This is a genomic window from Thiomonas islandica, assembly GCF_055383445.1.
Genome location: NZ_AP042391.1, coordinates 1,518,856 through 1,630,370 on the forward strand (window position 1 = coordinate 1,518,856; position 111,515 = coordinate 1,630,370).

Annotated in this window: 107 protein-coding genes, 6 tRNA genes and 4 pseudogenes (2 of these 117 only partly in view); 49 read left to right on the forward strand and 68 right to left on the reverse strand. The window is 64.3% G+C overall.

The annotated features are described in order from the left end of the window. From ubiE to icmF, 12 genes are all read right to left on the reverse strand, one after another. Positions 1 to 228 carry the start of a bifunctional demethylmenaquinone methyltransferase/2-methoxy-6-polyprenyl-1,4-benzoquinol methylase UbiE gene (gene ubiE / locus ACZ47F_RS07395; RefSeq protein WP_464924108.1) on the reverse strand. It extends 522 nt beyond the left edge of the window, so 228 of the gene's 750 nt are visible here — the first part of the coding sequence; it begins with the start codon at positions 226 to 228; its stop codon lies beyond the left edge, outside the window. Positions 229 to 236: 8 nt separating this feature from the next. Continuing rightward, positions 237 to 656 (reverse strand): gamma-butyrobetaine hydroxylase family protein, encoded by a 420-nt coding sequence (locus tag ACZ47F_RS07400; RefSeq protein WP_464924109.1) that lies wholly within the window; start codon positions 654 to 656, stop codon positions 237 to 239. 384 nt (positions 657 to 1,040) lie between these two features. Continuing rightward, positions 1,041 to 1,217 carry a hypothetical protein gene (locus ACZ47F_RS07405; protein ID WP_464924110.1) on the reverse strand — a complete coding sequence of 59 codons (177 nt, stop codon included), beginning with the start codon at positions 1,215 to 1,217 and terminating at the stop codon, positions 1,041 to 1,043. Positions 1,218 to 1,663: 446 nt separating this feature from the next. Continuing rightward, positions 1,664 to 1,739 (reverse strand) — tRNA-Thr (locus ACZ47F_RS07410). A gap of 44 nt (positions 1,740 to 1,783) precedes the next feature. Further along, complete coding sequence (locus ACZ47F_RS07415; RefSeq protein WP_464924111.1) at positions 1,784 to 2,314, reverse strand: ClpXP protease specificity-enhancing factor; 531 nt, start codon at positions 2,312 to 2,314, stop codon at positions 1,784 to 1,786. Positions 2,315 to 2,327: 13 nt separating this feature from the next. Then, positions 2,328 to 2,939 carry a glutathione S-transferase N-terminal domain-containing protein gene (locus ACZ47F_RS07420; protein WP_464924112.1) on the reverse strand — a complete coding sequence of 204 codons (612 nt, stop codon included), beginning with the start codon at positions 2,937 to 2,939 and terminating at the stop codon, positions 2,328 to 2,330. Positions 2,940 to 3,111: 172 nt separating this feature from the next. Further along, positions 3,112 to 3,894 (reverse strand): cytochrome c1, encoded by a 783-nt coding sequence (locus ACZ47F_RS07425; protein ID WP_464924113.1) that lies wholly within the window; start codon positions 3,892 to 3,894, stop codon positions 3,112 to 3,114. A gap of 11 nt (positions 3,895 to 3,905) precedes the next feature. Beyond that, positions 3,906 to 5,309 carry a cytochrome b gene (locus ACZ47F_RS07430; RefSeq protein ID WP_464924114.1) on the reverse strand — a complete coding sequence of 468 codons (1,404 nt, stop codon included), beginning with the start codon at positions 5,307 to 5,309 and terminating at the stop codon, positions 3,906 to 3,908. Between the two features lie 49 nt (positions 5,310 to 5,358). Continuing rightward, positions 5,359 to 5,940 carry a ubiquinol-cytochrome c reductase iron-sulfur subunit gene (gene petA, locus ACZ47F_RS07435; RefSeq protein ID WP_464924115.1) on the reverse strand — a complete coding sequence of 194 codons (582 nt, stop codon included), beginning with the start codon at positions 5,938 to 5,940 and terminating at the stop codon, positions 5,359 to 5,361. A gap of 481 nt (positions 5,941 to 6,421) precedes the next feature. Then, positions 6,422 to 7,276 carry a pseudouridine synthase gene (locus ACZ47F_RS07440; protein WP_464924116.1) on the reverse strand — a complete coding sequence of 285 codons (855 nt, stop codon included), beginning with the start codon at positions 7,274 to 7,276 and terminating at the stop codon, positions 6,422 to 6,424. 1 nt (position 7,277) lies between these two features. Further along, positions 7,278 to 8,366, reverse strand: coding sequence for a DMT family transporter (locus ACZ47F_RS07445; RefSeq protein ID WP_464924117.1), 1,089 nt, complete (start codon positions 8,364 to 8,366; stop codon positions 7,278 to 7,280). Between the two features lie 65 nt (positions 8,367 to 8,431). Further along, positions 8,432 to 11,713 carry a fused isobutyryl-CoA mutase/GTPase IcmF gene (gene icmF / locus ACZ47F_RS07450; RefSeq protein WP_464924118.1) on the reverse strand — a complete coding sequence of 1,094 codons (3,282 nt, stop codon included), beginning with the start codon at positions 11,711 to 11,713 and terminating at the stop codon, positions 8,432 to 8,434. Between the two features lie 212 nt (positions 11,714 to 11,925). Between icmF and ACZ47F_RS07455 the strand changes: the two genes are divergently transcribed. Beyond that, positions 11,926 to 12,435: a DUF1269 domain-containing protein gene (locus tag ACZ47F_RS07455; RefSeq protein WP_464924119.1), complete on the forward strand. Its 510-nt coding sequence runs from the start codon at positions 11,926 to 11,928 to the stop codon at positions 12,433 to 12,435. Positions 12,436 to 12,461: 26 nt separating this feature from the next. Here the strand turns inward: ACZ47F_RS07455 and nhaR are convergent, their stop codons facing one another. Beyond that, positions 12,462 to 13,355, reverse strand: coding sequence for a transcriptional activator NhaR (gene nhaR, locus ACZ47F_RS07460; protein ID WP_464924120.1), 894 nt, complete (start codon positions 13,353 to 13,355; stop codon positions 12,462 to 12,464). Positions 13,356 to 13,470: 115 nt separating this feature from the next. Between nhaR and ACZ47F_RS07465 the strand changes: the two genes are divergently transcribed. From ACZ47F_RS07465 to ACZ47F_RS07475, 3 genes are all read left to right on the forward strand, one after another. Next, positions 13,471 to 14,169, forward strand: coding sequence for a Bax inhibitor-1/YccA family protein (locus ACZ47F_RS07465; protein ID WP_464924121.1), 699 nt, complete (start codon positions 13,471 to 13,473; stop codon positions 14,167 to 14,169). A 10-nt stretch (positions 14,170 to 14,179) separates the two neighbouring features. Further along, entirely contained in the window at positions 14,180 to 14,515 is a 336-nt protein-coding gene (locus ACZ47F_RS07470) for a TFIIB-type zinc ribbon-containing protein (protein WP_464924122.1), read from the forward strand. 82 nt (positions 14,516 to 14,597) lie between these two features. After that, complete coding sequence (locus ACZ47F_RS07475) at positions 14,598 to 15,578, forward strand: TerC family protein (protein WP_464924123.1); 981 nt, start codon at positions 14,598 to 14,600, stop codon at positions 15,576 to 15,578. Here ACZ47F_RS07475 and recQ read toward each other — a convergent pair. From recQ to ACZ47F_RS07490, 3 genes are read right to left on the reverse strand one after another with little or no spacing between them, the layout of a single operon-like run. Further along, on the reverse strand, positions 15,559 to 17,391 hold the full coding sequence (gene recQ, locus ACZ47F_RS07480; protein WP_464924124.1) for a DNA helicase RecQ: 1,833 nt from the start codon (positions 17,389 to 17,391) through the stop codon (positions 15,559 to 15,561). The two genes, ACZ47F_RS07475 and recQ, sit on opposite strands and share 20 nt — an antisense overlap. 30 nt (positions 17,392 to 17,421) lie before the next feature. Then, complete coding sequence (rocF, locus tag ACZ47F_RS07485) at positions 17,422 to 18,342, reverse strand: arginase (protein WP_464924125.1); 921 nt, start codon at positions 18,340 to 18,342, stop codon at positions 17,422 to 17,424. After that, positions 18,342 to 19,262 (reverse strand): LOG family protein, encoded by a 921-nt coding sequence (locus tag ACZ47F_RS07490; protein WP_464924126.1) that lies wholly within the window; start codon positions 19,260 to 19,262, stop codon positions 18,342 to 18,344. The genes rocF and ACZ47F_RS07490 overlap by 1 nt, the downstream gene beginning before the upstream one ends. 160 nt (positions 19,263 to 19,422) lie before the next feature. Here ACZ47F_RS07490 and ACZ47F_RS07495 point away from each other — a divergent pair, with 160 nt between their 5' ends. From ACZ47F_RS07495 to ACZ47F_RS07505, 3 genes are all read left to right on the forward strand, one after another. Next, the gene (locus ACZ47F_RS07495) at positions 19,423 to 21,063 is read left to right on the forward strand and encodes an APC family permease (RefSeq protein WP_464924127.1); all 1,641 of its coding nucleotides are present in this window, start codon (positions 19,423 to 19,425) and stop codon (positions 21,061 to 21,063) included. A 158-nt stretch (positions 21,064 to 21,221) separates the two neighbouring features. Further along, a complete protein-coding gene (locus ACZ47F_RS07500; RefSeq protein ID WP_464924128.1) occupies positions 21,222 to 22,208 on the forward strand; it encodes an aldo/keto reductase in 987 nt (328 codons plus the stop codon). 95 nt (positions 22,209 to 22,303) lie between these two features. After that, positions 22,304 to 24,187 carry a sensor domain-containing diguanylate cyclase gene (locus ACZ47F_RS07505; RefSeq protein WP_464924129.1) on the forward strand — a complete coding sequence of 628 codons (1,884 nt, stop codon included), beginning with the start codon at positions 22,304 to 22,306 and terminating at the stop codon, positions 24,185 to 24,187. Positions 24,188 to 24,196: 9 nt separating this feature from the next. Here ACZ47F_RS07505 and ACZ47F_RS07510 read toward each other — a convergent pair whose 3' ends face one another. The 5 genes from ACZ47F_RS07510 to yjgA form a co-directional block, all read right to left on the reverse strand. Then, a complete protein-coding gene (locus ACZ47F_RS07510; RefSeq protein WP_464924130.1) occupies positions 24,197 to 25,354 on the reverse strand; it encodes an ABC transporter ATP-binding protein in 1,158 nt (385 codons plus the stop codon). Further along, positions 25,342 to 26,166: an ABC transporter permease gene (locus tag ACZ47F_RS07515; protein ID WP_464924131.1), complete on the reverse strand. Its 825-nt coding sequence runs from the start codon at positions 26,164 to 26,166 to the stop codon at positions 25,342 to 25,344. Before ACZ47F_RS07515 ends, ACZ47F_RS07510 begins: the two co-directional genes overlap by 13 nt. 36 nt (positions 26,167 to 26,202) lie before the next feature. Continuing rightward, complete coding sequence (locus ACZ47F_RS07520) at positions 26,203 to 27,168, reverse strand: extracellular solute-binding protein (protein WP_464924132.1); 966 nt, start codon at positions 27,166 to 27,168, stop codon at positions 26,203 to 26,205. A gap of 79 nt (positions 27,169 to 27,247) precedes the next feature. Beyond that, entirely contained in the window at positions 27,248 to 27,874 is a 627-nt protein-coding gene (gene mog / locus ACZ47F_RS07525) for a molybdopterin adenylyltransferase (RefSeq protein ID WP_464924133.1), read from the reverse strand. Next, complete coding sequence (gene yjgA, locus ACZ47F_RS07530) at positions 27,852 to 28,424, reverse strand: ribosome biogenesis factor YjgA (RefSeq protein ID WP_464924134.1); 573 nt, start codon at positions 28,422 to 28,424, stop codon at positions 27,852 to 27,854. Before yjgA ends, mog begins: the two co-directional genes overlap by 23 nt. An 89-nt stretch (positions 28,425 to 28,513) precedes the next feature. On the opposite strand from yjgA, the gene pmbA reads away from it, so the two are divergent. Then, on the forward strand, positions 28,514 to 29,869 hold the full coding sequence (gene pmbA / locus ACZ47F_RS07535) for a metalloprotease PmbA (protein WP_464924135.1): 1,356 nt from the start codon (positions 28,514 to 28,516) through the stop codon (positions 29,867 to 29,869). A gap of 144 nt (positions 29,870 to 30,013) precedes the next feature. Beyond that, entirely contained in the window at positions 30,014 to 31,099 is a 1,086-nt protein-coding gene (locus tag ACZ47F_RS07540; protein ID WP_464924136.1) for a TRAP transporter substrate-binding protein, read from the forward strand. A gap of 197 nt (positions 31,100 to 31,296) precedes the next feature. Here ACZ47F_RS07540 and ACZ47F_RS07545 read toward each other — a convergent pair whose 3' ends face one another. The 6 genes from ACZ47F_RS07545 to ACZ47F_RS07570 are packed head-to-tail and all read right to left on the reverse strand — an operon-like array spanning position 31,297 to position 34,676. Further along, positions 31,297 to 31,884, reverse strand: a complete 588-nt coding sequence (locus ACZ47F_RS07545; RefSeq protein ID WP_464924137.1) for a phosphatase PAP2 family protein — start codon at positions 31,882 to 31,884, stop codon at positions 31,297 to 31,299. Then, complete coding sequence (locus ACZ47F_RS07550; protein WP_464924138.1) at positions 31,884 to 32,459, reverse strand: DUF4337 domain-containing protein; 576 nt, start codon at positions 32,457 to 32,459, stop codon at positions 31,884 to 31,886. Before ACZ47F_RS07550 ends, ACZ47F_RS07545 begins: the two co-directional genes overlap by 1 nt. Positions 32,460 to 32,505: 46 nt before the next feature. Beyond that, the gene (locus tag ACZ47F_RS07555) at positions 32,506 to 33,027 is read right to left on the reverse strand and encodes an RDD family protein (RefSeq protein ID WP_464924139.1); all 522 of its coding nucleotides are present in this window, start codon (positions 33,025 to 33,027) and stop codon (positions 32,506 to 32,508) included. Positions 33,028 to 33,082: 55 nt separating this feature from the next. Further along, positions 33,083 to 33,697, reverse strand: coding sequence for a DUF3106 domain-containing protein (locus ACZ47F_RS07560; protein WP_464924140.1), 615 nt, complete (start codon positions 33,695 to 33,697; stop codon positions 33,083 to 33,085). Beyond that, positions 33,697 to 34,116: a DUF3619 family protein gene (locus tag ACZ47F_RS07565; RefSeq protein ID WP_464924141.1), complete on the reverse strand. Its 420-nt coding sequence runs from the start codon at positions 34,114 to 34,116 to the stop codon at positions 33,697 to 33,699. The genes ACZ47F_RS07560 and ACZ47F_RS07565 overlap by 1 nt, the downstream gene beginning before the upstream one ends. After that, positions 34,113 to 34,676, reverse strand: a complete 564-nt coding sequence (locus tag ACZ47F_RS07570; RefSeq protein WP_464924142.1) for an RNA polymerase sigma factor — start codon at positions 34,674 to 34,676, stop codon at positions 34,113 to 34,115. The genes ACZ47F_RS07565 and ACZ47F_RS07570 overlap by 4 nt, the downstream gene beginning before the upstream one ends. Positions 34,677 to 35,045: 369 nt before the next feature. Between ACZ47F_RS07570 and ACZ47F_RS07575 the strand changes: the two genes are divergently transcribed. The 10 genes from ACZ47F_RS07575 to ACZ47F_RS07620 all read left to right on the forward strand — a co-directional run bounded on the left by ACZ47F_RS07575 (position 35,046) and on the right by ACZ47F_RS07620 (position 41,706). Then, a complete protein-coding gene (locus tag ACZ47F_RS07575; protein ID WP_464924143.1) occupies positions 35,046 to 36,836 on the forward strand; it encodes an acetolactate synthase 3 catalytic subunit in 1,791 nt (596 codons plus the stop codon). Between the two features lie 189 nt (positions 36,837 to 37,025). Further along, positions 37,026 to 37,517 (forward strand): acetolactate synthase small subunit, encoded by a 492-nt coding sequence (gene ilvN, locus ACZ47F_RS07580; protein ID WP_464924144.1) that lies wholly within the window; start codon positions 37,026 to 37,028, stop codon positions 37,515 to 37,517. A gap of 84 nt (positions 37,518 to 37,601) precedes the next feature. Continuing rightward, entirely contained in the window at positions 37,602 to 38,618 is a 1,017-nt protein-coding gene (gene ilvC / locus ACZ47F_RS07585; protein WP_464924145.1) for a ketol-acid reductoisomerase, read from the forward strand. A gap of 231 nt (positions 38,619 to 38,849) precedes the next feature. After that, entirely contained in the window at positions 38,850 to 39,491 is a 642-nt protein-coding gene (locus ACZ47F_RS07590; RefSeq protein ID WP_464924146.1) for a phosphatidylserine decarboxylase, read from the forward strand. A 23-nt stretch (positions 39,492 to 39,514) separates the two neighbouring features. Next, positions 39,515 to 40,426, forward strand: a complete 912-nt coding sequence (gene pssA, locus ACZ47F_RS07595; protein ID WP_464924147.1) for a CDP-diacylglycerol--serine O-phosphatidyltransferase — start codon at positions 39,515 to 39,517, stop codon at positions 40,424 to 40,426. 55 nt (positions 40,427 to 40,481) lie between these two features. Next, positions 40,482 to 40,557: transfer RNA gene (locus ACZ47F_RS07600), tRNA-Gly, on the forward strand. 155 nt (positions 40,558 to 40,712) lie between these two features. Beyond that, positions 40,713 to 40,786, forward strand: a tRNA-Cys gene (locus tag ACZ47F_RS07605). Positions 40,787 to 40,803: 17 nt separating this feature from the next. Then, positions 40,804 to 40,893 (forward strand) — tRNA-Leu (locus ACZ47F_RS07610). 104 nt (positions 40,894 to 40,997) lie between these two features. Next, positions 40,998 to 41,222, forward strand: a complete 225-nt coding sequence (locus ACZ47F_RS07615) for a hypothetical protein (protein WP_464924148.1) — start codon at positions 40,998 to 41,000, stop codon at positions 41,220 to 41,222. Between the two features lie 115 nt (positions 41,223 to 41,337). Continuing rightward, a complete protein-coding gene (locus ACZ47F_RS07620; RefSeq protein WP_464924149.1) occupies positions 41,338 to 41,706 on the forward strand; it encodes a hypothetical protein in 369 nt (122 codons plus the stop codon). A gap of 19 nt (positions 41,707 to 41,725) precedes the next feature. Here the strand turns inward: ACZ47F_RS07620 and ACZ47F_RS07625 are convergent. Further along, positions 41,726 to 41,884, reverse strand: a pseudogene (locus tag ACZ47F_RS07625) (transposase); the annotation flags it as partial. Here ACZ47F_RS07625 and ACZ47F_RS07630 point away from each other — a divergent pair. Continuing rightward, a complete protein-coding gene (locus ACZ47F_RS07630) occupies positions 41,874 to 42,173 on the forward strand; it encodes a hypothetical protein (RefSeq protein WP_464924150.1) in 300 nt (99 codons plus the stop codon). The pseudogene ACZ47F_RS07625 and the gene ACZ47F_RS07630 overlap by 11 nt on opposite strands. Before the next feature lie 203 nt (positions 42,174 to 42,376). Here the strand turns inward: ACZ47F_RS07630 and ACZ47F_RS07635 are convergent, their stop codons facing one another. After that, on the reverse strand, positions 42,377 to 43,033 hold the full coding sequence (locus ACZ47F_RS07635; protein ID WP_464924151.1) for a type II toxin-antitoxin system RelE/ParE family toxin: 657 nt from the start codon (positions 43,031 to 43,033) through the stop codon (positions 42,377 to 42,379). 84 nt (positions 43,034 to 43,117) lie between these two features. Between ACZ47F_RS07635 and ACZ47F_RS07640 the strand changes: the two are divergent. The 7 genes and pseudogenes from ACZ47F_RS07640 to rlmD form a co-directional block, all read left to right on the forward strand. Next, a pseudogene (locus tag ACZ47F_RS07640) lies at positions 43,118 to 43,303 on the forward strand (IS5/IS1182 family transposase); the annotation flags it as partial. Positions 43,304 to 43,418: 115 nt separating this feature from the next. Continuing rightward, the gene (gene surE / locus ACZ47F_RS07645; RefSeq protein WP_464924152.1) at positions 43,419 to 44,174 is read left to right on the forward strand and encodes a 5'/3'-nucleotidase SurE; all 756 of its coding nucleotides are present in this window, start codon (positions 43,419 to 43,421) and stop codon (positions 44,172 to 44,174) included. Then, positions 44,171 to 45,025: a protein-L-isoaspartate(D-aspartate) O-methyltransferase gene (locus ACZ47F_RS07650; protein ID WP_464924153.1), complete on the forward strand. Its 855-nt coding sequence runs from the start codon at positions 44,171 to 44,173 to the stop codon at positions 45,023 to 45,025. Before surE ends, ACZ47F_RS07650 begins: the two co-directional genes overlap by 4 nt. 16 nt (positions 45,026 to 45,041) lie before the next feature. Further along, on the forward strand, positions 45,042 to 45,971 hold the full coding sequence (locus tag ACZ47F_RS07655) for a peptidoglycan DD-metalloendopeptidase family protein (RefSeq protein WP_464924154.1): 930 nt from the start codon (positions 45,042 to 45,044) through the stop codon (positions 45,969 to 45,971). Between the two features lie 9 nt (positions 45,972 to 45,980). Beyond that, a complete protein-coding gene (gene rpoS, locus ACZ47F_RS07660) occupies positions 45,981 to 47,039 on the forward strand; it encodes an RNA polymerase sigma factor RpoS (RefSeq protein WP_464924155.1) in 1,059 nt (352 codons plus the stop codon). A gap of 34 nt (positions 47,040 to 47,073) precedes the next feature. Next, complete coding sequence (locus tag ACZ47F_RS07665) at positions 47,074 to 47,880, forward strand: 3'-5' exonuclease (protein ID WP_464924156.1); 807 nt, start codon at positions 47,074 to 47,076, stop codon at positions 47,878 to 47,880. A gap of 63 nt (positions 47,881 to 47,943) precedes the next feature. Further along, on the forward strand, positions 47,944 to 49,344 hold the full coding sequence (gene rlmD / locus ACZ47F_RS07670) for a 23S rRNA (uracil(1939)-C(5))-methyltransferase RlmD (protein WP_464924157.1): 1,401 nt from the start codon (positions 47,944 to 47,946) through the stop codon (positions 49,342 to 49,344). Positions 49,345 to 49,410: 66 nt separating this feature from the next. Here the strand turns inward: rlmD and ACZ47F_RS07675 are convergent, their stop codons facing one another. The 16 genes from ACZ47F_RS07675 to ACZ47F_RS07750 all read right to left on the reverse strand — a co-directional run bounded on the left by ACZ47F_RS07675 (position 49,411) and on the right by ACZ47F_RS07750 (position 66,167). Continuing rightward, a complete protein-coding gene (locus ACZ47F_RS07675) occupies positions 49,411 to 50,112 on the reverse strand; it encodes a Bax inhibitor-1/YccA family protein (protein WP_464924158.1) in 702 nt (233 codons plus the stop codon). A gap of 129 nt (positions 50,113 to 50,241) precedes the next feature. Further along, positions 50,242 to 51,183 carry a carbohydrate kinase family protein gene (locus ACZ47F_RS07680; protein ID WP_464924159.1) on the reverse strand — a complete coding sequence of 314 codons (942 nt, stop codon included), beginning with the start codon at positions 51,181 to 51,183 and terminating at the stop codon, positions 50,242 to 50,244. 5 nt (positions 51,184 to 51,188) lie between these two features. After that, positions 51,189 to 52,709: a lysine--tRNA ligase gene (gene lysS, locus ACZ47F_RS07685; protein WP_464924160.1), complete on the reverse strand. Its 1,521-nt coding sequence runs from the start codon at positions 52,707 to 52,709 to the stop codon at positions 51,189 to 51,191. Between the two features lie 78 nt (positions 52,710 to 52,787). Beyond that, on the reverse strand, positions 52,788 to 54,044 hold the full coding sequence (locus tag ACZ47F_RS07690) for a DUF4010 domain-containing protein (protein ID WP_464924161.1): 1,257 nt from the start codon (positions 54,042 to 54,044) through the stop codon (positions 52,788 to 52,790). An 18-nt stretch (positions 54,045 to 54,062) separates the two neighbouring features. Next, on the reverse strand, positions 54,063 to 54,665 hold the full coding sequence (locus ACZ47F_RS07695) for a GspH/FimT family pseudopilin (protein ID WP_464924162.1): 603 nt from the start codon (positions 54,663 to 54,665) through the stop codon (positions 54,063 to 54,065). Between the two features lie 25 nt (positions 54,666 to 54,690). Then, positions 54,691 to 55,173, reverse strand: coding sequence for a type IV pilin protein (locus tag ACZ47F_RS07700; protein ID WP_464924163.1), 483 nt, complete (start codon positions 55,171 to 55,173; stop codon positions 54,691 to 54,693). A 45-nt stretch (positions 55,174 to 55,218) separates the two neighbouring features. Further along, positions 55,219 to 58,809, reverse strand: a complete 3,591-nt coding sequence (locus ACZ47F_RS07705) for a pilus assembly protein (protein ID WP_464924164.1) — start codon at positions 58,807 to 58,809, stop codon at positions 55,219 to 55,221. A gap of 44 nt (positions 58,810 to 58,853) precedes the next feature. Further along, positions 58,854 to 59,465 carry a pilus assembly PilX family protein gene (locus tag ACZ47F_RS07710; RefSeq protein ID WP_464924165.1) on the reverse strand — a complete coding sequence of 204 codons (612 nt, stop codon included), beginning with the start codon at positions 59,463 to 59,465 and terminating at the stop codon, positions 58,854 to 58,856. A gap of 2 nt (positions 59,466 to 59,467) precedes the next feature. After that, positions 59,468 to 60,433 (reverse strand): prepilin-type N-terminal cleavage/methylation domain-containing protein, encoded by a 966-nt coding sequence (locus ACZ47F_RS07715; protein WP_464924166.1) that lies wholly within the window; start codon positions 60,431 to 60,433, stop codon positions 59,468 to 59,470. Next, positions 60,430 to 60,981 carry a type IV pilus modification protein PilV gene (gene pilV, locus ACZ47F_RS07720; protein ID WP_464924167.1) on the reverse strand — a complete coding sequence of 184 codons (552 nt, stop codon included), beginning with the start codon at positions 60,979 to 60,981 and terminating at the stop codon, positions 60,430 to 60,432. Before pilV ends, ACZ47F_RS07715 begins: the two co-directional genes overlap by 4 nt. Next, on the reverse strand, positions 60,965 to 61,498 hold the full coding sequence (locus tag ACZ47F_RS07725) for a GspH/FimT family pseudopilin (protein ID WP_464924168.1): 534 nt from the start codon (positions 61,496 to 61,498) through the stop codon (positions 60,965 to 60,967). Before ACZ47F_RS07725 ends, pilV begins: the two co-directional genes overlap by 17 nt. Before the next feature lie 225 nt (positions 61,499 to 61,723). Next, positions 61,724 to 62,584 (reverse strand): UDP-2,3-diacylglucosamine diphosphatase, encoded by an 861-nt coding sequence (locus tag ACZ47F_RS07730; protein WP_464924169.1) that lies wholly within the window; start codon positions 62,582 to 62,584, stop codon positions 61,724 to 61,726. Positions 62,585 to 62,607: 23 nt separating this feature from the next. Then, positions 62,608 to 63,099 (reverse strand): peptidylprolyl isomerase, encoded by a 492-nt coding sequence (locus tag ACZ47F_RS07735; RefSeq protein ID WP_464924170.1) that lies wholly within the window; start codon positions 63,097 to 63,099, stop codon positions 62,608 to 62,610. Between the two features lie 18 nt (positions 63,100 to 63,117). Then, entirely contained in the window at positions 63,118 to 63,663 is a 546-nt protein-coding gene (locus ACZ47F_RS07740) for a peptidylprolyl isomerase (RefSeq protein ID WP_464924171.1), read from the reverse strand. Beyond that, positions 63,626 to 64,738, reverse strand: a complete 1,113-nt coding sequence (locus ACZ47F_RS07745; protein WP_464924172.1) for a L,D-transpeptidase family protein — start codon at positions 64,736 to 64,738, stop codon at positions 63,626 to 63,628. Before ACZ47F_RS07745 ends, ACZ47F_RS07740 begins: the two co-directional genes overlap by 38 nt. Positions 64,739 to 65,120: 382 nt before the next feature. Further along, positions 65,121 to 66,167 (reverse strand): YybH family protein, encoded by a 1,047-nt coding sequence (locus ACZ47F_RS07750; protein WP_464924173.1) that lies wholly within the window; start codon positions 66,165 to 66,167, stop codon positions 65,121 to 65,123. Positions 66,168 to 66,337: 170 nt separating this feature from the next. Here ACZ47F_RS07750 and cysS point away from each other — a divergent pair, with 170 nt between their 5' ends. From cysS to ACZ47F_RS07780, 6 genes are all read left to right on the forward strand, one after another. Then, complete coding sequence (gene cysS / locus ACZ47F_RS07755; RefSeq protein ID WP_464924174.1) at positions 66,338 to 67,717, forward strand: cysteine--tRNA ligase; 1,380 nt, start codon at positions 66,338 to 66,340, stop codon at positions 67,715 to 67,717. Then, positions 67,714 to 68,367, forward strand: coding sequence for a DNA-3-methyladenine glycosylase family protein (locus tag ACZ47F_RS07760; RefSeq protein ID WP_464924175.1), 654 nt, complete (start codon positions 67,714 to 67,716; stop codon positions 68,365 to 68,367). Before cysS ends, ACZ47F_RS07760 begins: the two co-directional genes overlap by 4 nt. Positions 68,368 to 68,474: 107 nt before the next feature. Then, complete coding sequence (locus ACZ47F_RS07765) at positions 68,475 to 69,452, forward strand: acetyl-CoA carboxylase carboxyltransferase subunit alpha (protein WP_464924176.1); 978 nt, start codon at positions 68,475 to 68,477, stop codon at positions 69,450 to 69,452. A gap of 51 nt (positions 69,453 to 69,503) precedes the next feature. Then, positions 69,504 to 70,493, forward strand: a complete 990-nt coding sequence (tilS, locus tag ACZ47F_RS07770; protein WP_464924177.1) for a tRNA lysidine(34) synthetase TilS — start codon at positions 69,504 to 69,506, stop codon at positions 70,491 to 70,493. A 79-nt stretch (positions 70,494 to 70,572) separates the two neighbouring features. Further along, a complete protein-coding gene (locus ACZ47F_RS07775) occupies positions 70,573 to 71,826 on the forward strand; it encodes an aspartate kinase (protein ID WP_464924178.1) in 1,254 nt (417 codons plus the stop codon). 87 nt (positions 71,827 to 71,913) lie between these two features. Beyond that, positions 71,914 to 72,006 (forward strand) — tRNA-Ser (locus ACZ47F_RS07780). Positions 72,007 to 72,010: 4 nt separating this feature from the next. On the opposite strand, the gene ACZ47F_RS07785 is transcribed toward ACZ47F_RS07780, so the two are convergent. From ACZ47F_RS07785 to ACZ47F_RS07800, 4 genes and pseudogenes are all read right to left on the reverse strand, one after another. Beyond that, complete coding sequence (locus ACZ47F_RS07785) at positions 72,011 to 72,199, reverse strand: hypothetical protein (protein ID WP_464924179.1); 189 nt, start codon at positions 72,197 to 72,199, stop codon at positions 72,011 to 72,013. After that, on the reverse strand, positions 72,200 to 73,066 hold the full coding sequence (locus ACZ47F_RS07790) for a hypothetical protein (protein WP_464924180.1): 867 nt from the start codon (positions 73,064 to 73,066) through the stop codon (positions 72,200 to 72,202). It abuts the gene before it with no gap. Positions 73,067 to 73,418: 352 nt separating this feature from the next. Further along, a pseudogene (locus ACZ47F_RS07795) lies at positions 73,419 to 73,622 on the reverse strand (transposase); the annotation flags it as partial. A gap of 461 nt (positions 73,623 to 74,083) precedes the next feature. Beyond that, positions 74,084 to 74,159, reverse strand: a tRNA-Arg gene (locus tag ACZ47F_RS07800). A gap of 266 nt (positions 74,160 to 74,425) precedes the next feature. Between ACZ47F_RS07800 and ACZ47F_RS07805 the strand changes: the two genes are divergently transcribed. After that, positions 74,426 to 75,058 carry a c-type cytochrome gene (locus tag ACZ47F_RS07805; RefSeq protein WP_464924181.1) on the forward strand — a complete coding sequence of 211 codons (633 nt, stop codon included), beginning with the start codon at positions 74,426 to 74,428 and terminating at the stop codon, positions 75,056 to 75,058. A gap of 67 nt (positions 75,059 to 75,125) precedes the next feature. Here ACZ47F_RS07805 and ACZ47F_RS07810 read toward each other — a convergent pair whose 3' ends face one another. The 5 genes from ACZ47F_RS07810 to ACZ47F_RS07830 form a co-directional block, all read right to left on the reverse strand. After that, the gene (locus ACZ47F_RS07810) at positions 75,126 to 75,725 is read right to left on the reverse strand and encodes a DUF2946 family protein (RefSeq protein WP_464924182.1); all 600 of its coding nucleotides are present in this window, start codon (positions 75,723 to 75,725) and stop codon (positions 75,126 to 75,128) included. Between the two features lie 20 nt (positions 75,726 to 75,745). Continuing rightward, positions 75,746 to 76,756: a YheT family hydrolase gene (locus tag ACZ47F_RS07815; RefSeq protein WP_464924183.1), complete on the reverse strand. Its 1,011-nt coding sequence runs from the start codon at positions 76,754 to 76,756 to the stop codon at positions 75,746 to 75,748. A gap of 28 nt (positions 76,757 to 76,784) precedes the next feature. Then, positions 76,785 to 77,237 (reverse strand): YybH family protein, encoded by a 453-nt coding sequence (locus ACZ47F_RS07820; RefSeq protein WP_464924184.1) that lies wholly within the window; start codon positions 77,235 to 77,237, stop codon positions 76,785 to 76,787. Positions 77,238 to 77,263: 26 nt separating this feature from the next. Next, entirely contained in the window at positions 77,264 to 78,139 is an 876-nt protein-coding gene (gene purU, locus ACZ47F_RS07825) for a formyltetrahydrofolate deformylase (protein WP_464924185.1), read from the reverse strand. Positions 78,140 to 78,283: 144 nt separating this feature from the next. Further along, positions 78,284 to 79,015, reverse strand: a complete 732-nt coding sequence (locus ACZ47F_RS07830) for an SIMPL domain-containing protein (protein WP_464924186.1) — start codon at positions 79,013 to 79,015, stop codon at positions 78,284 to 78,286. A gap of 83 nt (positions 79,016 to 79,098) precedes the next feature. Between ACZ47F_RS07830 and ACZ47F_RS07835 the strand changes: the two genes are divergently transcribed. Then, on the forward strand, positions 79,099 to 80,574 hold the full coding sequence (locus ACZ47F_RS07835) for a DegQ family serine endoprotease (protein ID WP_464924187.1): 1,476 nt from the start codon (positions 79,099 to 79,101) through the stop codon (positions 80,572 to 80,574). Between the two features lie 264 nt (positions 80,575 to 80,838). Next, positions 80,839 to 81,291, forward strand: coding sequence for a RidA family protein (locus ACZ47F_RS07840; protein WP_464924188.1), 453 nt, complete (start codon positions 80,839 to 80,841; stop codon positions 81,289 to 81,291). Positions 81,292 to 81,398: 107 nt separating this feature from the next. On the opposite strand, the gene parC is transcribed toward ACZ47F_RS07840, so the two are convergent. From parC to ACZ47F_RS07875, 7 genes are all read right to left on the reverse strand, one after another. Next, positions 81,399 to 83,738 (reverse strand): DNA topoisomerase IV subunit A, encoded by a 2,340-nt coding sequence (gene parC / locus ACZ47F_RS07845; RefSeq protein WP_464924189.1) that lies wholly within the window; start codon positions 83,736 to 83,738, stop codon positions 81,399 to 81,401. Positions 83,739 to 83,741: 3 nt separating this feature from the next. Further along, positions 83,742 to 85,700 (reverse strand): DNA topoisomerase IV subunit B, encoded by a 1,959-nt coding sequence (locus tag ACZ47F_RS07850; RefSeq protein WP_464924190.1) that lies wholly within the window; start codon positions 85,698 to 85,700, stop codon positions 83,742 to 83,744. Positions 85,701 to 85,927: 227 nt separating this feature from the next. Continuing rightward, positions 85,928 to 86,428 carry a GlcG/HbpS family heme-binding protein gene (locus tag ACZ47F_RS07855; protein WP_464924191.1) on the reverse strand — a complete coding sequence of 167 codons (501 nt, stop codon included), beginning with the start codon at positions 86,426 to 86,428 and terminating at the stop codon, positions 85,928 to 85,930. A 55-nt stretch (positions 86,429 to 86,483) separates the two neighbouring features. Then, positions 86,484 to 87,242, reverse strand: coding sequence for an RNA-guided endonuclease InsQ/TnpB family protein (locus ACZ47F_RS07860; protein WP_464924192.1), 759 nt, complete (start codon positions 87,240 to 87,242; stop codon positions 86,484 to 86,486). Continuing rightward, positions 87,148 to 87,615: a hypothetical protein gene (locus ACZ47F_RS07865; RefSeq protein ID WP_464924193.1), complete on the reverse strand. Its 468-nt coding sequence runs from the start codon at positions 87,613 to 87,615 to the stop codon at positions 87,148 to 87,150. The genes ACZ47F_RS07860 and ACZ47F_RS07865 overlap by 95 nt, the downstream gene beginning before the upstream one ends. A gap of 188 nt (positions 87,616 to 87,803) precedes the next feature. Next, positions 87,804 to 88,601 (reverse strand): GDSL-type esterase/lipase family protein, encoded by a 798-nt coding sequence (locus tag ACZ47F_RS07870; protein WP_464924194.1) that lies wholly within the window; start codon positions 88,599 to 88,601, stop codon positions 87,804 to 87,806. Next, the gene (locus ACZ47F_RS07875; protein ID WP_464924195.1) at positions 88,598 to 88,972 is read right to left on the reverse strand and encodes a hypothetical protein; all 375 of its coding nucleotides are present in this window, start codon (positions 88,970 to 88,972) and stop codon (positions 88,598 to 88,600) included. Before ACZ47F_RS07875 ends, ACZ47F_RS07870 begins: the two co-directional genes overlap by 4 nt. Positions 88,973 to 89,432: 460 nt before the next feature. Here ACZ47F_RS07875 and ACZ47F_RS07880 point away from each other — a divergent pair, with 460 nt between their 5' ends. Further along, complete coding sequence (locus tag ACZ47F_RS07880; protein WP_464924196.1) at positions 89,433 to 91,700, forward strand: diguanylate cyclase; 2,268 nt, start codon at positions 89,433 to 89,435, stop codon at positions 91,698 to 91,700. A 7-nt stretch (positions 91,701 to 91,707) separates the two neighbouring features. Here the strand turns inward: ACZ47F_RS07880 and rsmI are convergent, their stop codons facing one another. Next, positions 91,708 to 92,595, reverse strand: coding sequence for a 16S rRNA (cytidine(1402)-2'-O)-methyltransferase (rsmI, locus tag ACZ47F_RS07885; RefSeq protein ID WP_464924197.1), 888 nt, complete (start codon positions 92,593 to 92,595; stop codon positions 91,708 to 91,710). Between rsmI and ACZ47F_RS07890 the strand changes: the two genes are divergently transcribed. From ACZ47F_RS07890 to ppa, 4 genes are read left to right on the forward strand one after another with little or no spacing between them, the layout of a single operon-like run. Then, positions 92,594 to 92,962 carry a YraN family protein gene (locus tag ACZ47F_RS07890; RefSeq protein ID WP_464924198.1) on the forward strand — a complete coding sequence of 123 codons (369 nt, stop codon included), beginning with the start codon at positions 92,594 to 92,596 and terminating at the stop codon, positions 92,960 to 92,962. The two genes, rsmI and ACZ47F_RS07890, sit on opposite strands and share 2 nt — an antisense overlap. Before the next feature lie 47 nt (positions 92,963 to 93,009). Beyond that, positions 93,010 to 93,609: a phosphoheptose isomerase gene (locus ACZ47F_RS07895; RefSeq protein WP_464924199.1), complete on the forward strand. Its 600-nt coding sequence runs from the start codon at positions 93,010 to 93,012 to the stop codon at positions 93,607 to 93,609. After that, positions 93,606 to 94,319, forward strand: a complete 714-nt coding sequence (locus tag ACZ47F_RS07900) for a BON domain-containing protein (RefSeq protein ID WP_464924200.1) — start codon at positions 93,606 to 93,608, stop codon at positions 94,317 to 94,319. The genes ACZ47F_RS07895 and ACZ47F_RS07900 overlap by 4 nt, the downstream gene beginning before the upstream one ends. A 39-nt stretch (positions 94,320 to 94,358) precedes the next feature. Beyond that, positions 94,359 to 94,889 carry an inorganic diphosphatase gene (gene ppa, locus ACZ47F_RS07905; protein WP_464924201.1) on the forward strand — a complete coding sequence of 177 codons (531 nt, stop codon included), beginning with the start codon at positions 94,359 to 94,361 and terminating at the stop codon, positions 94,887 to 94,889. 25 nt (positions 94,890 to 94,914) lie between these two features. On the opposite strand, the gene waaC is transcribed toward ppa, so the two are convergent. The 4 genes from waaC to metG are packed head-to-tail and all read right to left on the reverse strand — an operon-like array spanning position 94,915 to position 99,594. Next, positions 94,915 to 95,961, reverse strand: coding sequence for a lipopolysaccharide heptosyltransferase I (waaC, locus tag ACZ47F_RS07910; protein WP_464924202.1), 1,047 nt, complete (start codon positions 95,959 to 95,961; stop codon positions 94,915 to 94,917). Then, positions 95,958 to 96,857, reverse strand: coding sequence for a Kdo hydroxylase family protein (locus ACZ47F_RS07915; protein WP_464924203.1), 900 nt, complete (start codon positions 96,855 to 96,857; stop codon positions 95,958 to 95,960). Before ACZ47F_RS07915 ends, waaC begins: the two co-directional genes overlap by 4 nt. Positions 96,858 to 96,893: 36 nt before the next feature. Continuing rightward, positions 96,894 to 97,406 (reverse strand): TIGR00645 family protein, encoded by a 513-nt coding sequence (locus tag ACZ47F_RS07920; RefSeq protein WP_464924204.1) that lies wholly within the window; start codon positions 97,404 to 97,406, stop codon positions 96,894 to 96,896. Between the two features lie 43 nt (positions 97,407 to 97,449). Then, positions 97,450 to 99,594: a methionine--tRNA ligase gene (metG, locus tag ACZ47F_RS07925; protein WP_464926602.1), complete on the reverse strand. Its 2,145-nt coding sequence runs from the start codon at positions 99,592 to 99,594 to the stop codon at positions 97,450 to 97,452. 376 nt (positions 99,595 to 99,970) lie between these two features. Between metG and ACZ47F_RS07930 the strand changes: the two genes are divergently transcribed. After that, positions 99,971 to 100,975 (forward strand): ketopantoate reductase family protein, encoded by a 1,005-nt coding sequence (locus ACZ47F_RS07930; protein WP_464924205.1) that lies wholly within the window; start codon positions 99,971 to 99,973, stop codon positions 100,973 to 100,975. Between the two features lie 339 nt (positions 100,976 to 101,314). On the opposite strand, the gene phaP is transcribed toward ACZ47F_RS07930, so the two are convergent. Together phaP and ACZ47F_RS07940 are read right to left on the reverse strand one after the other, a co-directional pair. Beyond that, complete coding sequence (gene phaP, locus ACZ47F_RS07935; protein WP_464924206.1) at positions 101,315 to 101,872, reverse strand: TIGR01841 family phasin; 558 nt, start codon at positions 101,870 to 101,872, stop codon at positions 101,315 to 101,317. Between the two features lie 216 nt (positions 101,873 to 102,088). Further along, positions 102,089 to 103,120, reverse strand: coding sequence for an inositol monophosphatase family protein (locus ACZ47F_RS07940; protein WP_464924207.1), 1,032 nt, complete (start codon positions 103,118 to 103,120; stop codon positions 102,089 to 102,091). 60 nt (positions 103,121 to 103,180) lie between these two features. Between ACZ47F_RS07940 and ACZ47F_RS07945 the strand changes: the two genes are divergently transcribed. From ACZ47F_RS07945 to ctaD, 7 genes and pseudogenes are all read left to right on the forward strand, one after another. Then, the gene (locus ACZ47F_RS07945) at positions 103,181 to 103,963 is read left to right on the forward strand and encodes an RNA methyltransferase (RefSeq protein WP_464924208.1); all 783 of its coding nucleotides are present in this window, start codon (positions 103,181 to 103,183) and stop codon (positions 103,961 to 103,963) included. 81 nt (positions 103,964 to 104,044) lie between these two features. Then, positions 104,045 to 104,812, forward strand: coding sequence for a serine O-acetyltransferase (gene cysE / locus ACZ47F_RS07950; RefSeq protein ID WP_464924209.1), 768 nt, complete (start codon positions 104,045 to 104,047; stop codon positions 104,810 to 104,812). A 205-nt stretch (positions 104,813 to 105,017) separates the two neighbouring features. Beyond that, positions 105,018 to 105,863 (forward strand): annotated as a pseudogene (locus ACZ47F_RS07955) (IS630 family transposase); the annotation flags it as partial. A gap of 587 nt (positions 105,864 to 106,450) precedes the next feature. After that, positions 106,451 to 107,020, forward strand: a complete 570-nt coding sequence (locus ACZ47F_RS07960; RefSeq protein ID WP_464924210.1) for a sigma-70 family RNA polymerase sigma factor — start codon at positions 106,451 to 106,453, stop codon at positions 107,018 to 107,020. Between the two features lie 2 nt (positions 107,021 to 107,022). Further along, positions 107,023 to 108,810 (forward strand): N-acetylglutaminylglutamine amidotransferase, encoded by a 1,788-nt coding sequence (locus ACZ47F_RS07965; protein WP_464926603.1) that lies wholly within the window; start codon positions 107,023 to 107,025, stop codon positions 108,808 to 108,810. Further along, positions 108,807 to 110,075 (forward strand): hypothetical protein, encoded by a 1,269-nt coding sequence (locus tag ACZ47F_RS07970; protein ID WP_464924211.1) that lies wholly within the window; start codon positions 108,807 to 108,809, stop codon positions 110,073 to 110,075. Before ACZ47F_RS07965 ends, ACZ47F_RS07970 begins: the two co-directional genes overlap by 4 nt. 250 nt (positions 110,076 to 110,325) lie before the next feature. After that, positions 110,326 to 111,515 carry the 5' portion of a cytochrome c oxidase subunit I gene (ctaD, locus tag ACZ47F_RS07975; protein ID WP_464924212.1) on the forward strand. It continues 448 nt past the right edge of the window, so only the first 1,190 of its 1,638 coding nucleotides appear in the window; it begins with the start codon at positions 110,326 to 110,328; the stop codon falls past the right edge of the window.

The window sequence follows — 111,515 nt, forward strand, 5'->3', positions numbered from 1 at the left end:
GCCGGTGCCAGCCGCGACGTCGAGCACCCGATCCCCGGTGCGAGCTCCCGAGATCGCCACGGTGAAGGCTTTCCAGACGCGGTGTAGTCCGGCGCTCATCAGATCGTTCATCAGGTCGTAGCGCGGGGCGACCGAATCGAACACGGCGCGCACCCGGGCGGCTTTTTCCTCTTCGGCAACCTGCTGGTAGCCGAAATGCGTGCTGGCGCAGGCTTGGGTTTCGGACATGAGGGCTTTTAGTGAGAGGAACAGTGGTGCGTAGAGGAGCCGGCAGCGGGCAACGGCGTGTCGCGATCCACGCCGGCAGCCTCGAGCCGGGCGAGATAGTCCGCCCAAAGCGTGTCCTGGTTCTGCCCGAGATGGTGCAGGTAGCTCCAAGTGTAGATGCCGCTGTCGTGACCGTCGGAAAAAGTGGGCTGGATCGCGTAATGACCGACCTGCGTGACGCCGACGATTTCGACTTCGCGTTTGCCGGTCTGTAGCGTTTCCTGCCCCGGCCCGTGTCCGCGCACCTCGGCAGATGGCGAGTACACCCGCAACAGCTCATAGGGCAGCCGGTACACCGTGCCGTCGGCATAGCGCAATTCGAGCACGCGCGAGCGCTTGTGCAAGACGATGGACTCGGGCCAGTCGGTACGTGGGGCAGGAGAGGTCATGCTGGGAACGATACATGCGGATGGGGCATTGTCTCTCAGTCGCAGCAGGACTGCTTTTCGGGCCTGCTGCGCACTGCCGGGGAGCCCTCACAGCCACACAAAAAAAGCCCAGGTCGGTGTCGACCTGGGCGAATTGCACACTCCCTGAAAGAGCCAGTAAAGGCTCGGACATGATTTGATACAAATCGAGACGATTTGTCCAGAAGCTCTTTTATTCCGACTTGCGCGCGCAGGATTTGCGGTTTTGCGCCCGGGCGCGCGGGACGTTGCTGGACCTGGCCCGGGCGGGTCAGATCTGCACGACGGTTTTGCCCTTTGCCTGGCAGGCGCTGAGACTGTGCAGCGCCTGCGCGGCCTCATCGAGCCCGATCCGATGCAGAAAGGCTAGGCAAACTCATCGGTCAGCACATTGACGCGCGTGAGATCGCCGTACCCACGCCGGAGATCAACACCAACAAGATTGCGCAGGCCATCGCCAAGGCGGCCACACCGGCTTTGGAATCGGCCTTGGCAGACCGGGTGGTCAAGCTGGACGCCGAGGAAGCGCATGAAGCGATCCATGGAACGGTGCCCGACACGCTGTTTTCCTGGCAAACAGGCGCAGCTATAGCCGTCGCCCTATTGACAGATGACGATCGCCGGGCGCTGGTGGGGCGGTCAGGAGGTGGAACAGCGTTATCAGCCGCTCTGCGCGCAAGTGCAGGCGCAGATTCGGCAGATGCCAGCATTGGCGGTGCCGCAGACCCCTACAGCCAACCCGCAGCCTCAACCGCACGAGTGAGCGTCGAGGACAAGCGCACCATCAACTGAAGGGCCGATTTGAATCAACTCGTGCCGTTCAAGCTAATGCGATGAGGGACATGGGGGAGTGTGGTTGCGTGCCTTTGCGTAAGTTTGGGGGAATTCAGGGGGAATCGCGGTTCAGAAAAGCTCACAGCTGGGCCAGATATGAATATAGAGCCGCAACGTGTGTGGCTCTGTAAGTTATTGATTCTTTATGAGTTTTCTGGTGCCGACTATCCGAATCGAACGGATGACCTACCGCTTACAAGGCGGTTGCTCTACCAGCTGAGCTAAGTCGGCAAAAGACGGCGCGTGCGGCGCGGCACGCGACGGCTGCAGCTATTTCACTTCACGCGGGTCAGACGCGCGCCGCCGGGACGCGGTGCGCAGGGCGGTGGTTCGTCGGGTGGGGGGGAGGTCTGATCGGCTACGCCAGATTCTACAGGGCGCAGCCGGGCCGGAGCCGCGGGGGACGCTGCGCCAGGCGTTTCGTCCCGCCGGTCTTCCGCGGCTGAGGCATCAACGAGGTCTGCATATTGCTGTGCGTGGTCCGTTTCCGCGGGGAAGGCCATGCCCTGGCTGGTTTCGCGGGCGTAGATTGCGGTGACTTGGCCGATGGGGATGACGATGTCGCGGGCCACACCGCCGAAGCGGGCCTTGAAGCGGATGTCGTCGTTGCCGATGTGCAAGCCGCTGGTGGCGTCGAAGCTGATGTTGAGCACGATTTCACCGTTTTTTACGAACTCCATCGGCACGCGTGCGCCAGCACCCACCTGTACTGCGATGTAGGGCGTCAGACCGTTGTCCGTGCACCACTCGTAGAGTGCGCGGACGAGGTATGGCTTGGTGGATGTGGTGTTGTGCGCGCTGTCCATCGGATGCCAATCCTCACTTGCGCATGATCTTTTCCGAGGGCGTGAGTGCCTCGATATACGCCGGCCGGGCGAAGATGCGCTCGGCGTATTTCGCGAGCGGCAGGGCCGATTTGGGCAGCTCGATGCCGTAGTGGTCTAGCCGCCACAGCAGCGGGGCGATGGCCACATCGAGCATGGAGAACTCCTCGCCGAGCATGTATTTGTTTTTCAGAAACACGGGGGCGAGCTGAGTGAGGCGATCGCGGATGGCTGCGCGGGCCTTTTCCAGGGCTTTTTCGTTGGACTTGGTCTGGCGCGATTCCAGGGTGCTGACATGGACGAACAGTTCCTTTTCGAAGTTGAACAGGAACAGGCGCACGCGCGCACGCGCGATGGGGTCGCCAGGCATGAGCTGCGGATGCGGAAAGCGCTCGTCGATGTACTCATTGATGATGTTCGATTCGTAAAGAATCAGATCGCGCTCGACCAGGATGGGCACCTGGCCGTAGGGATTCATGACACTGACGTCTTCGGGTTTGTTGAATAGGTCGACGTCGCGGATTTCGAAATCCATGCCTTTTTCGAACAGCACGAAACGGCAACGCTGCGAGAATGGGCAGGTCGTGCCGGAATAAAGCACCATCATGAATACAGACTCCTGTCAAAAATCGATCAGTGACCCAGGATGCTCCGCGCCCTTTTCACGAGGAGCGCGGGGCGAGCCGACCAGAATCTCGCAAAAACACAACGGGGTGGCGTAGCCACCCCGAAGCGGTGTGGGCCCGGTGCCGGGCCCGGGATACGGGTGGATTTGCGGGCTACTTCACATCCTTCCAGTATTCCGATTTCAGCTTCCATGTGAGGAAAGTGAACAGTCCTAGGAAGATGAGCACGATGACGCCAAGGCGCTTGCGAAACAGTTGATCGGGCTCGGCCATCCACTGCATGTAGGCAACCAAGTCGGCAATCGATGAATCATACTCGTTTGGCGACTCCGTACCCTGGGTCAGCTGGGTAAAGCCGACGAAGGTCTTGAGCTTGACCTTCGGGTCGGTCGGGTCGGGACCGACCTGGAAGTTGGCTGCACGCTCGCCCTGCAGCATCCACAGCGGGTTAGGCATGCCCACGCCGGGAAACACCAGATTGTTCCAGCCGGTGGGGCGGCTGTCGTCGCGGTAGAAGGTGCGCAGGTAGGTGTAGAGGTAATCGGCGCCGCTACCGCGGTGAGAGGCCAGCGCCTTGGTGATGATGGTCAGGTCGGGCGGTTCGATGCCAAACCATTTTTCGGCCTGTTCCGGCGTCATCGCCACGCGCATGGTGTCGCCGATCTTGGCGTTGCCGAACATCAGGTTGTGCTGGATCTGATCGTCGGTCAGGCCGATGCGGCGCAGGCTTTCGTAGCGCATGTACTTGGCCGAGTGACAACCCAGACAGTAATTGACGAACAGCCGCGCGCCGTTTTGCAGCGCCAGGATGTTGTTGACCCGGTAGGGTGCATGGTCGAGCGGGATCTCTTGCTGTTCGGCCGCGGCGCTGGCCACGCCGTGCAGCATCAGGCCGAGCAGCAGTCCCAGGCCGAGGCGGTGCAGGAGGGATTTCATGGGCGCGCGTATCAGTGGGCTTTGTAGGTCAGGCGTTGCGGCACGGGCTTGAAGGTGCCCATCCGGCTCCACCACGGCATCAGGAAAAAGAAGCTGAAGTACAGCAGGGTGCAGGTCAGCGCCACGGCGTAGGCTAGCGGCGACGGCGGCTGGATGCCGAAATAGCCCAACACGATGAAATTGAGTGCGAACAGGATATAGATCGCGCGGTGCCAGCTCGGCCGGTAGCGGATGGACTTGACCGGCGAATGATCCAGCCAAGGTAGGAAGAAAAAGATGAGCACTGCCCCTCCCATGCTGACCACGCCCCAGAACTTGGCGTCGATCGAGGCCAGAGCCCACAACAAAAGCCCCCCGCCCACGGCAAACAGCGCAGCGCGTGTGGGCCTGCTGCGGTTACGCCATAGCGCATACAGCGTGGCGATGACGAGCACGACCATCCAGATGTGCACCGTGGTGCTGGTGGTGGCCCGCAGGATGGAATAGAAGGGCGTGAAATACCACACTGGCGCGATGTGCGGCGGGGTCTTGAGCGGGTTGGCCGGGATGAAATTGTTGTGCTCGAGGAAATAGCCGCCGAACTGCGGTGCGAAGAACACGACCGCACAGAAGATCATTAGGAATACCGACAGCCCGAACAGGTCGTGCACGGTGTAGTAGGGATGGAAGGCCACACCGTCACGCGGGATCCCGCGGCCGTCCTTGTTGTCCTTGATTTCGATGCCGTCTGGGTTGTTCGATCCCACCTGATGCAGGGCGATGATGTGCGAGCCGACGAGACCGATGAGCAGCAGCGGAATCGCAATCACGTGGAAGGCGAAAAAGCGGTTGAGCGTGACATCGCTGACCACATAATCACCGCGGATCCACACCGCCAGGTCGGGGCCGATCACCGGAATGGCGGAAAACAGGTTGACGATGACCTGAGCGCCCCAGAACGACATCTGTCCCCAGGGCAGCAGATAGCCGAAGAAGGCCTCGGCCATCAGGCTGAGAAAAATCAGGCAGCCGAAAATCCAGATCAGCTCGCGCGGTGTCCGGTACGAACCGTAGATCAGGCCGCGGAACATGTGAAGGTAGATGACGATGAAAAACGCCGACGCGCCGGTGGAGTGGATGTAGCGGATCAGCCAGCCCCAATTGACATCGCGCATGATGTACTCGACCGAGGCGAAGGCTAACGCGGCATCGGGCTTGTAGTTCATCACCAGGAAGATGCCGCTGACGATCTGGATCGCTAGCACCACAATCGACAGCGAGCCGAAGTAGTACCAGAAATTGAGATTCTTCGGCGCGTAGTACTCGGTCAGGTGAGCGCTCCAAAGCGAGGAGAATGGAAAGCGCTTGTCGATCCAGCCACGCAGCCCGCCGTACTCGGGTGTGGCATGCGCGCCATGCAGCGTTTGGTCTGCCATTAGATGTCTCCTGTCGGTCTGGTGGGGTGATACAGGCCGTGCGGCCTCGTCAGGCTTGCGTGTGCTCGCCAATGCGCAGTTTGGTCGGTGTCAGATACATATACGGTGGCACCACAAGGTTATCGGGCGCCGGCATGTTCTTGAACACTCGTCCGGCCAGGTCAAACATCGAGCCGTGGCAGGGGCAGAGAAAGCCCCCGTCCCAGTCGGCCGGCAGCGAGGGCTGTGGCCCCGGGGTGAACCGGTCCACTGGCGAGCAACCTAGGTGGGTGCAAATGCCCACGACCACCAGATACTCTCTCTTGATCGAGCGCCATTGGTTCTGTGCCCACGGCGGAGTGGGAAAGGCGGTGCGCTTGGAGTCTGGGTCGGCAACCAGCGACTGGGTTTCGTTGAGCGACTGCAGCATGGCCGGGGTGCGGTGCAGGATCCAGACCGGCTGACCACGCCACAGCACCGTGATCTTTTCGGTCGGGCGTAGGGTGCTGATGTCCACGTCCACCGGCCCTCCCTCGGCCCGCGCCTTGGCAGACGGGGCGAGCGAGTCCACGAAGGGGACGGCCGCACCTCCCGCCGCCACGCAGCCGGCGCAGCCCGTTGCGATCAACCATGTGCGACGTTTCGAATCCATGCTCAGGCTCCACAAAAGATGGCGCATTGTTCCCTGCGCGCGCGGGCTTGGACATTAGGACAACCCTCTATAAGCACGCACTGATTTAGCAGTTTGTCGTTGATGAATGTCAAATGGAAGTCTGCTGCGGTGCAACAAAGTCAAGCGCAGTGCAGGGCTTGTGACAACTTGACGGCAGGCGCGTGCAGAGCCCGCGTTCAAAACCTGCGCCGCATCACAAGGACTTATTCAGTGTTGCCTTAGCAGGCCGTTGAAAAACTACTGCGGTGGGCCATCTGCGGCGTTGCGCGGTGCTCGCTGCCTCGCCTATCTATTTGATATGTCTCGGTCGCTGCGCGCCGTGCGCCTTGCATCTGGCCATCTTCGCGACGTTTTTCAACGGCCTGTTAGGTCGGGCAGGGGTGTTGCGCGCATGTCTTGCGGCCATACCACCGCGCCCGAGGTGTGGGGATGGGAACGCCGGTTTTTTGCGCCTGTTCGGTCAGAACTGCTCGTCGTCGCGCAGGTAGCGCCATGTCCCGACGGGTAGTGCGCCCAGCCGCACCTGGCCGATGCGTACACGTTTCAGACCCGTTACGCGCAGTCCAACGCTATCGCACATGCGGCGGATCTGCCGCTTCTTGCCTTCGCGCAGCACGAAGCGCAGCTGCTGCGGGTTGACCCACTCCACCTGCGCCGGGCGCAGCCGCTGGCCGTCGAGGGTCAGGCCGTGGCGCAGCAGGGCGAGCTGCGCGGCGGGAAAGTGCGACTGCACATCGTCGTCGCCCACCGTCTGGGCATCAAGTAGCGTCACCCGCACCAGGTATTCTTTCTCGACCGCGCCGTGCTCTCCGATGAGCCGACGGGCGATGCGGCCGTCCTGCGTGAGCACCAGCAGCCCGGTGGAGTCGATGTCCAGCCGGCCCGCCACCGCCAGATGCTGCAATCGCCCGGAGGAGAACCGCCGGGGCAGCTTGCAGCCCTCCCAGCGGGTGTCGGCCCGGATCAGCGTGGCTGCCGGTGTGTAGCCGTGCTCGGCCTGGACACTGACATAGCCCACCGGTTTGTGCAGCAGGATGGTGACCTGCTCGGCCTGTCGCTGCGCTGCCGCTGGGTGAATCGCGATGCGCGACGCCGGCAGGTCGGCCGCCACCTTGGCGCCCAGTTCTGCCGGCACACCGTCGAGCAGCACCCAGCCGCGTTCGATCCAGTGATCGGCCTCGCGCCGCGATGCCAGCCCAAGCTCGGACATGCGCCGCGACAACCGCACACTGCCAGCCGGATGCGCCGTTGCCGGTGCGTCGTGTTGCAGCGGCAGGTCGGGCCAGATCGGACTGGGGCGTGGCTTTGCGGCCATGTCAGAAATTGTGAATTTTTCTGCTGCGCAGCCCGCAGGCCGTAAAGCGCGGTGCTCGGGGCTGGCCGATCTGATGGATCTGTTTCGACCCTGCGCACCGTGCGCCTTGCCACCGGGATGCTCGCGACGAAATTTTCACAACTTCCCAGCGATCCACCGCAGGTACGGGCTCCAGGGCGCGCAGCCGGGCCCGCAGGCTAGCAACCAGGGCGCGAGGCGAGAGCTGCGATACCACCAACCCGCAGAACACCAGCGCGCAGCCGAGCAGGGCGCGCAGGTCCAGCGTCTGCTGCAGCATCAGCCACGCAGCCAGTGCGGCGAATACGCTTTCCATGCTGAAGATCACCGCGGCATGGGCGGCGATGGCGTCGCGCTGCGCCACCACCTGCAGGGTGTAGGCCACGCCGACCGACAGCGCGCCGCCATACACAATGGTCCATGCGGCCTGCTGCAATGCCGCCAGGCTGAGAGTCTCCATCGGGACGCCGGCCCCCAGGCAGAGCATGCCGCAGACTACGAACTGCATGACCGCTAGCCGCAGCGGATCGTGCCGCGGCGCCAACCGGCCCAGCAGCAGAATCTGCACCGTGATGATCAGCGCGCCGGCCAGCTGCAGCCAATCGCCTTGGCGCACGCTGTAGCCGCTGCGCATACTGAGCAGATACATGCCGAGCAGCGCCAGCACTGCGCCCAGCCACACGCCGCCGCCCACCCGCCGTCCACCCAGCAGCCCAAGCAGCGGCACGAGCACTACATACAGCGAGCTGATGAACCCGGCGTTGGCCACCGCAGTCGATTGCAGACCGATCTGCTGCAGCGAGATCGACAGCACCACGACCAGTCCGAGCAGGCCGCCGTCGCGCAGCAGGTTGCGCGGTGTGGAATGCGGATACGCAGCTGGGTCGGGGCGTGGGCGAAGCGCCATGAACGCAGCCACCACCGCAGCGCCGAGCATGAAGCGCAGTCCGGTGTAGAAGAACGGGCCGATGCGGCCGATGCTTGCGGTCTGCGCCACGAAGGCCGTGCCCCAGATGAACGAGGCCAGCAGCATCAGCGCGCTGGCGCGAAGCGAGGCGGACGGTGTGGGCATGGCGGCGAAAACGAAAATCGCCGCGCAGCAGGCGCAGCTGCAGGTGATAATACCGTGCGGGGGGCTCACATATTGCGCCGGTACTGTCCGCCAACTTCGAACAGCGCTTGGGTGATCTGCTCCAAGCTGCACACCCGCACCGCGTCTATCAGCACCTCGAACACATTGGCGTTGTCGAGCACTGCCTGCTGCAATCGCTGCAGCATGGCGGGTGCGTGGGTCGCGTGGCGCGCGTGGAATTCGGCCAGTCGACGCAGTTGCGACGCCTTTTCCTCCTCGGTCGAGCGGGCGAGTTCGATCTGGGCAGGCAGCGCGTCGCCATGCGGGTTGCGGAAGGTGTTGACACCGATGATCGGCAGCTCGCCGGTGTGCTTGAGCATTTCGTAATGCAGGCTTTCCTCCTGGATCTTGCCGCGCTGGTAGCCGGTTTCCATCGCCCCGAGCACGCCGCCCCGCTCGGCGATTGCTTCGAACTCCTTGAGCACGGCTTCCTCGACCAGGTCGGTGAGCTCATCGATGATGAAGGCACCCTGGTTGGGGTTCTCGCACTTGGCCAGCCCCCATTCGCGGTTGATGACGAGCTGGATCGCCATGGCGCGGCGCACCGATTCCTCGGTGGGCGTGGTAATCGCTTCGTCGTAGGCGTTAGTGTGCAGGCTGTTGCAGTTGTCGTAAATGGCGATCAGCGCCTGCAGCGTGGTGCGGATGTCGTTGAAGGCGATTTCCTGCGCATGCAGGCTGCGGCCGCTGGTCTGGATGTGGTATTTGAGCTTCTGGCTGCGCTCGTTTGCCCCGTATTTGTCGCGCAGGGCGATGGCCCAGATGCGCCGCGCCACGCGGCCGAGCACGCTGTATTCCGGGTCCATGCCGTTGCTGAAAAAGAAACTGAGGTTGGGCGCGAAGTCGTCGATGTGCATGCCGCGCGCTAGATACGCCTCGACGAAGGTGAAGCCGTTGGCCAGGGTGAAGGCGAGCTGGCTGATCGGGTTGGCGCCGGCTTCGGCGATGTGGTAGCCGGAAATGCTTACCGAGTAGAAATTGCGCACCCGATGGCGGACGAAATATTCCTGAATGTCGCCCATGACCTTGAGGCTGAACTCGGTGGAGAAGATGCAGGTGTTCTGCCCCTGGTCTTCCTTGAGGATGTCGGCCTGCACCGTGCCGCGCACGTTTTCCAGTACCCAGGCCCGGATCTTGGCGGCTTCGTCGTCGGTCGGCTCGCGACCGTTATCGGCACGGAACTTGTCGAGCTGCTGGTCGATCGCGGTACACAGGAACATCGCCAGAATGGTCGGTGCCGGACCGTTGATGGTCATCGATACGCTGGTTGCCGGGTCGCACAGGTCGAAGCCGTCGTACAGCGCCTTCATGTCGTCGAGCGTGGCTACGCTGACTCCGGAGTTGCCGATCTTGCCGTAGATGTCCGGGCGGCGGTCGGGGTCGGCACCGTAGAGGGTGACCGAGTCGAACGCAGTGGACAGGCGCTTGGCCGGCATGCCTTCGGACAGCAGCTTGAAGCGCCGATTGGTGCGAAACGGATCGCCCTCGCCAGCGAACATGCGCGTGGGGTCTTCGTTTTCGCGCTTGAAGGCAAACACCCCGGCGGTATACGGAAAGTTGCCGGGGACGTTTTCGCGCATCAGCCACTTGAGCAGCTCGCCGTGGTCCTCGTATTTCGGCAGCACGACTTTGCGGATGATGTTGCCCGACAGGGTCTTGTACGTCAGGCGGGTGCGGATTTCTTTGTCGCGGATCCGGACCACGTAGTCGTCACCCGCGTAAGCGCGTTGCATGTCCGGCCACATCGCCAGCAGCTTGCGCGCCTGCGGCAGCATGGCCTGCTCGCGCAGCATGGCCTGCTCGCGCGCGGCCTCGGCGGCGCTGGGCTTGTCGGGCTTGCTCGCTTGCAGGATGTTCGCGGCCTCGCGCAGCTGCTGCACCTGTCGGGCCAGGCGGCTTTGCTGCTCGACCGTGCGGTGATAGCTGCGCAAGGTGTCGGCGATCTCGGCCAGGTACCGGTTGCGCGCAGGCGGCACGATGGGGGTCTGATGGGTGCTGTGGCGCGTGCTCACCTTGGGCAGGCGCCCGGGTTGCAGCGCCAGCCCATGTTCGGCCATCTGGGGTTTGATCGCCTGATACAGCGCAGTGACGCCGTCGTCGTTGAAGCGGCTGGCTTGGGTGCCGAACACCGGCATGGCCTCGACCGGCTGGTCGAAGGCGCCGCGGTTGCGCTGCACCTGCTTGGCCACGTCGCGCAGCGCATCCATCGCCCCCTTGCGGTCGAATTTATTGATCGCAACAAAGTCGGCAAAGTCGAGCATGTCGATTTTTTCGAGCTGGCTAGCCGCACCGAATTCAGGGGTCATGACATACAGGCTGAGATCGACCAGCGGCGCGATGGCAGCATCCCCCTGGCCGATGCCCGAGGTTTCGACCAGCACGAGATCGAATCCGGCCGCTTTGGTCGCGGCGATCACGTCAGGCAGCGCCTTGCTGATTTCGCTTCCGGCCTCGCGCGTGGCCAGGCTGCGCACATACACCCCCTGGCCGCGCTGCCACGGCCCGATGGCGTTCATGCGGATGCGGTCGCCCAGCAGCGCGCCGCCGCTCTTGCGCCGCGACGGGTCGATGCTGATGACCGCGATGCGCAGTGCATCATCCTGGTCGAGCCGCACACGGCGGATCAACTCGTCGACCAGACTGCTCTTGCCCGCGCCGCCGGTACCGGTGACACCGAGCACCACAGCGCGTGCAGAGCCGGCGCGGGCGTGGAGTTCGCGCAGCAGCGCCGGGTCTGCCGTGCCGTTTTCCAGCTGTGTGATCAGGCGCGCCAGGGTTTGCGGGTCGTTGGCCAGCAGGTCCAGCGCGTGCTCGGCGTGCAGCGACGGCAGCGGCCGGTCGGCGCGCTTGAGCATGTCGCCGATCATGCCCTGCAGGCCCAGCGTCTGTCCGTCTTCCGGGCTGTAGATGCGCGCCACGCCGTATGCCTGCAGCGCGGCGATTTCCTCGGGCACGATCACCCCGCCGCCGCCGCCGAATACCTGGATATGTCCGGCGCCGAGTTCGCGCAGGCGGTCGATCATGTAGCGGAAGTACTCCATGTGCCCGCCCTGGTAGCTGGAGATCGCGATGCCGTGCACATCCTCCTGAATCGCCGCAGTGACGATTTCGTCGACCGCACGGTTGTGGCCCAGGTGGATCACCTCCGCGCCCATCTGGATCAGAATGCGCCGCATGATGTTGATCGCCGCATCATGCCCGTCGAACAGCGATGCTGCGGTGACGAAGCGCAGCCTCTGCTGCGGGGTGTAGGCGGCCAGTACCCTGGCGTCGGACAAGTCGGTCATCGCTGTCTCCTTGCGTGCGGCGTCTTTCGCGCCGCATCCCGTTGAATTGACGTATACGTCAATTCACAACTGTAGTCGATCTGCGGGTCGGCGTCCGGCTTGGTCAAAACCCTAAGCCCGTTTTCAGACGGGGGGATTAGGCTAACGACCGACCAATCCGAACAAATGTGGGTTGGCCTCGACATCGACCATCGATCCATCGGGAGACAATCATGCGCAGACTGTTTTTTCTTGCCCCGGACGTGCAAAGCGCGCACGCCCTGGTCGATCAGCTCTTGCTGGCGCGCATTTCGGACAAGCACATCCACGTACTGGCCCGCGAGGGCACGCCGCTGGGCGATCTGCCCGAGGCGGGCATCGCCCAGCGCTCCGACCTCATCCCCGCCATCGAGCGCGGTGCGGCAGCCGGAGGCACCACGGGGCTGATTGCCGGACTGGTGGCGGTGGCGCTGCCGGGCATGGCCATCATTCCGGCGGGTGGCATTGTGATTGCACTGGCCGCAGCCGGCGCGCTAGTGGGCAGCTGGGCCAGCAGTCTGGTGGGGGTGAGCGTGAGCAGCACCCGCCTGGAGCGTTTCAAGGATGCGATTGCCTCCGGTCAGGTACTGGTGATGGCCGACGTGGTGCCAGAGCAGGTGCAGCACATCCTGGACCGCATGAAGGCATGTTGCCCGAACGTGGCCTCCGAGGGCATGGACGCCGACATTCCGGTCTTTCCTTGAGCCTGGTGCGAAGCTTTTTGCCCGGCTCAGAGCGCGAGCAGGTCTTTCGCCAGACGGGTGATCTGCGCCACGCCGGGATGGGTGATACGCCGCTCCACTGAAATGGCGTAGAACTCCTGCTGAACGTCGTCGCAGTGACCGAGCAGGCGCACGCCCAGCTCGCGCTCCAGATCGCCCTGCAGCACGCTGGGGGCGGCAAACGCGCCGCGTCCTTCGCGGCCGAATGCGGTCATCAGCGCACCGTCCTCGAATTCCCCCGCGACATGCGCAGCGATTTTGTGGCTGCCCAGCCAGCGGTCGATCTGGCCGCGCGCCGCTGAACTGGTCGCCGGCAGCAGCAGCGGCAGCTCCGCCAGACAGCGCGGAAAGGGCTGCACCGCGCGCGCATGCAGTTGCGGCGCGGCAAAAAAACTCAGCGTGCTGCGGCCGAGCCGGTGGTTAAACGCGCGCACATTCACGTGCGCGGGCAAGGGGGCGTCGGCAATCACCAGATCGAGGCGATGCACCGCCAGGTCGGCCAGCAGATCGTCTATCTCGCCTTCCTCGCAGATCAGCCTGGGCGATTCGTCCCCTTGCAGCGCGGGCTCGATCAGCCGGTAGGCAATGGCCTTGGGCACGGCGTCGGTGATGCCGATGCGTAGCGGCACAGCGGGGCGGACGGGCTGATCGTGCTGCATCACGGTCTCCAGCTCGGTGCCCAGGGCGAAGATCTCGTCCGCGTAACGCAGCGCGATCTGACCGGCCACAGTGAGCTCCAGCCTGCGGCCGCTCTTGCGAAACAGCGGTTTGCCGAGCTGCTCTTCCAGCAGCTTGATCTGCCCGCTGAGGGTTTGCGGCGTGAGGTGCAACTGCTTGCCCGCACGCACGATGCCGCCGGTCTTGGCGGTCACCCAGAAGTAATGCAGGTGTTTGAAGTTCACGCCGGAGTCCTTCTTTCAGTTCGAATAAAACGAAAAGAAAAATTAATAAATACGAATTTACGCGAAGTGTTTTGGTGCGTAAAGTGACGCTATCGACTTCTCACAGGAGCTTGACATGAACGACAGCAATGCTTGGAGCAAGAGCGCCACGGTCGCCACGGCCTATTCATCCGGCGCCGTCATCGCCTCTGCGCCCGCCCATCGTGTGTTGCGCAACACATATGCGCTGCTGGCGCTGACGCTTGCGTTCAGCGCTGCGGTGGCGGCAGTGAGCGCGGCGTTCAAGCTGCCGCACCCCGGCATCATCATCACCCTTGTGGGCTATTTCGGCCTGCTGTTTGCCACCTACAAGCTGAGCCACAGTGCGTGGGGGCTGGGCGCGGTGTTTGCGCTCACCGGTTTCATGGGCTACACCCTTGGGCCGATCGTCAACCACTACCTGGCGATGCAGGGTGGCGGCGAGATCGTGGCCATGGCCTTCGGCGGTACGGCGCTGATTTTTTTCGGCCTGTCGGCTTGGGTACTCGCCAGCAAGCGGGACTTCAGCTTCATGGGCGGCTTCCTGTTTGCCGGCATGATCGTGGCGCTGCTGGCAGGGCTGGCGGCCGTGTTCTTCCAGATCCCGGCCCTTTCGCTCACGGTGTCGGCCGCGGTGGTGCTGCTGATGTCGGGCATGATTCTGTTCGAGACCAGCCGCATCGTCCACGGTGGCGAGACCAACTACATCCTTGCAACCGTGAGCCTGTTCGTCAGCATCTTCAACCTGTTCACCAGCCTGCTCCAACTGCTCGGCTTCATGAATAGCAACGACTAAAGGGCACATCATGAAATGCCCGCATTGTGTCGAAACCACGCTGGTGATGGCGGAGCGTCACGGCATCGAGATCGATTACTGCCCCGCCTGCCGCGGCGTGTGGCTCGACCGCGGCGAACTTGACAAGATCATCGAGCGTGCGGCCGCCATCGAGCAAGCGGCTGGGCAACGGGGGCTAGTGATGCCGCCGCCCGCTCAGCCTGCCCAGGCTTCCGGCTGGCAGCCGCATCGACAGCCGGACTTCGAGGACAGCGATTTCCGCAAGGGGCCGTCCGACCCGCGCCAAGGGCAGCAGCCGTACAGAAAACGCAAGTCCCTGCTTTCCGATCTGTTCGATTTTGATTGACATCATGACACACTGTGGCGCTCCAGCCGTGTCATTCCTTGGGGGCTGAGGCCCCCTTTTTTTATTGCACTCCTGAACCCTCATGGACATGCTCAATACCCTGTTTCTCGGTCATGCAGTCTGGCTCTGGCTCGTGTTTGGCGTTGTGGTCGCGACCTTGCTGGCACTCGACCTCGGTGTGCTGCACCGCGATGGGGGCGAGATTGGCGTGACCGAGAGTCTGTGGCTGTCAGCAGGCTACATTGCCGTGGCGCTGGTGTTCGGCGGCTGGCTGTGGTGGCAGGTGGACGCGCAGGCGGGGATGGATTACTTCACTGCTTACGCTGTGGAAAAGAGCCTGTCGCTCGACAATGTGTTTGTCATTTCGTTGGTGTTCACCGCCTTCGCCGTGCCGCGCGCACTGCAGCACCGCGTGCTGTTTTGGGGCATCTTGGGGGTGATCGTGCTGCGCGCGATCCTCATCGGGGCGGGTGCCACGCTGGTGCAGCAATTCCACTGGATTCTGTATATCTTTGCCACCTTCTTGATCTACACCGGCTTGCGCATGCTGTGGGTTGCCGATCACACGCCCGACCCGATGCGCAACCCCTTGCTGCGGTTGATCCGCCGCATCGTTCCGGTGACCGAGCAACTGCATGGTGCGGCGTTCTGGGTGAAACAACCCGATGCCAGCGGCCGCATGCGCCGCACGGCCACGCCCCTGTTCATGGCACTGGTCACGGTGGAACTGGCCGATCTGGTGTTCGCGGTGGACAGTGTGCCGGCGGTGTTTGCCGTGACCACCGATCCTTTCGTGGTGTACACGAGCAATATCTTTGCCATCCTTGGCCTGCGGGCGCTGTACTTCGCGCTGGCGGCCATCCTGCACCGCTTTACGTATCTGAAATATGCGCTGGCACTAGTCCTGGTGTTCATCGGCGGCAAGATTTTCGCGGCCGAACTGATCGGCAAGATTCCTTCCGCGATCAGTCTGGCCGTGACCTTTGGATTGCTCGCTGCCGGGGTGCTGTTCTCGCTTTGGAAAACGCGGCAGGGCGGGGCGCTCAACCCCCCTGCGCGATGATCGCGAGCAGCTCCGCGCCGTAGCTGTCGCGCTTTTTGTCTCCGACGCCAGAGATGCCGTGCAGCGCGTCGAGGCTGTCTGGCCGGGCCTGCGCGATCGCCAGCAGCGTGGCGTCGGAGAACACCACATACGGCGGCACGCCGTGCGCGCGGGCAGTAGCGGCGCGCCAGGCGCGCAGGCGTTCGAACAGGGCGCTGTCGGCGGCCGATAGCGCCTGGAGCCGCGCGCGGGTCGATCCCTCGCCGCCGGCGCGCTCGCGTCGCGGGCTGGCGGCCGCGCGCTGTTTGAGTAGGATGCGCCGCTCGCCGCGCAGCACGGCGCGGCTGGCTGCGGTGAGGTGCAGCACGTTGTAATGGCTGCTGTCGACCTCGACCAGATGCTGCGCGACTAGCTGGCGCAATAGCAACCGCCAGTCGGCCTCGCTCAGATCGACGCCGATGCCGAAAGTGGACAGGGCATGATGGCCGTGACGTTCGATTTTTTCCGTGCGCCTGCCACGCAGCACGTCGATCACATGGCTTGCGGCGAAGCTCGCGCCGCTCGCCTGCCGGCAGCGGTAGATGGTGGAGAGCAGCTTTTGCGCGGCCTCGGTGGCATCGACCAGCTGCGGCGGGTGCAAGCAGTTGTCGCAGTTGCCGCAAGGGGTGCTCGCCTCGCCGAAATAGGCGAGCAGCCGCACGCGGCGGCAGTCGGCGGCCTCGGCGTAGGCCAGCATGGCATCGAGCTTGGCGGTGGATCGACGCTTGTAGGCGTCGTCGGCGTCGGACAGGTCGATCAGGCGGCGCTGCTGCACCACGTCTTGCAGGCCGTATGCCATCCACGCAGTCGCCGGCAGGCCGTCGCGCCCGGCGCGGCCGGTTTCCTGGAAATAGCCCTCGATCGATTTAGGCATGTCCAGATGCGCGACGAAGCGCACATCCGGCTTGTCGATGCCCATGCCGAAGGCGATGGTGGCGACCATGACCACGCTGTCCTCGTCGAGGAAGCGCCGCAGATGCGCGGCGCGCGTCGTTGCGGGCAGGCCTGCGTGGTAGGGCAGGGCGGCGATGTCGTGCGCAGCGAGCCACTGCGCCACCTCCTCGACCGTGCTGCGCGCCAGGCAATACACCACGCCGCAGTCGCGCGCGTGTTCGCCACGGATGAACTGCAAGAGCTGCGCGCGGCCGTCGCGCTTTTCGACCACGCGGTAGCGGATGTTCGGCCGGTCGAAGCTGGAGACGAACTCGGCGCCGCCTTGCAGCAGGCGTTCGCGGATCTCGGCGCGTGTCGGCGGGTCGGCGGTTGCGGTCAGCGCCACGCGCGGCACCGTAGGCCAACGCTCGCGCAGCACCGATAGCTGGCCATACTCGGGGCGGAAATCATGTCCCCATTGCGAGACGCAGTGCGCCTCGTCGATGGCAAACAGCGCGATGTGCAGTTCGTCCAGCAGGGCCATGCCAGATGCGCTCAGCAAGCGTTCGGGCGCCATGTAGAGCAGGTCGAGCTCGCCCGCGCGGGCAGCGCGTTGCACGGCGCGCGCTTCGACCGCGTCGAGCGTGGAGTTGAGAAACGCCGCACGAAGGCCCAGTTCGCGCAGTGCGGCGACCTGATCCTGCATCAGCGCGATCAGCGGCGAGACGACGATACCGACGCCATCGCGTAGCAGTGCGGGGATCTGAAAGCACAGCGACTTGCCACCGCCGGTGGGCATGAGCACCAGCGCGTCGCCGCCGCGGGCGATGTGGTCGATCGCTTGCGCCTGTAGACCGCGGAAGGCGGAATAGCCCCAGACATGTTGCAGCGCGTCCAGGGCGGAGGGGAACTTCGTCGGCATCACGCCATTGTCGCAGCCGCGGCTGCGGCCTCAGGCGCGCATCAGCGTGGACTTGCCGAACAGGCTCTCGATCAGATCGACCGCCACCCGCGCGGTGCGGTTGCGTTCATCGAACGCGGGGTTGAGCTCGGCCAGGTCGAGCGAAGCCAGCAGCCCGGTGTCGGCGATCATTTCCATGCACAGCTGCGCCTCGCGGTAGGTCGGCCCGCCGGGCACGGTGGTGCCCACGCCGGGGGCGATGTCCGGGTCGAGGAAATCGACATCGAAGCTGACATGCAGATGGGTGTCGGCACTCAGGCCGGCCAGTGCCTGGTTCATGGTTGCCCGCATCCCATGCTCGTCGATGTAGCGCATGTCGAACACGTCCAGCCCAGCGGCGTGCACCAGGCGCTTTTCCTCGGGGTCCACGCTGCGGATGCCGATCTGGCGGATGCACGACGGCTGCAACTGCGGCGCTGCGCCGCCCAGGGTGGTAAGTGCCTGTGGGCCGTTGCCGCACAGGCAGGCCATCGGCATGCCGTGGAGATTGCCCGTGGGGGTGACGGTATGGGTGTTGAAGTCGGCATGCGCGTCGAGCCACAGCACGCGCAGCTTGCGCCCCCGCGCGCGGCAATGCTGCGCCACCGCGCTGATCGAGCCGATGGCCAGACTGTGATCGCCGCCGAGCAGGATGGGCAGCACACCCTCGCGCAGCGCCTCGCCCACGGCCTGGTGCACCGCAGTGTTCCAGGCAATGACCTCGGGCAGGTGGCGATAGCCGTCCACTGGCGGCTGCCAGGGGTTGTGCGGGCCAGTGAGGTTGCCGCTGTCGTGCACGTCCAGGCCCAGTGCGCGCAGCGCCAGGTCGATGCCGGCCACCCGCAGCGCTTCGGGGCCCATCGAGGCCCCACGGTCGCCCGCGCCGATGTCTGTGGGCGCGCCGATCAGGCGCACGCGCGCTGGGGCCTTCATCACGCTGCCTCCTCGGCGGCTTCGATCTGGGCGTTTTCCAAGCTGAAGGCCTGCTCGAGCACCTCCCAAGCCTGTTCGGCGGTTTCGACGAAGTGGAACAGGTGCACGTCTTCCGGCGAGATCATGCCGGTTTCCACCAGATAGTCGAAGTTGATCAGCTTGCGCCAGAAACTCTCGCCGAACAGCACGATAGGGCGGCGGCGTACCTTGCGTGCCTGCGTCAGGGTGAGCACCTCGAACAGCTCGTCCAGGGTGCCGAAGCCACCTGGAAAGCACACCAGGGCGACCGAACGCATCAGGAAATGCATCTTGCGCAGCGCAAAGTAATGGAACTGAAAGCACAGCTCCGGCGTGATGTACGGGTTGGGACGCTGCTCGTGCTGCAGCACGATGTTCAGGCCGATGCTCTTGCCCTGTGCCTCGAACGCGCCACGGTTGCCAGCTTCCATGATGCCGGGGCCGCCGCCGGTGCAGATCACCAGGGGTGCATCGGCATCGCAGCTGGCGCGGGTGACGATCTGGGCCAGGCGCCGCGCCTCCTCGTAGTAGTGCGACATCTGCACCTGCATGCGCGCGCGGGCGATCGCCTCGGAGTCACCGCCGGCGAGGGCCTCGGCCAGACGCTGCTGGGCCACGTCCTGCGGCAGGATGCGGGCGCTACCGAAGATCACGATGGTCGATTCGATGCCCTGTTCGGTCTGGATGATCTCCGGCTTGAGCAGTTCGAGCTGCATGCGCACTGCGCGCATCTCGTCACGCAGGATGAACTCGGAGTCCATGAACGCCAGCTTGTAGCTGCTGCCCGGCTGGTCGTATGGAGACGGCTCGACCGCGACGATGGCGGCATCTTCGCCGGCGCTGGGGAAGTTGCGGTCGATCAGATGGTTGCGCCTGTGGCGCAGAAGACGTTGCTTGTTCATGCGAAAAGCATAGCGAATCGATTTGACCGCGAATTTCGTCGGGTGAGTGATCGGCAAAAAGATGTTTCGCAGCGCCGCGGCCGTTACGTTTTCAAACGGCAACCCACGACAAACCGGCCTAAAACCGGGAATACCGCCCAACCAATGAGAGGAGCACGATATGGCAAGCGTTCACATCGACGCCCGCACGGCGGCTCAAACACCGGCGCGCAAGATCCGCAAGGCCGCGGGCATCTGGAGCCTGCTGTTTGCCAGCCTGACCGCGATCATCGGCTCGGGCTGGTTGTTTGCACCGCTGACTGCGGCGACCCAGGCCGGGCCGGCGAGCATTCTGTCCTGGGCCATCGGCGGTGCGGCCATTCTGGTGCTGGCCTTTGTCAATGCAGAACTCACCAGTACGTTTCCGGGCATGGGCGCTGTCATCACCTTTCCCAAGCTCAGCCACGGTCATCTGGCCGCAGCAGTGGTGAGTTGGGTGGTGTTTCTCGGCTATGTCACCGTCGCGCCAGCCGAGGTGCTGGCCGTGGTGACCTATGCCAACAACTACCTGCCTGGCATGGTCGATGCCAAGACCTCGCTGCTGACCGCCGCTGGCATGGCAGTGAGCATTGCGCTGCTGGGCGCGTTCATCCTGATCAACGCCTGGGGCGTGCGCGCGCTGCTGCGGTTGGGCAACACCCTAATGATCTGGAAGCTCATCATCCCGGTGCTGACCATCGTGGCGCTGATGCTGGCGTCGTTCCATGCGGGCAACTTCACCGCACAGGGCTTTGCACCGTTCGGCATCAAGGGCACGATTGCGGCGATCGCCACCTCGGGCATCGTGTTCAGCTATCTGGGCTTTCGCCAGGCGATCGAACTGTCGGGTGAGGCGAAAAACCCGCCGCGCGACGTGCCGATCGCGATCATCGGCTCGGTACTGATTGCCGCTGCGATTTTCATCGGACTGGAGGTCGCGCTGATCGGCGCGGTCAGCCCAGCCGACATCGCCCAGGGCTGGGACAAGTTGCATTTCACCGGCGCCTCCGGTCCGTTTGCCGGGCTGGCGGTGACCCTGGGCATGAGCTGGCTGGCGGTGCTGCTGTACATCGATGCCGTGGTGTCGCCTGCGGGCACCGGCCTGGTCTACGGCGGCACCACCGCACGGGTGATCTACGCCACCGGGCGCGACGGGCTGTCGTCCCTGTGGTTCGCGCGACTGAACAAAAACGGCGTGCCGTCCACCGGGCTGTGGATCACCTGGATCATCGGCATTCTGTTTTTCCTGCCATTTCCGTCGTGGCAGAAGATCGTCACCTTCATTTCGTCGGCAACCGTGCTCGGCTATGGCATCGGCCCGGTGGCGTTGATGACCCTGCGGCGCAGCCTGCCGCTGGGCAGCTATCCACGGCCCTACACCCTGCGGGGTGCGAACTTCTGGGCGCCACTGGCGTTCATCGTCTCCAACTTCATCATCTACTGGTCGGGGGCCAAGACCGATGACTTCCTGTTCGGCGGGCTGGCGTTGATCTTCGTGCTGTTCGTCATCGGGCAGGCGATCACCCACGGCGGCAAGCTCGATCACCTGCACTGGAAGGGCGCGTGGTGGCTGGCACCGTATTTCTTCGCCATGTGGCTGGTCACCTATCTGGGGCCGAAGGACCTGATTGGCGGCACCGGCATGCTGACCTTCTATCAGGGCATGGTGGTCGTGATCATCATCAGCATCGGCATCTTGGCGCTGGCCGTGGCCTGCGGCCTGCCCGAGCCCGAGGAAGCCCGGGAGATGATCGCGCTGACCGGCAAGACGCGCGACGATTGACGGGGCCCGCAGGATGCGGTGCGGCGCGCGCCGCCAGCGTGGCGCGGCAGCCTTCGTGTAAAACGATTTACGCCCGGTAACAGCACCCGCCGCACCGAGTCGATAGGCTTGTGTCGGCGGAGGAATCCTCTTTCGTGCAGTCATCGGGGGACGCTGTGATGCAGTACCGACAATTGGGAGCCGGCGGGCCGGCAGTCTCGGCGTTGGGCCTGGGGTGCATGGGCATGTCCGAGTTCTATGGGCAGGCCGACGATGCCGAGTCCATTGCCACCATCCACCGTGCCCTCGATCTCGGGGTGAATTTTCTCGACACTGCCGACATGTACGGCGTCGGCCATAACGAGGAACTGGTCGGCAAAGCCATCGCTGGGCGGCGCAGCGAGGTGTTCCTGGCGACCAAGTTCGGCAATATGCGCGGCCCGAACGGCGAATTTCTCGGCATCAACGGTCACCCGGACTATGTGCGCCGCAGCTGCGAGGCCAGCCTCAAGCGCCTGGGGGTGGAGGTCATCGACCTGTACTACCAGCACCGCGTCGACCCCAACGTGCCGATCGAGGACACCGTGGGCGCAATGGCCGATCTGGTGCGTGCCGGCAAGGTGCGCTATCTGGGACTGTCGGAGGCGGCCCCGAACACCATCCGCCGTGCGCATGCGGTGCATCCGATCGCCGCGCTGCAGTCGGAGTATTCGCTGTGGTCGCGCGACCCGGAAGGCGAGCTGCTCGACACCGTGCGCGAGCTGGGCATCGCCTTCGTCGCCTACAGCCCGCTGGGGCGCGGCTTTCTGACTGCGCAGATCAAGTCGCTCGACGATCTGCCGCCGGACGACTGGCGGAGGCGTTCGCCGCGCTTTCAGCCCGAGACCTTTTCGCGCAATCTGCGGCTGGCCGAGACCGTACGGCAGATGGCCGAGGCGAAGAACTGCACCCCGGCGCAGTTCGCGCTGGCCTGGCTGCTGGCGCAGGGCGACGACGTGATCGCCATTCCCGGCACCAAGCGCCGCCGCTATCTGGAAGAAAACGTCGGCGCGCTGCGGGTGCGACTGACCACGGCCGACCTGATCCGCATCCATCAGGCCGTGCCGCCGGGAGCCGCCAGCGGCGCGCGTTATCCTGAAGCCGGCATGCAGGCGGTCAACCGCTGACCCGTGCGCGCAACAGCGGGGGGCGCAAATCAGTCAGGCGACGAAACGCGATCAAGTCTGTAACATAACTTGACCGCGCACTCCGAAACGTCCAGATGCCCGCCGCCCTTCCCGATGCTTCGATTCTGCACATCCTGACTTCGGCGCAGCGGCCGCTGCCGTCGCCCAGCGCCGTGGCGCTGGAGCTCATGCGCGCGCTCGACCGGCGGGATCTGGGCATGCGCGACATTGCCAACATCGCGCGCAAGGACCCGGCGCTGGTGGCGCGCATGATCCAGCTCGCCAACTCGGCCATCTTTGCCGGCATGCGCCCGGCGGTAGCCATCGAAGAGGCGGTGCTGCGCATCGGCACCGCCGCGCTGGCGCGGCTGGCCATCGCCATGTCGCTGATGCAGGCGAGCAAGTCCGCCACGGTAGAGGGCTTCGACTTGCGTCGGTATTGGATGACGTCGATCCAGCGCGGGCTGGTATTGCAGCACCTGTCGCAGCGCGTGGGCGAGATGCCCGGTGCTGAAGCCTTCAGCCTGGGGCTGCTGGCCGATGTGGGGCTGTTGGCCATGGTGGTGAGCCTGGGCGTGGAGGCGGTGCAGTTCGACACCGCAGCGCCTGTGCAGGAGGTGTCTGAGATACAACGGGCGCGCCACGGCTTCGACCAGGGCGACGCCAGCGCCGTGCTGCTTGCGCACTGGGGCTTTCCCGGGGCGCTGGTTCAGGCGGTGCGGCTCGTGCCCACGTCTGCGCAGGCGACGTACAGCCGCGAGGAACAGCTCGCGACCTGCGTGGCGCTGAGCCGCTGCCTGCAGCTGCACCTGGACGGCTCCTTGCCCGACGCGGCGCTGATGCGCCGCCTGGCCGACCATCTTCGCCTGACCGAGGCCGATCTGCAGGGCGTGCTCGCCAGCGCCGCGCAGGACATGGCCAGCATCGCCTCGGTGTTCGAGATGAAGCTGGAGCATAAGGAGATCGATGCCGAGTTCGACCGTCTGCGCCGCGCGCTGGCTGCGCCGCCGCAGTTGCTCGATCCTGTGGCCGAGCAGGTCCTGGTGGTGTCACCCGACGATGGGCTGCGTGCGGGCCTGCGGCAGGTGCTGCAGGCCGCCGGTCACGCGGTGGTGGACGTGGCAACCTCGGCTGCTGCCACCGACATCCTGCAGGTGCAAGGGCTGCGTGTGGTCGTGTTCGACTGGGCTGATGGCCGCGAGATGGCCGGGCTTTGCCGCAGCCTGCGCCAGCAGTACGGGCCGCGCATTTACCTGCTTGCGCTGTCGTCGGACATGGATCAGTACAGCGTGCTCGAGGCTCTGGATGCCGGAGCCAATGACGTGCTGTCGGCGCCCGTGCTGCCGCAAATGTTGATCGCCAAGGTACAAACTGGCGCGCGTGCCACACAGGTGCTCGCGGCGGCCGAGGTCGAGCGTAGCCACAGCCTGCGCGCCCAGCGCAGTTTGGAGCAGCGCAATGCCGAGCTGACGCAGGCCGCAGGCACGGATGAACTGACCGGGCTGGGTAACCGCCGTGCGCTCGATGACTACCTGCCCACCACTTTTGCGCAGGCGCTGCGCGACGGCCAGCCACTTGCCTGCCTGATGTTCGATCTGGACGAGTTCAAGATCATCAACGACCGGCTCGGTCACGACATCGGCGACCAGGCGCTGCGCGCCGTCGGGCAGGTGCTGCGCCAACAGTCGCGCGGCATGGATTTTGTTGCCCGTGTCGGCGGCGAGGAATTCATAATGCTGTGCCCGCAGACCGGCGAAGACCAGGCGCTGCGGATTGCCGAGCGCATTCGCCAGGCCATTGCCGCGCCGCGACTCGATTTGCCGCCGCTGTCGGTCAGCGTGGGCGTGGCTGTTGGCGCGGCTGGATTTGCAGACGCCGCCAGCCTGATCCGCGCCGCCGATCAGGCCCTGCTGCAGGCCAAGCGGCTGGGCCGCAATCGGGTGTGTCTGGCGCCGACATCATCCGCTGCCGCGGGATAGTGCGCGCGCTCAGGTCAGCAGCTGCATGTCCTGCTGACGGATCCGCAGCGCCAGGGCATCGCCCGTGTGCAAGGCCAGTTCTCGCCATAGCGCGGGCAGTGCGAACGCCTCGGCCGTCAGCCCACAGTCCAGCGCGCAGCGCAACCGCCACAGCGGGCCTTCGCAGCAGGCGTCGATGAAGCGGGCATTCAGGGTGATGTCGCCAGGTGTGGCGTGCGTCCGACCTGCGTCTGAAGCCGGGCAGGGGTGCACGGCTTCGGCCCGCACGGCCAGGGTGAGGTGGCCCCCGGGCTGCGCTGCGGTGGCCGCGGGCAGGGTGCCAACCCAGTCGAGCACCGTGCGTCCGTCGAGGCAGAGACTGAGCACTGTCTGCTCAGTGTTGCTGCGGGTTGAGAGAACCTGCAAGTCCCACAGATTTTCCACACCCACCAGGCGAGCGGTGCGCAGGTCGGCCGGTCGATCGAACACTTGCTGCGGCGTGCCCAGCTGCAGCAATTTGCCGTGGTCCATCACGCCGACCAGATCGCCCAGCAGCCGTGCGTCGCCCGGATCGTGGGTCACCAGCACAGTGGTGAAGGCATCCCGCCGCAGCAGCGCAGCCAGGGTACGGCGCAGCGCCGGGCGGGCTTCGGGGTCGATCGCGGACAGCGGTTCGTCGAGCAGCAGCAGCTCGGGCGCACCGACCAGCGCCCGCGCCAGCGCCACCCGCTGCCGCTGCCCGCCACTGAGCTGGTGCGGAAAGTGGCGCAGCCAGGCGCGCAGTTCCAGCGCATCGAGCAGATGATCGAGGTCGGCTCGTGCGCCGCGGCCAAAGCGCAGATTGCGCTCGATAGTCCAGTGCGGAAACAGCGCATCGCGCTGGAACATATAGCCGATGCGCCGCGTCTGCGGCGGCAGGAAGGTGAGATCGCGATCCCCCAGCTGCACGCGGCCTGCCCGCGCCGGCAGGAACCCGGCGAGGGTGTCGAGCAGAGCGCTCTTGCCCGCTCCGTTGTGGCCCAGCACCACCAGGGTCTGACCCGCAGGCAGTTGCAGATCGACCTGCGCCGATTGCCACGCGCCGATGCCCCACTGCAGCCCGTCCAGACGCAGGCTGCTGCCTGCGCGCCCGTGCTGCGCGCCAGCAGTGGGTGTGGCACAGACCGTTGCCGGGTTCAACGCGGCCATGCGTTCGCACCATCGCCGCCAAGCCGTGGCGCGCGCATCGATGCCAGCAGCCGCAATCCCCAGAACAGCGCCAGCACCACCAGCAGGAACAGCACCGAGGCGGCGACCGACTGCCGCAACCCAGATTGCAGAAACAGGTCGTAGATGCGGACCGGCGCGGTCATCGGGTAGTAGGCCAGCAGCACCACCGCGGCGAATTCGCCGATGGCGCGGGCGAAGCACAGCGTCAGCCCGGTGCCGATGCCCCGGCGCGCCAGCGGCAGGGTCACGCGCCGGAACACCTCCCAAGGCCCTGCGCCCTGGATGCGCGCAGCGCGCTCGATCTGCGGATCGATCGCCTCGAAGCCGCCGCGCGCCGCGTTCACCGCGTAGGGCAGGCCCACATAGCTCATCGCCAGCACGATGCCGGCAAACGTACCCCAGAACTCCAGGCCGATCTGCGCCAGCGGCGCGCCCAGCCAGCCATTGCGGCTGAATACCAGCAGCAGCGCGATGCCGGCGATGGTATGTGGAATGGTCAGCGGCAGGTCGACCAGCGCCTCCACCGCACTCTTGCCGACAAAGCGCTGCCGCGCCAACACATATCCCAGCGGCACGGCGAACACCGCAGCCAGCGCCGTGCTGGCGAGCGCCGCCGCGAGGCTCAGGTCGATGGCGTGGCGTACTTCGGTCATCCCGGCTACCTGCCGCAGATCGCCTAGTGTGGGGTGCAGCAGTAGCGCCAGCAGCGGCAGGGTGATGAACGCCAGCAGCGTGGCGCCGATCAGCCAGAACGCCCAGAACATCGGGCTGCGGGCAGTGTGATGCGGCACGGTGCCCTCAGATCTTTGCTCTTGTCCACGAGGGGCTTACTGCGGCCAGGCCACGGTGAGCCCGCGCAGCGATGCGGGCACCTTATCGCGGTGCATGGCGTATGGCTGCTTGAGCGGAATGAAGCCATTGGCCGCAATCACCTTCTGTCCTTCGGGCCCGAGCAGGTAGGCAATGAATTCCTGCGCCAGCTTGGGGTGCGGCGCAGTGTTCGGGATGGTCACGGCGTAGATGATCGGACGACCGCTGAGCACACCGTTCTTGGTCTGAACCTGCGCCTTGGCGTATTCGGCTGCGTACTTCGGGTCACTGAGATTGAGTTGCGGAGGCAGGTCGAGCGCCTCCATGTGGTGCTGCACCGCATCGGAGCGGTAGATCGCCAGATAGTCGATCTGTCCGAGCTGCAGCGCAGCGATCAGATCGGTCTCGGTGTCGCGCAGATTGCTCTCGGGCGAATTGGCCAGCACCTTCTGCGCCAGATTGGGTTGTTTGTAATAGCGGCTGGCCAAGTCGAGCATCTGCAGGGTCTGGTAGCCCGAAGGGTCAGTATTGGGATTGGACCGCCCGATCTGCACCCCGGGCTGCGACAGCACCTTCCACCAGTTGTCAGCATTGATCTCCTTCGCTCCCTTGCTCTTGGGGGTGTAGATGAAGGTGATCGCATTGCCCAGAAAACCGATGGACCAGTTCGCGGTGGGCTTGCCGCCTTCCTGCCCGGTGAACATGTACTTGGGAATGACCGAATAGTCGGCCACCGCGACCACGTCGGCTGGCTGGTGCAGCACGGTGACCTGCTTGACCATTTTCACGCTGCCACCGAACTGCGGCTGCACCGTGACGCCGGGATGCAGCTTCTCGAAACCGTGCGCCAGTGCAGTGAAGGTCTTGCCCAGCGTGCCGGCGGCAAAGATGGTGAGCGTCTCTGCCTGTACCGGGGTGACGGCCATGGCCGCAGCCACGGCGAAGGCGCCGAGCGAGACGACGGTTGTTTTCAGGGTGCGCATGGGGAGTCTCCTTTCGTTGTACATTTTCAGCATAACGTAAAGACAACCCACATGCAGGCTGCCATGTGGTCGCGGGTGATCAGCCCGCCATGCGCGGCGGGCGATGCGCGGATTTGGGGCGGAAGGCCACGCACACCGCGGGGTCGGTCTCCAGATACGGCCCGCCGATCAGGTCGATGCAATACGGTACCGCGGCGAACAGCCCCGGCACCACGTTGGCTCCGGAGGCGTCGCGCACGCCCTCGAGGGTTTCGGCAATCGACTTGGGTTGCCCTGGCAGATTGATGATCAGGGTCTTGGCACGGATGACTGCGGTCTGCCGCGACAGGATGGCTGTCGGCACGAAATGCAGGCTGATGCGCCGCATCTGCTCGCCAAAGCCGGGCATTTCTTTGTCGGCCACATCCAGCGTGGCATCGGGTGTGACGTCGCGCGGCGCCGGTCCGGTGCCGCCGGTGGTCAGCACCAGATGGCAATGCTGCGCATCAACCAGATCGACTAGGGTGGAGGCGATCTGCAGGCGGTCGTCCGGAATCAGCCGCTCGACGAAGGTCAGCGGGTTGCGCAGCGCACGGCCCAGCCAGTCGCGCAGTGCGGGCAGGCCCTTGTCTTCGTAGAGGCCGCTGCTGGCGCGGTCGCTGATCGAGACGATGCCGATGCGCACCGCATCGAGCAGGGAGGATTCAGAAGCTGGGGAGGGGCTCATGGTCTGCGGGGTGGCTGAGAGTGTCGTGCGCGGCAATGGCAGCCTTGATGAACTGGAAAAGCTGGCGGGTCAGCCTGGGAGGTTTGCCGGCACCAACCTCGGCGCGCGCGCCGCGCACCAGCTGGCGCAACTGCTGCGCATCGGTTCCGGGATACTTGTCGAGAAATTCGGTCTGCGCCGCATCGTAGGCGAGCAGGACGTCGCGCCAGCGCTCCAGCGCGTGCATGCGAGCGATGCTGGCACGGTCGTCCTGCGTGGCCGTGGCAACGAGCCTGCGCACCGCATCGACATCGACCGAGCGCAAGAGCTTGCCGACATACAGCGTTTGCCGCCGCCGTCCACCGTGCGCGGTGATGCGCTGGGCTTCGAGCACGGCGTCGCGCAGCGCCTCGGGCAGGTCGGACTGGCGGATGGTATGCGCGGGCAAGGCGATGAGCTGCTCGCCCAGTGCCTGCAGTGCCAGCATGTCGCGCTTGACCTGACTTTTGCTCGGCGGGCGATCGTCCGACCGGCTTTGGGCGGTGTCGGTGGAGCGATGCGGGAATTTCATGCCTTTTATTATCCAACGAGTTAACGTGCGCTCTGACCCATCGTCCATCCCGGACGGGGCGGCGCGCACAGAACAAGGAATGCCATATCGTGGGACGTTTTGCCTACACCAAATCGCAGTTTCAGGACCTGGCCCAGCAGGCGCTCGCGGCGGCGCGCCGCGCAGGCGCAAGCGATGCGCAGGTCGAGGTCTCGGAAGGGCAGGGCATGTCGGTGGGCGTGCGCAATGGCCAGATCGAACAGGTCGAACACAATCGCGACAAGAGCCTGTCGATCACGGTCTACGATGGGCAGCGCCGGGGTCATGCCAGCACGTCGGACTTTTCCGCCGAGGCCATTTCCCGTACTGCGCAGGCCGCATTTGACATCGCCCGCTACACCGCTGAGGACGACTGCGCGGGCCTGCCCGAAGTGGAACTACTGGCCATCGGCCAGCCGCAGCCCGAACTCGGTCTATACCACCCCTGGGATCTGACTCCGCAGGCTGCGGCCAGGCTGGCGCTGCGCGCCGAAAAAGCGGCGTTCGCGGTCGATCCTCGCATCCGCAACAGCGAGGGTGCCAGCGTCTCGGCGCAGGAATCGCATTTCGTGCTCGCCAACAGCCGCGGCTTTTGCGACGGCTATGCCTCCTCGTCGCACAGCCTATCGTGCGCGCCTATCGCCGGCGGTGGCGACGACATGCAGCGCGACTACTGGTGGACTTCCGAATGCGACCCGGCTGATCTGACCGCGCCCGAGGCGGTCGGCCGCTACGCCGCCGAGCGCGCGCTCTCCAGGCTGAAGGCGCGCAAGCTGTCTACGCGCCGCTGCCCGGTGCTGTTCGAGTCGCCGCTGGCCTCCGGGCTGATCGGCAGTTTCAGCCACGCCATCAGCGGCGGAACACTCTACCGCAAATCCTCCTTTCTGCTCGGCAGCCTGGGTAAGCCGGTGTGGGCCGACCACATCGATCTGATCGAGGATCCCACCCTGCCCAAACGCCGCGGCAGCGCACCGTTCGACAGCGAAGGCGTGCGCACGCGCAAGCGCACCCTGGTCGATGGCGGCGTGCTGCAGGGGTATCTGCTGGGCACCTATTCCGCCCGCAAGCTGGGCATGCAGACCACCGGCAACGCCGGAGGAGCGCACAACCTGCTGCTCGCCAGCCGCCTCACCCAGCCGGGCGACGATCTGCCTGCCATGCTGCGCAAGCTCGACACCGGACTGTTTGCCATTGAGCTGATCGGTCACGGCATCAACTATGTCACCGGCGACTACTCGCGCGGGGTCATGGGCTTCTGGGTCGAGGGCGGAACCATTCGCTACCCGGTGCAGGAAATCACCATCGCCGGCAATCTGCGCGACATGTTGCGCAATGTGGTTGCGGTTGGCGCCGATACCCACACCTACGGCAACAAGACCACCGGCTCCATTCTGATCGACGGCATGACCGTGGGTGGCACCGGCTGAAGCAGCGGGCGGCGCGTGCACGGCCGCCTGCGGGCGGCTTTTTGTTGGGCGCAAAACCCGTGCGGCAGTTCCATACAATCAGATTCATCTTGAGATGAAATGACACATTCAGATCAAGACCAACCCGATCAATCTGGAGGCATCATGGAACGCCGTTCATTTGTCAAACACGCCGGCCTCGCTGGCGTTCTCGCCGCGGGCGCAGCTCCGGCTGTCGTCATGGCCCAGCAAACGGTGCGCTGGCGTCTGGCGTCGAGTTTTCCCAATTCGCTCGACACCATTTTTGGCGCCGCCAACATCTTCGCGCAGAAGGTCAAGGAAGCGTCCGGCGGCAAGTTCGAAATCACGGTGCATGCCGCGGGCGAACTGGTGCCGCCGTTCGGTGTGGTGGATGCCGTGCAGCAGGGCACGGTGGAATGCGCGCATACCGCACCGTACTACTTCTTTGGCAAGGACCCGACCTTTGCGCTGGGCTGCGCCGTGCCGTTCGGCATGAACTCCCGCCAGATGAGCGCCTGGATGTATCAGGGCAATGGTCTCAAGCTCATGCGCGAGTTCTACGCGAACTACAACATCATCAATTTCCCGATGGGCAACACCGGGGCGCAGATGGGCGGCTGGTTCCGCAAGCCGATCAAGAGTCTGGCCGACATGAAGGGCTTGAAAATGCGCATCGGCGGCTTTGCTGGCAAGGTGATGGAGCGCATCGGGGTCGTGCCGCAGAATATTCCCGGCGGCGACATCTACCCCTCGCTCGAAAAAGGCACCATCGATGCGGCCGAGTGGATCGGGCCGTATGACGACTTGAAGCTGGGCTTCTACAAGGTCGCCAACAACTACCTCTATCCCGGCTGGTGGGAGGGCGGACCCGAGCTCGACCTGTTTGTCAACCAGAAGGCCTACAACGCATTGCCCGCCGAATACAAGGCCATCGTCGAGGTGGCCGCGTCGCATGCGCATATCAACATGCAGGCCATGTACGACGCCAAGAACCCACCCGCTCTCAGAGAGCTGGTGGCCAAGGGAACCAAGCTGCAGGGCTTCCCAAAGGACGTGATGGAGTCCGCCTTCAAGGCAGCCAATGAGCTCTACACCGAGCTTGCGTCGAGCAACCCCCACTGGAAAAAGGTCTACACCGACTGGGCGAAATTCCGCAACGAAGACATTCTGTGGTTCCGCTTTGCGGAAAACGAGTTCGACCGCTTCATGGCTACCCGAAAGTTCAGCTGAACCGGCTTGGTGTCGGCACGTTAAAACGCCCCGCACGTCGGGGCGTTTACCAACAGCTTTGCCCCGCACGTCGGGGCGTTTACCAACAGCTTTGCCCCGCATGTCGGAGGGGTTTTATTGTGCCCGCCCATGTGCTGCGCGGAGTGCCGCCGGAAGGCTTTGCCCCGACAGGCGCGCATACCGGCGGCGGGATTCATCTATCTGTTGGCCGAGGTCCTGACCCAAAGTTTTGCCAGGCCATGTGCCGCCAGCGCGCACAGTAGCCCAACGAGTGTGCCACCCAGCACGTCCGCCGGAAAATGCGCGCCCACCGCGATGCGTGACCAGCAGACCCACACGACGAAAAGCCATGGCAACACACTCCATGGTCGCGGCAGAGAAAAGGCAAAACTCGCCGCAAGAACCGCAGCGAACGCTGCGTGTCCGGATGGAAAGCTGTGGACGAACTTGGGCTCGCCCAGCACATGCACCGCCTGCGCACCGAACACCGACAGCGGCCGGGGAAAGTTGGCCAGCGGTTTGAGCAGGCCATAGATCGCCAGATAGAGCAGCAGATTGGCCCAGGCATAGACCAGCACGCTGCGCACCGGTAGCACCCGTGGCCAGCGCATCGCCACGGTCAGCGCCAGACCCATGTAGACCGGCAGTAGTTGGTGATCGGCCAGCGCCGTGCCCAGCCGTGCGGCGTTGTTCCACACCGCGTTATCTCCTGCATGGTTGATCGCGAGAAATAGTCGCGCATTCCAGCCGTCCCAGGCGTACCAGGGCGATTGCGGGCTGAGCATCACACTTGACCCAGTGCAAACAGCCACAGCCCCACGCCAGCTGCCGCACTCAGCCCGGCCAGCGCGAACAGCCAGGTGCGGCGGGTGAGCGCGGTGATCGAGGCCAGCGAGATGGCAATCTGCAAAAAGATCAGTGCGCGGGCCATGTCGGTGTGCGGACGGTTCATGCGCGCAGATTCGGCGTCGGCCTTTCTCGATTCGGCCTCGAGCGACTCAGCATGGGCGCGGATCGATTGCTTTTGCGCCTTGTACTTCGCGATGGACTTTTCGAATTCGGCGTGCTTGTCGGGCGGAGTCAGCTGGATCGCGAGTTCCATCAGGTGCTGCTTGGTGCTGGCGGCCTGGTAGTAATTCCACTGATCGGTGGCCTGTGCCTTCTTGAGTACGGCTTCGTTCTTGTACAGCACGACCTCGTTCATCAAGTGGCTGCCCTGATAGCTGACGATGGCGCCCAGGGCCGCCAGCAGGGCGGTGAAAATGGCCACCCACTGGCTCAAGCCCCGACCTTCGTGATGCGCGGCCTCTTCGAGCTGTTCCTCGTGGGGGGAGTGGACATGTAGACCGGTTTCGCTCATGGCGGTGGGATCCTTATGAAAAAGGCAGTGGGGCAGCCCATCGGGGTCAGGCGGGAATCAGGCGCGTCTTGGCCAGCGCGTCATGCAGAAACTGGCGGTCGCGGCGCAGCTGACCGGCCAGTGCCCACAGAAGTACCCAGGTGCCGAGCAGCAGACTGGTTTCCTGGGTCGAAAGGTGCAGCAGGGCCGAGAGGATCAGTACCGGCAACACCCAAAGCCAGCAAAGCAGCGCGCGCAGGACAGCCCGCCCAGGCCCCAGGGGTTCGCCGCTGGCGGTGATGATGCGGATGCGCCAGATTTTCATCGGCAGAGTCTGGCGTCCTGCGCTCCAGAACCAGGTGCCGTACAGCGTGAGCACGGTGAACTCGGCCGCCTGCATGACGGTGCGCCTAGCGCCGGCGGATCGATCGGCCCCCAAGCCGTGCAGCACGAACACGACGACAGCTGCGGTCATTAGCGCAATGCCAAGCAGAATTAAGGTTTCATAGACAAGGCAGGCCAGCCGCCGACGTAGGGCGGGAGCGACCAGATCGACTTGGACAGAGGCGGGGGCGGGATGAACACGCATGTAGCAGGAATCGATCGTGTCCGCTCTTGCGGGGCAGCAGCGTGCCACTTTCCGGTCAGCGCACAGCGCTGGAAGCGGCTTGCGGTGCGGCAGGTGGTGTTGCTGCAACAGGCTTGTCCGCGGGCGCGACGGTGTGCGTCTTGGCCGGAACCGGGGGCAGGTTGAAGTCGCGTTTTTGTTTTTCCTGCAAATATTTGCCCACCTGTCCCGGCTTGGGTTTGGGATGCCGGGCTTCTTCCTTGAGGCGTTCCTTTTCGGCTTCGGGTAGTTGCTTGTAGGCCTCCCAGGCGGCGCGGCGGCTTTGCAACGGCGCCTTGCCGGTGGAGAGAAACGTCTCGCGCGCCAAACGGCGTTTTTCCGGACTGAGGTGGGCCCACTCGTTCATGCGGCGCTGCAGGGTTTGTTGCTGCTCGGGGCTCATCGCCGGATAGCGCGCAGCGATGTCGAGCCATTTTTTCTTGCGATCGCGGTCGAATTTGTGCCAGTCGGGCTGCAGCGGGGCAAGGATGTGCTGCTGCGCAGGGGTGAGCTGATTCCAGGTCGGGGCGGCCTCGCCGGCCTGCGCTGCCCGTCCGCAGCCGAGGATGAGCAGCAGGCCGAGCGCGGCAAGCCACGGGGCGAACCATGGGCGTCGCTGCGCAGTAAGCGGGCTGGTCGGCAGGAGCGTCATCAGCGTTCCTGCTTCAGAAAGCGGGCGAATCCCGGGTCGGCATAGGCCGCAGGCGGCAGATCTCCCAGCAACAGGGCTGTGTCGATATCCGCCGTGGCGCGGATGAATTTTTCCTGCTGATATTCCTGCAGCGCCAGCAAGCCGGCGATCAACAGCAACAGCGGCAGGATCGCGCCGGTGCGAAACAGCCAGGATTTCCAGTTGAATGGGCCCAGCAGCGCCAGCGTGCTGCCCTGATGAACGGCGGTTTGCGCGGTTTTGGCGCGTGCCTGAGCAAGCGCCATCATGCGCAGGGCCTTGAGACGCTCGGCCTGCTCGGGGGTGATCTGCTGCTCGGCCTGATGCAGGCGTGCGGCGAGCTGCTGCGAAAGACGGGCTTCCACGATGGAGCGCAGCGTGTCGGGTGCGTCGGTTTTCATGCGTAGCCTTGTGCTTTCAGGGCGCGCGCCAGAGTGTGAATGGCGCGCGAGCAATGGGTTTTGACGCTGCCTTCCGAACAACCCATGGCCTGGGCGGTTTCGGCAACGTCGAGTTCCTCCCAATAACGTAGCAAAAAGGCTTCTCGTTGACGCGTGGGCAGACGAGAAATTTCTGTTTCCAGATGTTTAAGGATTTGTGCGCGCTGCAGCTGACTGTCTGCTCCCTCCAGATGTTCGCTGACCTGCTCGAGTTCCAGTGTCTCCAACAGGTCGAAATCTCCTTCACCGTCGGCCGTGTCGAAATCGGACAGATTGCTGAACAGGGCACTGCGCACCTTGCGCTTGCGATGCCAGTCGAAAATGGCGTTGGTCAGGATGCGCTGGAACAGCAGCGGCAGTTCTTCGCGCGGCTTGTCGGCGTACTTGGTCGCCAGACTGATCATCGCTTCCTGCACCAGATCCATCGCGGCGTCGTCATCTTGCGTGGAAAAGGCCGCGCGCAGAAAGGCGCGCCTGTCGATGCTGGCGAGAAAGTCGTTGAGTTCCTGTTCGGTGGCCATCACGTCGGGCGCTGTGCGGCCCGTGGGGATGAAAACAGCCAATCATTATGCCGTGCGGCGCAGGAGCAGCGCGAAACGGCGCTAACAGACGGTCTTTTCGGTTGAGCGGGCAATCCACACGCAGACCTGTCGATCGCGCGCATCAGGTGGTTTTCAGGATCGGCCGAAGCCCGTTGCGTTGTGTGCCATGTTGCGCTGCACTACACTATCACATTCCGTTCGGCCTGAACCTCATTGCAGCAGACTGGCATCATTGCCGCCGCTGCACCCACAACGTTCCAGATCGTACGCGTATCCCAAAGGCCTGCCACAAGCGGGTGCAGAGGGAAACCTGAAGTTTTTCGTTAGAGAAATTCACAAGGTGAACTCATGGAAATGAACCGCGCAGAACACAAGTCGGCCGCAACGGCCGCATCCAAGTCCGGCGCCACAGCGGCGCAGGAACTCACCGGGGCCGAAATCCTGGTGCGCTGCCTCCAGGAAGAAGGCGTCGAATTCATGTGGGGCTACCCCGGCGGGGCAGTGCTCTACATCTACGACGAGCTGTACAAGCAAAGCACCATCCAGCACGTGCTGGTGCGACAAGAGGCTGCTGCGGTGCATGCTGCAGACGCATATGCACGCGCCACCGGCAAGGTCGGCGTGGCACTGGTGACCTCCGGCCCCGGGGCGACCAATGCGATTACCGGCATCGCCACCGCTTATATGGATTCGATACCGATGGTCATCATCACTGGTCAGGTGCCGACCACGGCGATCGGGCTGGACGCGTTCCAGGAATGCGACACCGTGGGCATCACCCGCCCAGTGGTCAAGCACAACTTCCTGGTCAAGGATGTGCGCGATCTGGCGCTGGTGATGAAAAAAGCCTTTCATATCGCTCGTTCCGGCCGGCCGGGTCCGGTGGTGGTCGATGTGCCCAAGGACGTCACTCGCCATACCGCCTGGTTCGACTATCCCAAGTCGGTGGAAATGCGCTCGTACAACCCGGTGCGCAAGGGCCACGGCGGGCAGATTCGCAAAGCGGTGCAGCTGCTGCTCTCAGCCAAGCGGCCCTACATTTACACGGGGGGCGGTGTGGTGCTGGCCAATGCGGCGCCTGCACTGCGCAAGCTGGCCGATCTGCTCAATTACCCCTGCACCAATACCTTGATGGGGCTCGGGGCGATTCCAGGCGAAGATCCCAAGTTCCTCGGCATGCCCGGCATGCATGGCACCTACGAGGCGAACATGGCGATGCAGCACTGCGACGTGCTGCTGGCCGTGGGTGTGCGGTTCGATGACCGGGTGATCGGCAATCCGGGGCATTTCGCCCAAGTGCAACGCAAGATCGTGCACATCGACATCGATCCATCCTCCATTTCCAAGCGGGTCAAGGTGGACGTGCCGATCGTCGGTGATGTGGGTGAGGTGCTGGTCGAGCTCACCGAGCAGATCGAGCAGGCGGTCAAGGCCGGGCAGAAAAACGATGCCGGCGCTCTGGCCGCTTGGTGGGCGCAGATCGAGGAGTGGCGCAAGCGCGACTGCCTGGCGTACGAGCGTTCGACCGAAGTCATCAAGCCGCAGGCGGTGATCGAGACGCTGTACGAACTGACCAAGGATCGCGAAACCTATGTCTGCTCCGACGTTGGGCAGCACCAGATGTGGGCTGCGCAGCTATACAAGTTCCCTGAACCGCGGCGCTGGATCAACTCTGGCGGTCTGGGCACGATGGGCGTAGGCCTACCCTATGCCATGGGCATCAAACTGGCCAAGCCACAGGCCGAAGTCGTGTGCGTGACCGGTGATGGCTCGATCCAGATGAACATCCAGGAACTCGCCACCTGCCTGCAGTACGGCACCGCGGTAAAGATCATTCTGCTCAACAACCGCTACCTGGGCATGGTGCGGCAGTGGCAGGAGATCGAATATGAGGGCCGCTACTCACATTCCTACATGGACTCGCTGCCGGACTTCGTCAAGTTGGCCGAGGCCTACGGCCATGTGGGTATCAAAGTGGACAAGCCCGAGGAACTGCGCCCTGCGCTGGAGAAGGCGTTTGCGCTGAAGGATCGCACGGTGTTTCTCGACATCGCGGTCGATCCGACAGAGAACGTCTGGCCCATGGTGCAGGCGGGCCGCGGCATCACCGACATGCTGCTCGGATCGGAGGATCTCTAAGCACCCTGGCCACGCCAGACTCCCGGCCGCGCAGCGACCGCCTCTTACCGGGTGCGGCCTTTGCGGGGCGGGCGATCAGCGCGTTTTGTCTTGCCCTGCGGCATGCTGCAGGGCGCTTTCTCATCAATCTCGCAGCAGCCAGGCGGCGCTTACCGGCTCCGCACGAAGCCTGTGTAGAGGAATGACACTATGAAACACATCATCGCAGTTCTCGTGGAAAACGAAGCCGGTGCGCTGTCGCGCGTGGTCGGCCTGTTTTCCGCCCGCGGCTACAACATCGAATCCCTGGTCGTCGCGCCGACCGAGGATGCCTCTCTGTCGCGCATGACCATCGTCACCAGCGGTTCGGAGGACGTGATCGAGCAGATCACCAAGCACCTCAACCGCCTGATCGAAGTGGTCAAGGTGGTCGATCTCACCGAAGCCTCGTTCATCGAGCGTGAACTCATGCTGATCAAGCTGCGCGCCGTGGGCAAGGAGCGCGAGGAGATCAAGCGCATGGCCGACATTTTCCGCGGCCGCATCATCGACGTGACCGACAAGTCTTACACCATCGAGCTCACCGGCGATGCCGCCAAGCTCGACGCCTTCATCCAGGCGGTCGATCCAGCGGCCATCCTGGAAACCGTGCGAACCGGCAGTTGCGGGATTGGCCGCGCCGAACGTATCTTGCGCGCCTGAACGCCAGCCGCGCCTCTTGTTTTTCCCTTCGCGCAACGTGGCGCCGCATGGCGCCAGCGCCCAACGACAACCGCAGGAGCCAACATGAACGTGTATTACGACAAAGACGCCGACCTCTCGCTCATCAAGGGCAAGAAAGTCACCATCGTGGGCTACGGCTCGCAAGGCCATGCCCACGCCCAGAACCTCAACGACAGTGGCGTGAAGGTCACCGTGGGCCTGCGCAAGAACGGCGCGTCCTGGGACAAGGCCAAGAAAGCCGGCCTGAAGGTGGCCGAAGTGGAAAAGGCGGTCGAAGGCGCCGATGTGGTGATGATGCTCATGCCCGATGAGCATATTGCCGAGGTTTACCGCAACGCGGTCGAACCGAACATGAAAAAAGGCGCGGCGCTCGCCTTCGCCCACGGCTTCAATGTGCATTATGGTCAGGTGCAGCCCCGCGCCGATCTCGACGTCATCATGATCGCCCCGAAGGCGCCGGGCCATACCGTGCGCAACACCTACACCCAGGGTGGCGGCGTGCCGCACTTGATTGCGGTGCACGCCGACCGGTCGGGCAAGGCGCGCGATCTGGCGCTGTCTTACGCCGTGGCCAACGGTGGCGGCAAGGCCGGCATCATCGAGACCAGTTTCCGCGAGGAAACCGAAACCGATCTGTTCGGCGAGCAGGCCGTGCTGTGCGGCGGAACGGTCGAGTTGATCAAGGCAGGTTTCGAAACCCTGGTCGAAGCTGGCTACGCGCCCGAGATGGCTTACTTCGAGTGCCTGCACGAGCTCAAGCTGATCGTCGACCTGATTTACGAGGGCGGTATCGCCAACATGAACTACTCCATTTCCAACAACGCGGAGTACGGCGAATATGTCACAGGCCCGAAAATCGTCACCGAGGCGACCAAGAACGCCATGCGCCAGGCGCTCAAGGACATCCAGACCGGCGAATACGCCAAGAGCTTCATTCTGGAAAACCGTGCTGGCGCACCAACCCTGCAGTCGCGCCGTCGCCTCACCGCAGAGCATCAGATCGAACAGGTCGGAGAAAAGCTGCGAGCGATGATGCCGTGGATCAAGGCGAACAAACTGGTGGACAAGTCGCGCAACTGAGCCGCACCCTGAACGACAGCGCGCGGCCTCGCAACAGGCGCCATTTGCCCGCTGCGAGGTCGGCAATATTGCAGGCCGTGCAGTCTCGCGCACTGCCGTGGATCAAGGCGAACAAGCTGGCGGACAAATCGCGCAGTGACCGCGCGTTGACTTTGAACGACAACCCTGGCAAGCCGCCTGGACACTCGGTGCTGACGGCAGCTTTGCTTCTGCAGGACCTACACTCTCTACATGAGTTATCCGCATCCCATCCTCGCGCGTGAAGGCTGGCCGTTCATTGCCAGCAGTGTGCTGCTTGCCGTCCTGGTCTGGGCGCTGGCAGGGTTCTGGTGGTCGCTGCCGGTTTGGCTGCTCAGCCTGTTCGTGATTCAGTTCTTCCGCGATCCAGCACGCCCCATTCCGCGCGATCCCCTGGCGGTGTTGAGCCCGGCCGACGGCCGTATCGTGGCCATAGAGCACGCTTTCGATGCCTATGCGCAGCGCAATGCGCTGAAAATCAGTGTTTTCATGAACGTGTTCAACGTGCATTCCAACCGGGCGCCGGTAGACGGCACGTTGCGCGCGGTGCAGTATTTCCCGGGCAAATTCCTCAACGCCGATCTCGACAAGGCCTCCGAGCAGAACGAACGCAACGCTCTGGTCATCGATAGCGCCGGCCGTGTGGTGACTGCGGTGCAAGTGGCGGGGCTGATCGCTCGGCGCATTCTCTGCTACGTGAAGGCGGGGGACGTGCTGCAGCGTGGCCAGCGCTTCGGCTTCATCCGCTTCGGTTCGCGGGTGGATGTCTATCTGCCGCTGGACGCGCGCTCGCGTGTCTCGATCGGTGACAAGGTCTATGCCAGCAGCACCATCCTCGCCGACCTGGCCGCCTGAGGCGGCGGCAGCACGCCGACCGGATGCCAGGGAGGCCTGCCATGCCGCGTAACGTGTCGCCGTTTCCACAGCAGGATGCTAGGCCGGACGCGGCTGGGCAAACTGCAGACAGGCGGGCGGCGCCCTCCGCCGCAGTGTCGTCCCAGCCCCCGTGTCCCGACGATGACCCGCCGCATCGTCGCCGGCGGGGGATTTACCTGTTGCCCAACTCCTTTACCGCCGCGGCCTTGTTCTGCGGGTTCTACGCCATCGTCATGGCCATGAGCGGGCGCTACGACTCTGCGGCCATCGCCATTTTCGCCGCGATGGTGCTCGACAGTCTGGACGGACGAGTCGCGCGGATGACCAATACCCAGAGTGAATTCGGGGCGCAGTTCGATTCGCTGGCCGACATGGTGTCATTCGGCGCGGCACCGGCGTTGATCATCTACGAATGGTCGCTGCGCGGCCTGGGTAAGTTGGGATGGCTGGCTGCCTTCGTCTACTGCGCCGGCGCGGCGCTGCGGCTTGCGCGCTTCAATACCAACGTCGCAGTGATCGACAAGCGATATTTCCAGGGCTTGCCCAGCCCGGCTGCGGCGGCACTGGTTGCGGGTTTCCTCTGGATCATGACCGATGCCGGGGTGCAGGGTGCGCATGTCGCGTGGTTTAGTTTCCTCATCACCCTGTTCGCCGGGCTGACCATGGTGACCAATGTGCCTTTCTACAGCTTCAAGGATGTGAGCTTTCGCCGCAGCGTCCCCTTCATCACCATCTTTTTGATCGTGCTCTTGATCGGGCTGATCGCCTACCAGCCGCCGCTCGTGCTATTTGCGTTGTTCGTGGCGTATGGCCTGTCGGGTTATGTACTCTATGTCTGGCATCGCATCAAGGGTCGCCCCGTCAGCGTGATCGCCACCTCGGTCGATGAGCCCGATGAGCGCGGTTTGCATTAATCTCTGTGTCTGCTCTTGACAAGCGAGACTGGCATTGCAATAATTTTGTTTTTGTGCGGGAATAGCTCAGTTGGTAGAGCGCAACCTTGCCAAGGTTGAGGTCGCGAGTTCGAGACTCGTTTCCCGCTCCAGTTTCGACAAAAAGGGAAGCGATGCTTCCCTTTTTTATGCTCGCCCGCGGTCTGCTTTTGAATGCATCGCATGCCCTGCAGGAGGCTCAAGTCCAGGCAGCGGGTCGCAGCGGTTTTGCGTACGATTGACTCTCTGACGCATAAGTCCATCTCACGGCGGGGTGGCAGAGTGGTTATGCAGCGGCCTGCAAAGCCGTCTATGCCGGTTCGATTCCGACCCCCGCCTCCAGTTGCACGCTGCCGCCCGCCCGGATGGCGAAATTGGTAGACGCAGCGGACTTAAAATCCGCCGGCCGTACAAAGGTCTTGCCGGTTCGATTCCGGTTCCGGGCACCAAAATCAATAACTTAGCAATCCAAGCGATTTCGCCCAAGAAGCGGACTTTGAGTTTGGTTCACTTGGGTGCACTCTCAGCCACCGAGTTGAACCAAGGCTGAACCATGGCGAGCTTTCAAAAACGTGCCGGTGCGTGGCGTGCGTTGATCCGCCGCAAGGGCTATCCGGCCATCTCCAACACCTTCGACAACACCAAGGCCGAGGCCGAAGCCTGGGCGCGCAAGATGAATCCGACATCGACCGTGGACGGTATGTCGATCACCGGCCCGCGAAGATCGTTTCGTTCGCCGACTGCCTGCGCCGCTACGCCGCCGAGGTCAGCAGCCTGAAAAAGGCGCCAGGCAAGAACGCTCCCGCATCGAATTCCTGCTAGAGCATCCTCTTGCCAGTCGCGCCATCGGCGATCTTCGCGGTGATGACTTCGCGCGCTACCGGAACGCTCGATTGAAAGAGGTTTCCCCGGCTTCGGTTCGACTGGAGCTCGCGTTGGTTTTGCATTTGTTCAGCACGGCGATCAAAGAGTGGGGGCTTGGCCTGTCCGTCAATCCGGTCAAGCAGATCACCAAGCCCAAGGTCCAGAACGCGCGCGACCGGCGCCTCACGGGCGACGAAGAGGCAAGGCTGTTCGCCGCCATCGATGCGATCTGCGGCGCCCGCCATCGCAGGGCCGTCGTTCACCCACGCGACTGGCTCCGCCAGATCGTCACTGTCGCGCTGGAAACCGCGATGCGCCAAGGTGAATTGTTGTCGATGACCCCGGTGCGCGACAAGCCCCGCCGTTCAGGGCGGGCTCGGGGCGCGCGGACGGCGTAGCCGTCCTTGTCTTTAGGTTTCAGTGTGGGGTCTGCTGCTGCTCGATGTACTGGCGCACAATGGAAATCGGTGCGCCGCCACAACTTGAGGCGAAGTAGGACGGCGACCACAGGACGCCCTTCCAGTAGCGTTTCTGGATGTCGGGCCGTTCCTTGCGCAGTAGACGGTTGGACACGCCCAAGGCGCAAGCTGCCCAGGATGTTCTGCCCTTTGTCAGCCAGCCCGAACACGCCTTGGCGCTGCTGGGCCTGCTGGCCCAGGCCCAACTGCCCATCGAGGACTTGCTCGGCCAAATCTCCAAAGGCTTCATTGAGCAACTGCTGGTGCTCTCCGACATGGCGCTGCGCTGGACGGTGATGGGCTTCCTGGAGAGCGAGCGAGGCATGCGCCGCATCAAGGGCTTTGCACAGCTTCCTGAACTCGTCCGGGCGCTGCGACCGCAGCCAGATCAACGTCTGGCAGCATAATGCTCCCCGTCCACCAGCTCAAACCTGCAACTGAGTTTGGGACATCGCCCGACAACAGTGCAAGCGTTCATGCGGGTTCCAAGCACTTTTTTGTCGCCTTATTGACTGACTACTGAGTAAGCTCGAGGCGATCGGGCAAGGTGGCGATGGCATCGCAAGACAGGCGAATGAAATCTCCCCTGGCGGAGTTTGATGCTTGAAAGTCAGGCCACCACGATCTGGGTGTGCCCCTCGACCTTGAGCGCACGCTTGATGGCGGCAAAGACTGCCGAGATATTGCTCATGGTCGGGTTGCCAGATTGCGACAACATCCGGTGCAGGCTCTTGGCGGGCTTATGAATTTCCTCGGCCAGCGCCTCGAAGCCGACCGTGGCGTTGACGAGGTCACGCAGGATCAGCTTGGCTGATTCCGGCTCGCCATTGACGAACAGGGTGATGGCCTCCTCCAGAAGCGCCTGCGCAAAGGCCGGATCGTTCTGCACACGCGCGGCCACGGTTTCTTTGAAATCACGGGTCAGTGCCATATTCACTTTCCTTTCTGGGTTGATGCCTTGCGGCGCTTCTTCCCACAGCGCCACCGCTTGGTCGATGTCCTGCTGCTGACGCTTCTTGGTGCCGCCACCGATCAGGATGATGATCTTCAGACCGTCCTTGGCCAGATAGATGCGCAGCCCCGGACCCCAGTCGATCTTGTACTCGCCGATGCCACGGAACCACTCGACGTTGGACAGGTTGCCCTGCTCCATTCGGCTCACGGCCACGCGCACCTTTGCGGCAGCAACGGCCTCCAGCGACCCGAACCACTCCGCGAAGGGGCTGTCGCCATCCTCCAGCAGGAGTTCTTTGATCTGGTCGCTCATGGAGCCAATGGTAACGCATAAGTTCCCATTGTGCGAGCAAGCCGGAGCGGGTGACTTGTTAGCCTGACCGACTTGAGCCCCGAGCAGCTCGCCACCCCCACCATCGGGCATTTGAAGGCGGACCACCGGCTGGATCGTTGCTGGCTCAAAGGTGCACTGGGCGATGCGTTGCACGCGCTGAGTTGCGCGGCGGGCTACAACATCCAGTGGCTGCTGCGCGCCATCGTCCGTCTGGGTCTGGGACCGCTTTTTTGCGCCGACTGCGCCTGACGCTCTGGGCTGTGCAGGCGGCCTGCGCCTCACGATCGGCTCACTGCGCAGCCAGCCCTGCGGGTGTGAACGGTCCTCCCCGGTTTTTGTCACGCCAACCCGATAAGATGCGTGCATGCGAATTCTTCTTGCCAATGATGATGGGTACTTGGCCCCGGGCCTTGCAGCGCTGTACGAGGGATTGCGTGCGCACTGGGATGTGACGGTGATCGCGCCGGAGCAGAATGCGAGCGCTGCGTCCAATGCCCTGACACTCAACAGACCGCTGTCGGTCTATACCGCGTCCAACGGTTTTTTGTACGTCAACGGCACACCGTCAGACTGCGTGCATATCGCCTTGACCGGGCTGCTTGATTTCCGCCCGGATCTGGTAGTCAGCGGGGTGAACAACGGTGCGAATCTTGGAGACGACACGATTTACTCTGGTACCGTGGCCGCTGCTTCGGAGGGCTATCTGTTTGGCATTCCGGCCCTGGCGATTTCTCTGGTGGAAAAAGGTTGGACGCACCTGGCCACTGCGGTGGCCGTCGCCGTAGATGTGGTGGCAAAGCTGGCGCAGGATCTGCCCGGGCAGCCGCAGTTGCTCAACCTGAACGTGCCCAACCGGCCGCTGAGCGCGCTGCGCGGTCTGCGCGTGACGCGCCTGGGCAAACGGCATCCGAGTCAGCCCGTGGTGGTGCAGAAAAATCCCTACGGCGACACGATTTACTGGATCGGCGGCGCCGGTGCCGCACTGGACCAGCAGCAGGGGACCGACTTTGACGCAATCGCCCAGGGCTACGCCTCGTTGACTCCGCTGCAACTGGACCTGACGCACCATGCCCAGCTCGTGCCGTGCGCCGCCCGCTTCGAGACGCGGAGTGATGCGTGAGCTCGGCTGACAAGTCCGCTGCGCGCAGTGTGCACTGGCCTGCCCGTCTGCCGCAAAGCCCGGAGACGGTTGGCGTGCCCAAATCTGCCGCCTCGACCTTGCGCGGCCAATCCGCGGTTGCCATGACCAGGCCCAGCGCAGGTCGACAGGTGTCCAGGCCGGCTGACACGTCACAAGGGCCTTCGCGCTGTGCGCCGCGGCAGATCGGGCTGGACTCGGAAGCGGTGCGCAGGGCCATGGTGGACAGGCTACGGCAGTCCGGCGCGTTCGATGCACGGGTGCTTCAGGCCTTGCAGGTGGTGCCGCGGCATCATTTCGTCGAGCCGGGCTTGGCGGCCCAGGCCTATCTGGACAACGCGCTGCCCATCGGCTTTGGGCAGACCATTTCCAAACCCTCGGTCGTGGCGCGCGGCCTGGACGCTGCGCTCAAGGCGTTGGCGCCGCGCCGCGACCTTGGCCGGGTGCTCGACATCGGCACCGGCTGCGGCTACGCCGCTGCGGTTGCGGCGCGGCTGGCGACCGAGGTCTACAGCGTCGAGCGCATCCGGGCGTTGCACGACCTGGCGCGCAAGAATCTGCGTGCCTTGCGGGTGCCGAACCTGCGGTTGATCCTCGGGGATGGCATGCTGGGGTGCGCGGCGGGCGCACCGTTCGATGTCATTCTGTCCGGCGCCGCGGCGCTGACCGTGCCGCAGGCCTGGCTCGATCAACTGGGAGTCGGCGGAGTGCTGATTGCGCCCATCGGCGACCCTCAACAGCTTTTGCTCTATCGCAAGCGATCGGCGACAAAATTTGATGTACAGCCGCTCGAAGGCGCACGGTTCGTCCCCCTAAAATCCGGCCTGACCTGAACCGAAGCTCACCACCATGCGCATCGCATTGCTCGCCCTGACCCTATTCCTCGCCGCGGCTTTGGGGGCCTGCACCGCGGTTCCGCTGACACAGGTACCGGTCGAACAAAAGAATTTTCAGCCGGTGTCCAAGGACGCGGGCTCGCCGCCGCCAGCGACCATGGCGGCTGCGCCCACCGGCATTGCCGCCGCAGCCTCGGCGTCGCTTGCGGGACAGCCGGGCTACTACACCGTCCAGCCCGGCGATACCCTGCGGCGTATCGCGTTGCAGTTCGGCACCACCTGGCAGAACCTGGCGCAATGGAACAACCTGGCCGATCCCAACGTAATCGAGGTCGGGCAGGTCCTGCGTGTGACGCCGCCCACGCCCCCGGTCCCGCCGCAACCTAATGGCGCAGTCGCGCAGAGCTTTGCGGTCACGCCGCTGGCACCGGTGGCACCCGCCAAACCAGCTGCAGAATCCGCCGTACCGGGCGCCAAGCCCCAGGCCTCAGCGCCTCCCCGGCCTGTGGCTTCTGCTGCGGTGACTAGCGGTCCGGTGGTCATGGCCGGGAATCTGGCGACCAACACGCATGATGGCATCGTCTGGTCTTGGCCTGCCAACGGCAAGATCATCCAGGGCTTCAATGGCACCACCAGCAAGGGCATCGACATCGCCGGCACGCTGGGCGAGCCAATCTATGCCGCCGCGGCCGGACGGGTGGTCTACGCTGGCTCGGAGCTGCGCGGCTTTGGCAAACTCATCATCATCAAGCACAACGACGACTACATCAGCGTCTACGCGCACAACAACGTCATGCTGGTCAAGGAAGGCGAGGCGGTCAAACGCGGCCAGAAAATCGCCGAAATGGGCTCGACCGATGCGCCGCGCGTGGAACTGCATTTCGAGATTCGCCTGCGCGGCAAGTCGATCGATCCGATCGGCGTGCTGCCCCGGCAGCCTTGACGCAACGGCATGGCGCGCGCACGCAAAACCGCTTCCCGTGCCCCAACGGCATCCAAGCGGGCAGCCGGTGTGGCGCAGCGCACTGCGGTCGGCGCAGCAGCGGTGAAGCACGCCGCCGAGCAACTGGACGACCTTGCGCAAACACAGCCAAGGGCGCCTGAGGCGGTGGTTGCGCCGTCGGTTGAACTCCTGCCCTGTCCGCCTGCGACGATTGCTGCGGTCGACGATGAATCGGGGGTTAGCGCGCTGCAGTCTTATCTCAATCATATCCGCGCCAAGCCGCTGTTTACGCCCGAAGAAGAATTCGAGACCGCCATGCGTGCCAAGGCGGGAGATTTCGCCGCACGGCAGGCCATGGTCGAGCACAACCTGCGGCTGGTAGTGAGTATTGCGAAGGCCTATGTTGGGCGGGGCGCCTCGCTGGGCGATCTGATCGAGGAGGGCAATCTCGGTTTGATCCATGCAATCGAAAAATTCGAGCCCGAGCGCGGCTTTCGCTTTTCGACCTACGCCAGCTGGTGGATTCGCCAGAGCATCGAGCGCGCGCTGATGCAGCAGGTGCGCACCATCCGCCTGCCAGTGCATGTGATCCGTGAGCTCAATCAGGTGCTGCGAGCGCGCAGGCATCTGGAGCAGGCGGCAGGCTATCACGGACAGGCCTCGATCGATGACATCGCTGCACTGGTTGGCACAAGCGCCGACGAGGTTGCCGATCTGCTTGCCCTGGCCGAACAGCCCACATCGCTCGATGCGCTGCGCGAGACCGCGTCGGGCGAGAGCTATGCCGACCAGTTTGCCGACTTGGACGCGCAAAGCATGGAAGACCTGACGCAATCCCACGAAATCGAGGCCCTGGTCGAGGCTTGGGTGGGCGGGCTTGCTGAGCGCGAGCGGGAGGTTATCGAGGCGCGGTTCGGGCTGCATGGTCGCGATCTGGAAACCCTGGAATCGCTGGCGCAGCGGCTTGGTCTGACCCGCGAGCGGGTACGCCAAATCCAGCAGGAAGCGCTGCTCAAGCTCAAGGCGCGTTTGGCGCGCAACGGCGTCGACAAGGGAGCCCTGCTGTGAAGTGCGCATGGCACGAACAGGAGCATAGCCGGCCATGATGCACGCACCCATTGTCGCCTTCGACATCGAGACCATTCCCGATCCAGAGGCGCTGCGCACCGCTGGACTGGCCGCCCCCGGGTTGGAAGACCACGAGACGGTCGTGCAGGCGCAGACGCAGCGCCTGGAAAAAACCGGCAGCGATTTTCTTCCTGTCCATTGCCAGCGGGTGTTGGTGGTGTCCTGCACTTTTCGCAACCAGGATGGCCTAAAAGTCCACTCTTTCGTCGATCATGGCGGACAGGAAGGCCAGGTGGTGCAGAGTTTTTTCCGGGTGATCGAAAAGTACGCGCCGCAGCTGGTATCGTGGAACGGCGGCGGATTCGATCTTCCCATACTGCATTACCGTGGGCTGGTGCATGGCGTGGTGGCGCCGAAATACTGGGACATGGGCGAGGATGACCGCGAAATGAAGTGGAACAACTACATTTCGCGCTACCACACGCGGCATCTCGACCTGATGGATCTGCTGGCGCTATACCAGCCGCGGGCGAACGCGCCGATGGACGTGCTGGCCAAGCTGTGCGGCTTTCCCGGCAAACTCGGCATGGACGGCAGCAAGGTCTACGACGCATGGCGCGAAGGCCGGATCGACACCATCTGGCGCTATTGCGAAACCGACGCGATGAACACCTACCTGCTGTACTGCCGCTTCCAGATGATGCGCGGCGGCCTGTCGCCCGCCCAGTATGCCGACGAGATGCAGCTGGTGCGTCAGAAACTGGGCACACTGGCGACGCGCGAGACGCACTGGCAGGAGTATCTGGCCGCCTGGCGGGAAGAAGAACGCACGACGCCGTGAACGGCCCAGCGCCTGGCCGAGAGCGGGCGGGCTGGAGCCGTGGTATCTGTTCCAATGCAGCCCATGGAACACGGTGAATGCTTGGAATGGCTGCGCATTGACAGCCTGGATCTGGAAGGTCGCGGTGTGGGCCGCAGCGAAAACGGCAAGGTGGTCTTCGTCTCGAATGCCTTGCCCGGAGAGCGGGTCCAGGCCCACATCAGGCGCAGCAAGCGCCATTGGGAATCGGGCGTCGCGGTCGCGTGGGAGCATCCCTCCAGCAGCCGGGTTACGCCGCGGTGTGCGCATTTCGGCGTTTGCGGGGGCTGCAGCATGCAGCACGTCGATCCCGCGGCACAACTGGCGTTCAAGCAACGCATCCTCGAAGATGATTTCTGGCATCTGGCCCGGCTGCGGCCGCAGACCGTACTGCGCCCAATTGCCGGACCGAGCTGGGGTTATCGCACCCGGGCGCGGCTGACGGTTCGGCTGGTGGCGAAGAAGGGCGAGGTGCTCGTCGGTTTCCACGAAAAGGCATCCAGCTATGTGGCCGACATGCACAGCTGTGTGATCCTGCCGCCGCAGGTGTCGGATCTGCTGTTGCCGCTGCGCACCCTGGTGGCCGGCCTATCCTGCGCGCAGCGGGTGCCGCAGATCGAGCTGGCCGCCGGTAATGACGTGACCGCGCTGGTGTTGCGCCACCTGGAGCCACTGACCGAGGCAGACCGGCAGGCGCTTCGCGCTTTCGGCACCCGGCACCGGGTGCAATGGTGGCTGCAACCCAAAGGCCCGGACTCGGTGACCCCGCTCGATGCAGATGCCGCGCCACTTTGCTACACCCTGCCGGAATTCGGCATCACCATGCCGTTTCGCCCGACCGATTTCACTCAGGTGAACCCGCAAATCAACCGGGTGATGGTGGCGCGGGCGTTGCGTCTGCTGGATGCGCGGGCGACCGACAGGGTGATCGACTGGTTTTGCGGCCTGGGTAATTTCACCCTGCCGATCGCGACGCAGGCCCGTCAAGTGCTGGGGATCGAGGGTAGCGCCACGTTGGTGGCGCGTGCGCTGGACAATGCCATGTACAACGGCCTGCAGGACAAGGTGACCTTTACCGCGCGCAATCTGTTCGAGATGAACGCCGCCGATCTGCAGGCCTATGGCGAGGCGGATCTGTGGCTGGTGGATCCGCCGCGAGACGGGGCGCTGGCCTTGTGCAAGGCGCTGGTCGAAGCTTTGGGAGGCAAGCGACCCGGCCGGGCCGAAGACGCAGGCGATGCCCTGCAACCGGCGCGGCAACACCAGTGCGCGCGGTTCAATCCACCGCGACGGATCGTTTATGTGTCGTGCAATCCCGCCACACTGGCGCGGGACGCCGGGCTGCTGGTGCACCACGGCGGCTACGTTCTGCGCGCTGCGGGCGTGATGAACATGTTTCCGCATACCGCGCATGTGGAATCGATGGCGGTGTTCGAGCGGGCCTGATGCCGCTGCGCCGCGCATGAAAAACGCCCGCTGTCGCGGGCGTCTATCGGACGCGGGAGAGCGGGATTACCGCCGACCTCCGCCGCCGAAAAAGCTCAGGATTGAGAGCAGGTTGACGAACACGTTGTAGATGTCGAGGTAGATCGCTAGGGTTGCGGTGATGTAATTGGTCTCGCCGCCGTTGATGACGCGCTGCACGTCGATCAGCATGAACGCCGAAAAGATGATGATCGCAACCACCGAGAAGGTCAGCATCAACGCCGGCAACTGCAGCCAGAGATTGGCGATGCCCGCGAGGATCAGCAGGATCACGCCGACGAACAGCGTCTTGGCCAGGGCCGAGAGGTCGCGTTTGACCACATTGGCCATCGTGGCCATGGCGCCGAAAATCACCGCCGTGCCACCGAATGCCAGCATGATGAGCTGCGGCCCGTTGCTCATGCCCAGCACAAAGCCGAGGATTTGCGACAGCATCACCCCCATGAAAAAGGTAAACAGCAGCAGCAGCCAGACGCCCGTGCTCGAGTTCTTGGTGCGTTCGATGCCGAACATCAGCCCGAACGCGCCGGCCAAGAAGGCGATCATGGTCAGCCCCGGGCTTTGTGCCATGGCCAGGTTCAGCCCGGTGACCATGCCGACCCAGGCACCGATGACCGTGGGGATGAGCGACAGCGCCAGCAGCGTGTAGGTTTGCCGCAGCACCTTGTTGCGCACGACTGCTGCGCCACCAGGCTGGGCGTAAATGGTGTAGTCGCGTTGCTCGTTCATGGAAAAGCTCCCTTGATGGAAGTGGACTCTGTGATTCAGACTCGCCTGCGGTAAATACGTTCCATGAGCCGGATTTCAATCCCTGCGGGATGAGTTTGCAAGTGGCCCGCGCAGCATTTCAGCTCGGCTTCAGATCTGCGGCGCCATGCGGTAGACAGCCTGCATGCGTTGCAGCGCGGACTGCAGGCTGAGTTGGTGATTCTGCGGACCATGAACCGCAATTTTTTCTGCGCCAAGCACATTGCCCAGACGGCAGCTGTTGAGCAGCGACCAGCGGCGCGACAGTCCGAACAGCAGGCCGGCGCGGAATGCGTCGCCGCAGCCGGTGGGATCGCAGACCTGGCGCGCGGGCACGCCGGCGATGTCCACCGCAGCTGCATCCGCCGTCCAGACGCGGCAGCCCTGTTCGCCGCGCGTGACCACCAGTCCATCGACCTGCGAGGCGATGTGATCCAGACTCCAGCCGGTACGCTCGACCAGCAGCTCAGCCTCGTAGTCGTTGACCGCAACCCAGCTGGCCTTGGCGATGAAGTCGCGCAGTTCGGCACCGTCGAACATCGGCAGGCCCTGGCCCGGATCGAACACGAAGGGAATGCCTGCGTCGGCCAGTTGCGCGGCGTGATCGATCATGGCTGAGCGGCCGTCGGGCGCGATGATGGCCAGATCGACCCCGGCATCGAGAGGCACCGGCAGCTCGTGCGCCCGGCCCATGGCACCCGGGTGAAACGAGGTGATCTGGTTGTTGTCGCGGTCAGTGATGATGTGGGCCTGTGCGGTAAAACAGTCGGGCAGCATGCCGACATGGGTGCGTGGGATGCGCAGTGCGTCGAGCCGGTCGAGATAGCTCTGGCCGTCGGCTCCGACCGCGCCCAGGATCAGTGGCTCGCCGCCGAGTAGTGCCAGGCTGTAGGCGATGTTGCCGGCGCAACCGCCGAACTCGCGTCGCAGGGTGGGCACCAGAAAGCTGATGTTGAGGATGTGTACCTTGTCGGGCAGGATGTGCTCGGCAAAGCGGCCGTCGAAGGTGGTGATGGTGTCGAACGCGAGCGAGCCGCAAATGAGGGTGGGCATGGGGGTCAGCCCTCGAAACGCAGGGCGGGAAAGAGAATGACGTCGCGGATGCTGGGTGCGTCAGTCAGCAGCATGACCAACCGGTCGATGCCGATGCCGCAGCCGCCCGCCGGCGGCATACCGTATTCCAGTGCGCGTACATAGTCAGCGTCGAAATACATGGCCTCGTCATCTCCGGCTTCCTTGGCCTTGACCTGCGCGGCAAAGCGTGCGGCCTGATCCTCGGGGTCGTTCAGTTCGGAAAAACCGTTGGCGATCTCACGGCCGGTGATGAACAGCTCGAAGCGCTCGGTGGTGTTCGGGTCGGCATCCGAGGCGCGCGCCAGAGGCGAGACTTCCACCGGATAGTCGACGATGAAAGTCGGCTCCCACAGCAGATGCTCGGCAACCTCCTCGAACAACGCCAGTTGCAACGCGCCCAGTCCCATGCCCTTGAGCTTGTGCGCGGTGTGGTCGGCGTCGAGACGGCGCAATTCGCCGCGTAGAAAGCCGTCGTCGGCCAGCTGGGCGTCGGTGTAGTGCGGCGCGTGCTTCCGGATCGCCTGAGTGAGGGTCAGGCGGGCAAACGGGGCGCTGAGGTCGAGGGTGCGACCTTGGTGTGTCAGCACGGTCGTGCCGCAGGTGAGCTGCGCGGTGTTGCGGATCAGCGCCTCGGTGAAATCCATCTGGTCGCGGTAGGTCCACCACGCGGCGTAAAACTCCATCATGGTGAACTCGGGGTTGTGCCGCGGGCTGAGGCCCTCGTTACGGAAATTGCGGTTGATCTCAAACACCCGCTCGAAGCCGCCCACGAGCAGCCGCTTGAGGTACAGCTCGGGCGCGATGCGCAGATACATCTGTTGATCAAGCGCATTGTGATGGGTGACGAAGGGCTTGGCTGCCGCGCCGCCGGGAATGGGGTGGAGCATCGGCGTTTCCACCTCGATGAAGCCCGCGGCGAGCATCTCGCTGCGCAGCGCGGCAATGGCCTTGCTGCGCAGCGCAAAGCGTTCACGCGACTCGGGGGAGACGATGAGGTCGACATAGCGCTGGCGGTAGCGGGTTTCGACATCCTCAAGGCCGTGGAACTTGTCGGGTAGCGGGCGCAGGCTCTTGACCAGCAGCCGCACCTGCTCGGCCTTGATGGTCAGCTCGCCGGTGCGGGTCTTGAACAGCACGCCCTCGCAGCCGATCCAATCGCCTAGGTCGTAGTGCTTGAATGCGGCATGCGCCTGCTCGCCGGTGACATCGTTGGACACATGAATCTGGATGCGGCCGGTGCTGTCCTGCAAAGTGGCAAAACTTGCCTTGCCCATGATGCGCTTGAGCATCAGGCGGCCCGCCACTCGCACGCGCACGGCTGCGGCGTCGAGCGTCTGCGGTTCGTCGCCGCCGTGACGCGCCAGCAGGCTGGCAGCATGGTGCGTGGGCTTGAAATCGTTGGGGTACGCCGGACCGGCCTGGCGCAGCGCAGCCAGTTTGGCGCGACGTTCGGCGATCAGCGGAGAATCATCCAGTGGGGGCGTCTGGCAGGGGTCGGTCTTCATGCAGGCGGGATGGGCAGGGGGCGGTAGTCACGCGACGAATAAGCAGAGAATATGACGCGCAGGCCTAACCGAGCGATTCTAGACCGGCACCAAACCCAGGGAGCGGCTGGCCCACAGCCCGAGCCAGAACAGGCCGATCAGGATCGGCTGAGCTGCCGCGTTGGCGATGCCAAAACGAAGCTGCGCGCCGGCAAGTCCGGCCACCGTCTTGCTGATGGCATTGGTCGATAGCGCCAGGCCGATGGCCAGCAGGGCCTGCTGCGTGGTGAAGCCGCCGCTCGCTGCAAACTGTGCCGCCGTGGCAGACGCCACATGCGCGTCGCCCAGGCCGACCAGCCCGGTGGCGATCACGGCTCCCGTGTTGCCCAGCCAACTGCGCACCACCTCTGCGCCCAGCAACACGGCTGTCAGAACGCTTGCGAACAGCAGCGCCTGGAGCGGCTGAAACGGCCGATGCTGTGCAGACTGCAGGTTGGCGTCAGCCGGTTTGGGCTGCCCACCGCGTCCCCACAGTGCGCCCACCACCAGCAGCACGCCAGCGCTGTACAGGGCCAGCGCAGGCAGCAGGGCGGCGAGTAGCGCGGGTGCGATCAGCGCCACTAGCGCACCGAGCTCGGCGGCAGTCGCCAGGTTTGACAGCAGCGCCGCACGCAGGCAATCGGTCTGCATCTCGGGCTGTGTCCGTGCGCGCTGTGCCATGCCCGCAATCGTCGCGGTGCTCGAGATGAAGCCTCCGGCCAGACCGGACAGCGCCAGGCCGCGCTGGCTGCCTAGCACTCGCATCGCTAGGTGGCCGAGTGACTGAATGGCCACGACCAGCACCGCCAGCAACCACAGGGTGTGCAGGTTCAGACCGGCCAGCCAGGCGATTTTCCGGTCGGGCAATAACGGCAGGATCACTAGCGCGGCTGCAGCCAGCATGAGCACGGCTTGCATCTCCGCGTTGCTCAGCACATGGCGCGCGAACCCATGCAGCGCGCTTTTCGCCGCCAGCACAGCGGCAACGACCACGGCCAGACCAGCGGCCCATCCCGGCGCCTGCTGCGCCAGCGCGCCAATCAGCACGGTCAGCAGCAGGGCGAACTCGGTGGTGAGTCCCGGGTCGGTCTTGCGGGTCTGGACATGGCCGGAAAATGCCAGTAGCGCAAAGGCGCCGAGCAGGACCGCCAGCGCGAGCGGCCCAAGCGCAGCCGCAGTGGTACCGGCAAGCGCTGCCAGCACAAAGCTGCGCAAACCCGTGGGCGATTCCGGCGGTTGACTGCGCTCGCGCTCCACACCGATCAACAGACCAGCACCCAGCGCAGCGGCCCAGGGCAGGAGGGTGGGGTCGGGCATAGTTTGGCCCAGATCCGGTTAGGGGGCGGAGCAATCGCCATCCCGGTCTGATTCTTCCAGACGCAGCCGACCTGACTTGGCCAGCACCAGATCGCGCACATTGTTGACAATCGGTGCACGTACGCACAATCGGATGCGTCCGGCCGAGAATGCACCGTCTGCCTGCTGCGCAACTCCCAGCGGTGTGAAGATCACCGCCTTGCGCAACGGGCCGTTCGCGAACGCCATGACGTCCCTCGGCAGTTCCGCTGCGGTGTGCAGCACAGGCGCGTCGTCATCCGGCAGGCCGTTGCGGTTGTCATCGAAAAACATCAACCAGCCCGCGGCCCAGTTCCACTGCGCCGCGTCATGGCATTTCGGCGGCACGCCGGCGCACAGCGCCACAGGGCGTTGATGCGAAATGGCGGTCTGCCTGGCCAGCGCAAACGCCGCGGCCAGGCCATTGGTCGCAGTTGCCAGCCGATGTTGCAAGACCCAGTTGTTCAGCCAGGGCAGCGCCCAAGTCAGCAGCAGCGCGGCGATGGTCAGTGCGGCAAGCACCTCGAGCAGTGTGAACCCACGGTGCTGGCCCCCTTTGGGCAGAGGCCAATGGCTTGGGAGCCGGGCTTTGGCGTGTGGCATTGCCGTTTGGCCGTAAGAGGAAAGCTCAGTTTGCCCAGCACGCGCCGCTATCGCCGGTGCCGGTGGCGGTCTTGCTGCCAAGTTGGTTGAGACTCAACGCGCCGCACGCTGTATCGCGGCTCTTCTGCGCGTTCTTGGGGGTGGCCGTCACGGTGAATGTGTCGCGACCGGCCACCACAGTGAAGTCGTAATCGGCACCCGAGTTTTGCGCGCTGGAGCAATCCAGCGGGGCTGCTGGCGGGGAGCCCACCAAAGAATTTGCGCCCCCGTTGGGGTCTTGGTCGTATCGCAGATTGACCGTGTAGTAGCGCTCCATTGCTGAAGCGTATTGCGCGACGCATCCAGCGGCCGCGGCGCGCTTGGTCTTGACCACGCTATTGACATAGGACGGATAGCCGATGGCGGCGACGACCGCGATGACCGCAACGACGATCATCAGTTCGATCAGTGAAAACCCCGCTGTCCACAGGCGGTGCGTCCCGTACGGGGAGAGCGCATGTTGATTCATGGCGAATGGATGAAATGGTTCAAAAGGAGCAGTGCAATGCGGGCATCAGAAACCCACCTCGCGCCAGGACACCCGACCGATACCGGCAGAGGGTGAAGTGATCGGCCCGAGGTTCACCGGGCTGCCGGACAAGTTGTTGAACTGCAGCATGATTTTTCCCTTGTTGTCGTAGCTGCCGGTCACGCCGCCAGCTGAGCCGACCGGATAGACCACCCCGTTGTATGCGACGTTGAACGCGGTGCCGTTGTTCGGCTTGTAAGTGGTCACGCCCAGACCGAAATCGGCTGTCAGGTTCGCCCCGGTGAACGGATCGACCAGCATCACCGCGCCGGATGGCACGGTGTTGCAGGGGTCGCTCACCTTCGGAATCATGGTGGTCACCAGCGCCATGCCGCCAATGAACTGGGTGCGGTTGATAATTCTCTCACCTGTTTGGGTAGAAAGATCCATATACCAACCTACTTTGCTATCCATATCGTTCGCAGTGGCCGGGCTCGTAGCACGCAGCAGGCTGCCATTGCCGGCACTGTCTTCCTTCAATATGGTGCGTTCCATTAAATTGTCCCGCGTGCTGCTGGAGGTGACAACCGCTGAGAGTAGGGGATTTTGAGAGTCTGTCGCAACTCTTAGCCCATACCATGTTTGCACCTGGTTGGACGGGATATCAGCGTCGCTCAGGTAGCGTCCTGTTCCGAACAGTGCCCAGGTGCTTTCCTTGCCACGGGTCGCGTTGTACGCGAGCGCGACCATGCTAGTGATCGGTTGCGGGTTGCCATTTTTGTCAACCGCTTTGAACACGCTGGTTCCGGTTTCGGTGGGTGAGGTCAGATCGAATTTCCAGAGATTGCCGTTGAGATCGCCCGCATAGGCCGCGTTGGAAATGCCGGTCTTGCTGTCGGGCTGCGCCAGCCCGGGCTCGGCCAGGCCGTCATTGAGTGCACCTGTCAGGGTGGGGCGGACTTTCAGTGTGCCGGTGGTCAGGTCGAATTCGAGCAATGCCGGCAGATTGGCCTTGCTGTTGTAGCCATTGCCCACATACGCTACCCACTTGGTGCTGGCGCCGTCCTTGATCTGGGCGATGACCGGGGCGCCGGTCATCTGCCCGATGTAGTCGCTGCAGTTGATGGCTACCGTGCCGGTGCAGGCGCCTGCATCGCCCGCAGAGCGTTCCCAGAGCAAGACCTTGGGCCGTGGCTTGGTCGGGTCGGTCGCGCTTTGCGCCAGTGCATCGAAATTGGCCGGGTTAGTGATGTCCAGCGCGTAGACGCTCTTGGCCGGGCCGCGGCCGGTCGTTCCCACCAGAATGGTGCGCCAGATCTTGCCCTGCCCATCCCCGGTGTCGAGATAGACGTTCTGGGTCGTGATCTTGCCATCGTTGTAGTACTGGTGCGGCACGGCCTGCGCGCCGGTCACGCCGTCGACTACGCCGTACTGCGGGTTGGCGGAGTTGGACAGGCCGCCCGCACTCGTGGCGGTCTGCGCCAGTACACCGGCGGGGAGGTAAGCGAACACTTCCTGCCCCGCGGGCTTGTCAGGATCGGGCGTCCCGTCGGTTTTGAGTGCCTGCTTCACGCGGAAGGCGTGCAGCATGCCGTCATTGGCGGCGACATAGACCAGAGGATCGCGGCTGGATTGGTTCGCCACGAACGTGCCGTAGCTCGCCGCGCCGGGAAAGGTGGCATTCACGTACAGCGTTTTGTCCGGCGCGGCGACATACACCGGTGTCGAGGAGATGATATCGCCGAGCATCACCTTGCGCTGTCGCAGCGTGGGGTCGGGGTTGTCTCCGCGCAGATAGTTGAGCATCGTCGTGCGGGAAATGGACTGCTTGTTGCCGTTCAGGTAGTAATCCAGCCCTTGCAGCAACGATTCGTCCAGAGCAGGCAGGGTATCGCCCGGGCCCAATTTGAAGGCCGTGGGTGTCTGGGTGGCTAGTGTGCTGGCCAAGCGGCTCATGGTCCAGATGTTGCGGTTGGCCGCAGCCGGGAATGCGCTGTTTGCCTTCCAGGCGGGCACATAGGCCTGCGCGGTGCTGTCCCACTTTTCGGCAGTCAATTCACCACTCCACTGACCGGTGTAATAGGTGCCGATGAAGCGGTACACCGCATCGGCGCTGCTCGATGTGCTCGTGCCCGATAGCGTGATCGCGTTGCCCGCACCCTTGCGGTCGGCAATCTGTGCCAGGGCCGATTTCAGACCGCTGATGAACTCGGTCGGATTTTTTGCAGAGAAGAAATCTCCATGCCCGTTGATCGCGGCGTGAAGCAGGTCGGCGATATTGTTGATGCTGTTATCGGCCGGTCGCGGCCATGTCATGCTGGTCACACCAGAAGGTGGCGTGCCGGTGCGCGCCCATTCAAATAGTTGTGGCGGGGTCAGCGAGCTGGGTGTGATGCCCGTCGGGGTGAAGCCCAGGCCCATGGTGAAGGTGGTCATGTGCTGCCAGAACGCCGGGTCGCTGGGTGTGGTGGGCACGTTGTTCGCCGCACTTGGCCGCAGGTCATTTTGCCAGTATTGCATCGCCACATCGGCAAGGGTGTTGGAATAGGAATCGGAATAAGGCTGTGCTGCAATGCGCTGGTATGTCGCAGGTGCAGTGATTTTGGGTCCATTTTCTCCATCGACATTGCCCAAGTTGATTGATGAATCGGTGTCGGTGTTCCAATACCCGTCGGTCGTTAGAATGGTGAATGCAGGGCGGCAGGTCAGCTCAGTTTTGTCAGTTGGGCTCGTCTGCCACGGCTGATCGGTTTTGTAATATTCGCCGACAGCTTTTAGTGCAGAGCGCAGCGGGGTGCCACCATACGGAGTGATCGTTGTGAGCCAGTTCCAAAAATTGGCTTTCTGTGTGCCTTTGGAACCATCGCCAAAGGTGTTTACGGCTGCGATTTTATTATTCTGATTGTAGGGCGATGAATAGGTGTAGGGTGTTGGAGTGGTTGGTATTTTTGCCGTGTTTCGCCCATTGATTGATGCAAAACCGAAGCGATAGTTCTTATCAAGGCCAGAGAGGGCCAGGGTCAGGCCAGTTTTGGCCATTAATATCCTGGTTCTGTAATACGAAAACCAATTTGCGACATTTTGTTGCTGTGCTGTGTCGGTGGTGCAATTGGAGGTAAATCCAGAACAGCTTTGGCCGATGTACTTTTCTACGTTTGTTGCGGGGTCAATATAGGAAAACACGCAGTTGTACCCTTTATATCGAGACCCGCAGGTTGTGATGCTACCGCCTACATATTTATATTTGTAGTATTTATACCCAAGGTCTGGTGATGAGTAAGTCTGGATATTTGTTGATCCGCTTCCTGGGTTAAATCCATCAATCCATGCATTGGGGAATGTTGCATTTGGATAGTCTTCACCAGTCGCTTTTTTGGGGGGGATGTATTTGATGTTTGGGTTGTAATAAGTACCGTTTTTTGCGGAATTGGTGCCGGAGGCGTCGTCTGGCATGAAATCCCAGCTCATCGACCCCGAATCGTCCAGCATGAGTACCAGATTCGGCGGGATGGGTTTTTGCAGGATCAACGGGCTTTGGGCGACGTCTACGGCGGCTTGTGCCATGGGGGGCGTGGCGAACAGGGCGCACAGGGTGAGGACGAGACTTCGGCGGGTGAACGTGCGAATGGCGGGCATGGCAGACTCCGTCAACTGTGGCGCGGGGGAGGAAAACACTGGGGTCAATTGGTGCGGTAGATGGCTTGCAGTACGACCTGCGCGCGGTTGGGCGACGGCGCGCCGGCGCGTGCGGTGATGCGATAGCACTGGCCAGAGGACTTGAGCGAGTTGCCACCCCCCTGGTTGTTTTGGTCGTTGGTGAACTGGAAATTCCCGCCTTCGGTGCTGCACTGGCCCATGTATTGGATGAGGTAGGAGGGCTTGTTGCCGTACAGTGCGACGATCTGACCTGCGCCACCGCTTGCATCTTTCGCCGTGGGGGGGAAGACCCAGGCCGAGTCGGGCACCGTGTTGTCGTTTGCCGGGTTGTCTGTGCAAGGATTGTTGGCGCAGTCGATATAGGCGGCGCTGAACGTCGCAGGGTTGGGCGGGGTGTTCGGCGGCAGGATGGTCGATGCGGCGAACTGGAGTGTGGCTTCTGCCACCTGGAAGGCCTGGGTGCGGTCCACCGTGTTGCTGGCCATTTTTTCCTCTGTGCTCGACAGACGGATGGCGGCCAGGCCGATGATGGTGATGACCAGCAGCAGGATGAGCGAGACGATCAGCGCCACACCATGCTGCACGGTGCGTGTTGCGGTTTGAGGGTGAAACGGGGAGGGGGAGGACGGTTTCATGGTCAACGCACGCGGATGATGGTGTCGAAGGTGCGAATCAGGCGTTCCTGTGCGGCCGCGTTGGGGTTTCGCGGGTTGGTGACGGTTTGCAGCGTCAGGGCCAGATGCACGGCGGAGACGCTGTTCCAGCCATTGGCTGCAATCCCGCCCGCGTTGACGAAGTTCGGGCCGGTCGTCAGGTAACCGATCTGCATGCCGGTCACGCCTCGGACGATTTCCTCTGAAACCAGCGCATTGCCGGCATAGTGCGCGCGGTATAGCGACAAAGTGCCGGGTGGCGCGCCTGCTCCTGCGTTGCCGACATACCACGCGTGGGCGCTGTACGGGGCCACGTAGGCAGTGGCACTGAACGAGCTGCAGGAGGGCAACTGTGCGGCGCTGTTGCCGGGATTGCCATTGGTGGCGACCGGCAGCCCATTGTTGAATGCGCCAGTTTGGAAGATATACGCCTGGGTGCCGTCGCAGGCGAGCACGAGGTCGTTGACGCCGATGCCCACATCGGCCGGCGCGGTAGCCATTGGCACGATGGAAGAGCAGGCGGCATTGCCGGACACCAGATTGGCGCTGACCGTTCCAGTCCCACGGGTGACCAGCGCGGCGAAACCGCCCGTGGGTGCGGGCGCAGCCGGCAGCGGGGCGAGATCGGCTGCGTTGTCGACGCCGAACAATCCGGCGCCGTTGACCCACCGATACCAACCGTTGCCAGCGAGGATGTCATTGACCAAGCTATTGCCACAGGGTGTATTGCCGGCCTGACGGATGTCGCGCGCCATCAGCTCGAAGGCGATGCGGGCGTTGTCCTGCAGCTGGCTCAGGCCGCTGGTGGTGGTGTAACTCTGGCGGCTGGTTAGCAGCACGCTGACGACGGCGCCAATGACCACCAGACCGAGCAGCATCGCAACCATCAGTTCGACCAGAGTCAGCCCGCTTTGCCGCAGGCGGTCGGTTGGAGGGATGGAGTGCGTCATATCTGTGTCCAGAAGGTCAGCGTTTGCGCGGCCTGTCCGGCGGTGGCCTTGCTTTCGTTGAAGGTCAGCGTGATGCTGCAGTTGCTTGCGGTGACGTTAGGCCCGGTCGGCGCGCACGCCACGGTGCCGCTGGCTTTGGGCCCAAGCGCAAATAGGCCGCCGCGCTGTGCGTCGGGTGGTGCTGTGTTGTTGGCGGCTGCGTCATAGCCCAGGCACCAGTTGCGTAGCTGTGCCCGGGCCAGGGTGTCCGCGGCGTTGGGACAGTTGTCTGCGCTGACCGTGGCGTTGTAGGCGCCGGTCAGGGCATTGGCGCGGTCGGCACGCATCAGGTCGAACATCGAGTAAGCTGCGATGGCCGCCTGCGTGCGGCCAAGTGAGCTGGCGTTGTCTGCAAGGGTCTTGACCTGCAGCACGATGATGCCGAGGATGCCGATGGTCAGCACCGCGGCAGCAACCAGGATTTCCAACAGCCCGACGCCACGCTGTGCGAAGCGCGGCTTGGGGCAGACGCCGCAGGACCGCGGCGCGAGATCATTTGCAGTTCGCATTGGGAGCATCCGCCTTGCAGGATTGAGAATCGGTGCAGCTCGCCACGGTGGTGCCAGTGTAGAGATAGATGCAGCGGTGGTTGTCACCGTCGATGGCGTTGCTGGAGAGGTCAAACACGAGTCCGGTATAGCCGGTCGTGGTGTTGGGCTCGTGCAGCAGTCCCATGGGCGAGGCGATGAGGGCCTGGACCCGCGGCGTTGATGTGATGCCCGCTGAGACCGGGGCAGCCTGGGTGATAGGGACTGATGCGCCTTGGGTTGGGCGCGTGGACATGGCGCCGTCGGCGGTCAGTTGCACGTCGACACCGCGTTTGACTGCCTCGGTGCGCGCCAGGGTGAGCAGGCTCACCGCCTGATTGGCCTGTGTGGTCAGGCGGCTGGAGATGATCAGGCGATTGAAGCTCGGCACGGCTAATGCGAGCAGCAGCCCGGCGATGACCAGAGTGATCAAGAGCTCGACCAGGGTGAAACCGCGCGCTCGGCCGCACCGGGCTCTGTCGGACTGGGGGTGGGTCATCGCAGGGACTGCACGCCTTGGCAGCAGTGCGGAGAATAAAAGAAAGAATGTCATGTGTGACGGAATGTGTCTTTCGCACATTTTGACCGACTTCACTGCGGTGGCACCCGACTTTCCGACGAACGATCGTTTCCAGCCGACGAATGGCGTTTTGTTACAAATTTCGCTGGCTGCAGTGTTGCACCCACGACGGCGCGGGCGCTGCAGATCGCGCGAACAGGCGTCCTAGCCGGCGACTGCGGCGCGGTGCGCGCAGAGTGCTTTGCCGTCGGCCTGCAGCCACAGCGCCTGCGCGCGCGGGGTGGCGGGGGTGTCGCAATCCCAGTCGGCGAGCACTTGCCGCAGCAGTCCGCCCGCCCAATGGTCCTGGGGGCGGTGCGTGTGGCCGTGGATCATCCAGCGGCTGGATGTGGCGTGCATCCAGCGGCATGCCTCCTGCGGGTCGGCGTCGGCCCACAGGGACGGCTGCGCTTGCGCTGCGGCGCTGGCGGCGCGCAGGGCCTGCGCCTGCTGCAGCCGCGCGGCAAGCGGTTGCGCCAGTGTGCGGCGCTGCCAGTCGGAGTTTCGCACCTGCGCACGAAACCTCAGGTAGGCGGTATCACCGAGGCAAAGCTGGTCGCCGTGGGTGAGCAGGATGCGCACGCCGTTGAACTGCAGCAGCGCCGGGTCGGGCAAAAGCACGGCGCCAGTGCTCTGCGCAAAAGCGGGGCCGAGCAGAAAGTCGCGATTGCCGTGCTGCACGAACAGCGCGCCACCGCACTGGGTGTAGTGGCGCAGCGCAGCGGCGATGCGCTGTGTGCAGCGGGCCTCGTCCGGCGCGATGGTCAACGCCTCGGCGCTCAGCAGATCGTCACCGACCCATGCCTCGAACAGATCGCCGAGGATGAACAGTGCTTGCGCCCGCCGCACCGGGCCGCCGAGCCAGTCGAGAAAAGTCTTTGTGGTGCGCGGGGTGTGCGCGCCCAGATGCAGGTCGGAAACTAGAGCGATGCGGTGCCAGCTTCCGTCTGCAATCGTTGGCGCTGACACCGGCTGAGCGGTCTGCAGACCGGGCGATGCAGTTGCCGAGATGGAGGCTGGCGGCACACGCAGGACCGCTTGGCTGTGGGTCAGACTTCGACCGCCTTGAGGATGACCACGTCCTGCAGCGGCACGTCGTCGTGAAAGCCCTTACGCCCGGTCTTGACACCCTTGATCTTGTCCACCACATCCTGCCCCTCGACTACCTTGCCGAAGACCGCGTAGCCCCAGCCCTGCGGGGAAGGCGCGGTGTGGTTGAGGAAGGCGTTGTCGGCCACGTTGATGAAGAACTGCGCGGTGGCCGAGTGCGGGTCGGAGGTGCGGGCCATCGCGATGGTGTAGCGCTCGTTTTTTAGGCCGTTGTTGGCCTCGTTCTTGATCGGTTCGCGCGTGGGCTTTTGCTTCATGCCGGGCTCGAACCCGCCGCCCTGGATCATGAAGCCGTCGATCACGCGGTGAAAGATGGTGCCGTCGAAATGGCCCGAGCGTACATAGGCCAGGAAGTTTTCGCAGGACTTGGGCGCATGCGCGGTGTCGAGTTCAATGCGGATGTTGCCGTGGCTGGTTTGGAGTTCGACCATGATGGGCTTTCGGTAGAGTCAGTTGAGGAGCCTGGCGTCTTCGATGAGGACGGGCTTGACGGGCACGTTCTGGAACGGGCCTTCGTTCTTGGTGGGCACAGCGACGATCTTGTCGATGACGTCCATGCCGGAGACCACCTTGCCGAACACCGCGTAACCATAGCCATCCGGCCGGGGGTAGTCCAGGCTGGGATTGTCGACCACATTGATGAAGAACTGCGAGGTGGCGGAATTGGGATCGGCGGTGCGCGCCATGGCGATGGTGCCGCGCAGGTTGTGCAACCCGTTGCGGCTTTCCAGAGGAATGGGGGCGCGCGAGGGTTTTTGCTTCATATCGGGGGTGAAGCCACCGCCCTGCACCATGAAATCGGGGATCACGCGGTGAAAGATGGTGCCTTTGTAGAAACCGCTTTTGACGTAGTCGAGAAAGTTGGCCACGGTCTTGGGCGCGCGCGCCGGGTCAAGTTGGACGACGAATTTGCCCAGCGTGGTGGTGAACTCTACCCGGGGTTGTGCCGTCGGGGCATCAGCCGCCTGCGCGGCGGGCATTGCGGCGCAGATCATTCCTAACGCGGCAAGCGCCGGGGCAACCTGCCGGCGCAGCACTTGCCACAGGCGGGGCAGCCGGGTCTGTGCCGAGGGGATGAGGGCATGATCGATCATGAAACGCTTCCTTGGAATATGAGTTGCCACTGTGCACTGCGCTGCGCCCAGTACTGGCGATAGAGGGTGCCGTGCGCAGAGTCGGCAGCACTGTACTGTACTGCACCACGATCTGTCCCGGGTATTGCAGGATGGTGAGTGCGCCGGGGCGCACCGCCATCCCGCGCTGCGGCGTCTGCGCTGCCGAGGCAGACGCCAGTGCGTCCTGTGGACGCAAGCCGAGCTGGGCTGAGCGCGTGATGTCGGCCTGCAACTGGGCAACCATGCGCTGGCGCTGCGCGGCCCATTGCGCCGGGCTGAGCCACTGCACATGGCGGGTGACGATTACCGGGGTGCTGCCTGCCGGCGTGTCGGCCATGATCTTGCGCAGATCGGGGTTGGACAACACCAGGCAGCCATCCGAAGCCAGCGGGACGCGGGCGTAGCTGTCGGGCGGTGTGCCATGCAGCCATACGCCGAACCCAGTGTGCCCCTGCTGTTTGTCCCACTCGTTGGGGTAGTTCAAGGTCAGCGCGCCGGCGCCGTAAAGGGGCTTGAGATCGCGCGCACCGATCTTGCGGGTAATGAAGTAAATGCCCAGCGGGGTTTTCATGTCCCCGGCGCGGGTCTTGCCGTCACCGAGTTTGCCCTGGCTGAAGTAATAACTTGCCTGCAGGTGCGGTATGCCGTTGCGTTGCTGGAACAGATAGAGCCGTGAGCGGGCGGTGTCGACCACGATGGCGCGTGGCACGTCGGGTGCGAGTGTGACCAGGTTGGCTGGGATGGCATCCGCAGGCGGTGGCGCGGTGTAGGCGCCCAGCCGCGCAAGCGCCTCGGCGCGCAATTCCAGAACCCGCTCGCGGTAAGGCGTGAGTTGTTGCGGCAACGCAGGAGTGGGGGCGGCAGCAAAGGCCGAAGTGTCCCCGCGGCTGGCGCACATCACATCGCCGAGCAGGAGCTGCGCGAGCGAGAAATGGGGATGATCGCGCACCAGCATCTGGGCTTGCTCGCGCGCTGCGGCGAGGTGGCCAGCTGCGATTTCCGCATAGGCGTGCAGCAGGCGCCTTTCTGCGCAGTCTTGTTCAGGCTGGCTGCCCAGGGTCGTGGTCAGCCGCAGCAGGGTGCCTGCGGAGACCGGAGCCGGGGGGGCGAGGAGGGCGCACCGGTCGACCCGTGGGCCGCAGTCGGCTGCTGGCCAGCGGCGACATCGTCCCGCAGTCCGCCTGGGCCGATGGAGGCCGCGTTGTAGTCGGTCGCGGCGCGCGCAGCAAAGACCAGGGGCACACAAAGCAGCGCCCAGGGCAACAACCTGCGTGAGAGAGGACGGCGCGTGGCAAAGAGCATGGGGCAGGAGGCGGTGGACGTACCTGCAGTTCAGATCAGCCGACGATCTCGCGCACGATCAGCCACTTGCCGTTTTCACGCTGCATCTGCAGGGTTTTGTTGCCATCGAAATCGAGCGCGCCTGCAACGTAGTGCTGGCGGAAGCGGGCCGTGGCCCGGTCGCCATCGACTTGTACCTTCAGGTCATGCACCTGGACAGTGATTTTGGCCTTGTCGGTGATGCGCGCGCGGCGCTGCTCCTTCCAGGCCGCCAGACTCAGGCCTTTCTCAGGCTTGAAATCGGGCGCGTAGGCGGCGAAATACGCCGGTAGATTCTTGCTCTGCCAAGCCGCAGCCCAGCGCTGCACTGCATCGGCTACGGCAGCTTGCTCGGCAGAGTGGCTCGCCGGTTTTTCCGTCGCGGCAAGGGGCTTGGGTTTTTCTTCGACCGCTGGCGTCGTGGCTGCGGGTGCCACCGCACGTGCGGGCGCGGGTTTTTCGGCGGCGGCGACCCCTGGTGCCGCTGGCGGCGCAGCCGTCTTGACCTCCTTGGCGGGCTGCGCGTTGCTGACTTTCAGCGGTGTCGTGGTCGTGCCTTTGTTCTGCTCGAAGAGCTCGCGGATCAGGTTGAGCTTGATCTTGGCGCCAGCGTTTTCATCCGGGGCGAGCTGCAGCGCTTTCTGGTAGGCCTGGCTGGCAAGCTTGGCGTAGACATCCCCTAAGTTGGCCTGGGCCGTGGCGTAGCTCGGGTTGGTGCGAATGGCCATTTCCAGCGCCGCTCTGGCCTTGTCGTACTGACCTTGCTGCGCATAGAGCACCGCGAGATTGTTGTAGGGCTCTGGAAGTTCAGGGTACTGCTCGGTGAGCGACTGGAAGATCTGGATGGCTTGCGCGTCCTTTTTCTGCTCGGTGAGGATAACGCCCTTGAGAAACTGGTATTGCGGATCCTTGGGCTTTTGTGCCAGCAGCGCGTCCACTTGTTGCAGCGCCGACTGCAGATCACCTTTTTGCAGGCTCTGGGTGACGCTGGATGCGTCTGCTGCCCAGGCCGCGGGGGCGCTCATGGCGAGGGCGATGAGGCTGGCGATGAGGTGTTTGCGCATAGGGGATGAGCGGATGGGCCGAGTAGGGATGGGCGCCTTTTGGACTGCCGCAGCAGCAGCCTGAGCGCACGCGCTGCGTCAAGTCGGTGAGCGCGGGCTTGTGCTAAGTTTTCGATTTTATCGGGAACGGTGCGCGCCCGCGCACAGATGACCGTCCCCACGCCCATTCCATGACTGCGCTGTATCTGCACAACACTCTCGCCCGCGGAAAAGTCCGCTTCACACCGATCGAGCCGGGACATGTCCGCATGTATGTCTGCGGCATGACGGTCTACGACTATTGTCATATCGGCCATGCGCGGGTGATGGTGGTGTTCGATCTGCTGCAGCGTTGGCTCAAGGCGCAGGGGCTGCGCGTGACCTATGTGCGCAACATCACCGACATCGATGACAAGATCATTCGCCGCGCGCAGCAAAACGGCGAGACCATCCGCGCACTGACCGACCGCTTCATTGCCGCGATGCACGAAGATGCCGACGCGCTCGGTGTGGAGCGCCCCACGCATGAGCCGCGCGCCACCGACTATGTGCCGCAGATGCTCGACCTGATCGGCAAGCTCAAAGCGCGCGGTCTGGCCTATCGCGACAGCGCAGGCGATGTGAACTTTCATGTGCGCGCCTTTCCTGGCTATGGCAAGCTGTCGGGCAAGTCGCTCGACGAACTGCGTGCCGGCGAGCGGGTGGAAGTCGACGCGGCCAAGCAGGATCCGCTGGACTTCGTGCTGTGGAAAGCGGCCAAGCCCGAGGAGCCGGACGAAGTGAAATGGCCCTCGCCCGATGGCCCGGGGCGCCCAGGCTGGCACATCGAGTGCTCGGCGATGAGCTGCGCACTGCTGGGCGAGACCTTCGACATCCACGGCGGCGGCGCCGATCTGCAGTTTCCGCATCACGAAAACGAAATCGCGCAAAGCGAAGGCGCGCACGGCAAGCCCATGGCCAGTGTCTGGCTGCACAACGGGTTCGTGCGCGTGGACGGCGAGAAGATGTCCAAGTCGCTGGGCAATTTTTTCACCATCCGCGATATCCTCCGGCACGTGGACGCTGAGACCGTGCGGCTGTTCATCGTCCGTGCGCATTACCGCAGCCCGCTGAACTACAGCGACGAGCATCTGCAGGACGCCCATGCCGCGCTCACCCGCCTGTACACCGCGCTTGATCCGTTCTCCGATCTGCCTGCCGGCATCGACTGGAACCACCCCCGTGCGCAAGCCTTCGCCGCGGCAATGAACGACGATCTCAACACGCCTGAAGCGATGGCGGTGCTGTTCGAGCTGGCCACCGACATCAACAAGACCGGCGATGCCCAGCTGGCTGCGCTGCTCAAGAATCTGGGCGGACTGCTCGGACTGCTGCAGCAAAATCCACGCGAATTCCTGCAGCGCGGGGCGCAGGCAGATACCGTCTGGGTGGAGCAGCTGGTGCAGGCGCGCACTGCGGCCAAGCAGGCGCGCAACTTTGCCGAGGCCGACCGCATCCGCGCCGAGCTCGCCGCCAAGGGCATCGTGCTCGAGGACAAGCCGGGCGGCATCACCGTCTGGAGAGCAGCGTGACGGTGGCAGCGCCGCGCGGCCCGGCGGCGCGCAGTGTCGCGCTCGACTGGGATAGGGCATGTGCGCATCTGCAGCGCACCGATCGCGTGATGCGCAAGCTCATCAAGATGCATGCCGGCGCACGGCTGCAAAGCCGGGGCGATCCGTTCCAGACCCTGGCGCGGTCGATCATCGGGCAGCAGATTTCGGTCAAGGCGGCGCAAGTGGTCTGGGAGCGGCTGTGCGCGGCGGTACCGCAGGTGGCGCCGCGCGACATCCTGGACGTTGGCGAGGACGGCCTGCGCGCCTGCGGGCTGTCGAGTCGCAAGGTCGGGTATGTGCGCGACCTGGCAGCCAAGTTTGACGCCGGTCAGGTGCATCCGGACCAATGGCAGGACATGCCAGACGAGGCCATTGCCGCCGAGTTGCTGACCATTCGCGGCATCGGCCGCTGGACTGCAGACATGTTCCTGATCTTCCACCTGATGCGCCCGGACGTGCTGCCGCTGGGCGATCTGGGGCTGATCCGGGGCGTGAGCCAGATTTACTTCGGCGGGGAGCCCGTCACCCAGAGCGATGTACGCGAAGTGGCCGCCGCCTGGGCGCCATGGCGATCGGTAGGGACTTGGTATATTTGGCGCAGCCTGGATCCGCTGCCGGTCGAATACTGATCCGGCGCCGCGGCTGCGGATCGCGAACAGACTCCGGGACAGGCTCACTGACGCGCCTGCAGGCGCAGCACACTCGGGATGCCCGGGAGCTTCCTTCTGAGGTGAACATGAACAAAAAAATCTTTCTCGATTTCGAGCAACCCGTTGCCGAACTGGAGAACAAGATCGATGAACTGCGCTATGTGCAGGACGAATCTGCGGTTGACATCTCCGAGGAAATCGCCCGCCTGCAGAAAAAAAGCCAGCAGCTCACCAAGGATCTATACGCCAAGCTCACCCCGTGGCAGACCACGCAGATCGCGCGCCACCCGCAGCGGCCCTATACCCTCGACTATGCCAACCTGATCTTCACCGATTTCCACGAACTGCACGGCGACCGCGCCTTTGCCGACGACCTGTCCATCGTCGGCGGGCTGGCGCGGCTGGGCGGGCAGGCGTGCATGATCATCGGTCACCAGAAGGGGCGCGACACCAAGGAGCGCGCGCTGCGCAACTTCGGCATGCCCAAGCCCGAGGGTTATCGCAAGGCCCTGCGGCTGATGAAGCTAGCCGAAAAATTTCACCTCCCCATCTTCACCTTCGTCGACACCCCCGGCGCCTATCCAGGCATCGATGCCGAGGAGCGCAGCCAAAGCGAAGCCATCGGCCGCAACATCTACGAGATGGCCAAGTTGCAGGTGCCCATCATTTCGACCATCATCGGCGAAGGCGGATCGGGCGGTGCGCTGGCGATTGCGGTGTGCGACCAGCTGCTGATGCTGCAATATGCCATCTATTCGGTCATCTCCCCGGAAGGCTGCGCGTCCATCCTGTGGAAGAGCGCGGAAAAAGCGCCCGAGGCCGCCGAGGCGCTGGGGCTGACCGCGCACCGCCTCAAGGCGCTGGGGCTGGTGGACAAAATCGTGAGCGAACCCATCGGCGGCGCGCACCGCGACCCCAATGCCATGGCGGCTTCGCTCAAGCGTGCGCTGGGCGAGGCGCTGCGGCAGTTCCAGCACATCAAGCCCGCAGACCTGGTGCGGCAACGGCTCGATCGTTTGCAGAACTTTGGCAAGTTCGAGGACACCAAGGCTTCGGGCCGCTGACCTGTCTGTGTTTGCCGGTCGCTCGAATTTCCAATCCCAACCTTCCACCTGGTGCCAAGCAACCCAGCGCGATCCGCGCTGCAACGTTTTGCCGCGCAACACCCGGACATCGCTCAGGCCGAGCGCATTGGCATCGCGTTCAGCGGCGGCGCCGACTCCACCGCCTTGCTGCTGGCTGCCGTGTCGCTCTGGGGCGGACCGCGGCTGTGCGCTTTGCATGTCAACCACGGCCTGCAGGACAGCGCCTGGGCATTTGCGGCGCACTGTGCGGATTTCTGCAAGGCGCAGGGCGTGGCGCACGCCACCCTGCAGATCCAGGTTCGCGTCGCACGCGGCCAGAGCGTTGAAGAGCAGGCGCGTGATGGCCGCTACCGTGCACTCGCCGAACTCGCGCGGCAGCAGGGTTGCACCGTCGTGTTGCTGGCACAGCATGGCGACGATCAGGCGGAGTCCTTGCTACTGGCGCTGTTGCGCGGCGCCGGGCCGCGCGGACTGGCCGCCATGCCGGCGCGGCTGATGCGTCACGGCGTGCTGTTTGCACGGCCCCTGCTTGCCTGCAGTGCGTCCGAGCTGCGCGAGTGGCTGACCGCACAGCAAGTGTCCTTCATGCGCGATCCGATGAATGACGACCCGGCCTATCGCCGCAGCCGTATCCGCAGCGAGCTGCTACCGGTCATCGCCCGGCTCGAACCCGCGTATCGCCAGACTTTCGGCCGCACCGCGGCGCTGTGCGCTGAGGCAGCAAAGCAACTGCAGATCCGTGCTGAGGACGATCTGCGCTGCTGCGCCGCGGCTACGGGTGTCGATCTCGCCGCGCTGCGGGCGCTGGGCGCAGCGCGCCTGAGCGAAGTCCTGCGGCTGTGGCTGCGCCTGCAGGGGCAGCGACTGGACCGTGCACGCACCGACGAACTGGTGCGGCAGGTGCTGCGCAGCGCACAGGGCGCCCAGCGCCTGCAAATGCAACTGCCGCTGGGCACCGTGCGGCGTCGGGGTGGGCTGCTGGTGTTCGAACCCAAGCCGGCGTCCAAGCCGAGCACATAGAATGCAGGGTTTACGCGAAGCGGCCCGGTGCGGTGTGTGCCCGGCAGACTCACGCTCGCGGCTCTCGAACGCATTTCTCATGGCACTCATCGTCCAGAAATACGGCGGCACCTCGGTAGGGTCGACCGAACGGATCAAGAACGTCGCTCGCCGCGTGGCCAAATGGCATCAGGCCGGGCATCAGGTTGTGGTCGTGGTCTCTGCGATGTCGGGCGAAACCAACCGGCTCATCGCGCTGGCCAAGGAGATCCAGCCGCAGCCCGACCCGCGCGAACTCGACGTCGTCGCATCCACCGGGGAACAGGTGACCATCGGCTTGCTATCCATGGCATTGCAAAGCCTGGGACACAAAGCGCGCAGCTATACCGGTGCGCAGGTCGCGGTGCACACCGACAGCGCCTTCACCAAGGCGCGCATCCAGGCCATCGACAGCGACAAACTCAAGGCCGATCTGGCACAGGGCATCATTCCGGTGGTCGCCGGATTTCAGGGCATCGACGCGCAAGGCAACATCACCACACTCGGCCGCGGCGGCTCCGACACCTCCGGCGTGGCACTCGCCGCAGCGCTCGGCGCCGACGAATGCCAGATCTACACCGATGTCGACGGCGTCTACACCACCGACCCACGCATCGTTCCCGAGGCGCGCCGGCTCAACACCATCACCTTCGAGGAAATGCTGGAAATGGCCAGTCTGGGCTCCAAGGTGCTGCAGATCCGCTCGGTGGAGTTCGCCGGCAAGTACAAGGTCCGCCTGCGTGTGCTCTCCAGCCTGACCCCGTGGGATCTGCCGCTAGAGCAGGAATCACGCAGCGGCACGCTCATCACCTTTGAGGAAGACGACAACATGGAACAAGCCGTGGTATCGGGCATCGCCTTTGCCCGCGACGAAGCCAAGATCATCGTGGTCGGCGTGCCCGATCGTCCCGGAATCGCCTATCAGATCCTCAGCGCAGTGGGCGATGCCAATATCGAAGTCGACATGATTCTGCAGAATCAGAGTGTGGCCGGCTACACCGATTTCACCTTTACCGTCAGCCGTGGCGACTACGCCCGTGCGCTCGACATCCTCAAGACCACGGTCCAGCCACATATCGGCGCGAAAGAAATCCTGGGCGATCCGAAAGTGTGCAAGGTTTCCATCGTCGGCGTGGGCATGCGATCGCACGCGGGCGTGGCCAGCAAGATGTTCCGCACGCTGTCTGAGGAAGGCATCAACATCCAGATGATCTCGACTTCGGAGATCAAGGTCTCGGTGGTCATCGACGAGAAATACATGGAACTGGCCGTCCGTGCACTGCACAAGGCCTTCGACCTTGAACAGACGGCCTGATTGCAATTTCGCCAAAATCTGTCGGCCGCGGTGCAAGCCGTGTAATAATGAATGTCTTTGCTGCCGAAGAATCTTCTGCGCAGCACAGGAGACGTGACCGAGAGGCCGAAGGTGCTCCCCTGCTAAGGGAGTATGCGGTGTAGAGCCGCATCGAGGGTTCGAATCCCTCCGTCTCCGCCAGAATTCATCCAAGTCCGCCCATGATGGCCTGGTGGTAGTTGTCGCTGATGGCGTATTCGCGCGCGAGTTGCTTGAAGTACGGCGCGTCGCCAATGCTCATGTTGTAGAAGCCCATCTGCACGCCGCCCTGGTAGGTGTCGGCCGGGGTCGCGGGCGACGTGTTCTGGCCGCCGATGCCCACGGTCTGGGCCACTCAGGTGAACAGGTCGTGCCGGTCCTTGTCCACCTGCTGCCACATCTGGAAGAAGCGGTGCACCGGGTCGCCGGTGTAGGAGTCGTACGGCACGTACTTGGTGATCTGGAACGGGCCGTTGGGCTCCTGAGATCCTCGACTCTCCCGATAGATTTCTTGCAGAAGCCTGACGGCTACAGTTGGCTTCGCGGTTCCACAGGCCGGGCAGGCCAGCCCAGCCTGTGGGATATTCAGCCAATACCCCTGCACGATGCCCTGGGTGTCGCGGACATCTTGGACCAGACGGGCTACATGAACTATCTTCCCTGAAGGATTGGTGCTTAACCCAGCCAGGATGATGGCGCCCGGATTGGCCGCTCGTACTTGGTGAGCGATCTCGCTCACCAATGACCGATATTGGACGGGATTCTGCTCGATGCCTTGCGCCTGAATCTCGTAAACCTGTGCGTATGCCGCGATACGACCGGCGAGGTTCAACCGGATGAATTCCGGGTAGATTCTGCCGCGATAATGCGGAGCCACGGCTTTGACAAGATCGAAAGCGGGTGTCGCAATGAGGCATTTCCCCTGACGAGCGGCCAGTTCGGATGCCAGGCGATATGTCCTGACTGGATGTCGCTGTTCATCTATCGGCGTCAGCGGCCATCGCTCGACATCCAGCGCCACGCAAGCATCGTCGATTTTCATCGCCTTTGCCATTCCTTGCAGACGACTGGTTGACGCCAAGTGCTTTGCTAATGGGGGTGTGTAGGAACTCCGCCCCATGACCCAGGTATCCGGGGTGTTCAGTGGCCCGGAGAGCAATGCTGCACCTCCTGCCACCAAAGCAAGTTTGGTGAGACCACTACCAGCAAACATCCAGATCATGCGAAGCCTCCATACCGGACGCTACGAGATTGCCGACAGCGTAACCCAGAGCGGTGCGGCCAAGCGTGGTGTGACTTTATGCGAATCCAAGTGGCGTCAGGTTGAATCTCGAACAGATTCAATTGGTTAGCAGGCCGTTGAAAAAGTACTCATCCAGCGCGCCGGGGCCTCTGATTCTGAGGAAACGGCTTGCGAAAACGCTGCTGCGCAGCCATCAAGATGGCCTATCGAGCCTGTTTGCAGGCCGCATCGCCCATTTCGGGCGCACGTATCCCATGGCTCACGCATGATGCGCGTCCCACCATCCGCCGATGCTGCCCATGCGCACCAGGTTGTAGGTGGCAAAGCACAGCAGCACCTGGCCCGTGAGCAGCATCTCCTGCGGCACCGAGGGGCGGCCGCGGCGGGCATACACTGCCTCGAACTGGCTGCTCATCGTCGCCAGCTGCGTATCGACCACGGCGCGCAGTTTGCGCAACGGGCGTGCAGGCGGCACGCGCTCTTCAAGGCTGATGTCGCTGAACATTGCACCCTGGAGGTCTTGATTGCCTCTCATCGTCTTCGTCTGGGGCGTTCGCCGATAGCTTCAGATCGTACTGGCCGACGCCAGCGTCGGCGGGGGATTTTTCAACGGCCTGCTAGGTCCCCCACTCCAATCCCCTTTTCCGCCGCAGCGCAGCCGCTTCGGCACCAAAGGCGTGTCGCGCGCGCAAGCGCGCTCGCTGAACGAGAGCGCAGACGGAGACTGAGCGGCCGCTCGAAAGTTCGATCATTGACTTGTCGGCGTTACCCGCCTGGAAACGGCGGTAGCGGCGCGGCGCGCGCGAGGAACCGTGGCAACTGGCATCTTCTACCCCTCTGTGTACGGTCAGCGGCGCGGCGCGCGCGAGGAACCGTGGGGGAATGCTGGTGAGGGTCTGCGCGTAAATTTGGGGGGAGTCATGCGACGCGAGGGCAAAAAAGCCCACACTAGGGGTGTGGGCTTCATCTCTAGTGCATTGATTTTGCTAATAAAACTGGCGCGCCCGGCTGGAATCGAACCAGCGGCCCTTGGCTTCGGAGGCCAATACTCTATCCACTGAGCTACGGGCGCAAATACTGCCTAGCGAACATGTCGCTGAGTTTGAACGTAATTCGGTATCTTAACCTGCTTGCGGCGAGGGAAAGATTTTTCTGGCATTGGCCGTGGTGCTTGTTGGTGCGGCAAGATGTCACACCTTGAGCGGTGATGCGGAATGACGCGGGTCAAATTTGCGGCTTGCCTTCGGCGGTGTTGGGGTTGACCCGGTCGATGGATCGTGTGCTGCGCATATGATGTCGGTTGAAGTGTTTTGAATTTCCACTCTTGAACTGACAGCTATGAGCGCACCGCACTCGCATTCTCATCCGGCCCCCACTTCGTCCGATGATGTCTCGGATCTGCCCTTTGCGCCGACATTGCGCAAAATCCTCATCATCATGGGCATTGGATTTGCCGTTCCGATCGCCCTGTTGTTGCTGATCGCCTTCTACATCGGTAGCAGCAGCGAGCCGCCTGCTGGGGCGGAGTCGCTGTCTACGGCTGCAGTCGATGCCCGCGTCGCTCCGGTGGGTTCGGCAGTCGTGGCGGCCAGCAGCCAGGCGGCAACGCAGGCAAATGCAGCGTCGATGAGCACCGCAGCCGCCGCAGCGCCGGCGGCCTCTGCAGCGACTGCTCCGGCAGGCTCGGGCAGTGGAGCCGCCATGCCGGTGGCTGTGGCCAAGGTAGATGGCAAGGCGCTGTATGAATCGACCTGCGTGGCCTGCCACGGCGCGGGTGTGGCCGGTGCGCCCAAGGTGGGTGACAAAGCGGCGTGGGCGCCGATCATTGCGCAGGGTGAGGCGGTGCTGTATGACCGGGCGATCCACGGCTATACCGGCAAGCATGGAGTGATGCCGCCCAAGGGGGGCTCGAACGCGAGCGATGATGCGGTGAAGGCCGCGGTCGACTACATGGTGGCGCAGTCGAAATAAGTCGGCACGTTCCAGACGCGCGAGGGTGTGATGCCCTCGCGTTGACCGTATCGAGCCAAGGCCCGCATCATGCGGGTTTTTTCTTGGGGGGCTGCGACGGCGGATCGGGCTGGAACCCGAAGAACAGCGCTGGGGCGGTGGTGAACTTGCCGATCGACAGCGCTTGCAGACTTGGGAGTCGGAGCTGTTGGCTCTGGGCGTCGAGATGTTCGGCAACGATGGGGGTATCGTTGCTGTGCAGCAGGGCGCCGCCGCGGTCGGTGCGCAGCCAGACCCGGCCGTGCGCATCCAGCCAGATGGACTCGACAGTGCACGGCAACTGGGTGTGCGTGCGCCATTGCCAGCCCACTTGCGGCGTGTGGCACAGGCGGACGATCCACGGCGCTGCTTCCAGCGTGACATCGACCCGTTGCGGGCCATTCTGAAAGTACCACGAACCGTTCGTATCCGCGGTGTAATTGCGGCCGATGAAGTCAGCCAGGCCCGCGTGCAGCACCGGCCCGGCATCGGTCTTGTCGAGGCGGCCCTGCGCATCGCGTGGCCACGGCGCAGGCGCGGCGGCGTGGTTGCGCATCCACCACTGCCCGCGCTGATCGAGTGCCAGCCAGCCGGCGCATCGCGGCACGTTAGGCCAGCGGGCCATGGCCCGGAGGACGGCGGTGTCCATGTCGGTGTGCCTAGGGATGTTCAGTTGCCGTGCAGAAAAAACTGGAGCAGGCGCTGGGGCAGCCAGTCCAGGCGTCCGGGCAGACCGCCGCGGGCAAAACCCACATGGCCGCCGTCTGCCGGCTGCTCCAGCTTGACCCAGCTCGAGACCTGATCCGGCCGGGGCAGCACCATGGCGGGCTGGAATGGGTCGTTGCACGCATTGAGGATGAGGCTGGGCAGACGCAGACGGTGCAGATGCGGCTTGCTCGAGGCGCGCGCCCAGTAGTCGTCCGCATCGCGAAAGCCGTGGATGGGCGCGGTGAACGCGTCGTCGAATGCGCGCAGGTCGCGGGCGCTACGCACACGCCGGGGATCGGCCAAACCGGGGTGGCGGGCGATCATGCGCAGCGCCTTGGGTTTGAGCGTGCGCAGGAACATGCGGGTGTAGAGCTGATAGTTGAGCCCGGCGGCGATCGCCTGCCCGCCCGCGGCCAGGTCGAGCGGCGCACTCACCGCCGCAATCGCACGCAGGCGGGAGCCAGCGTCGTCGCCCTGCTCCTGCGCCCAGCGCAGCAGCGCATTGCCGCCGAGCGACACGCCGGCAGCGTACAGCGGGGCGTGCGGGCGAAGGGCTGCAAAGCGTTGCAGTATCCAGTCGATTTCGAGATGGTCGCCGGAGTGGTAGGCGCGCGGGGCAAGGTTGTCTTCACCAGAGCAGCCGCGAAAGTGCGGCACGGCGCATTGCCAGCCGGCCAAGGCGCAGGCCGCGAGCACGGAGCGGGCGTAATGGCTGCGGGATGATCCTTCCAGGCCGTGGAACAGCACCAGCAGTGGCGTATGGCCGGGGGGGTGCGTGTCGAGCCAGTCCACGTCGATGAAGTCGTCGTCGGGCGTGGTCCAGCGCTCGCGGCGCAGCCTGGGGACGGGCGCAGGAGGGCGTGCGATCAATGCGGGCAACACGGTCTGCAGCTGTCCGCCGGGCAGCCAGCGCGGGGCGGTATAAGGCTGCACGCAGGGCGGGAGCGGGGAGAAGTGGGCAGTGCTGCACATGCAGTGCAAGTTAGCGCAAACTGCTGCATCAGTGCAGCAAGTCGCCGGGTGTCATCGCATCGAGTGGGGTTTGCGGCGAGCCGGGGCTGGCATGGTGCAGCACCAGCCGCCAGCCGGCAGGGGTTTGCACGAACACATTGGTGGCAAGCACGAAGCCCCATTGCAGCTCGCCGTCCAACTCGATTTGCACACGCTCGACCACGCTGTGCGTGGCGCAGCCCATGCTGTGCCAGCGGTATTGCACTTCGGCGTTGATTTTCAGGCCACTGCTGCCTAGCAGCTGGGAAAATCCGTCCCGAATCGCTGCCGCGCCGTCGAGCCGCTGGCCGCCGGGATGGATGCAGCAGATGTCTTCGTCCTCGGCCCACAGCGCCATCAGCGCGTCAAGATTGCCACTGGCCAGCGCGTCGTAAAACGCGGCTTCCACATCATCTGCGGAGTTGGTCCAGGGTGTTTGTGGGGGGAGCTTGCGGCGGGGCATGGCGGGTCTCGATCGTCCGCTGGGCGTCAGCGGAACACCACGGTCTTGTGATGGTTGCGCAGGATGCGGTGTTCCAGCTGCCAGCGCACCGCGCGGGCGAGCACCACGCTTTCCACATCCTGCCCAACCGCGGTCAGGTCTGCAGGGCGCATGGTGTGATCGACGCGTTCGACATCCTGTTCGATGATGGGCCCTTCGTCGAGATCGGCGGTGACGTAATGCGCCGTAGCGCCGATGAGCTTGACCCCGCGCGCATGGGCCTGCGCATAGGGGCGCGCGCCCTTGAAGCTGGGCAGAAAGGAGTGATGGATGTTGATTGCCCGGCCGTCGAGCTGCTGGCAGAACTCGGGGCTGAGGATCTGCATGTAGCGCGCCAGAATCAGCAGCTCCGCGCCGGTGCGCTGCATGATGTCGGCGATTTGCTGCTCCTGCGCGCGCTTTTCTTGCGCACTGGCGCCTGCGGCCAGGGGCAGGTGATGGAAGTCCAGACCGTAGCTGCGGGTGAGGTCGGCAAAGGTGGTGTGGTTGGAGACCACGGCACCGATGTTCATGCGCAACTGGCCGGCCTTCCAGCGATAGAGCAGGTCGTTCAGACAATGCCCGTGCTGGCTGACCGCGATCACCACGGTCGGGCGCACACGCAGGTCGTGGAACTGCGCCTGCATGTCGTAGCGCTTGCGCAGGTCGCCAAACAGCAGTGCGAGCTGGGCGGCGTCTTGCAGATGCTCGGGCGCAGAAAAATGCACCCGCATGAAAAACAGTCCGGTGTCGGCGTCGCCGTACTGCTGCGAATCCATGATGTTGCAGCCGGCTTGGTACAGCAGGCCGGAGACCGAATGGACGATGCCCGGCGCATCCGGGCAGGACAGGGTGAGGACGAATTCTGGCGGCGTTTGCGGCATACCGGGCCGCGCTGGCGGCGGTCAATTGAACGGCAAAGCACGTAATTTTAGGCCGGACGACCAGCCTGGCTGGCTTGCTGCCCACTAGCGACAAGGCGCGCGCATCGCGCGCAACGGGGCGCAGGCCCCTTTGCTGGCTGGTGCTCAGCGGATGAGCTGGATGGAGCCGTGGACGTTGAGCTGCAGGGGCAGGCGCCCGGCAGCCAACGGCACGGCGGGCGCGCTGTCGGCGGCGATTGCGGCTTCGGCGCGCATGCGCATCGGGTACGGGGGCGGAGTCGGGCCTTGCAGCGGATCGATCTGCAAGGAGCGCAGGGTATAGGCGGCGTAGCCCAGAGCATGTGCCGCAGTCGTCGCTTTGGCTTTGAAGCGGGCGATGGCCGATTCGATCAGGGCGGTTTCCTCACGCTCGCGCAGCGCGCGGGAGACCTCGAAGCTGTTGGACTCGATCATCAATCCCTGCTGGGCAAGCTGTCCGGCAAGTTTGCCCAACGCGGCGGCATCGTGCGATTTCAGAATCAGTTCGGCGTGTACCGTCCAGCCATCGCGCTGCGACTGGTTGTTCACCGTTTTCCAGCGCGGCTGGGTGTTCAAACCGCCGCTGCTGGCTTGCACGCCGGGCACGGTGCGTGCCTGTTGTAGCGCGGCTTCAAGGGTCTTGCTCACCTGTGCGGTCAGGCTGGCAGGATCCGTCCCGCTGCGTTCGGCGGCCAGGGTCATGACCGCCAGATCGGGCACCACCTCGACCTGGGCCGAGGCCTGCAGATCGACCACGCCGACGGGCGGTGGTGCCACGGTCTGGGCCGAGGCGGCGGCGCACAGCAACAGGCCGGTAAGCGTTGCGACGACGGTTTGCTGGGAGTGGTGTACGGGCATGTGTTTTCTCCTTAAGCCGAGTCTAAGGCAGCGCAGCGAACATTCCACCATCGCAAATCGTTTGTTTCCTTAGGAGAGGATTCATGCAAATCAGAAAACTTTGGGCCGCACTGGCGGCAGCTGGCATCATCGCCGGGGCGGGCACCATGGCCTACCAGTTCAGCTACGCAGAGCAGGCGCCGCGCGTGGAGATGAACCACAAGGTCGTGCCGCTGTTCAATAATCCGCCAGCCGCGCCAATGGCCAATGTTGCAACCAGCGCGCCGAACTTTGCCGCCATCGTCAAGGCATACGGTCCTGCGGTCGTCCACATCAATGTGAAGGGCGAGACCAAGGAGACGGTGCAGCAGCAGATTCCCAAGCAGTTCCGTGACGATCCGTTTTTCCGCTTCTTTCAGCAGTTCAACAACGGGCAGCAGCAGGTGGTGCCGACCGAGGGTCTGGGCTCTGGGTTCATCATCAGCTCCGATGGCCTGATCCTGACCAATGCGCATGTGGTCAAGGACGCCAGCTCGGTGCGCGTGACCCTGACCGATCACCGTACCTACAAGGCCAAGGTGCTGGGCTATGACACCAAGACTGACATCGCGGTGCTGCAGATTCCGGCGACCAATCTGCCCACCGTCCGGCTGGGCAATCCCAACAACCTCGAGCCGGGCGACTGGGTTCTGGCCATCGGCTCGCCGTACGGCTTTTACAACACGGTGACCGCGGGCATCGTCAGCGCCAAGAGCCGCTCGCTGCCGGACGACAGCATGGTGCCGTTCATCCAGACCGATGTGGCGGTCAATCCTGGCAACTCTGGCGGCCCGCTGTTCAACACCAAGGGCGAAGTGGTGGGCATCAACTCGCAGATCTTCACCCAGACCGGGGCGTTCGAGGGGCTGTCGTTTGCCATTCCGATCAATGTGGCCGAGCGCGTGGCCAAGCAGATCATCGAGCATGGCAAGGTCGAGCATGCCCGGCTGGGGATCGCGGTGCAGACCGTCACCCAGGCGCTGGCCAATTCGTTCGGCCTGCAGACGCCGCACGGCGCTCTGGTGGCGCAGGTGGAGAAGGACAGTCCAGCGGCCAAGGCCGGGCTGCAGCCAGGCGACATCATCCTCAGCGTCAACGGCCAGCCGGTGAACGACTCGGTCGATCTGCCGATGATGATCGGCCTGTCCGCCCCGGGCACCAAGGTCACGCTGGGTGTGTGGCATGACCACAAACAGGAAAACGTGACCGCCGTGCTGGGCAACTTCAGCGACAACGTCACGCTGGCCTCGGCCAGTCCTGGCGCGCATGGCAGCCACGGCGGGCTGGGTCTGGTCGTGCGCCCGCTCAACGCCGCCGAGGAGCAGCAGGCCGGGGTGACACACGGTCTGCTGGTCGAGGGCGTCAGCGGTCCGGCCGAGGAGGCCGGCATCCAGCCCGGCGACATCCTGATTGCGGTCGATGGCAAGGCGGTCAACAGCATCGATCAGGTGCGCAGCATCCTCAAGAACGCTGGCAAATCCGTCGCCTTGCTGATCCAGCGCGGCAGCAACCGCATCTTCGTTCCGGTGCAGATCGGCTGAGCGCCCGTCATCGCTTGCTTGCTTTCCTCCAAGCCGTGTTTGGCGGGGCCCAGGGCCCCGCTTTTTTGTGCGCGCGATCCGGCGCGATTGATTTGGCACACCGCGGTTTGAATTCCTCCCCCTCCCATTCTTCCCCACATGGTTGGCGAGGAGTCATCCCCTTTGCGCTTGCCGGCAATGGCAGGTGGTGGAATTTTTGGTCAAGACCCGTGATGCATCAGGAAGCCGAGTCAATAAACTGCGGCTTTTCCTTTGGAGAACCGCATGTCGATCGCGCAAACCCTCAAAGATCTCGGCATCATCCTGCCGCCCGTGTCCACACCCGCTGCTGCCTATGTGCCCTATGTGCAGACGGGTCATCTGGTGTTTCTCTCTGGCCACATCGCCAAGCGCGATGGCCAGGTGTGGACCGGACAGCTCGGTACCGACATGGACACCGCAACCGCCAAGCAGGCAGCGCGAGCGGTCGCCATCGATCTGCTGGGTACGCTGCAGGCTGCGGTGGGCGATTTGGAGCGGGTCAGGCGCGTGGTCAAGCTGCTCGGACTGGTCAATTCCGCACCGCACTACACCGAGCATCACCTGGTGATCAACGGTGCGTCCGAGCTGATCGCGCAGGTGTTCGGCGAGCGCGGTGCGCATGCCCGCAGCGCCTTCGGTGTGGCGCAGCTGCCGATGGGCGCGGCAGTGGAGATTGAGCTCATTGCCGAAGTTTGAGCCGGAAGGCTGGAACCTCTCCCCCTTCAAGCTTCCTGCGCATGGTGGGGGGAAGACCACACCCCCGCGTGCGATGCGGGATGTCCTGCAAGCATCAGCGGGCCGGATCAGTCGTTGGCACGACCGATTCGCACCGGCTTGAAGTTCGGTGCAAGCGCCCGCCCGCGCTTGGCCCGTTTGCCAGCGTAAACCGCCAGCTGTGCAGCGCTCAGCGTGGCGCTGCGCTCGGCGTCGCCGCGGCCCTTGCCGCTGAGTAGCAGGGCGTCGCGCTCGCCGGGAAGCTGGACGATGCTCACCAGGGTTTCTCCCGCGTCCAGTGCCATCAACAGCACGCCGCGCCCGCCGCGCGCCAGAATCTTGATCTCGGCGGTGGGGTAGAGCAACAGTCGGCCCTGCGCGCTGAGCAGGGCGAGGCGGCCAGCCGGGCGGCCATCTGCGCTGCGTACCAGGGGCAGCGGACGCTGCAGGGTGTCGCCGGCTTCGAGGGTGATGAAGGTCTTACCGCCGCGCTGGCGGCTGACGCAGTCGCCCAGTGTGGTGATGAAACCCAGGCCACGTGCGGTCCAGACCAGCAGCGGCAGGGTGCGATTGCCAGCGAGGTAGTGCTGTGCCTGCGTGCCGGGGGCAAGGTCGATGAAGGCAGTCACCGGCTGACCGTCGCCGCGGCCGCCGGGCAGATCGCTGACCGCCAGCGAATAGACCCGGCCGTCACTGCCCAGCACCACCAGCGGATCGATGCTGCGGCATTCGAAGGTGGCGTAGAGCGCGTCGCCCGGCTTGAACGTGAGGGCGTCGAGCGTCAGGCCGTGGCCCTTCTGCGTGCGCAGCCATCCCTTTTGCGACACGATCACGGTGACCGGTTCATCGGCCACCTTGACCTCTGCCACCGCCCGCTGCTCGGGCAGGATCAGGGTGCGGCGATCGTCACCGAACTGTTTGGCGTCCGCCTCGATTTCGCTGATGATGCGGCGGGTCATGGTCTTGTCGTCGGCCAGCAGCTTGCGCAGCTCGGCGGCTTCTGCGCGCTGCGCTTCGAGTTCCTTGTCGATGCGGATGGCTTCCAGCCGGGCGAGCTGGCGCAGCCGCATGTCGAGAATGTCGTTGGCCTGCAGCTCGGTGAGGGCAAAGCGTGCCATGAGCGCAGGCTTGGGGTCGTCGCTGTTGCGGATGGTGTCGATCACCTCATCCAGGTTGAGCAGTACCTGCTGCCGCCCTTCCAGGATGTGGATGCGGGCATCGACCTGTTCGAGGCGATGTCGCGTGCGGCGCTGCACCGTGTCGCGGCGGAACGCGATCCATTCGCGCAGCATGTCCATCAGCCCCTTTTGCCGTGGTTTGCCGTCGGTGCCGATCATCACCAGATTGACCGGCACGCTGGTCTCCAGGCTGGTGCGGGCCAGTAGGGTGTTGACGAACTCGGCCTGATCGATGCGCGCGCTGCGCGGCTCGAACACCAGCCGCACCGCGGCCTCGCGGCCGGATTCGTCGCGCACCGTGTCGAGCAGGTTCAGCAGGCTGGTCTTCAGCGCAATCTGTTCGGGTGCCAGCGCCTTCTTGCCCGGGCGGATTTTGGGGTTGCTGAGTTCCTCGATTTCTTCGAGCACCTGCTGCGCGCTGGTGCCGTGCGGCAGTTCGTTGATCACCAGTTGCCACTGGCCGCGCGCCAGTTCCTCGATGGTCCAGCGCGCCCGCACCTTGAGGCTGCCGCGTCCGCTGGCGTAGGCCGCGGCGATGTCCTGCGGACTGGAGATGATCTGACCGCCGGTGGCAAAGTCTGGGCCGGGCATCAGCGCCAGCACCTCGTCGAGGGTCAGCCGCGGGTTTTTCAGCAGCGCGACACAGGCGCTGGCGACCTCGCGCAGATTGTGCGAGGGAATTTCGGTGGCCAGGCCGACGGCGATGCCGCTGGCGCCGTTGAGCAGCACGAAGGGCAGCCGCGCGGGCAGCAGCCGCGGCTCGGTGGTCGAGCCGTCGTAGTTGGGAATGAAGTCGACCGTGCCCGCGTCGATCTCGGCCAGCAGCAGCCGGGCGATGGGAGACAGCCGCGCCTCGGTGTAGCGCATCGCCGCGGCGCCGTCGCCATCGCGGCTGCCGAAGTTGCCCTGACCGTCGATCAGCGGGTAGCGCTGCGCGAAGTCCTGCGACAGCCGCACCAGCGCGTCATACGCGGCCTGGTCGCCGTGCGGGTGAAAGCGCCCAAGCACGTCGCCCACCACCCGGGCAGACTTGACCGGTTTGGCGTCGGCGGTCAGCCCCATGCGCCACATGGCGTAGAGGATGCGTCGCTGCACCGGCTTGAGTCCGTCGCACACATCGGGCAGGGCGCGGCCCTTGACCACGGAGATGGCATAGTCCAGATACGCGCGGCGGGCGTAGTCGCCCAGCGCCAGCGAGTCGGTGTCGTCCTCAGGCCGGTTATCGAATTCGAGGGTGGCTTGTTCAGTCATGGTTTAGATATCGACTTCGATCTGGTCGCCGTATTCCTCCATCAGCGCGCGGCGCGCCTGGGCTTCGCCTTTGCCCATGAGCTGGGAGAAAAGGAGTTCGGCCTCGTCGAGCCGCACGCGGTAAAGACGGCGAGTGTCGGGGTTGAGGGTGGTGTCCCAAAGTTGTTCGGCGCTCATTTCGCCCAGACCCTTGAAGCGCGAGATCTGCCAGGTGCCCTCTTTGAGCCCTTCCTTGCGCAGCTTGTCTAGCGCGGCCTGTAGTTCGGCGTCGTCGAGCACATAGATTTTCTGCGCCGGTTTCTTGCCGCGCGCCGGGGCATCCAGGCGGTATAGCGGCGGGCGGGCGACGAACACGTGGCCGCGCGCGATGAGCGCGGGAAAGTGGCGGAAGAACAGGGTGAGCAGCAGCACCTGGATGTGCGCGCCGTCCACGTCGGCATCGCTGAGAATGCAGATCTTGCCGTAGCGCAGGTTGGACAGATCGGGGGTGTCGTCCTTGCCGTGCGGATCGACGCCAATGGCCACGGCAATGTCGTGGATTTCGTTGTTGGCGAACAAGCGGTCGCGTTCCACTTCCCAGGCGTTGAGCACCTTGCCGCGCAGCGGCAGCACCGCCTGAAACTCCTTGTCGCGGCCCATCTTGGCTGAGCCGCCGGCCGAGTCGCCTTCCACCAGGAACAGCTCGTTGCGCGACAGGTCACGGCTTTCGCAGTCGGTGAGCTTGCCCGGCAGCACGGCCACGCCAGAGCCTTTTTTCTTCTCTACCCTCTGCGCCGCGCGCAGGCGGCTTTGTGCCTGGCGGATGACCAGCTCGGCGAGCCTCTTGCCCTGATCCACCCGCTCGTGCAGCCAGAGCTCGAATGCCGGGCGCACCGCCTGCGCCACTAGCCGCAGTGCGTCGCGGCTGTTGAGCTTTTCCTTGATCTGGCCCTGGAACTGCGGGTCGAGCACCCGGGCCGATAGCACGAAGGAGGCGCGGGCGAACACGTCTTCCGGCAGCAGCTTCACCCCCTTGGGCTGCAGGCCGTGCAATTCGATGAAGCCCTTGACCGCCTGGAACAGGCCCTCGCGCAAGCCGGCTTCGTGCGTGCCGCCAGCCGGCGTAGGGATCAGGTTGACATACGACTCGCGCAGCAGCGCGCCGTCTTCGGTGAAGGCCACGCACCAGGCGGCACCCTCACCCTCGGCGAAGCTTTCGCTGTCGCCTCTGCCGGCGTAATGCTCCGCCTCGAACAGGTCGATGATCGGGTCGGTGCCCAGGCTGCTCAGCAGATAGTCGCGCAGCCCGTGAGCATATTCCCAGTGCAAGGTCTCGCCGGTCTTCTCCTGGATCAGATCGACCTGCACCCCGGGCAGCAGCACCGCCTTGCTACGCAGCAGATGGGTCAGCTCGGCCAGCGGCAGCTGCGGGTTGTCGAAATACCGAGGGTTGGGCCAGACCCGTACGCAGGTGCCGCTTTTGCGGTCGTCGCGCGTGGCCTTGCGCACGGTCAGCGGTGCGATGACCTCGCCGTCGGCAAAGACAAGATGCGCCACCTGCCCGTCGCGCCAGACGGTGACTTCCAGCCGCGCGGCCAACGCGTTGGTGACCGACACGCCCACGCCGTGCAGCCCGCCGGAAAAGCTGTATGCGCCGCCCTGCAGCTTGTCGAACTTGCCGCCGGCGTGCAGCCGGGTGAACACCAGCTCGACCACCGGCGCGTTTTCCTCCGGATGCAGGCCGAAGGGAATGCCGCGCCCGTCGTCCTCCACGCTGACGCTGCCGTCGCTGTGCAGCGTGACCGCGATGTGCTGGCAGTAGCCGCCCAGGGCCTCGTCGGCGCTGTTGTCGATGACTTCCTGCACGATGTGCAGCGGGTTGTCGGTGCGGGTGTACATGCCCGGGCGCTGGCGCACTGGCTCCAGGCCCTTGAGCACACGGATGGACGATTCGGAGTAAGCGGGAGGTCGGCGGCTGGCCATTGCGGGGCAGGCAATTGTCAAAAACTGTCCACAGGGTCGGCGCCGCGGCGAAGTTATCCCCAGAGGCTGGGGAGAATTTCGCGACGACTGGCCGAAAACCCCTGATTTCACGGGGGTTGATCGGGCTGCACAAAAAATCGGCAGGCCGATCGGCGGTTGATGTTGCGCCGCAGCAGCAAAGCGGTCGCGGATGCAGCGCGGGGATTGTAGGCAGCGACTCTGGCGCCTTACTGCATCTCCAGATCGGGCAGTACGATATCCAAACCGGCCTGGGCACATTCTTCGTCCACCTTGCCGTCCGGCGCGCCGCTCACGCCCACGGCGCCATACAAGCGCCCGCCGGCCTGGATCGGCACCGACCCGGCGGTAAAGGCCAGACCATCGCCCAGCAACGCCAGCGGCGATGCTGCCTGCGGGCCCATCGCTGTGCCCTTGATGCCGAACATGGCCGCGGTAAACGCCTTCTGCCGGCTGATGTCCAGAGACACCGGCGGTGCCAGGGTATCGCGCAGCGTGGCTTGCACGATGCCGTTGCGATCCACCACGGTGGCGCTGACCTGCAGCCCTTTGGCGCGGCAGGCCTTGATCGCACCAAGGGCGATGCGCTCGGCGGTGTCCAGCGTCAAGCGGTGTACCGCCACAGAGAGCGGTTCGGCGGCCAGCGCCGGGGCGATGCAAACAGCGCCCAGACAGAGCGCGGCAGACAGGTGGACGAGGCGATGGGGCATGATCAACTCCTGCAGGTCAATTACTCCCGACTGAAGTCGGAAGCTTGTCCCCGTACTATGCAGCAAGGAAACCTTGATGCTGTTCCGAGACTATAGGCCGATTGACTGCGGCCCTGGCCCTGGACGCGATGTTCCGAGCCGCGTTCACATCTGCGTGGTCTGTGTGCCCACAGGCCACGCAGCGGAACTCTGCTTGAGATGGGCGGTTGGCTTTGTCGATATGACCGCAGGCCGAGCATTCTCGGCTTGTGTTGTGCGGATCGACGAGCGCGAGCACGACACCAGCCCGCTGCGCTTTGTACTCAACGAAAGCGCGAAGCTGATGGAACGCCCAGCCGCCCATCTTCGCTCGTTGCGCCTTGCGAAACCGTGTCCGGTTGCGGATGCCCTTGAGATTCTCAAGGGCAAGTCCACGTCCGGTGCCTTTGGCCTTGGCAACGAGCGATTTGGAAATGCGATGGTTGATCTCCTTGCGAAAGCGTGCTTCCCGACCTGCCATCTTGGCGAGTTTGCGCCGGATGGATTTTGGGCGAAGACCTCGGCGTTTGCGCCCCGCTGCGGCCTTCTGCAAGGCGCGGCGCAGTTCGTGGGCTCGAACCCGGCAAGCCTCGACAGTTTGACCGCTGTGCCGTTCCCCGTCACTGTCGGTGGCAAGATTCTGCACGCCGAGATCGACACCAACAAAGTCTGTGACGGGCAGCTTGGTCCCGTCCGGCAGGTCAACGGTCACGAGTAGAAACCACTTGCCATCCCTGCGACGCCACGAGGTCGCACTGCCCTTTGGCGGACGTAAAGCGCTCCCGTTGATACGCACCCATGGCAAGCGGCACCAGAATGCGTCCGGTCAAGGTCAACAACGACACCCGATCAACGCCTTTGAAGCTCATCATCCGCTGGTCATACGGAATGGCAGCGAACTCGCGAAATCTGGGCCGTTCTGCCTTGTTGCGCTTGTAGGCTTCGCACGCCTGCGCGATGCAGCGCACCGCCATCTGCGCCGAGAGGCCGAAACGCTCGCGCAACGTGCTGTAGTAGAGCTTCTGCAACGCGATCTTATTGGCCGTCTTGCGCACAAACGCTTCATCTGCCAGCCAATCCGCTGCCGCGTTGAAGGCCCGCATGGTCGCCTCAAGGGCGCAAACCTGATCGGGCGTCGGCAGCAGTTGTGTTTGCAGGGTCAGCTTCATATGCGCGAGTACAGGCAAGATAGTGCTATACATCAAGAAGTCTTGATCGAGAGGCGGCGCTTCATCCCCCGACTGAAGTCGGGGGCTTGCGCGCCGAAAATTCTGTGAACCGGGTGTCTTTGGGGAGCAGGGAGGGTGCACCCCAGTATGGCACAGGCATGCGTTACCGGCGCATGCCCTAGGTGCATTCAGGCGCCTGGTTGCATCAGCGCGTCCAGCGTGGGCGCGATCGCCTGGGCGATGCGCTCCATGCCCAGCGCATCCGGGTGCAGCAGCACGGACGGATGCGGGGCATGCCCTTCGAGGTAGAGCTGCGGGTCGGGCTGGCCGTTCGCATCCAGCAGCACATGGCCGGCATCGACAAAGCGCACACGGCGGCTTTGCGCATAGCGCCGTGCCAGCGCGGTGTTGATCTTGATGGTCTCGGCGCTGATCCATGCCGAGCGCCGGCTGGGCAGCACGCCAAGCAGCAGCACCCGTGTGTCGGGCAGCAGCGCATGCACCTTGTCGACCACCGCCTCGATGCCCGGCACAGTGAGATGCGCGCCCCAGTGCGGACGGCCCAAGTTGTTGGCGCCGATCAGCAAAATCAGCACCTTTGGAGAGATGCCCTGCACCTGGCCGTGATCTAGCCGCCACAGCACACTGGCGGTGGTGTCGCCGGTGAAGCCCAGGTTCAGCGGGCGGTAGCGCCCATATTCCCGCTGCCAGATGGGCTGGAAATCGGCCCAGGAGGGCGGCCCGCGGCGCTCCCAGTTTTGCGTGATCGAGTCACCAAGCCAAACCAGTTCCGGCCGGCTGTGGCGCACTTGCTGCAGCGAGGCCTCGAAGCGCCTGCGCCACCAGGGTAGATCCATCCGGCCAATTGGCACCGCGGCCAGATTGACCGCAGCGTCCGCCTGTCCTGCCGCCCACCATGGCACGCAGGACAGCGCGGCCTTGAGCAGGGCGCGGCGGGAGAAGATGCGCGGCGGCGGCGGGTTCACGGCAGGTCCAGTGCCATGCTGTCGGAGGGCGCGTCCGGGGCGGCAGCGGCGGGTGGCGCCAGCAGTGCCCGGTGCGACCCCCAGTTTGCGCTTTGCCGAATGGGCGGCGGGATGAGGTCGATGCATTCTGCCGCGTGGTGCCCTTGCAGATCGCGCCAAACCCCGGCAGGGTCGCGCTGGATCTCCACCCGGGCGCCGCCGCGGGACGAACCATGCCAGCCGATCAGCCGTTGGGCCTGGCCGCTGGCGCTGCGCTCCAGCCGCAGTGCATAGTGATAACCCTCGGTCGTGGTGCCCCGCAGTTCGATATGCGATGGATCGGATGCGGGAGGTTGGTTTGCGGTCGGCCTCGGGCGAAACAGTTTGAACACGGCAGGCAAGGCATGGGGGTTCGGGAGGGCCGAATTATGGCAACACTGAACAAGTCCACTGCGCACTGCGCATCCGGGCTTGCCGATTGGGCCGGCAGACCATGCCGGTGTGGTAACGCGGCGTGCCTGTGCCGCATTGTGTGAGAAAGTTGGCAGTTTTGCCAAATTCATTGCATCGGTGTTTGCCGACACCGGCGCGAGCGTGACGGAATTCACGGACTTGTCTCGGCGGTTTGGAGACAATCGAGCCAAACAGAGATTCCGGCATGGAATGGACATGAATCATGCATCCGATCCACTGAATCCGACAACACACGAGATTGTAAAAAAGCAGGTGGGGGTATGACGTTCAATCCTTCGATCTCCAGGTGGTTTGTCTTGCACCTCAGATGTCTGCGTCGGCTGCGTGCAAACATGGCCTGCCCTTGGTGAATCGCCTCTGCCTTTTTGGTCTGCCGGAATGCACCGCCTTGCAACACGCTCCCTGCTGCGCTGGCTGATGTGGTCAGCAGGGGTGGTCGCATCCTATGTGTTGCTGGCATGGGCCGTACTCGGTGTGCGCTCTGGCGAGGTGGTGCTGTGGCCGTCGGCGGCGGTGGCCGTGTTTGCCCTGCTGGCGCGCGGCCCGTCGATGATTCCCGCGGTGATGCTGGCTTCCTGGCTGAGCAACGGGCTGCTGCTGGGGTGGGGCATGCAGACCAGCGCGCTGATCGCGCTGAGCGATGCGCTGGGGCCGCTGCTCGGTCTGTGGGTCCTGCAACGGCGCGCGGGGGGCTGGAAAGGCTTTACGGTGATGGCCGATGCGGTCTGGTTCATCCTGGCCATGGGAGCACTGGCCGCGGGCGTGTCGGCGGTCCTGGGTGCAGTGGCTGCGGCCTGTTTCGGATGGGGGCGAGTGCCGGTGACGCACGATCTGGCCCTGCAGTGGTGGGCCACGGACATGAGCAGTATCGTCGTGCTCACCCCGGTGGCCGAGTTGATCCGCCAGCAAGGGCAAGCCATGCTGCGCACAACGCTGAATTGGGAGGGCCTGGCGGTGTCGGCCATCGCCGTGGGCGGCACCGTGGCGGTGTATCTGCTGCCCGCCGGGCAGAGTGCCTTGCCCATCGGTCTGGCCAGCCTGGTGATGCTGTCTCTGCTGTGGGCTGCGCTGCGGCTGCCTCTGGTGGTCACCACGGCGTTGTTGGCCGTGGTTGCAGTGCTGATCGTCGCCGCCACGCTACTGCATCTGGGGCCGATGTACAGCATGGTCGGGGAGAATCGGTTCATGGCGGTGCAGATCATCCTGCTGACCCTGGCCAGCGCGTTGCTGCTTGCCGGGTTGATGGCCAACGAACGGGGGCTTGCGCTCAAGCAGGTGCGCGACATCAACGCCACTCTGGAAAAGAAGGTCAACCGCCGCACCGCAGCGCTGCAGATCGCGCAGGCTACGACGCTGGCACAGTTGCGTTTTCAGGAGTCGCTGCTCAATGCCCTGCCCAATCCGGTCGCCTTCAGCGATGCGCAGGGGCGGTTCACCCGGGTGAACACCGCGTTCAATCTCCTGGTGTCACTTGACAATGCCGAGATTCATGGCCGCACCGGCTCGCAAATCCTCGGCCCCACGCTGGGCCGCATCTGGGAAGAGATGGACAGCGAGCTGTTCGACGGCAGCCTGCAGGTCACGCGCGAAGCCCCTTACCTCCACCCCGACCACGAGCCGACCATTTGGATTCTGAACAAGGCACTGCTGCGCGATGCAGTCAGCCGCCAGATCGTCGGGGTGGTCACCAGCATGCAGGACATCACCGCGCTCAAGATGCTGCAACAACAGCTCAGCGAGGACGAGCAGCGTTTTCGCTTTCTGGCGGAAGAGTCTCCTGTGCCTCTGGTCATTACCCGTTTGAGTGACGCCGCTCTGTTGTTTTCCAACAAGGCGTCGGACGATCTGTTTCGTGCCAGCTATGGACAGATGGCGGGCCTGTCGATGCGTCAGGTCTGGGTCGATCCGGCAGACCGGGACAGACTGCTGGGCAGGCTGCAGCGCGAAGGCGGTGTGGTGCGGGGCATGGAGGTCAAGTTGCGGCGCTTCGACGGCAGCGAGGTCTGGCTGCTGCTGTCGGCCACGCGCGGACGTTACCGCGACGAGGATGCGCTGATTCTGGCCTTCAAGGACATCACGCAAGCCAAGGCCCGCGAAGCCGAGCTGCGCAATCTGGCCTATACCGATGTGCTCACCGGCATTCCCAACCGGCGCTTTTTCCTGGCGCGGACTGCGCTGGAACTGCGCAAGGCACAGCGTGAGGGCAGCCCGCTTGCGGTGATGGCGCTGGACATCGACCGCTTCAAGCAGATCAACGACACCCTGGGCCATCAGGGCGGCGATGCGGTGATCCGCTGCTTTGCTCAGACCTGCGTGCAGCAGTTGCGCACTCAGGACGTCTGCGGCCGGCTCGGTGGCGACGAATTTGCCATTTTGCTGCCACAGACTACCCGGCAGGTGGCGTTCGAGGTCGCGCAGCGTCTGCGCCTGAGCATCCAGGAGGCCGGCTGCATGCCAGAGCTGCAGCGGGCGGCTGCACAGCTCAAGCTCACGGCGAGCATCGGGATTGCCGAGTTCGTGCCGACTACGGCCTCGATCGATGTGGACGAGCTGCTCGACCGCGCGGATCAGGCGCTCTATCGCGCCAAGCAAGCCGGACGCAACCGGGTGGAAATCTGGACCGGCGAGCCGCCGCGGCCGGCGTGAGCACGCGCTACGCCTTCTGATCCAGCAGCCAGCGGTACAGCAGGTCGCGTTTGAGCCCTGTCAGATCGGCGGTCACGGCTGCGGCGCGCGAGGCCGGCAGTTCCTGTGCCAGACGGTGCAGCAGCGCCGTTGCCCCGGCATCGAGCTCGGCCGCAGCGGTCTGCGGCACCAGCAGCAGCACGAACTCCCCCTGCGCCCGTTTCGGATCGGCCTCCAGCCAGTCGAGCGCGGTTTGGGCGGTGCAGGGCAGCACGGCCTCGAACTGCTTGGTCAACTCCTTGGCCAGCACCAAGCGGGCCTGCGGGTCGATGGCGTGCAGCGCGCGCAGACAGGCGTGGATGCGATGCGGCGCCTCGAAAAACACCGTCACCCGCGGGCCGCGCAGCGCGGCCAGCAAAAAGCTGCGCCGCGCCGCGGCTTTGTCCGGCGCGAAGCCGGCAAAGCAATACCCTGCCTGCAGGTCCAGCCCGCTGGCACTCAGCGCTGCGGGCACCGCGCTGGGGCCCGGCACGGGGATGACCCGAAGCCCTGCGGCGTGTACCGCCGCAGCGATGTGGTTGCCGGGATCGCTGATGCCCGGAGTGCCCGCGTCGCTGACAATAGCGACGCGCTCACCGGCAGCCACCGCGGCAACGATCTGCCTTGCCGCCTGCGCCTCGCAGTGCTGGTCGCAGCGCAGGGTGGGCTTGTGCAGGCCGAAGGCGCCGAGCAGCCGCCGCGCGCTGCGCGTGTCTTCGGCGGCGATGCGCTCGGCGTGATGCAGCACGGCCAGCGCACGCAGGCTGATGTCGGCCAGATTGCCGATTGGGCTGGCCACCATGTAGAGCGCGGGAGGAAAATCCTGCTGTGCGCAAGCGTCCAGCGCGGCTTGGATCGGGGAGGGCAAAGTGGGCATGGTGCAGTCGTGGCGACGGCGCGTGGCGCGTCGTCTGGGGCAGTCGGCAGAGGATCAGGCCTGCGCTGAACTGCAGGCACGCGGGATGCGGCTGGTCGAGCGCAATTATCGGGTGCGCGCTGGCGAGATCGACCTGATCGCGCGCGCGCCCGACGGCACACTGGTGTTCGTCGAGGTGCGCGCTCGCAGCGGCGATGGGCATGGCGGTGCGGCCGGCAGCATCGACGCCCGCAAGCGCGAGCGCATCATCCTGGCGGCGCGGCACTATCTGGCGCGGCTGCCCGAAGAGCCGGCGTGCCGCTTCGACGTAGTTCTGCTCGACGCCGGAGGGCTGCAGTGGCTGCCTGGCGCGTTTACAGCGGACTGAAGCCGAGCGCCACAGGGCCTAACATCACGGCTTTTATCCCTACTGCCATGCTCGAACAGCGGATTCAGCAGCACTTTTTCGACAGCGCCGACCTGAAGTATCAGGCGGCAGAACTTCTCGCCGGGCCGATTGCACGCGCGGTGGATCTGCTGGCCACCGCGGTATCGAACGGCCACAAGATTCTGATCTGCGGCAACGGCGGCTCGGCTGCGGACAGCCAGCACCTGGCTGCGGAGCTGGTGGGTCGTTTCGAGCGTGAGCGTCCGGAGCTGGCTGCGATCGCGCTGACCACCGATACCTCCATTCTCACTGCGGTCTCGAACGACTACGGTTTCGATCAGGTGTTTGCCAAGCAAGTGCGGGCGCTGGGCCTGCCGGGCGATGTGCTTGTGGCACTGAGCACCAGCGGCAATTCGGCCAGCATCGTCGAGGCGGTGCGTGCGGCGCAGTCGCGCGACATGACCGTACTGGCGCTGACCGGTCGCACCGGGGGGCGTGTGGCCGGGCTGCTGCGCGAGGCCGACGTGCACATTGCCGTGCCCAACGACCGCACCGCTCGCATCCAGGAGGTGCATCTGCTGGCGCTGCACTGTCTTTGCGATGGCTTAGACTGGACGCTGATGGGTGAACCGGAGCCTTCGCCATGACGCAGATGCACGCACACAATCTCTCCCGATCCCTGGACTGCACACCCCGCCGCCGGCGCGGCCTTTGGCGCGCGGCGGGTCTGCTGGCCGTGGTGCTGGCAGCCACTCAACTGCAGGGCTGTTTCGTGCTCGGCCTGGGGGCGGTGGGCGCCACGGCCTATGTCGTCACCGACCGGCGCACTGCCGGCTCCATCCTCGAGGACAACACCATCGAGCTCAAGGCAGACAACCGCATCAGCAGGGCGCTGGGTAGCGATACCAATGTCCGCGCGGTGAGCTATAACCAGCAGGTGCTGCTGGTGGGGCAGGTGCCGACCGAGGCGGACAAGCTCAAGGCAGCTGAAATCGTGCAGGGCGTGCCCAATGTCAAGGCAGTGCTCAACGAAATCGACGTCGGCCCGGTGGCTGATCTCAACCGTCAGGCGACCGACTCGCTCATCACCACCAAAGTGCGCGCCCGTCTGATCGACGCGCACGACATTTTCGGCAATGCCTTCAAGGTCACCACGTCCAACAGCGTGGTCTATCTGATGGGCATCGTGACCCAGCGCGAGGCCGACCGCGCGGTGGAAATCGCCCGCAGCACCACCGGTGTGTCCAAGGTGGTGACCATGTTCAACATCATCAGCGAGCAGCAGTTGCAGCAGATCGAAAACCCGCAGAAAACCAATGCACCGCCTGCCGAGCCACGCGGCAACGACCCGGCTTGATTTCCCCGATTTCCATTACCCACTTCCAGAGGACTGTATATGAGCTTGCGTGATGTTCCCGCTGGCAAGAGCCTGCCCGACGATTTCAATGTGGTCATCGAGATTCCCGCCCATGCCCCGCCGGTGAAGTACGAGGTGGACAAGGCCACCGGCGCGCTGTTCGTCGATCGTTTTATGTCCACCGCGATGCACTATCCGTGCAATTACGGCTACATCCCGCAAACGCTGTCCGAAGACGGCGATCCGGTGGACGTGCTGGTCGTCACCCCCATTCCTCTGGTGCACGGCTGTGTGGTGCGCTGCCGCCCGGTTGGCATGCTCAAGATGACCGACGAGGCCGGGCCAGATGCCAAACTGATCGCGGTGCCGGTGGACAAGCTGTTGCCGCAGTACCGCCACGTCCAAAAGCCCGAAGACCTGCCGGGCGAGCTACTGCGGCAGATCGAACATTTTTTCAACCACTACAAGGATCTCGAGCCGGGCAAGTGGGTCAAGACCGAGGGCTGGGCCGGTGCCGACGCCGCCCGCGCCGAAATCAGCGCCAGCGCGACCCGCTACACCGCCAAGTAATCCCGTCGCGCGCCGCAGGGAGCGCTCAGGCCGTCTGCTGCGCTATCGGCGGCGCACCTGTGAGTTCCCGCACGGCCTGCCACGCGGCCTCGACATCGGGACTCACTCCGTGGCCGCCCAGGGTGCGCGCCAGTTCTGCAGAGGTCGGAGTGAACAGCTCCGGCCCGGTGCTGACGAACAGCCCGACCACCGGGCGACGCAGCGCAGCAGCCAGGTGAGTGAAACCGGTGTCGACGCCGATCACCAGGCTGCTTTGGGCGATGACCGGCAGCATGTCGAGCAGGTTGCGGCGCGTGAGGATCCGCGCCGTGCCTGCAGGCAGGTTGGCGACCAGCTGCTGCGCGCGGATGTGCTCCTGGGCATTCCCCCAGGTCAGATGCAGCCGCATGCCGCTGTGCACCAGCCGGGTCGCGAGCTGCTGCCAGCGTTCCAGCGGCCAGAGCTTGTCGGGCTTGGACGCCCCATGGGCGAGAAACACCGTCGGCACCGCGCAGGGTTGCGGTGGAGGAGCGAAACGCCGGTCGATCGCGTAGTCGACAGGGTGTGCCGGATCGGTGTCGAACACTGCACGGGCAAACACCCTGCGGCCCTCGGTGCCGTGCACCCCGGGCGGACGGGCAAAGTGCAGGTGGTAGGCGCGCGCGGCCAGAGGCTCGCCCCCGCAGTCCTGCGCGCGGTAGCCCACGCGCACGGGGCTGCGCGCCAGCCGGCAGACCAGCGCACTCTTGAGCACACTGTGCGGGTCCCAGACCAGATCGTAGGGCTGGGCGCGTAGCGCGCGTATAGCCGACCACAGCGCCCGCAGCGCGGCGGGATTGCGCTGCTGCTGCAGGGCCTTGAGCGGCAGCGCAAAGACCTGGTGTACTGCGGGATGCAGGCGGGGGATGTCGGCAAACCGGGCGTCCACCGCCCAGTCGATTTCAATGCCGGGCCAGCGCGCCGCGATGTCAGAGACTGCCGGCAAGGTCTGCACCTGATCGCCCATCGCGGAAATCTGCACCAGCAGAACGCGGCGCGGCGAGACAGGCAAGCCGCCCCGGCCCCACTGCAGTGGCAGGGCGGGAGGACTCATGCGGCAGGCAGCAGCGCCTTGCCGAGCAGGTCTTCGAGCATCTTGAGTGGCGCGGTGTGCGGGTAGAGCTGATGCGCCGGCTCGAGGTAGAAGGTCTGCTCCATCATGTACTGACCTCCCATCACAGCGTGCAGCACCTGATCGGAAAACACTACCCAGGTCGTGCCTGGGGCGAAATCCACACTGCGTTGCGGTGCGTCGTTCTGGTAGGCCAGATCGGCCTTGACCTTGTCATGCAGCTGCAGCATGTAGTGGTCGTATTCGGTGCGTCTGGACTTGGTGATTCCCAGCGCGTGCATTAGCGCGGCGGAGCCAGGGATCGGGGGCCTGAGCCGGGGCGCGAAACGCTGCAGGAAGTCGGGGAAGGGCTCGCCCACGCGCCAGCGGCGCGGTGCGCCGGCGGGGTTGATGTTGGTGAACACGCGCAGAAGCCGGACCCCGTGCACCGGGGTAGACGCAAATGCATCGACATGCAACCGGGTGTCGTCCTTGCGCCAGCTGGTGTTGCGCCCCTCGACCTGCACCGGGCGATACGACGCCTTGGCCGTGCGCAGCCGGCCGCGGTAGTGCGGGAACAAGCGGTCGACCAGATGCTGCGCCTGCACGGAAAAACGCTGGATCATGTCGCGCAGCGCATGCTGGTCCTGCGCACTGCCACTGGCGCCACGGATGTTGCCATCATCGCGCAGGCTGATGTTCTTGGCCTTGCCGTTGCTGACCGCGGGGGTGAGAAAGCGCCGTTCAGACGCGCCGAGGGTGAACGCCAATTGCGGAAAGCACAGTACATGGCCAGCCTCGAGCAGGTGCTCGACACTCGTGGTCGGCGCCTGTGCCGTGGGTTGGGCGTCCCAGGTGGAATCGGGAAAGTTGCGAATGATGTCGTCGAGGGCGGCCACGCCAAGCTCCTGCAAAAAATTCCAGCCTAGCCCGACTCAGTGATTGTCCGCCTTGATCCCGGACAGGCGATCCATCAGCGCGAACATCACTCCGGAAAACACCAGCACCAGGTGGATGACGATGGCCCAGAGCATGTCGTCGCGGCTGGCTTCGCGCACATTGACGAAGTATTTCAGCAGCTCGATGCCCGAGATGGCCACGATGGAGCCGATGAGCTTGAGCTTGAGGTCGGAGAAGGTGACATGCCCCATCCAGCCCGGGCGGTCTTCATGGTTGGCGGTGTCGATCTTGGAGACGAAGTTTTCGTATCCGGCAAAGATGATGATCAGCAGCAGATTGGCCACGAGGGCGATGTCGACCAGCGACAGAATCGCCAGCATCGCTTCGCCCGCACTGCCGGCGAACACCACATTCACCGCGCTGACAAAGGTCTTGACGAACTTCACCAGCAGCAGCCCGATGCCCAGCACCAGGCCGAGATAGAACGGAGCAAGCAGCCAGCGGCTACCGAAAATCAGCACTTCCAGGGCATGTTCGACGCGTTTCATGGCGGGGACGAATGGTCGGGATGGTAAGAGGACGAGCTACGCTTCAACGCACCCGCATGCCGGGCTTTGCGCCCGCGTGCGGTTCCAGTATGTACAGCCCGGGCTCGGCTTTTTCGTCGGCACTGCTGGCAGCCAGCACCATGCCTTCGCTGAGGCCGAATTTCATCTTGCGCGGCGCGAGGTTGGCCACCAGCACCGTGAGCTTGCCGATCAGATCCTGTGGTGCATAGGCGCTGGCGATGCCGGAAAACACATTGCGCAGCCGTGGCTGCCCGTCGGGCGTGGTTTCGCCGACGTCCAGAGTCAGGCGCAGCAGCTTGGTCGAGCCTTCGACCTTCTCGGCATGCGCAATGCGGGCGATACGCAGGTCGATCCTGGTGAAGTCATCGATGGTGATCATGGGCTCTTGCCCGGCGGGTTGTGCTGGGTTGGGCATGGCTGGCGCAGGGGACGAAGGGGCAGTCGCGGCGGGGGTGTCGCTGGCCAACAGGCTGTCGAGCGCCTTGGGGTCGATGCGGTGCATCAGATGCTGGTAAGGCGAAATGCGCTGCGGCAGTTCGACCGCATCGCTCCAGACGAGATCGCGGTCGAGGCCGAAGAACTCGCGGGCCACGCGGCCAGCAAGCGCGGGCAGCACCGGCGCGAGCAACACCGACAGTAGCCAGAAACCGGCCAGGGCGTGCGAACAGCTGTCCTGCAGCTCGGCGCGGCGGGATTCGTCCTTGGCGGCAATCCAGGGCTGAGCGGCGTCGAATGCGGTGTTGATGCGGTCTGCATGTGCCATGATCTCGCGCAGCGCGCGGGCGTATTCCCGTGCCTCGTATGCCGCGGCCACATCATCTGCCAGCGCCTGTGCGGCATCGCGCAGCGGCGCGGTCGAGCCAACGTAGCCCAGCCTGCCATCGAAAAACTGGTTGATGAACCGGGCGGCGCGGCTGGCGATGTTGACATACTTGCCGATCAGATCGGCATTGACCCGGGCGACGAAATCCTCCGCGGTGAAGTCCACGTCCTCGACCTTGGCGGTCAGTTTGGCCGCGAGGTAATAACGCAGCCACTCCGGGTTCAGGCCGAGGTCGAGGTATTTGAGCGGCGAGATGCCGGTGCCCCGGCTTTTGCTCATCTTCTCGCCGCCCACAGTGACAAAGCCGTGCACATTGATCTGGCTTGGCGTCTTACGGCCGGAGAAGTGCAGGGTGGCCGGCCAGAACAGGGTGTGGAAATAGACAATGTCCTTGCCGATGAAATGCACCTGCTCCACCTGCGGATCGGCGACGAAAGTCTCGAAGTTCTGCGTGGTGCGCGACGGCGGGTGCCAGTGCTGCGCGGCGCCGCCCTTGTCGAAATGGTTTTTCAGGCTGGCGAGATAGCCGATCGGCGCGTCGAGCCAGACGTAGAAATATTTGCCGGGCGCATCCGGGATTTCGATGCCGAAATACGGCGCGTCGCGCGAGATGTCCCAGTCGGCCAGGCCGCCATGGCCGTGTTCGTCGGTGGTGAACCACTCGCGCACCTTGTTGAGCACCTCGGTCTGCAGATGCGGCTGACCGTGAGCGTTGCTGGCCTGTGTCCATTCGCGCAGAAACGCGGCGCAGCGCTCGGACGAGAGCTGGAAAAAATAATGCTCGCTTTTGCGCAGCTCGGGAGTGGCGCCGGAGAGCGCGGAGTAAGGGTTCTTCAGCTCGGTCGGCGAGTAGACCGCACCGCACACCTCGCAGGCGTCGCCATATTGGTCGGACGCGCCGCATTTCGGGCACTGTCCCTTGATGTAGCGGTCGGGCAGGAACATGCCCTTGACCGGGTCAAAGAACTGCTCGATCTCGCGCACCGCGATCAGGCCGTTTTTGCGCAACGCGCGGTAGATGTCCTGCGCGAGCTGCGTGTTTTCCGGGCTGTGGGTGCTATGCCAGTTGTCGAAACGGATATGAAAGCCGTCGAGATAAGGCTTGCGCGTGGCGGCGATGTCGGCGACGAACTGCTGCGGCGTCTTGCCGGCCTTCTCGGCAGCGATCATGATCGGGGCACCGTGCGCATCGTCGGCACTGACGAAATGCACCTCATGGCCCTGCATGCGCTGAAACCGCACCCAGATGTCGGCCTGGATGTACTCCATGATGTGGCCGATATGGAACGGGCCGTTGGCATACGGCAGGGCGGTGGTGACGAACAGGCGGCGCTTGGAGATCATGTTTGGCATCGAGGGGATGGCGCAGCAAAACGGAGTGAGGTGATCGCACGCAAGGGCGGGCTGCCAGTGAGACCTTCAGCGGCCTGCCGATTCGCAGCAGAGGCTGGCCGTGCACGAAGCGACGCCCCGACTCTTCTCCGCTTGTGGGGTGAGGTGGAGCCTTGCATCAGCTGCCGGGCAGTGCCGAGCAAACTGCCATTTTAGGGTGACACGCGGCAGGTCCGGTGCGCCGCCCCGATGTGCGCAGGCGCTGTGCCGCCAACTGGTGCGCAGGCGGGCGCCGTCTCATCGTGGTGTCTGCCGGGCGCAGCAGACCGACGGACGGTGGCGTGCTATCGTGCTGCGGCGTTTTGCGGACAGATTCGGAGCAAGACACATGGCTGCAGTCTGGAAGATCGTGGTGGTGGGCGCCGGTGCCGTGGGCGGTATGCTGGCGGTGAAGCTGGCAGCGGCTGGCCATGCGGTGGGAGTTCTGGCGCGCGGCGCACATCTGCAGGCGATCTGCACTGCCGGGCTTTGCCTGGAAGACCCGCAGGAGCGCCTGTGCGTCCAATTGCAGGCCAGTCATGATCTGGGTGATTTTGGCGCGCAGGACCTGGTGATCCTGGGGCTCAAGGCGCACCAGATTGGACAAGTCCTGCCGCGGCTGCGCCCCTTGCTGCGTGCGGACACGGTGGTGCTGCCGGCGGTCAACGGCGTGCCCTGGTGGTATTTCCACGGCGATCGCAGCGCATACGCGAGGACGGCAGACGGACGCACCGCCCACCTGCAGAGCATCGACCCGGACGGCCGCATGCTGGCTGCGCTCGACCCGGCGTGTCTGGTCGGATGTGTGGTGCATGCCAGAGCCGAAGTGGTCAGCCCCGGGCTGATTCGCGGCAACGGGCAGTCTCGCTATGTTCTGGGTGAGCCTGCGCACCAGATCACGCCGCGGGTGCAGGCGCTGGCCGACATGCTGCGCGATGCAGGCTGCGATCCGCAGGTCACGCCGCGCATCCGCGATGCGATCTGGATGAAGCTGTTGGGCAACGCGACCTTCAATCCGGTGGCGGCGCTGACCCGGGCGCGGATGGATGCGATCTGCGACAACCCCGAGCTGATCGTGCTCATCCGCGCAGGCATGGCCGAACTCATGGATCTGGCCAGGGCCTATGGCTGCGATCCGCTGGTCAGTATCGAGCAACGCCTGAAGATCGCCCGGGGCATCGGCCCGGTGAAAATTTCCACCCTGCAGGACCTGGAGCGCAGGCGTGCGCTGGAGATCGGCGCGCTGCTGCATGCGCCGCTGGAGATGGCCGCTCGCGCTGGGCATCGCATGCCCACGCTGCAGATGCTCAGCGCCCTGCTTGGCGAGCTCGACAGGCAGGTTCGCGCGGCCTGAGCGGCCGAAGGCAACACACTCAACAAGTCCCCTGCGCGCTGCGCATCCGGGGCTGCGGGCGGTTTGCGGCGCAGCCCGCGCTCGCCATCGCTTGGGCGGTTGTCTCGCTGGGCGCCTTGCATCCCATCCCGCGGCCCGGCGCGCAGCATCACAAGGACTGATCCAGTGTCCGCTGGCCAAAAAAAAGCCGGTCGGGCGACCGGCTGCAAAGGTACCTTTGGGGTACCGAGGAGACAAGCTGTTGGGCAGGTGACGGGATCGACCGCGTTGCCACCTTGCCCGCTTCCTGCATAACGCGGCGTTCGCCTTGGCGATGACACGCCGCGTCAAAAAAATCTGTCAGGCTGCGGCGCGCTTGGCGGCGGTGCGGGTCGACTGCGCAGCCTTCATCGCGGTGTTGGTGACCGCGTTGATGTTGGCCTCGACTGCCTCGGCGGCCTGCCTAGTAACTTTCTGCACCGAGTCATAGGCGTTGTTGGCAGCGTTCAGCGCACTTTTCATCATCGCCACGGCGGTTTCGGAGCCGGCGGGGGCGTTCTTGGCAGCGGTTTCGGCCAGTTCCATGAATTTCTTGTGCGACTCGGCGAACTGCGACTCGGCGACCTTGGCCATCTCGGCCTGCGCGCTGGAGGCGATTTCGTAGGCGTGGCGGGTATAGGACAGCATCTTTTCTGCCATCGGCTGCATCCAGCTGGACTGCAGATTGGCCAGTTCCTGCATGTCCTTGACCGACAGCAGTGCCATGGTGTGTTCGGCGCTTTCCTGCAGCGAGGTTTTCATCGCCTGCATGTTGAGGTCGACCAGCTTTTCCATGTGATCTATGGATTTGCTTGCCATGTCGAAAAAGGTGGCGAACTGCGATTTTTGCGCGGCGGTGAACTGTTCGGGGGTCATCATGATGTCTCTCCTGGGGTTAGGGGCGTTGGCCACGGGGCGGCAGCCAACACATTGTGAACCTGGAACCGTGTCATGTTGATGACGATCTGCCCGGGCTCTTGTGCACTGCACAAGCCTTATTTTAGGGTCAATCCCAGCGATTGCAAGAGAAATTTGTGCGTCGCAGCAAAAGCGCGGTGCACCGGAAAATCGACTGAAAATCAGAGCACTGGTCGATCATGCCTTGATACGCCTGGGTTTGTAGACCGATGCGGGAGAGGATTTTGCGGTTTGCCGTGGCTTGTTGACATCCCCCGCCTTGATGCGCCGCGGCACGGGCTTGGCCCGTTTGTCCACGGGGACGACGAGAGTCCCGTCGCGCTGTTTGGTGGCAGCCTTCTCAGGCACGTGACGCTGTGCATCGGCGGGCTCGTCAGTGGCGTGGGGCGCGCTCGTGCCGGCCGGCGCAGGCCCGGTGGCTCTGGAATAGGGTTGCAGCAGGGCGACAAGCTGGCCGTAGACCCGCGGCGTGGCGGCAAGCACTTCGCCGCTGAACAGATGGTTGCCGTCCCCGGCAAAATTGCCGATCAGCCCGCCGGCTTCGGTGACGAGCAGGCTGCCGGCCGCGATATCCCAGGGTTTGAGGCCGGTCTCGAAAAAGCCGTCGTAGCGGCCCGCGGCCACATAGGCCAGATCGATCGCGGCCGCGCCCGGGCGGCGCAGACCGACGCAGCGCTGCGCGACGCGCTTGAACATCTCCAGATAGGTGTCGAAGTCATCGTTCTTGCGGAACGGAAAGCCGGTGCCGATCAGGCTGTCTTCGAGCCGTACGCGGTTGGACACACGAATGCGCCGGCTGTTGAGAAAGGCTCCTGCACCGCGGGTCGCGGTGAAGAGCTCGTCGCGGGTGGGGTCGTAGACCACCGCCTGCTGCACCACACCGCGATGCGCAAGCGCAATGGACACGGCGTACACCGGCATGCCGTGGATGAAGTTGGTGGTGCCGTCCAGCGGATCGATGATCCACTGGTATTCCGAGCCGGTATCGCCAAATGCGCTGCCGGTTTCCTCGCCCAGAATGCCGTGTTGCGGAAACGCCTTGAGCAGCACGTCGATGATCGCCTGCTCTGCGGCGCGGTCGACTTCTGTGACGAAATCGTTGGCGGCCTTTTGCGCCACGCGCAGCAGGTCGATGTCGAGGCTGGCGCGGTTGATGATCTTGCCGGCTTCGCGCGCTGCGCGAACGGCCACATTGAGCATGGGATGCATGGTGTCCTGGGCGCCAGCAACGACAATGGCGCGAGAGATTCGGAAGGTGACAAAGAACAGATGAGCGACATGCATTTTATCGACCCTGCCCCCGTGACGCTGACCGCTCTGGGCGAGCAGACGGTGTTCGTGCTGGTCGGCACCAGCCATCCGGGCAATGTGGGCGCCGCAGCGCGAGCGATCAAGAACATGGGGTTCGGCCATCTGCGGCTAGTAGCACCGCGCTTTGCCGACGTGCTCACGCAGCCAGAGACCATCGCCTTTGCCAGCGGTGCGCAGGATGTGTTGCGGGCCGCGCGCATTTTCCCCGACCTGCCAGGGGCCGTGGCCGATTGCGCCAGGGTGGTTGCGCTGTCTGCGCGGGTGCGCGATTTCGGGCCGCCGCTGCATACCCCGCAGTGGTTGCCGCAACTCGCGCAGCGCAGTGCGCAGCAGGGCCGGCGGGTGGCATTTGTGTTCGGCAGCGAGCGCTTCGGCCTGAGCAACGCCGATGTGTACCGCTGCGACGCGCTGCTGACCATCCCCACCCACCCGGGCTATCCCTCGCTCAATCTGGCGCAGGCGTTGCAGATCATCGCCTGGGAATGGCGCAAGGCGCTGGGCCTGCACCCGGTTCAGTCCGTACAACCCGCGGCGGTGGCTGCGACCGCGGGGGAGATCGATGGGCTGCTGGAGCACGCCGAGCAGGCCCTGCGTGCGTTGGACGTGCTCGATCCGGCTGCGCCACGCAAACTGTTGCCGCGGCTGCGGCGCCTGGCCTCGCGCGCCGAACTGTCACGCGAGGAAGTGCAGATCCTGCGCGGGGTGTGCAGCGCTATCCTGCGCAAGCTGCCGCCGCGATGACATGGCGCTCGGCAGACTCGGCGGCCGTTCAATACACTGCACTGCTTCGGTGTTGCCCTAACGCCATCCACGACGCGATCCATGCTGCAACGACTGCGTGAAACCATCCAGATCATTCTCGAGCGCGACCCGGCGGCACGCTCCAGCTGGGAGGTCATCACCTGCTATCCCGGCCTGCATGCCTTGATGTTCCACAGCCTGGCGCATGCCTGCTGGACGCGCGGCTGGCACTGGCTCGGGCGCTGGATCTCGCACTGGGGCAGGTGGCTGACCGGCATCGAAATCCACCCCGGCGCGACCATCGGTCGGCGGGTTTTCATCGACCACGGCATGGGTGTGGTCATCGGCGAGACTGCGGTGATCGGTGACGACTGCACCATCTACCAGGGCGTCACCTTGGGCGGCACTTCGCTCTACAAGGGCACCAAGCGGCACCCGACCCTCGAGGCGGGTGTGGTGGTTGGGGCGGGGGCGCAGGTGCTCGGAGGATTCACCGTGGGCGAGGGGGCACGCATCGGCTCCAACGCCGTGGTGGTCAAGGCCGTGCCGGCAGGTGCGACCGCCGTGGGTAATCCGGCCCGCATCATTGAAAAGGACGCCGAGCAGCAGCGCGAAGCAACCGCGGCGCGAATGGGATTTTCCGCCTATGCGGTCACGCAAAATGGCGATGACCCACAGTCACGCGCCATCCTGGGGCTGATCGACCATGCCGCACAGCTCGAACATCAGGTGGCTCTGCTCTGGCAGGCACTGGAGCGCCATGGCATCTGCCCGCCAGAGGACTGCCCTCCCGAAGCCCTGCGCACCGAGCATTTCGACAAGGCCAAGCTGGAAAAGCTGGTCGAGTAAGAGGGTGCCCCCTAGGGCCTGGCCAGTCCTGTTGCGAGAAGACCCGTCCCCGCCAACCAGAACCAGGCTCGGGTGCCCGAGAGAAGCGGTCATGATGGGTGATGAGGCGTCGGGCGTGCTCATTCTAGTGTAGTGTCGCGATCTTGATGGAATTTATATCAATCCCGCTTCTCCAATGGGCGATACGTGCAGAGTGGAGAAGTGAATGCGAGTGGCCCCCGAGATCGTGCTGACCAACGAAGAGCATGCCGAATTGTCGAAGCTGGTGCGCTCCAAGCTGTCGAGCGTGAGGCTTGCACAGCGTGCCCGCATCGTGCTGCTGGCCGCGGAGGGGATGCAGAACAAGGCCATCGCCCAGCAGTTAGGCGTGGGCCGTGTGCAAGTTGCACGCTGGTGTAAGCGGTACGCCGAGTCGCGACTTGCCGGCATCGAGCGGGATCTGCCGCGCGGCGCGCCACCGGCCAAGGTGGATGTGTCGCGGTTGGTAGAACTGACCACCCAGACCAAACCCGAAGCCGCCACGCACTGGAGCACGCGCACGATGGCAGCAGAGCTTGGCGTGAGTGCCGCGAGCGTTTCGCGGCATTGGCGGGCCAACGGACTGAAGCCTCATATCGTGCGCGGCTTCAAGGTCTCTGGCGATCCACAGTTCGTCGAGAAGCTCGAAGACATCGTCGGCCTGTACATGTCGCCGCCCGAGCACGCGCTGGTGTTGTGTTGCGACGAGAAGAGCCAGGTGCAGGCGCTGGATCGCACCCAGCCCGGACTACCGCTGAAGAAAGGGCGCGCGGAAACGATGACCCATGACTACAAGCGCAACGGCACGACGACGCTCTTTGCCGCGCTCAATGTGTTGGATGGCAAGGTCATCGGCCAATGCCAGCAGCGCCACACCCACGCCCAGTGGCTGAAGTTTCTGAAGAAGATCGACCGCGAGACGCCCAAGGACAAGACGTTGCATCTGATCGCGGACAACTACGCCACGCACAAACATCCCGTCGTGCAGGACTGGCTCGCCAAGCATCCGCGCTTCCACATGCACTTCACGCCGATGGCGCCGACCATCTGCCCGGTGGCCTCAATGAGCAGCCCGCTGCGTTCGAATACATCGGCACGCCGATCAACACCGCCAGCGGCACCGACCACCACGCGCCCTTGCCCATCAGGTGCGCATGAAATCCTGCGGCACATAGGGTGAAAAAGGTCTGGATCACGCCGACGACGAAGGCGATGAGCGCCAGCAGCATCAGCACCTTGGGCACTTCGAAGGCGAAAAAGCTCACTGCGCTGTAGAGATGGCTGGTAGCCGCCATGCCGGTTGCGCCGGAGAGCCAGCGCATGAAGGTGTCGGTGGCGGGCTGGAGCTCGCCGCAGAGCAAAAGCCAGCCGGCCACATACGGCACCGGCCCGATCCAGGTGCGCCACGCAGGGGCAGCGGCGGGCTTGACGGCAGTGGCTTGGACTTTTGGGTATTCACGGCATCTCCTTGCAAAGGCATCGCCTCGCCAGTGAAGACGAGACGGGCGGCAAAAGGATGCACCGATACACGGTCAGACTGTGAGCGGCTGCGGGAACGGTCACACGCAAAGGCGGCAAGCGGCGCTGCAGCAAAGGTAGGCGCCGCTTATGATGCGTGGCATGGACCGCGCCCTACCACACATCAACGAAACCTGCGTCACCCGCGCCTGGCGGTTGCATCAGACGGAAATCGAAGGCTATTTGCGTCCCCGCCTGGGCGATGGTGAGCTTGCCGCCGATTTGCTGCAGACCGTGTTTCTCAAGGCGCTGTACGAGGGCAGGCGATTTTGCGCGTTGTGCGCGCCGCGCGCCTGGTTGTTTGCCGTGGCACGCAATGCACTGGCCGACCATCTGCGCGTGCGGCAGGCTGCCGAGCCACTGCCCGATGAACTCGAAGCGCCGCAGGGCGAGGCCGAGCCGGTCGATACCCTGACCAATTGCCTGCCCGTGGCGCTGGCCGCGCCCGACTCCGACGACCGTGATGTGCTCACCCGCTGCGATCTGCACGGTATGACGCAAAACGAGTGCGCCATGCAGCATGGGCTTAGCCTGCCGGCGGTCAAGTCGCGCGTGCTGCGTGCCCGCACCCGGTTGCGCGCACGGCTGGTCGATCTGTGCGGCGTGCGCTTCGATGCCGAAACCGGCCGGGTGTGCTGCAGCGTGCCCGGGCAGCCGCGCTGCGCCGCCTGACCATGTGCGGTATTTGCGGCGAGCTGCGCTTTGACGGAGCGCAGCCGGACTTGGAGGCGATTGCGCGCATGCGCGCAGCGCTTGCCGACCGCGGCCCCGACCATCAGGGGCTGTGGCATGACGCAGCGGTGGCACTGGGCCACACGCGGCTGTCGATCATCGACCTGAGCGAGGCGAGCGACCAGCCGATGATCGACGCCGACACCGGCTGCGTGCTGGTGTTCAACGGTGTGATCTACAACTACCGCGCGTTGCGTGCCGAACTCGTCGCGCGCGGCCAGCGCTTTGCCAGCGACGGCGACACCGAGGTCATCCTCAAGGCCTACGCCGTCTGGGGGGAAGACTGCGTCGCGCGTCTGGACGGCATGTTTGCGTTCGCGCTGTGGGACGACAGACGCAACAGCCTGCTGCTTGCGCGCGACCGCTTCGGCATGAAGCCGCTGTACCTCGCCGAAGACGGCCAGCGGCTGCGCTTTGCCTCGACGCTGCCGGCGCTGCTTGCCGCAGGCGGGGTCGATACCGCGATCGACCCGATCGCGCTGCATCATCTGTTTTCGCTGCACGCCGTGGTGCCGGCGCCGCGCACCATCTTGCGCGGGGTGCGCAAGCTCGCCCCGGCACACCTGCTGCGCGTGCAGCCCGACGCGATGCGCTGGCTGCGCCGCTACTGGGACTTGCGCGCTACCCGGCCGGACGCGCCTCAAACCGAGGGCGAGTGGATCGAAGCGACGCGGCAGGCGCTGCGCGCTGCGCTTGACAGCCACGTGCACGCCGCCGACGTGCCGGTCGGCGTGCTGCTCTCTGGCGGGCTGGACTCGAGCCTGCTCATCGGGCTGCTTGCCGCGCAAGGCGCGGATCTGCGCACCTACTCGATCGGCTTCGAATCGCTCGACGCCGACACCGAACGCGCCGACGAATTCGCCTATTCCGACCTGATCGCGCAGACCTTCGGCACGCGGCACCATAAGTGGCTGGTGCCGAATGAGGCGGTGCTGGCGCGCCTGCCGCAGACGATTGCGCGGATGAGCGAGCCGATGTTCAGCCACGATGTCGTCGCCTTCGATCTGCTGTCCGAGTGGGTCGGACAAGATCTGAAGGTCGTGCTCGCCGGGCAGGGGGCGGACGAGGTGTTCGCCGGGTATTTTTGGTATGCGCGGATGGACGCCGAGCGCGGCGCGCCGGTCGAGCGCTTTGCGCGCCACTACGTCGACCGCGAGCATGCCGAATGGCTATGCTTCATCGACCCCGAGTTCCACGTGCCGGATGTGACGCGCGAGTGGCTTGCCGCGCAGCTTGCCCGCCCGCACGCCGACACCTTTCTCGACCAGGTGCTGCGGCTGGACGCAACCACGCTGATCGTCGACGACCCGGTCAAGCGCGTCGACAATCTGCCGATGGCGCATGCGCTCGAAGTGCGTGTGCCGTTTCTCGATCGCGCGCTGGTCGAGCTCGCCGCCAGGATGCCGCCCGAGCTGAAGCTGCGCGCAGGCGGCAAGTTTCCGCTGAAGGCGCTCGCCCGCGGGGTGATCCCGGATGCGGTGATCGACCGCGACAAAGGTTACTTCCCGGTGCCTGCGCTCAAGCATGTGCGCGGCGCGTTTCTCGAGCGGATGCGCGAGCTGCTGACGTCGAGCGCCTGTCGCAACCGCGGCCTGTACCAGCGGCCGTTCATCGACGCGCTGCTCGCCGCACCCGAGGCGCCAGAGCATTTCACCCGCATCCGCGGCAGCAAGCTCTGGCACGCCGCGCTGCTCGAGTGGTGGCTGCAAACGCATGTGGACAGCCGATGATCGAGCGGCTCAACCGGGACTGCTTTTGCCTGACACTCGACCGCGACCGGCTTGCAGCCGCGCTGCACGGCGCGCTCGGCCAGCCGGGGCTCGAGGCGCTGATCGTGCAGCGCAATCCGCACCTGTTTGCGGCGCAGCCGGTATTCCTCAGCCATGCCCATGCACAGCGCTTGCGCGAGGTAGCGCAAGCACTCGAGCATGTGGCTGCGCTGCCGGCCTATCAGGCCGCGGTGCTGGCCTACGCCCCGGCCGCAGCGCAGCGCCGCCCGGGCAACCCCGGTGTCTTTCTTGGGGTGGACTTTCATCTGGAGCGCGGACGCCTGGATCTCATCGAAATCAATACCAACCCTGGCGGGGCGCTGCTGTCGGCGGTGCTGGCGCGCGCGCAGCGGGCCTGCTGCGACGAGATGCAGGGCATGATCCCGAGCGATGCCGCGGTCGATCGTTTCGAGGCCCAGGTGCTTGCGATGTTTCAGCGGGAATGGCGCGATGCGGGCAGACCCGGGGCATTGCGGCGAGTTGCCATCGTCGATACTGCGCCGCAGGAGCAATATCTCTACGCCGAATTTCTGCTCTATCAAACGTTGCTCAAGCGCGCCGGCATCGAGGCAGTGGTGCTCGACCCTGCCGAGCTGGCGTGTGATGGCCGGGTACTGCGCCAGCGCGGTCAGGCCGATGGGCGTATCGATCTGGTCTACAACCGCCTGACCGATTTTGCGCTCGACGCTCCCGAGCACGCCGCGCTGCGCCGCGCCTGGGACACGGACAGCGCGGTGATCACACCGCATCCGCGTGCGCATGCGGTGTTCGCCGACAAGCGCAACCTTGCGCTGCTGTGCGACGCGCAGACGCTGCGCACGTTCGGCGCCGATGCCAGCGCGGCGGACCTGCTGGCCGCGCATGTACCGCATACCGAAATCGTCGGCCCGGCCAATGCCGAGCGGCTGTGGGCGCAACGCCGCAATCTGTTTTTCAAGCCTTGGGCCGGGTTCGGCAGCCGCGCCGCATATCGCGGCAGCAAACTCACCCGCGGGGTGTGGGACACCATCCTCCAGGGCGATTATGTGGCGCAGACTCTGGCCCCACCGGGTGAGCGCCGCATCGGTCCGCCCGGAGCGCCCAAGGCATTGAAGTTCGATCTGCGCGCTTTTGCCGACATCGGTCAGGTGCTGTGGCTCACCGCACGGCTCTATCAGGGGCAGACGACCAATTTCCGCACCCCGGGCGGTGGGTTCGCGCCGACCTTCGAGGAGCCAGCCGGTTGATCTGTCGGACCCCCTCCAGCCCCCTGCGGGGGCGGGGGAGGAGATGCCCCGCAGAAAAAATCTGGCGATCTCTTGATCTGCCTCACTCCAGTTCTCCAAAACCCTGAGGGCTAGCGGCAAGGGCTGGGCACAGAATGCCGCGCAGCATGTTGCCGGTTTGCAGCGCTGCCCAGTACGGGCCGCAGGGCGCCAGAGGAGCACCCGCACCGCAGCTGACCTGGCGCGAACTTCCCCCTGAAAGGAGCCCTTCATGAGCGTTGTGCTCGACCCCGTGCATGCCCCGGCGCATGCGGCTGATCACGTCCACGCCCATCCCGTCGGCTGGCGGCGCTGGCTGTTCTCGACCAACCACAAGGACATCGGCACGATGTACCTGATCTATGCGTTGGTCATGCTGTTCGTCGGTGGCATTCTGGCGCTGGGCATCCGCACCGAGCTGTGGAAGCCGTCTGTCTGGCTGATGAATCCCGAGCTGTTCAACGCCTTTGGCACTATGCACGGCCTGATCATGATTTTCATGGCGGTGATGCCCGCGCTCACCGGGCTGGCCAACTGGATGATTCCGCTGCAGATCGGTGCACCCGACATGGCGTTTCCGCGGCTCAACAACCTGAGCTTCTGGCTGCTGGTGCCTGCGGCGGTGCTCGGCGTGGTGGCGTTTTTCGTCCCTGGCGGCGCGCCCGGCGTGGGCTGGACGCTGTATGCACCGCTGACGCTGCAGCAGGGCATGGGGATGGATCTGACCATTTTCGCCGTGCACATTCTGGGCGCGTCGAGCATTCTGGGATCGATCAACATCATCGTCACCATTCTGAACCTGCGCGCACCGGGCATGACGCTGATGAAAATGCCGCTGTTTTGCTGGGCCTGGCTGATCACCGGCTATCTGTTGATCGCGGTGATGCCGGTGCTCGCCGGGGCCGTGACCATGACGCTGACCGACCGCCATTTCGGCACCAGCTTTTTCACCGCTACCGGCGGCGGCGACCCGGTGCTGTACCAGCACCTGTTCTGGTTCATGGGGCATCCGGAGGTCTACATCCTCATCCTGCCGTCCTTCGGCATTATGAGCTCGGTGGTGCCGACCTTTTCGCGCAAGCGCCTGTTCGGCTACAGCTCGATGGTCTATGCCACTGCGTCCATCGCCATCCTGTCGTTTCTGGTCTGGGCACACCACATGTTCACCGCGGGCATGCCCACCGTGGGGCAGCTGTTCTTTATGTATGCGACCATGTTGATTGCCGTGCCCACCGGGGTGAAGGTGTTCAACTGGATCGCCACCATGTGGCAAGGCTCTCTCAGCTTCGAGACGCCGATGCTGTTTGCCATCGGCTTCATCATCGTGTTCACGATTGGCGGCTTTACCGGGCTGATGTTGGCCATGGTGCCGATCGACACCCAGCTGCACAACACCTACTTTGTCGTCGCGCACTTTCACTA

Coding starts and splice junctions, on each gene's coding strand:
- ACZ47F_RS07895 (WP_464924199.1), top strand. CDS start 93,010: ATGCTCGAACAGCGGATTCAGCAGCACTTTTTCGACAGCGCCGACCTG.
- ACZ47F_RS07440 (WP_464924116.1), bottom strand. CDS start 7,276: ATGGCCGCAAAGCCACGCCCCAGTCCGATCTGGCCCGACCTGCCGCTG.
- ACZ47F_RS07655 (WP_464924154.1), top strand. CDS start 45,042: ATGCGCATCGCATTGCTCGCCCTGACCCTATTCCTCGCCGCGGCTTTG.
- ppa (WP_464924201.1), top strand. CDS start 94,359: ATGAGCTTGCGTGATGTTCCCGCTGGCAAGAGCCTGCCCGACGATTTC.
- ACZ47F_RS07695 (WP_464924162.1), bottom strand. CDS start 54,665: ATGCCACACGCCAAAGCCCGGCTCCCAAGCCATTGGCCTCTGCCCAAA.
- ACZ47F_RS07715 (WP_464924166.1), bottom strand. CDS start 60,433: ATGACGCACTCCATCCCTCCAACCGACCGCCTGCGGCAAAGCGGGCTG.
- ACZ47F_RS07900 (WP_464924200.1), top strand. CDS start 93,606: ATGACGCAGATGCACGCACACAATCTCTCCCGATCCCTGGACTGCACA.
- ACZ47F_RS07745 (WP_464924172.1), bottom strand. CDS start 64,738: ATGCTGGTGCGCGATCATCCCCATTTCTCGCTCGCGCAGCTCCTGCTC.
- ACZ47F_RS07555 (WP_464924139.1), bottom strand. CDS start 33,027: ATGCGTGTTCATCCCGCCCCCGCCTCTGTCCAAGTCGATCTGGTCGCT.
- pssA (WP_464924147.1), top strand. CDS start 39,515: ATGCCAGGGAGGCCTGCCATGCCGCGTAACGTGTCGCCGTTTCCACAG.
- ACZ47F_RS07740 (WP_464924171.1), bottom strand. CDS start 63,663: ATGATCTGCGCCGCAATGCCCGCCGCGCAGGCGGCTGATGCCCCGACG.
- ilvN (WP_464924144.1), top strand. CDS start 37,026: ATGAAACACATCATCGCAGTTCTCGTGGAAAACGAAGCCGGTGCGCTG.
- ACZ47F_RS07835 (WP_464924187.1), top strand. CDS start 79,099: ATGCAAATCAGAAAACTTTGGGCCGCACTGGCGGCAGCTGGCATCATC.
- ACZ47F_RS07510 (WP_464924130.1), bottom strand. CDS start 25,354: ATGGCCGCGTTGAACCCGGCAACGGTCTGTGCCACACCCACTGCTGGC.
- ACZ47F_RS07415 (WP_464924111.1), bottom strand. CDS start 2,314: ATGGACAGCGCGCACAACACCACATCCACCAAGCCATACCTCGTCCGC.
- ACZ47F_RS07445 (WP_464924117.1), bottom strand. CDS start 8,366: ATGCCCACACCGTCCGCCTCGCTTCGCGCCAGCGCGCTGATGCTGCTG.
- ACZ47F_RS07490 (WP_464924126.1), bottom strand. CDS start 19,262: ATGAACAAGCAACGTCTTCTGCGCCACAGGCGCAACCATCTGATCGAC.
- ACZ47F_RS07790 (WP_464924180.1), bottom strand. CDS start 73,066: ATGATCTGGATGTTTGCTGGTAGTGGTCTCACCAAACTTGCTTTGGTG.
- yjgA (WP_464924134.1), bottom strand. CDS start 28,424: ATGAAATTCCCGCATCGCTCCACCGACACCGCCCAAAGCCGGTCGGAC.
- ACZ47F_RS07465 (WP_464924121.1), top strand. CDS start 13,471: ATGAACGACAGCAATGCTTGGAGCAAGAGCGCCACGGTCGCCACGGCC.
- purU (WP_464924185.1), bottom strand. CDS start 78,139: ATGCCGCAAACGCCGCCAGAATTCGTCCTCACCCTGTCCTGCCCGGAT.
- lysS (WP_464924160.1), bottom strand. CDS start 52,709: ATGAAGACCGACCCCTGCCAGACGCCCCCACTGGATGATTCTCCGCTG.
- ACZ47F_RS07750 (WP_464924173.1), bottom strand. CDS start 66,167: ATGCGCAAACACCTCATCGCCAGCCTCATCGCCCTCGCCATGAGCGCC.
- ACZ47F_RS07615 (WP_464924148.1), top strand. CDS start 40,998: ATGGCGAGCTTTCAAAAACGTGCCGGTGCGTGGCGTGCGTTGATCCGC.
- ACZ47F_RS07865 (WP_464924193.1), bottom strand. CDS start 87,615: ATGAAGCTGACCCTGCAAACACAACTGCTGCCGACGCCCGATCAGGTT.
- ACZ47F_RS07690 (WP_464924161.1), bottom strand. CDS start 54,044: ATGCCCGACCCCACCCTCCTGCCCTGGGCCGCTGCGCTGGGTGCTGGT.
- ACZ47F_RS07840 (WP_464924188.1), top strand. CDS start 80,839: ATGTCGATCGCGCAAACCCTCAAAGATCTCGGCATCATCCTGCCGCCC.
- ACZ47F_RS07765 (WP_464924176.1), top strand. CDS start 68,475: ATGAACAAAAAAATCTTTCTCGATTTCGAGCAACCCGTTGCCGAACTG.
- ACZ47F_RS07920 (WP_464924204.1), bottom strand. CDS start 97,406: ATGAAACGCGTCGAACATGCCCTGGAAGTGCTGATTTTCGGTAGCCGC.
- ACZ47F_RS07945 (WP_464924208.1), top strand. CDS start 103,181: ATGAGCGACATGCATTTTATCGACCCTGCCCCCGTGACGCTGACCGCT.
- ACZ47F_RS07830 (WP_464924186.1), bottom strand. CDS start 79,015: ATGCCCGTACACCACTCCCAGCAAACCGTCGTCGCAACGCTTACCGGC.
- ACZ47F_RS07970 (WP_464924211.1), top strand. CDS start 108,807: ATGATCGAGCGGCTCAACCGGGACTGCTTTTGCCTGACACTCGACCGC.
- mog (WP_464924133.1), bottom strand. CDS start 27,874: ATGAGCCCCTCCCCAGCTTCTGAATCCTCCCTGCTCGATGCGGTGCGC.
- surE (WP_464924152.1), top strand. CDS start 43,419: ATGCGAATTCTTCTTGCCAATGATGATGGGTACTTGGCCCCGGGCCTT.
- rpoS (WP_464924155.1), top strand. CDS start 45,981: ATGGCGCGCGCACGCAAAACCGCTTCCCGTGCCCCAACGGCATCCAAG.
- rlmD (WP_464924157.1), top strand. CDS start 47,944: ATGGAACACGGTGAATGCTTGGAATGGCTGCGCATTGACAGCCTGGAT.
- ACZ47F_RS07850 (WP_464924190.1), bottom strand. CDS start 85,700: ATGGCCAGCCGCCGACCTCCCGCTTACTCCGAATCGTCCATCCGTGTG.
- petA (WP_464924115.1), bottom strand. CDS start 5,940: ATGGATTCGAAACGTCGCACATGGTTGATCGCAACGGGCTGCGCCGGC.
- ilvC (WP_464924145.1), top strand. CDS start 37,602: ATGAACGTGTATTACGACAAAGACGCCGACCTCTCGCTCATCAAGGGC.
- ACZ47F_RS07520 (WP_464924132.1), bottom strand. CDS start 27,168: ATGCGCACCCTGAAAACAACCGTCGTCTCGCTCGGCGCCTTCGCCGTG.
- ACZ47F_RS07475 (WP_464924123.1), top strand. CDS start 14,598: ATGGACATGCTCAATACCCTGTTTCTCGGTCATGCAGTCTGGCTCTGG.
- icmF (WP_464924118.1), bottom strand. CDS start 11,713: ATGACCGACTTGTCCGACGCCAGGGTACTGGCCGCCTACACCCCGCAG.
- ACZ47F_RS07420 (WP_464924112.1), bottom strand. CDS start 2,939: ATGATGGTGCTTTATTCCGGCACGACCTGCCCATTCTCGCAGCGTTGC.
- rocF (WP_464924125.1), bottom strand. CDS start 18,342: ATGAAGGCCCCAGCGCGCGTGCGCCTGATCGGCGCGCCCACAGACATC.
- ACZ47F_RS07960 (WP_464924210.1), top strand. CDS start 106,451: ATGGACCGCGCCCTACCACACATCAACGAAACCTGCGTCACCCGCGCC.
- ACZ47F_RS07495 (WP_464924127.1), top strand. CDS start 19,423: ATGGCAAGCGTTCACATCGACGCCCGCACGGCGGCTCAAACACCGGCG.
- ACZ47F_RS07570 (WP_464924142.1), bottom strand. CDS start 34,676: ATGGCCACCGAACAGGAACTCAACGACTTTCTCGCCAGCATCGACAGG.
- ACZ47F_RS07930 (WP_464924205.1), top strand. CDS start 99,971: ATGGCTGCAGTCTGGAAGATCGTGGTGGTGGGCGCCGGTGCCGTGGGC.
- ACZ47F_RS07700 (WP_464924163.1), bottom strand. CDS start 55,173: ATGAATCAACATGCGCTCTCCCCGTACGGGACGCACCGCCTGTGGACA.
- ACZ47F_RS07505 (WP_464924129.1), top strand. CDS start 22,304: ATGCCCGCCGCCCTTCCCGATGCTTCGATTCTGCACATCCTGACTTCG.
- ACZ47F_RS07675 (WP_464924158.1), bottom strand. CDS start 50,112: ATGAACGAGCAACGCGACTACACCATTTACGCCCAGCCTGGTGGCGCA.
- ACZ47F_RS07590 (WP_464924146.1), top strand. CDS start 38,850: ATGAGTTATCCGCATCCCATCCTCGCGCGTGAAGGCTGGCCGTTCATT.
- ACZ47F_RS07965 (WP_464926603.1), top strand. CDS start 107,023: ATGTGCGGTATTTGCGGCGAGCTGCGCTTTGACGGAGCGCAGCCGGAC.
- ACZ47F_RS07880 (WP_464924196.1), top strand. CDS start 89,433: ATGCACCGCCTTGCAACACGCTCCCTGCTGCGCTGGCTGATGTGGTCA.
- ACZ47F_RS07470 (WP_464924122.1), top strand. CDS start 14,180: ATGAAATGCCCGCATTGTGTCGAAACCACGCTGGTGATGGCGGAGCGT.
- ACZ47F_RS07665 (WP_464924156.1), top strand. CDS start 47,074: ATGATGCACGCACCCATTGTCGCCTTCGACATCGAGACCATTCCCGAT.
- ACZ47F_RS07940 (WP_464924207.1), bottom strand. CDS start 103,120: ATGCATCCCATGCTCAATGTGGCCGTTCGCGCAGCGCGCGAAGCCGGC.
- ACZ47F_RS07540 (WP_464924136.1), top strand. CDS start 30,014: ATGGAACGCCGTTCATTTGTCAAACACGCCGGCCTCGCTGGCGTTCTC.
- ACZ47F_RS07705 (WP_464924164.1), bottom strand. CDS start 58,809: ATGCCCGCCATTCGCACGTTCACCCGCCGAAGTCTCGTCCTCACCCTG.
- ACZ47F_RS07545 (WP_464924137.1), bottom strand. CDS start 31,884: ATGCTCAGCCCGCAATCGCCCTGGTACGCCTGGGACGGCTGGAATGCG.
- cysS (WP_464924174.1), top strand. CDS start 66,338: ATGACTGCGCTGTATCTGCACAACACTCTCGCCCGCGGAAAAGTCCGC.
- ACZ47F_RS07710 (WP_464924165.1), bottom strand. CDS start 59,465: ATGAAACCGTCCTCCCCCTCCCCGTTTCACCCTCAAACCGCAACACGC.
- ACZ47F_RS07405 (WP_464924110.1), bottom strand. CDS start 1,217: ATGGATCGCTTCATGCGCTTCCTCGGCGTCCAGCTTGACCACCCGGTC.
- recQ (WP_464924124.1), bottom strand. CDS start 17,391: ATGCCGACGAAGTTCCCCTCCGCCCTGGACGCGCTGCAACATGTCTGG.
- ACZ47F_RS07680 (WP_464924159.1), bottom strand. CDS start 51,183: ATGCCCACCCTCATTTGCGGCTCGCTCGCGTTCGACACCATCACCACC.
- ACZ47F_RS07425 (WP_464924113.1), bottom strand. CDS start 3,894: ATGAAATCCCTCCTGCACCGCCTCGGCCTGGGACTGCTGCTCGGCCTG.
- ACZ47F_RS07400 (WP_464924109.1), bottom strand. CDS start 656: ATGACCTCTCCTGCCCCACGTACCGACTGGCCCGAGTCCATCGTCTTG.
- waaC (WP_464924202.1), bottom strand. CDS start 95,961: ATGAGTCCTCCCGCCCTGCCACTGCAGTGGGGCCGGGGCGGCTTGCCT.
- rsmI (WP_464924197.1), bottom strand. CDS start 92,595: ATGCCCACTTTGCCCTCCCCGATCCAAGCCGCGCTGGACGCTTGCGCA.
- ACZ47F_RS07735 (WP_464924170.1), bottom strand. CDS start 63,099: ATGGTCGAACTCCAAACCAGCCACGGCAACATCCGCATTGAACTCGAC.
- cysE (WP_464924209.1), top strand. CDS start 104,045: ATGCTGCAACGACTGCGTGAAACCATCCAGATCATTCTCGAGCGCGAC.
- ACZ47F_RS07810 (WP_464924182.1), bottom strand. CDS start 75,725: ATGGACACCGCCGTCCTCCGGGCCATGGCCCGCTGGCCTAACGTGCCG.
- ACZ47F_RS07855 (WP_464924191.1), bottom strand. CDS start 86,428: ATGCCCCATCGCCTCGTCCACCTGTCTGCCGCGCTCTGTCTGGGCGCT.
- ACZ47F_RS07550 (WP_464924138.1), bottom strand. CDS start 32,459: ATGAGCGAAACCGGTCTACATGTCCACTCCCCCCACGAGGAACAGCTC.
- ACZ47F_RS07820 (WP_464924184.1), bottom strand. CDS start 77,237: ATGCCCCGCCGCAAGCTCCCCCCACAAACACCCTGGACCAACTCCGCA.
- parC (WP_464924189.1), bottom strand. CDS start 83,738: ATGACTGAACAAGCCACCCTCGAATTCGATAACCGGCCTGAGGACGAC.
- metG (WP_464926602.1), bottom strand. CDS start 99,594: ATGATCTCCAAGCGCCGCCTGTTCGTCACCACCGCCCTGCCGTATGCC.
- ACZ47F_RS07565 (WP_464924141.1), bottom strand. CDS start 34,116: ATGAAAACCGACGCACCCGACACGCTGCGCTCCATCGTGGAAGCCCGT.
- ACZ47F_RS07500 (WP_464924128.1), top strand. CDS start 21,222: ATGCAGTACCGACAATTGGGAGCCGGCGGGCCGGCAGTCTCGGCGTTG.
- ACZ47F_RS07805 (WP_464924181.1), top strand. CDS start 74,426: ATGAGCGCACCGCACTCGCATTCTCATCCGGCCCCCACTTCGTCCGAT.
- ACZ47F_RS07430 (WP_464924114.1), bottom strand. CDS start 5,309: ATGGCAGACCAAACGCTGCATGGCGCGCATGCCACACCCGAGTACGGC.
- ACZ47F_RS07775 (WP_464924178.1), top strand. CDS start 70,573: ATGGCACTCATCGTCCAGAAATACGGCGGCACCTCGGTAGGGTCGACC.
- ACZ47F_RS07815 (WP_464924183.1), bottom strand. CDS start 76,756: ATGTGCAGCACTGCCCACTTCTCCCCGCTCCCGCCCTGCGTGCAGCCT.
- ACZ47F_RS07890 (WP_464924198.1), top strand. CDS start 92,594: ATGGTGCAGTCGTGGCGACGGCGCGTGGCGCGTCGTCTGGGGCAGTCG.
- ACZ47F_RS07575 (WP_464924143.1), top strand. CDS start 35,046: ATGGAAATGAACCGCGCAGAACACAAGTCGGCCGCAACGGCCGCATCC.
- ACZ47F_RS07455 (WP_464924119.1), top strand. CDS start 11,926: ATGCGCAGACTGTTTTTTCTTGCCCCGGACGTGCAAAGCGCGCACGCC.
- ACZ47F_RS07560 (WP_464924140.1), bottom strand. CDS start 33,697: ATGACGCTCCTGCCGACCAGCCCGCTTACTGCGCAGCGACGCCCATGG.
- pilV (WP_464924167.1), bottom strand. CDS start 60,981: ATGCGAACTGCAAATGATCTCGCGCCGCGGTCCTGCGGCGTCTGCCCC.
- ACZ47F_RS07635 (WP_464924151.1), bottom strand. CDS start 43,033: ATGAGCGACCAGATCAAAGAACTCCTGCTGGAGGATGGCGACAGCCCC.
- phaP (WP_464924206.1), bottom strand. CDS start 101,872: ATGATGACCCCCGAACAGTTCACCGCCGCGCAAAAATCGCAGTTCGCC.
- ACZ47F_RS07725 (WP_464924168.1), bottom strand. CDS start 61,498: ATGACCCACCCCCAGTCCGACAGAGCCCGGTGCGGCCGAGCGCGCGGT.